This is a genomic window from Paenibacillus sp. S02 (genome assembly GCF_019454065.1).
GTDB lineage: Bacteria > Bacillota > Bacilli > Paenibacillales > Paenibacillaceae > Paenibacillus > Paenibacillus polymyxa_B.
In genome coordinates, this window is sequence record NZ_CP073682.1 from 5,037,672 (window position 1) to 5,153,014 (window position 115,343).

Sequence of the window (115,343 nt, forward strand, 5' to 3'; positions counted from 1 at the left end):
ATTAAAAAAACCTCCATATTCATCAGCCATGTTTACATGAATTATTGTGAGATATGTCATTGTGTTTTCCTCAGAAACACGAACTTCTCTTTGGAGACATTCGCAGAATGAGTTACAATACAGATAAGCTATATATGGAGAACTTTTGAACAGGAGGCTGTACTGAGCTATGAAAATAACATCTATCGAGCCAACTCCCAGTCCGAACACCATGATGCTGCATCTGGATGAGCGACTGGAAGCGGGTATCCGCAGAACATATACACGGGACAATGAGCGTTCCGCTCCTCCATTTATCCGGCGCATGCTGGGCATTGAAGGGGTCAAAAGCGTGTTTCACACGACCGACTTTGTAGCCCTTGACCGCAAAGGGAATGCAGACTGGTCCACCATTCTGGGTCAAGTCCGGGATCGACTAGGCGAGGAAGGCGCTGACGCCAATTGGGATTTGCCAGAGGAAACCTCTGGAGAAGCATTTGGTGAAGCACAGGTCTTTGTGCAATTTTTTCGCGGCATTCCTATGCAAATTCGAGTCAAGGCGGGGCAGCAGGAGGAACGAATTTCCTTGTCCGACCGCTTTGTGCAAGCCGTTACTCGTGTAGCGAGTGCAACGCTGATTAAGGAACGCAAGCTGAGTGATTACGGCGTCCGCTATGGTGAACTGCCGGACATTGCACGCGAGGTCGAGCAGGAATTGGAGGCAGCCTTTCCGCAAGAGCGGCTGGAGCAGATTATCCAACAGGCGATTGCCCACGGCGCAAACAACAGCGAATTCGTAGAGGAACGCCGCGAGTGGAGCGATGCCGAGCTGGGGCAGGCCCTGCAGCACGAGGATTGGCGCACACGCTACGCTGCGCTGGATCGGCTGGAACCGACGCCCGAGCATTTGCCGCTAATCCGGCAAGCGCTGCATGACGACAAAATGCAACTGCGGCGGCTGGGCGTCGTCTATCTGGGCGATATTCGCTCACCGGAGGCGATGGATCTGCTAGCCGAGGCACTGCGCGATCCTTCAGCGGCAGTACGCCGCACCGCAGGCGACACGTTGTCGGACATCGGCGACCCGGTCGCTACCAGCGCAATGATCGGAGCCCTGTCGGATAGCAGCAAGTTGGTGCGCTGGCGGGCGGCACGTTTTTTATACGAGGTTGGAACCGAGGATGCGCGTGATGCGCTGGAGAAGGCCGTCGATGATCCCGAATTCGAGGTTAGTCTACAGGCTAAAATGGCGCTGGAGCGCATCGAATCAGGCGAACAAGCCGCGGGAACAGTTTGGCAGCAGATGGCCAAGCGGAACTCTTAATTTAAGATTCTACGAGTGATTTTCAAAAAATTGTCGATTGTCAGAAGATGTACAGGTACGATATACTGTAGTTCGCTATACAATAAAATATCATGTCATACACCTCATCAACCCTGTTTTATGATGAGGTAGAGGTCGCGGATGTAATCAGTACACCGGAGGAGACGATAAGAGCCGTCTGAGATTCCAGTGGAAAGGTACACCCGCCGAAGTATGCGGAGCTGACTCTTTGTAAATACTCCGAATGCTGGGGCTGCTAACCGAAAGGAGCAGAACTGTCACACGCTGTCCTAACACAGACACGTGTGTTGAGCTATCTTGTTATAGAAGAAGGTATGGTGCGGAATGCATAGACAAGACCGCAGGCGTATTCCCTGCGGTTTTTTGATTTATATACTCCCCCTCCTTCTGGCTCTTGCCCTGACATGAAATACAATTTCATGAAGGAGTGTTTGAACGTGCAACACAAAGCAACACCTGACGCAACCTTGCGTAAAAGTCTCAAAGCCCGCCATATGACGATGATCGCCCTCGGGGGCTCTATCGGAACAGGCCTGTTCCTCGCCAGTGGAGGCGCGGTTGCCGAAGCTGGACCCGGTGGTGCCCTGCTGGCTTATGCAGCAGTTGGTCTCATGGTCTATTTCCTCATGACCAGCCTCGGTGAGTTGGCTACATTTATGCCTGAATCTGGCTCTTTTAACACCTATGCAGGTCGCTTCGTCGATCCGGCTTTTGGTTTCGCCATGGGCTGGAACTTCTGGTACAACTGGGCGGTGACGATTGCTGCCGAATTGGCAGCAGCGACCGTGCTCATCAAATACTGGTTCCCGGAAAGCCACTCTGCCTGGTGGAGTCTGTTATTCCTAGCCGTAATCTTCGCGCTCAACGCGTTGACCGTTAAAGGCTACGGTGAGTCTGAATACTGGTTCGCCATGATTAAAATTGTGACCGTGGTCATCTTTTTGACTGTAGGTGTGCTGATGATCTTTGGCATTATGGGTGGCCCTGCGATCGGCTTTGCCAACTTCACGGTAGGAGACGCCCCGTTCCATGGCGGATTCTTTGCTGTATTGGGCGTATTCATGGCAGCGGGCTTTTCCTTTCAGGGAACGGAGCTGATTGGGGTAGCCGCTGGAGAGAGCGAAAACCCGCGTGAAAATGTGCCGCGCGCCATCCGTCAAATCTTTTGGCGCATCCTGTTCTTTTATATTCTCGCGATTCTCGTGATTGGATTGATCATTCCGTACACCAATCCGAATCTGCTGCGGGGAGACATCAGTGACATCGGGGTCAGCCCGTTCACGCTCGTATTTGAAAAAGCAGGGCTTGCGATTGCTGCTTCTGTTATGAACGCCGTTATTTTGACTTCCGTATTGTCGGCAGGTAACTCGGGTATGTACGCGGCAACTCGGGTACTGTACGCTTTGGCACGGGAAGGTAAAGCCCCGCGTTTCCTCGGACATATCAATAGACGCGGCATTCCTATGAACGCGCTGCTGATCACGACCGCTGTCGGTATGCTGGCCTTTCTCGCCTCCCTGTATGGAGACGGTGTGGTCTATAACTGGCTGCTGAATGCCTCCGGAATGTGCGGATTTATTACGTGGGTCGGGATTGCGGTCAGCCATTATCGTTTCCGCCGTGCCTTTACTGCACAGGGTCACAGTCTGAGTGAGCTTCCATACAAAGCCCGCTGGTTCCCATTTGGGCCGTTGTTCGCCTTCGCTCTGTGTATCATTGTCATTATCGGGCAAGGGGCGGATGCCTTCACCGGGCAGGAGATTGACTGGAAAACGATGATCGCTACGTATATGAGTGTGCCGCTGTTCCTTCTGCTGTGGCTCGGCTACAAATGGATCAAACGTACTAAAATCGTTCCGTTAAAAGAATGTGATTTGAGTCCAGATGCTTCTTCGGATAAATAATAGAAAACAGTAAAAAAAGCCCGTCTCCACATATCAGGGAAAACACGCTGGTAAACCTGGTCCAAGACCGTTTATCCGCATTTTCACCTGTATATGCCCGGAGACGGGCTTTTTCTGTTTATTTGGAGGAAGGTTCCAATGAAGCTGACAAAGACATGGATAAGGCACGACGACTAAAAATACCGTATATAACAGCAATCAGCGTCAGCACTGCAGAAAACAAGTACAAATTAACGATGCCCAGATGATCTGCAATCCAGCCCATTAGCAGCAGCGATATACAAAAGGTCAAACTTGTCAGTGTCGCTTGGGCGGACAGCACCTTGGGCAAATCATGTACGGACACACTCATTTGCATCATCGTGCGGCGGGATACGACGGACATTTCCGCAGGTAGTCCCATCAACAACACGATAAGCAGCGTCAGCGGCGGTAATGTGTTCAGTGCATACCACGCTGTCAGCAGCCCGTAGCCTACCATCCCCGCAAGCATGGCGGGCAGCAGTCTGCGCTGCAAATGCTTGACGCAGGCGAGGACAACGATGCCGCCGCCAATCGCTCCTGCAAAATACGCTGCATTGATGTATCCCCACCATGCCTCGCTCTTGTGCAAAACCTGCTGAGCGAAAGCAAGCGTGAACGCGCCTACCCAAACCGAACCCCCTAGAAGGTCAATCATATCCATAAAAATAAGAGCTTTCAGTCTGCGACTGGCTCCGATGAGGCTCCAGCCTTCACGGAGTATTTCCTTTTTACGTTTGGGAGGTAGTGCGGGGCTCTCTGATTCCGGGCCATATAGTGTATCTTCCAACTGTGCAGGAGGCAAGTCATGATGCCCTTGCCCAGACTCAGTTACAGCTTCGGAAACTGAGACATCTCCACCTCGCACCCTTGTTCCAGGTTGCAGCAAATAATGGGCTTTGCCCTCTAGTGGATCTCGAATCAGGCTGGTGAAGATCATTGCTACCATATACAGCCCGCCAGCCACCAGTAGTGTTTTTTCCGAGCCTAGCATGGCTACGAGTACACCACTAAGCCCCCATCCCGCTAATTGCACCGTCTGATCGCTGACCGATACCAGACTGTTTGCCCGCATGAGTCCTTCCCCAGACGCAAGGCGGGGAATCAGCGCATTACGCGCAGGCGTGGTCCATCCGTCCAGAAAGGACATGGCTGCCACCAACGTAAACACCATCACCCATATCGGCTCCGTACCCGCTGACCACAAGTGGCCCAGCAGAACAGCAAAGAAAGCCAATTGCCCGAACTGAGAAACGAATAAAATAAAAGGGAGCTGGAATCGGACCAAAATGAGCGGTGCTAAAAAGCCGCTGATCATCTGTGCCCCCATTCGCAGCAACGGGACGAGTACCGAAGAGAAGATCGAGTCCGTTTCATGAAAAACCAGAGACACAAGTGCCATAATGTAAAGAATGTCGGCCGCATTGGACATAGTCTGCGTGCCAAGCAAGTAGGTAAAGGAACGCTTGTGCATATAAATAGAATACTCCTTTGTTAATGTAGCTTTTTACAGCAAGATGATTAGGTCCATTTCAGGGTTACACGAAGATTGCCGGTACTTCCTAGATCCGTAATCTGATAAGAAATGGATTTCAAACCGAGTTGATATAAGGACTGCAAATCTTCCTTGAGACTTCGCTCCGTTCCCTGATAGGCAAAGGTAAGTGTCGTCCCTCCCTTATTTACAATCTTACGCACCTGTTCCTTGATGTCGGCGGATGATTTAACCAGACCTTTGCCGTCTTGCAGCGGATATTCGAGGGTATTGTACAGTTTTTGATATACAGCAGCCTTTGATCCTCCGGCAGCCACCAGTGCTGATAAGGTTTCCCGATACGATGTATTCGCCTGAGGATACGGCTTAACCCATGAGTGATCCCGCCGCATTTCGGTATCCGTCAACAGATAATATGAAGTGCTTACCTCGTTCGCGCGATCCGGGGTTGGATCATCCCATGTCGTATCCATGTGATACCATCGACCATCTAATAAAACAAGATTCCAGGCATGCAGCTGGCCCCCTGCTCTTCCTTCCACAATCCGGTTCGTAATGCCTGCACGTTCCAGCATTTTATAGGCCAGCAGTGAATAACCCTGACAGACCGTGCTTCCCGTTTTTAGGCCATCGTAGGCTGTGTACTTTTGCTGTGTTTCATCATACTTCAGGCGAACGACGATCCAATCATGAATGGCCTTTACCTTCTCATGATCCGTCATTCCCTTCGTAATAATATCCCCCAGCACTGCTTTAACTGTGCTATCCACATATTCTGTCTGTTCCTTCGTCTCCCGGTAGCTTAAACGAATCGTAACCTGAGCGGAGGTCGTTGTGCCTGTATAGCTGAATGCGTAGCTTTTGATCGTATAATTCACATACGGATCGCTCTCCATGGCCTGTTGGATGGCCGTCTGTAATTGTTGCTTGAGACCGTTCACTCGCCCTTGATATGTAAAGGTCAGCGTTTCACTCCGCGTAGCCATTGCCTGTAAAAGCTTGTTCTGAAGCTGCTGCGATGATACGGATGGAGCCGGCTTGGTCGATGCCGCATACACATTGCTGCCCCACTCCACAGCCTGCGGCAGCAACACAGCCAGCGCTGCACCCGCAACCAGACATTTTACAAGCCTAACCCCGATTTTTCTGTTCATACAGAGCGTTCCTGCCCTTCTTAGCATAGTTGTAAACAGCTATATCTTACCATAAAAACAGTTGCCCCAAACGCTCTAGTTTTGTCGGTTGCAGACGAGTAAGGGCGCAGTTCAAGACAGGTTGTGACATTATACTCGCCTATATAACAGATGGGACAACGAGCAGACTTGTCGTTCGCAGAGAGTTTTATCACAGCAATCTAGATTTCCTCATGATATGGTACTGGCATCGGATGTAAATGATATTGATTCTCATTCTAGATCAGAAAGGCTGAGCACCATGCCAGAATGTATCTCACTCCTTCGTACGCCACTGGGTCAGACTGTGCGTTTGCAATCTCTTGCCCCTCTTCATCCCTCATTGCGCCGCCGCTTAACAGATATGGGCATCAACGAAGGTTCCATCATACGGTTAAAAAAAATCAGTTTATTGGGCGGTCCTATCGTCATTGAATGCAACGGCCAGCTGGTTGGCCTCCGCCAAAATCAAGTGAAGCAACTGGAGGTTGTTCCAACATGGACATGATCGCTCTATTCGGTAATCCCAACACAGGAAAAACCTCATTATTCAACAAGCTGACTCGTACGTATGCAGAAGTAGGAAACTGGTCCGGCGTCACAGTGGAAAAGAAAACAGGGCTCCTGCGTGACAAGTCTGCCGTATTGGTGGATTTGCCGGGCGCCTATTCTTTACTCCCTCTTTCGCTGGATGAAGGTGTCGCAACCCGATATTTGTTGGAAGAACCTCCTACGGCCCTGATCAACATCGTGGATGCCTCCCAGCTCCAGCGCAATCTCTATCTGACCGTACAACTACTGGAGTATGGACGTCCGCTTGTACTTGGCTTAAACATGACTGACGTAGCCGATGCCACTGGTCTTCGTGTAAACAAGGAATTGTTAGCCGATCAATTGAACGTCCCCATCATTCCTATGGTGGCACGTACAGGCAGTGGAAGTAAGCAAATGCTCGCTTCTCTTCGGGAGGTAAGACGTACATCCAATGCTTTTCAATTGGACTACGGTCCTGCCGTTGAAGCTGCCATTACGGATATTTGCAACTTGTTGCCAAATGCACCTGTGCCACAACTGCGGTGGGCCGCACTGCAATGTCTGGAAAACAATCCTGTGGTCATGGAATGGATGACGAATGAGGTACAGCGTGAACAAGTAACTGCGCGCATCCACCGTTGCGAGGAAGAACTTCTCGGTGAAGGCCATGCTATCACCCCTGCTCAGCATATTCGTTCTGTACGAACAGCATGGATTGCTGATCTGTGCACCAAGGCACTTGACACCTCCAAACTCAGACCGCACAGCCTGACGGATAGGCTGGATGCACTATTAACTCACCGGTATCTGGGGATTCCGATCTTTTTGCTGCTGATGTACGCTACCTTCAAATTCACCTTCGATTGGGCGGGTACGATCCTTTCAGATATGCTGGATGGATTTTTTTCAGGGACACTCAGCACTTGGATTTCTGAGTTACTCGTTCACTTGAACGCGTCTGCTTTTACGCAAAGTCTAGTCGTGGACGGCATCGTGGCTGGAGTCGGGGGTGTGCTTGTTTTTCTGCCTCAAATTGCTATTTTATTTCTGATAATTTCAGTGATCGAAGACTCTGGTTATATGGCACGGGTCACGATACTCATGGATCGCCTGATGCAAGCCGTAGGCTTGAACGGGAAAAGCTTCATTCCCTTCATCATCGGATTTGGCTGCAATGTCCCTGCGATTATGGCGGCACGCACCATTGAACAGCCCAGAGAACGTCTCATTACAACATTGTTGGTACCCTTTATGTCGTGTTCAGCCCGCCTGCCGGTATATGCGTTGTTTGCGGGTGTGTTTTTCCCAACACATGCGGCAAGCATCATCATGCTGATGTATGTGTTAGGAATCATCGTTTCACTTATACTTGCCAAAATTTTTTCCAAAGTATCGATTTTGTCGGGTGAGCCCTCCCTCTTCATCGTGGAACTTCCTCCCTATCGAGTGCCGCAGGCTCTTACACTATTCCGCAGCACATGGGAGAAGGTCAAAGGCTTCGTCCGTAAAGCCGGAACCATTATTCTTGCAGGTTCCGTTGGCATCTGGCTCTTGTCCAATTTCGGTCCGCAGGGCTTCGGAGCAGAAATGGATGACAGCCTGCTTGCCACCGTTGGAGGTTGGTTCGCTCCATTACTGGCCCCTCTCGGTTTTGGCACCTGGCAAGCGGGTGCTTCCCTGCTCACAGGCTTTATGGCCAAGGAAGTTGTCGTATCAACGATGAATATTATTTACCACGTTCCTGATATGCAGGGACTTGAGCTACAAGTCAGACAGGCCTTTACACCGCTTGCCTCTTTTAGCTTTATGGTGTTCATTCTGTTGTATGTTCCGTGTCTGGCTACGGTAGCGGTCATTCGTAAAGAAACCCTTTCGTGGCGTTGGACCGCATTTTCTGTGATCTATCCTTTGACCGTCGCATATATCATCGCCGTCTTGATCTATCAATGTGGCAGATTATTAGGTTGGGGTTAAGTCAGGCCCTACAGTAAATAAAAGGAAGTGGATTCCATGATCAATATCATCATTTTACTGGTGATCCTCGGTTATAGTGCGTGGGTACTGGTACGATTTTTGCGAAAAAGCCGTCAAGGCGCCTGTGCGGGGTGTTCGTCGAGCAAGTCATGTCCTGGCTGTGCCGGGAGTTCTATGAATGAAGATCATGCGAAAATCAAGAAAAGTATTTAATTCAAACTCATCATCACATGAAAAAAAGCGGCTCCGGGGGTTTCTTACACCCGAAGCCGCTTCTTATTTACGCTTAAAGCTCACCGTATTCACCGATATACTGCCAAATGCTCACTTAGCTCTTGCGTGTGCAAGTAAACTTCACGGTACAGCTCGTATAGGCCTTCATACTGTGCCACACGTTCCGGGTTCGGTGAATATCTCGCTGCTTCACGCAGAAAAGCTTCAGCACACGCTTGCAGAGATTCAAACCAGCCACTACCATAAGCAGCCAGCATGGCCGCCCCCAAGGCAGGTCCCTGCTCGCTCTCCAGCTTAATGATATCCGCGTTAAAAATATCTGCCTGCATTTGCAGCCATGCCTCATTACGCGCACCGCCGCCGATGGAAATCACTTCATTCACCGTTTTGCCCGTTCCTCTGAGAATATCAATGGATTCCTTGAGCGAAAACGTAATTCCCTCCAGTACCGCCCGTGTAAAATGCGCAAGCTTATGCCCCGCATCCATCCCGATAAAGCTGCCTCGAATAGTTGCATCTGGATGAGGTGTACGTTCGCCGACGATATAAGGCGTGAACAGCAGCCCTTGGCTGCCCGGCTCAATAGAGTTCACATCTGCCAACAGTGCATCAAAAGAATGCTCTGGTGCAAAGGTATCCTTAAACCAAGTCAAGCTGTATCCAGCCGCGAGCGTAACCCCCATAATATAATAAGCATCCTGCTCACTATGATTAAAAAAATGCGCCCGCCCCTGCACATCAATATCCTTGCGTTCCTCATAAGAAAGTACAACCCCTGAGGTGCCGATGCTGCACAGGGTGCGGCCTTCGCTCAAAATGCCGGCGCCAATCGCGCCACATGCGTTGTCCGCACCACCTGCAAAGACCTTCGTTTCAGGCGAAAGCCCGCTCTGCTCCGCAATCTCCGGCAGTAGCGTACCCATCTGATCAAAGGATTCCACTAGCGGCGGGAACAGCGACAACGGTAGGTCAAACGCGGCAGCGATCTCTTCGCTCCACTGCTTGTTCGCAATATCCAGCAGCAGCGTGCCCGCCGCATCCGAATACTCCGTCGCCAGCTCTCCTGTCAGACAGTAGCGCACATAATCCTTGGGCAGCATAAAATGTGCCGCACGGGCCAGCACGTCTGGCTCATGCTCCTGCACCCACAGCAGCTTGGGCAGCGTGAAGCCTTCCAGCGCGCGGTTACGTGCGATGTTCAGCAGCTCCGATCCGAGCTTTTCTTCAATGCGGCGACATTGTGCTGTTGTACGCGTGTCATTCCACAGAATAGCCGGACGAAGCACTTGGCCTTCCTTGTCAGTCAGCACAAGCCCATGCATCTGTCCCGAAAAGCTAATACCGTCTACGGCATCTGTGCCGCCGATTCCGGCCTTCTCCACAAGCTGTTTCAGTGATGCTAACGTGCCACTGACCCAGTCCTCAGGGTGCTGTTCGCTATACCCTGCCTTCGGCTGATGGAGTGGATAAGACTGCGAGGTTTCATAAGACACCTGCCCCTTGCGGTTAACCAGCACCGTTTTGACCGCGCTGGTACCCAAATCTACGCCGATGACATAGCGTTCCTGCTCCTGATTTAGCTTTTCCTGCATTGGAGTTCCTCCTTCCCTGTTATCGCACAGCCCTTATTACATCAGGATTTTGCAAAATTCGATTCCAGTCGCTCCGAAGTGCAAGATATAGACGAACTAAACCATTTCGATCTATAACTTGTTCATTGGAAGTCGCTTATGGGATTTTTGCAAAATCCTCACATATATACGTTCTGGCATTAGTCAGCCAAAATGTATTGATTTAATGTTGCTTTCAGATATTCCTGACGACCGGATACGTTTTTGCGTGGTGTTTCGTTCGCCAGAGCATATTCAGCCAGAGAAGCAAGCGTTGCTTTTCCGGATACGATGTCTGCTCCAATACCTTCTTTAAAGCTGCTGTAGCGCTTCTCAATAAAGTCTTCAAACACACGATCCTCGATCAGTTTGGCGGCTACCTTCAGTCCCTTCGCATACGTATCCATACCTGCGATGTGCGCAAGGAACAAGTCTTCTGGCTCAAACGATGCCCTGCGCACCTTGGCATCAAAGTTGATCCCCCCACGGCCCAAACCTTCATTTTGCAGCACTTCATACATGGTTAGTGTGGCATCATACAGATCAACCGGGAATTCGTCCGTATCCCAGCCCAGCAGCAAATCTCCCTGATTTGCATCCAGTGATCCCAGCATGCCGTTAATCCGTGCTACACGTACTTCATGATCAAAAGTATGACCCGCCAAAGTTGCATGATTAGCTTCCAGATTAAGCTTGAAATGCTGATCCAGATCATATTTTTGCAGGAAGGCAATCGTCGTCGCCGCATCAAAATCATACTGATGCTTAGTTGGCTCCTTCGGTTTTGGCTCAATCAGGAACTGAGCGTCAAAGCCAATTTCACGCGCATAGTCTACGGCCATATGGAACATACGTCCCAAATTATCCTGCTCCAGCTTCAAATCTGTATTCAGCAGCGTTTCGTAGCCTTCACGGCCTCCCCAGAAAACATAGTTATCTGCGCCCAGACGTTTGCCCACTTCCAGTCCTTTTTTAATCTGAGCAGCTGCGTGTGCGTATACATCTGCATTGCAAGTCGACGCAGCTCCATGCAAATAACGTGGATGGCTAAACATGTTCGCCGTGTTCCACAGCAGTTTTTTCCCCGTAGCTTTCATATGTTCCTCAATCAGATCCACGATGGTATCCAGATTGCTGTAAAATTCCTTCAATGACGCGCCTTCTGGTGCAATATCCACATCGTGGAAAGCAAAGTAAGGTAAATTCAGCTTATCCAGCAGCTCAAAGGCAGCTTCCACACGTGCCTTCGCCAAATCCAGCCCGGTAAACTTGGACCATGGACGTTCCGCTGTTTCTACACCAAAAGGATCGGAGCCGCCTGCAACCAGTGTATGCCAATAGGCCATGCTAAAACGCAAATGCTCCTCCATCGTTTTTCCCGCTACAATTTCCTGTGGATTATAAAATTTGAACGCAAAAGGATTGTCGGATTGCTTGCCCTCAAAGTTAATTTTAGATACCTGTTCGAAATAAGCCATTATAAGTTCCTCCTTTATAGTAAACGTTTACAAAAATGATTCTAGCACAGCCAAAAGACTTTGTCTATTGCTTAAACTAAGTTTGTTTTTATGATATAATATCAGGAATTACACCAACAGGAAGTGAATTAACCATGAATGTCACTGGCGATCAGGCGCTTGTCAAAAAGCTGAATAAATCCATTGTGTTGGAACGTATTCGCCTTCATGCTCCGCTATCCCGGGCACAGTTATCCAGTCAAACTGGATTAAACAAGGCCACCGTTTCCAATCTGGTGGCAGAGCTCATCACCGATGGACTTGTATATGAGACGGGATTAGGGGAATCCAGCGGCGGGCGTAAGCCTTTAATGCTGCTGTTCAACAGCCGTGCAGGCTTTGTACTCGGTATTGAGGTGAGCGTACAGTACATCAAGGGCGCTCTGACTGATCTGGCAGGTACCATTGAAACTGAGCTTACCCTTGCCCTAACTCAGCATGATCCTGCCTTTATCATGGAACAGATTCGAAAGCTCGTTCAGGAGCTCATGCAGGTCACTCCTCCCTCCCCTCATGGTATCGTCGGCATTGGGCTGGGGGTGCCGGGTATGGTGGATGAAACCGGAACCGTTTTGTTCGCACCCAATCTGGGCTGGGAAGAGGTTCCGCTGCGGCAGCAGCTTGAGGCTGAGCTAGGTTTGCCCGTCGTAGTGGATAACGAAGCCAACGTCGGCGCGCAGGGCGAATTGTACTATGGTATGGACGGCGATCACCGACAGCAGGTGCAGGATCTGGTCTACATCAGTGCAGGGTCCGGGATCGGGGCCGGGATTATCATTGACGGCAAGCCGTATCAAGGAGCTTGGGGGTACGCCGGAGAGACGGGTCATATGACCATTGATTGGAACGGACGGCTCTGCTCCTGCGGTAGTCGCGGCTGCTGGGAGCTGTATGCTTCGGAGAAGGCGTATGTAGCATCCACATTGAAACTGCCTGCACATAATACAGCGGAATTACTGTCGTTTGCTCAGCAAGGTGAAGCGAGTACATTAAGCGTCCTTGGTGATATTGGGCGATATTTGGGTGTGGGTATTACCAACATTGTGAATAGCCTCAACCCCGGGATGCTTATTATCGGCGGTCCACTAGCGGAAGCCAGACCTTGGTTAGAGCAAAGTATGCGTGAAGTGATTGACGAACGTGCTCTGCCCTATCACCGTCGGCAACTACAGATTCGTTTCTCCACGCTTGGCAGCCGTTCGACGATGCTAGGTGCCGCCTATGCAGCAACAGCTCCTTTTCTCGGGCGTGTGCGCGTATCTTTATAAGAAAAAAAGCGTACGGGAACACTTAGGTTCCTGTACGCCCCATTTTTCTTAGAATTTTGCAAAACCCTCTTCTTACAACCCGTTATTGGAGATAACATCCTTATACCAGTAGAAGCTCTTTTTTCGTTTTCTTTCAAGTGTCCCATTACCTTCATTGTCTTTGTCCACATATATAAATCCATACCTTTTTTCCATTTCAGATGAGGAATAACTGACCAAGTCGATCGCTCCCCAGCTGGTGTAGCCCATGAGTTCAACCCCGTCTAGAATCGCTTCATGCATTTGTTCAAAATGTGCACGGAAGTAATCAATACGGTAATCATCCTGAATACTACCATCTTCCTCCACCTTGTCGTATGCCCCCAAACCATTTTCTACAATGAACAATGGTACTTCATAGCGGCTGTACAGCTCATTTAGAGACAGTCTCAAGCCGACCGGGTCAACCTGCCAGCCCCAATCACTCGTTTCCAGATAAGGATTTTTAACGCCGCCAATCGTATTCCCACTGACTTTTTCCATGCCTTCACTATCCGCACTAGCAACCAACGACATATAGTAACTAAAGGAAATGAAATCCACAGGATGCGTTTTCAAAATTTCATCGTCACCCTCGAGCTTTTCAATCACGATTTCCTTTTCACGGAAGAAGCGTTTCATATAATGGGGATACGCTCCGCGAACCTGTACATCCGTGAAAAAATAGTTGAACTGATTATCTTTAAATGCTGCCAAAATATCCTGCGGATTACAGGTGTGCGGATACGTCGTTAGCCGGGTTAACATACAGCCGATTTTAGAATCCGGAATGATTTCGTGGCAGTATTTTACGGCCAGAGCACTAGCTATAAATTGATGATGCAGACCCTGATAAACCGCTAGCTCTACATTTTCAAAGCGCTCTGGTAAAATACCACCGCTCGTAAACGGATGGCGCACGATACTATCTATTTCATTAAAAGTGATCCAGTACTTTACTTTATTTTGGTATCTTTTAAATACAATCTTACAAAAATGGATAAAGAAATCTACAACTTTCCGTTGGGTCCAGCCCCCGTAATGGTTTACAAGATACATCGGCATTTCGTAATGGGACAGGGTGACAAGTGGCTCTATTCCGTTTTTATGCATTTCATCAAACAGCCGATCATAAAATTGTAGTCCTGCCTCGTTAGGCTTGTCCTCATCTCCGTTGGGGAAAATACGCGTCCAAGCAATAGAAACTCGCAACGTTTTAAATCCCATTTCACCAAACAATGCTAAATCTTCGGGATAGCGGTGATAAAAATCAATTCCCTGACGTTTGGGATAATCATGATCTGACGTGTCCTGCATCGCCTTTTGGATATGTTCCTCAGTCATTGAATTGTGTTTTTTATAATCAGCTTTGCTCACATTCTTTTTGTAAATAGCCATATCTGCTGTAGATATCCCTTTACCATCGAAATTCCAGGCGCCCTCCACCTGATTTGCGGCTACCGCACCTCCCCATAAAAAACCTTTCGGAAATGTTCTTTTCGTTTCTGTCATCTCTAGCTCCTCCTCTTTAATTTCTGCTTATGACTCGTTTTAAGTGAATGATCAGATACATAAGTTCTTCATCCGGGATCAAAAGTTCGAATTTGGCTTCAATATATTGTTGAATCGATAATGCACACTTCTCTTCTTCAGGGTACTTGTTCACAATTTGGCTCATTAATTCTGGATCTTGAGAATCCAACATTTTATGTTCGAGTAATCTCTGAACAAAAAATTGAAGGTGCGTTAGAAAACGTGAATAGTTGATGCTGTGGGTATCCAGTTCGATTTGGTAATGCAGTTTAATGATGTTCAAAATGTCTTTGACCATATTGGTCATCAATAAAACCTGGTTCATATTGTTATCGGTCTGTTGAGCATTAACCAAATGAAAGGCAATATTCGCCGCTTCTTCCTCAGGCAGATCTAGACCGATACGCTTTTCAATCAAGGTGAGCGCATACAAGCCAATACCGAACTCTTCCGGATAAAACTTTTTGACCTCCCACAGCATCCGATTCTGAATTTTTATATTTTCTTTAAATCGTTTGGTTGCCATATACAGATGGTCTGTCAGGGATACATATAAATGCTCATTCAAGTGACTGGATAGTGCATTTTTGGCATAAGATATGATTTCGTCTGCCAGAATCAAATACTCTTTGGGTGTTTCCTTCATTAGCGCTGTCAGATCGGAAGACATGCTTTCATTTTCAAGGACATATATCTTTTCAATCTCGTTCTCATCGACGAAGTCACCAGGTTTGCTTTTAAAGCCGATCCCTTTCCCCATCACGATAATTTCTTTGTGATCCTCACGTTTGGCAAGAACAATACTCGTATTGAGAACTTTAATTACTTTCATATCCAGCGACATCTCACTTTCCAGGCTTGATTCCCCCAACAAACACACTGTTAAAGTACAGTAATTAGAGGCTTCTCCGGCCCTGTCTTTTCTGAACTTTCATGACCCATGATTTCCAGATAGTCCGCCGTGTTGGTCACAATAATCGGAGTTATCGTATCATACCCCGCCCTTTGTATAGCTTCAAGTTCAAATTCAATCAGAAGTTGTCCATGCTTAATTTCGTCCCCTTCCTGTACATGCACAGTAAAATGCTGGCCTTTCAGCTTAACGGTATCCAAACCGATGTGAATGAGCAGCTCTACGCCTTCAACTGATTTTAAGGCTATGGAATGCTTGGTACGGAATACATTTATTACGATGCCGTCAAAAGGTGCAACCACTTTTCCGCTACTTGGTTGAATAGCCATCCCTTTGCCCATCGCTTCCTGAGAGAATACTTCATCTTTGACCTGCTGTAAGGGAATAACGGTGCCCTCCATAGGTGCGAAAATAACGGTTTTAGACTTGAAGCTTTTACTTATACTTTGTGCTTTAGCAGGCTCGGGACGAGCTTCTATTTTAGCCGGTTCGGTAACCGTATCTTGAAAGCCGATCACATAAACTGCAATAAACGTCACAATGATCGAAATGGCCATCGTAATAAGCGCATATACCAGGTTAGAGTGATCTTCACTGATAAACATCGGCAGTGATGCAAAACCTGGACCCACAGCTGCATAAGCTTTTAAATTCATAAGACCTGCAAACAATCCGGCAACCCCGGCTCCAATCATACAGGCGAACAGTGTTTTTTTCAGGCGTAAATGTACGCCATACAAAGCGGGTTCCGTAATGCCGAATACCCCTGAAATACCTGCGGACAAAGCAATTTGTTTGAACTTGGGATCTTTCGTTTTCAGCGAGACGGCAAATGCACCCGCGCCTTGGGCCATATTGGAAGCCAACATGGCAACCAGTACCAATGTTTCATATCCTGGTGAAGCCAGCGCAGCAAAAATAATAGGATAGAATACTTTGTGCATGCCGAACATGACGATTAGCGGCATCACGATAGACATCAATACGACTGTAAGCCAGCCGATTCGTTCCTGAATCCAGAATACACCGTTGGACATACCTAAGCCCAAATACGTACCTAGAGGTCCTAAGGCAATGAGAGAAACAGGTGCGACAATCAGAATGACGATTAATGGTTTTAGAAATATTTTCACAGGTCCGGGAGAGATTTTATCAGCAAATTTCTCAATGTATGACATAAGCCATATGGTCAAAATAATAGGAATAACGGAAGTAGCGTATTGTACCGATGCTACGGGCAGGCCCGCAAATGTGACAGCTTTCTCACCTCCTAGCAAACTGATTAAGTTCGGATGAAGTAGCACACCCCCTAGCAGTACGGATACGAATGGATTAGTCTTGAATTTCTGCGCGCTGGAGAAAGCCAGCAGCATAGGCAGAAAATAAAATGCCGCATCCGAGATTACACTTAGGATCATATACGTTTGGCTTTCCTTGCTCATGATTCCGGTTACTGTGCATAGCAAGAGCAGTGCTTTTAACATCCCTGATGCAGCAATGGCCGGAATAATGGGCTGGAAAATACCTGCAATCATACTCGCAAAACTATTGAACAATCCCTTAAAACTTCGATCCATCTTCACTTTTTCGGCTTCATCGGAAGACGATTGATTCGGGTCTAGCAATTTGACTAGCTCATTGTAGACATAGCCTACATCATTTCCTATAATGACCTGATATTGTCCACCGCTATTCACGGCTCCCATAACTCCGTCCAAAGCTTTAATTTCATCTGTTTGTGCCAATTCCGGCTTACGAAGCGTCATCCGCAATCGAGTAGAGCAATGAATGACACTGTTAATATTATCGTTCCCGCCCACTTTGTTAAAAATGGCTTGTGCGATATCTTTGTAATTCATGAGTTACACCTACCTTCTTAAAATAAGGAACAAAAAAAGACCTAAAAAGGGTAGGGAAAAATATCCTACCCAATCTAGGTCTTGCCTGCCGAACAGTAACACGCCTTTATTGGATATTGTGCTATTTAGTTAATTAGAAGTCATAATTGATGGTATTGATGAATTGTTACATAAAAGCAACCCGGGTTTTAAGCGCTTACAATTAAAATATAGCACCGATTATCTACAGATGCAATACTTTTCGACAAAATTCTCTCTTTGTAAAAAAGATTAGAGGCTATAAAAAGACCCCCATCGCAGCATGTAACTGCAATGAGGGTCTTTTTAAACCATATGGCGATCATAGGACCGTCATCTGCTGTTAGGTTGGATTAAGCGTTCAACACTTTTTCAAACTTTGTTTTGTTCATACCGGAAATACGTTCTTCCCCGATCAAAGTCAATGGAACGGCACGAATGCCCATATCCCAAACCTCTTGAGCGAAAGCATCATTGGTTTCAATGTTGCGTTCTTCATACTCTACGCCTTTTTCACTCAAGTAGCTTTTTACTTGACGGCAATGCGGGCAGTTTGTAGATGTGTATACAATTGCTTTTTCCATGAATATCACCTCATCATTTATTTTGTTAATCATATTTATTCATACTTAAACGGAATATTACAGGGCCAGTGCGCTGTGCTCCAGGCTTTCGATGTATTTCTCGCTGTCCATAGCAGCCATACAACCACTACCTGCTGCGGTAATCGCTTGTCTGTAGCGTGTATCCTGTACGTCGCCACAAGCGAATACGCCTGGCACGTTTGTTTCGGAAGTACCCGGATTTACGATGATATAACCGTTCGCATCCGTTGTAATTTGCCCCTCGAGGAAGCCTGTATTCGGATGATGACCAATCGCCACGAATACGCCGCTAACTGTAATGATCTCCTCTTCGCCTGTTGCATTATTCAGCACTTTCAAGCCAGTGACTCCGTTCTCGTCAGCAATCACTTCTACAGGAGTACGATTAAGCGCCCATTCAATTTTGTTGTTCGCACGAGCACGATCCTGCATAATTTTGGAGGCGCGCATTTCTTCACGACGATGCACCAACGTTACTTTGGAAGCAAAACGAGTCAGGAAATTGGCTTCTTCCAATGCAGAGTCTCCACCGCCGATGACAACAATTTCTTTGCCACGGAAAAAGAAGCCGTCGCATGTTGCGCAAGTGCTTACGCCACGTCCGATATTATCCTGTTCACCGGGAATACCCAGATATTTGGCAGTCGCCCCTGTGGAAATAATCAGTGTATCGGTAACCAGTTCACCCAAACCTTCTACATCCAATGTAAATGGACGAGCAGTTGTGTCTACCTTGTTTACCCAACCTGTGCGGAATTCAGCGCCAAAACGCTCCGCTTGCTTACGCATATTATCCATCAAATCGGGCCCCATGATTCCTTCAGGAAAACCTGGAAAATTTTCGACTTCCGTAGTCGTAGTTAATTGTCCGCCTGGCTGTGGTCCTTCGATCACCAGTGGGCTCATGTTAGCGCGTGCCAGATAAATTGCAGCGGTCAAACCGGCAGGGCCGGTACCTATAATAATGGACTTGTACATATCTTGGTTCCTCCTAAAATATCATAAGTATTATATAACGAGTTTTCGGAACCGGGCGCTGGGCAGATGCATATACTCTAAAAGTAATTCCGCCAGAAGCTTATCCCAAAATGTGGACACCCGGATATTACAAAAACGAATCACTTGTTTTGTAGCCTCTTATGACTTAGACTGATTCTAAATCCTAATTTCATTATGCGGAAAGAGCTGTAAACAGTCAAATGAAGTTTTCATGAAGCGAAGCTTAAAGATAAATTAGGTATGGAGGGATTATCCCGATTATGAATGACGTTTTTGTAGGTAGCTTAATTTCTGCCCTGTCCACTGGACTCGGCGCCGTGCCCATACTGTTTATGCGTAATATCACGCATCGGCTTCGCGATGTTCTGTTGGCTTATGCCGCAGGAATTATGACCTCTGCATCCGTGTACAACCTGATTCCCGAAGCGATCCAGCATTCCAATTGGTTCGTGCTGACTGCCGGAATCCTGCTCGGCTGTCTCGTATTACTGGTGATGGAAATGTACATTCCCCATGCGGATTTGGAGGACCCAGATTCCAAGACCTTTCAACTGGAGTCCAAATCTTTTCTCATCATCGCTGCTATTACATTGCACAATTTGCCGGAAGGACTCTCTGTTGGGGTCAGCTATGCGAGTGAGACTCACAATCTCGGCAATCTGATCGCCTTCTCTATCGGCCTGCAAAATGCCCCGGAAGGCTTTATCGTAGCACTATTCCTTGTGAATCAAAACATCGGCCGTTTCAAGGCATTGGGCATTGCTACCCTCACTGGAGCCGTGGAAATCATAACGAGTCTGATCGGCTTTTATTTGAGCAGCTGGGTGAACGGACTGGTACCTTATGGGCTTGCTTTTGCCGCCGGAGCCATGATGTTTATCGTCTACAAGGAACTGATTCCCGAGAGTCACGGGGATGGCAATCAGCGGATCGCCACATTCTCTTTTATTCTCGGCTTAATTACGATGATTGGGCTAACCGAATGGCTATAGCCGAGCAACACAAAAAGGCTGCCTTCTGCCTGTAATCCAGACAGATAAGCAGCCTTTTTGGCATGTTCAAATAGAGATACCTCATTTTTTTTGGTTCATGGAGCGCAGTGCTTCACGGTACTGCTCGTCCTCACTTTTGTGAGTCTCCTTCTCTCCATTGGATATTTGGAAAAGTCCATCCTTTTCTTCGTCTTTTCCAGCAAAACCACGTAAAGCCGCACGATAATCCTGATCTCCGTAAGCATCTTTGATATTCTCGCGATCCTTTTCCACCTTCTTATCCATCTGGATATCAGGCACCTTATGTTGTTCCTCCACATGATGTTCTTCGACGTCGATATCCTTAGGAGGCATCTCTTGCGTAGGATCTGTCCATTCACGCGCCTCGGGTTCCACCTGCACAGGATAAGGACGTTTGCTTCTTTGCCGTGAATCCTCTTCGGTGGGGCGAGTCTTGGGAGAGGACTTGCGCGTCATCTTCGTATTAAATACCAGCAAAAAAATAAAGGCAACCGCAGCTACTACGATAAAAGCAATGGTCATTCGACGGCCTCCTATTCTCTTTCAGCGCTACGGTACCGTCCCGCTATCTCAGCGACCCGTTTGCCCAAAGAGCGACCTAGTGCAAGGTCATCACCCGTAGGAAGATTAGGCGGTCCATTGGGGTCTGTCTCCACCGGACATGTTATCCCTACGCCGTAATAGGAGCCGTATAACGCATTTTCAGTAATATTAGCGGGCAGTCCTACAACAATCATGCCTTGATGAAGCATCGGAGTAATCAAATTCAGAAGTGTGGATTCTAATCCACCATGAACGGTAGCGGTTGTGCAAAACACAGCGCCGATTTTATCCACCAGCTTGCCCTGTGCCCACAGATACCCCAGCTTATCAATCCAGCTTTTCAGACCGCTGCTAATGGTACCAAAATGGCCCGGGCAACCCCATATGATTGCGTCCACATTCACTAGCTCATTCACATCGGCCTCGTTCACATGCTTTAGCAACACTTCCGTGTGCTCAAGGCGCGCGCCTTCTGCGATAGAGCGAGCGAGACGTTCGGTATGCCCATTTTCACTGTCATATACAATCATGATTCTGGTCGTCATTATGCGCATCATCCTTTGTCAGCAAAATCATCCTTTTCGTATGCGCTCTTAACCTTGCCCAAAATCCAACTGAATATTATGAATCGTTTGACGCATACTTTGAAAATCCAAGAACTAGGGAGGCATGTTACACATGAATTCACGCGCCATATTAGTCAACCTGCTAGTTATTATCATTATTCTGGCAGGAGGTGGAGCCGCCGCCTATTACTACAATCAATCCGCCAACTACATAAAAACCGATAATGCCCAAGTGAGCGGACAAGCGGTTACCGTTGCCTCTCCAAGCGCGGGCAAGCTCACAGGCTGGAATGCTGAAGTTGGTAAAACCTACACCGCTGGAAGCACGCTTGGTAGTGTAGAAGGAGGCGGAAGCCGAATTAGCGTTACGATCCCAACCGATGGTACCATCGTCCAGCAATCTGCGGTCAACAACTCGATTGTTGGGGCAGGCACACCTTTAGCGAAGACTTTTGATCTAAACAATTTATGGATTACCGCCAATATAGACGAAACGGCTGTACAGGATCTTCAAGTAGGACAGACAGTTGATGTATATATTGATGCTTACCCGGATACGTCCCTGAGCGGTAAACTCGAAAAGATCGGCCTGGCGACTGCATCGACTTTTTCACTACTGCCCACTTCCAATACAACTGCCAACTATACCAAGGTAACACAGGTTGTGCCTGTCAACATTTCCATTCAAGGTTACAAGGGGCTGGGTATTATCCCGGGAATGAGTGCGACCATCAGAGTTCACAAGTAGGAGGCTGTCATGGATCAAAAAATGTCCGTCGGACGTATTCTGTCCGTGCTGCTGCTAGGCGCCTTCATTTCGATTTTGAATCAAACGCTGCTTAACGTGGCCATTCCACACTTGATGAATGATTTCAATGTATCTGCCACGACCGTTCAATGGCTATCCACCGGATATATGCTAACCAACGGGATTTTGATTCCAATCACCGCTTTTCTGATTGAGTCATTCGGAACACGTGCGCTGTTCATCTCCGCGATGGGGTTATTTACTGCCGGGTCTGTCGTCTGTGCTGCCAGTACCGGCTTTGCGCCTATGCTGGTTGGACGCGTTATCCAGGCCAGCGGAGCGGGCATCATCATGCCTGTGGTCATGAACGTGTTCCTGACTGTGTTTCCTCCCGAAAAACGGGGCGCTGCCATGGGTACCATGGGGATCGCCATGATGTTTGCCCCGGCGATTGGACCGACTTTATCCGGCTGGATTGTAGAGCATTACAGCTGGCGGCTGCTATTTTTGCTGGTTATTCCGCTGGCGATCATTGATATTCTGTTCGCCATACGCTGGCTCAAAAATGTATCCAAGCTAACAAAACCGAACTTTGACCTGTTGGGAACCATCTTTTCCACCCTTGGTTTTGGCTTTCTGCTGTATGGCTTTAGTTCAGCTGGAGACAAAGGCTGGAGTAGCAATACGGTAATACTTACACTCGCTGCCGGGGTTGTGTTTATTGTAATGTTTATCGTGCGTGAGCTGAACATGATACAACCGATGCTGGAGTTCCGTGTATTTAAATATGATATTTTCACCGTATCGACCTTAGTCGGGGCTACCGTCAACATGACAATGTTCGGCGGGATGCTGCTGCTACCGATCTATTTGCAAAATATACGCGGCTTTACACCGCTACAATCCGGTCTGCTGCTGTTGCCGGGTGCACTGCTGATGGGTGTGATGTCACCGATATCAGGGGCAGTATTTGACCGTATAGGCGCAAGGCCGTTGGCGATCATTGGATTGATCATTACGGCAGTCACGACATGGGAATTCAGTCTGCTGACCGATGCCACCACCTACGGACATATTATGATCATCTATACGATTCGCAGCTTCGGAATGTCATTGCTGATGATGTCCGTCCAGACGGAAGGGTTAAACCAGCTGCCTCCCCATCTCGGCAGCCATGGTACAGCCATGTCCAATACAGTGCGGCAAATTGCTGGGTCTATCGGTACCGCTTGGCTCATAACTGTGATGAGTAGCCGGTCCACGATTCATGTAGCGGATTATGCGAATGTCGCTACCACCGCCAATGTCCCTTTAACCGAAGGAGTAGCACAGTTGGGACAAACCTTCGCGCAAACGGCGGGCGTTTCAACAGAAAGTGGTTCAGCGTTGGCGCTACAACAGGTGTACCGAAGTGCCGTTACGGAATCGACGATCCATGGCATTAATGATGCCTTCATCATTGCTACAGGGATTGCACTAGCGGGGCTATTGTTTTCCTTGTTCTTGCGACGGTCTACGCCGCGCCGAAGATAGACGTACAGCGTTGGCGAACTAGAGGTATAAGATGAACTTGCCATGTACACCAAATAGGCTAGCACTGTAAAAGAAGGAGCATTCACCCTTGGATTTTAAGAGGTATGAATGCTCCTTCCTGTTTGTCATCTTGTGATTATTAGTCCTATGACCGCAATAAGCGCAGGCCATTCAAAATGACAAGTAATGTGCTGCCTTCATGCCCAATCACCCCAAATGGCAGGGCTATATCTTGCACAAAGTTGCTGATCACAAGCAGCAAAATGACACTTACCGCGAAGATCATATTTTGTTTGACCACCCGCTGCGCCTTGCGCGCCAGTGCTATCGTCGGAGCGATCTCCTCGATTCCATCGTTCATCAATACCACGTCAGCGACCTCTAGCGCTGCTCCGCTGCCATGCATCCCCATGCCTAGTCCTACGGTTGCCGCAGTCAACGCTGGAGCGTCATTCACACCGTCGCCGACCATGACGACATGCCCGTACTGCTCCCGCAGCATGCGAATATGGCTGACTTTGTCCTCCGGCATTAAGCCGGCATATACGGCGTCGACTCCGGCCTGCTCCGCGATCACAGCGGCCGTTTCTGGGCGGTCTCCGGTCAGCATGACGACCCGAATCCCCTGCGCTTGCAGGCGTTTCACGGACTCTTGGGCCTGTGGACGCAACTCGTCGCGTAGTGCCAGCATCCCGGCAATCCGATCATCCGCGAGGATAATGGACACGGTTTTGCCCTCAGCTTCCAGCCGGGCCCGATTCTCCATCCACTGTGCCTCTGCCAGAGGACCAGATCCATCCAGTACATTTGTACGACCGATTTTCCACTTCACCCCGCCTATGATGCCTTCCATTCCCCATCCAGTGAGTGCCTGCACTTGCTCGGTTGGGAGAAGATCTCTCTGTCCCAATTCAGCTTCGGCTTTGGTTACAATTGCTCGCGCCAGCGGATGCAAAGAATAACTTTCAATTGTAGCGACAATGTGCAGTAGCTCATCGGCATCGTATTCTGCGGCGGTAATCCAATCCGTGACGACAGGTGATCCCATCGTTAACGTGCCTGTTTTGTCAAAAGCAACAACAGAAGTCAATGCCATATTCTCCACATGTGCACCACCTTTGAACAGGATGCCCCGTCGGGCACGGTTGGAAATGGCCGATAGCATCACTGGCATAATGGATGACACGAGCGCACAGGGTGAGGCCACGACGAGGAACACCATAGCCTTGTAGAACGCTGCTGACCACGTCCAGCCTAATGCTATAGGTGCACCAGCAATGACGATCAGCGTGACAGCAACAACAATTCGGGCGTACACCGATTCGAACGTTTTAATGAACCGCTGGGAATCGGGAACTTCGGTCTGGGCCTCTTCCACCATACGAATGATTTTTGAAAATAAAGTGTTCTCCGAGGACTGACTAACCTCTACATATAGCACACCTTCTCCATTAATGGTGCCGGCATATACTTCGTCACCTTCCACCTTATTTACCGGAACAGATTCCCCAGTAATAGATGCCTGATTCACTGCCGAAACGCCCTTGGAGATTCGGCCGTCCGCCGGAATCAGTTCGCCCGGCTTCACCAGCAGCAAGTCGCCCGGCAACAGCTGCTCAATGCCGACCGTTTCCGTCCCCTCGCGAGACAAGCGCAAAGCCGTTTCCGGCTTCAACGCCATAAGCTCAGAAATATCCTTACTACTACGCTCGGTGGTATAGCTCTCCAGCGCACCGCTGAGTGCAAAAATAAAGATCAGCATGGCTCCTTCATTCCAATAGCCAATGGCCGCAGCTCCTAGGGAGGCAGCGATCATGAGCAGATTAACATCCAGATCATGTTCTCGGATCAGTGTTTCGATCCCTTCTCTGGCTTTGGACCAGCCCCCAAGGGCGTAAGACACCACATACAGAATGACCGATAGCCATTGCCACCAATGTGAAATCCCCCATGCCATTAGCATCAGCAATCCACTACCTAGAGCAGCTTGCATCTCCTTGTTTTTCAGCATGCTTTTAAGCTGAAATTGCGGCTTGCGATTCGGACCGGGTCGTCCGCTACCACTGTTTTTTGAAAGGGGTCGGTTAGAGGGAGACAATGTATCTTGTAATCGTTGAGCAGCTTGCATCATGTCACGTTCCTTTCCATATTTTGTTCCTTGTACTAGCATCTCATTGAGAATGATATCCATTGTTAAGTGCCCTAAAATAGCACATGCTGCTTCGGGAAGCCCGAAGCAGCATGTTTGGCAATGAGAATGATAATCATTTTTGCATCTATACAATTATTTTGGTTTAGTGAAACTTTTGTTTTATTATATACCTTTTCTTTTCCACTTGTAAACCAGTAATGGCCTAAATAAAAAAAGATACCCGCGCAAACACCGCAGGTATCCTCCATATTTAAGGCATCCTATTCAGGATTTGCAAAATTCGATTCCAGTCGCTCCAAAGTGCAATATATAGACGAACTAGACCATTTCGATCTATATATTGTTCATTGAAAGTCGCTTATTGGATTTTTGCAAAATCCTCTATTACATGAATTCGGGTTATCTTCAGGCTAAAGGAAACTTCCACGCATGGTTGTGTGCAGTTCCTGAAGTGTGCTGACGATCTGCGGGCTGTTGCAGTCCCAAACGCGCAGCCGCAAGGCGTGCAGCGGGAACTGCTGTGTCCGGGCAAATGACCCCCGTCAGCTCATTCTCCCACATCGAAATCCCATCCAGAGACTGGCTAATTTCATCTATTGCTACCCATAAAGGAAGCTCAGGCTTTACACGCCGAACAGCCTCCATAATGCATTTTATCGTATCACTAGTATTCACATGACCATCGACACCGGATGGAATCAACTGATTCTCAGCCCTCATGTCATCGGATGGAGTTGGTATGACTTCTAAAATGATCGTATCGGCAAAGCGTGCCAGATCTGCAGCTTGAGCCACCTGCTTGATCTGTCGCGCGCCCACTTCAGACATGTTATTGGGGTTGGCTGACTCCCCCGACCGTGCGGCTGGCCTGTTCCCTGTTTGGCTTACGTTAGGCACCAAAGACGGATCAACTGTCAAAAGCACGCCTACCCGATATGGAATACACCGAAGACGTCCGCATAAGGTCTGCTCCGCAACGCCGTCAATCCAGTCTCGGGTTGCCCGGAATTCGTCCACGTCAGCCGGATTGCGCACCATAATCTCCAGCTTGGGTTCTCCCCCCTGCCGCACGCTCCGTAACGCCGCACGCAGTAATGCCTCCAGCTGCATATCTTGCAAGCTTCCAATACCCACTGCATTGTTCTGCTCAATTAGGGCTATAGTGAGTGGTGATCCGTTCAGAGACTCGAATAAGCCTTCATATTCTGTTTCCAGCAAACTGATAATTCGGCGAGACAAATGCTCACACAATCCAGGCAGGCCAGATGCCTGGTTAAAGGTTTTGTACGTGTCAGATGCACGTGAACCGGGAATAAGGATGGGATCGGGCTCCCCGTCAGGGGCATGAATCGTCTGTCCAGACTCTGCTACGTCCAGATAGGCATAGCATAATTCTCCCACGCGGCCAGATGCCTGTGACAAGGGACCATGCAGAAGACTATAACCGTCAAAACTGCTTATTTCTGATGCTGTCTCTGTACTTATGCGACTCAAACTTGCAGGAGCATCGGCATAAATCCGTATGGAGGTGCGCCTGTATTCATCGCTCCATTTTAGGAGTGTGCCCATTGCTTGCCCAATATCGTTGCCGTTATTCAGCATCGTTTCCCCAAGTAATTCCGGATTCGCAGCCATCAAAGCCTCCGCTCGACTGATTACGCCCTGCTCAGCTAAACCAACCAGCCAGCCCAACGGATCTTCCTCCTGCGTAGCAGATACTTCATGGCTGCCTGCCCTTAGCGTCTCCATAGCCAACCTCTGTACACCAGCCTCCGTACCCGACTCTGGAACTTTGAGATCCCGGCTGTTTTTGCCACCCAACAGCTCTGCGAATACATGCATCAGTTTAGCCTCCATGCTATTAATCCATCCTTTCTTCCGTCAGCAAGTTGGCACACACGAATTCGAGTACCCCTCCAAATAAAGAAAACGCTTACTCATTATGGAGCAACCGAATCTTACATGGGCCTTACCTGTAAAGCCCCTACCTTAACGTATTAGGCACGCCACACATTTATACATCTGGGCACAACCACCCTACATCCCAAAATAAATCTCTATACTGCTGGCACAAGACCACTCGTAAAAGGAACCTATAAAATAAACACCCCCGGTCTTCACAGGATGCCTACATCCGATGTTACCCGAGGGTGTTTATTATTTACTCGTAAGAACGAACCTTCAATACACGCATCACATTCAATACGGCTAGCAATGTTACACCTACATCGGAAAATACAGCCTCCCACATAGTAGCAATACCGAATGCTCCCAGCGTAAGAAACACAGCTTTGACACCTAGCGCAAATATAATGTTTTGCCATACGATACGACGTGTGCGCTTGGCGATATGGATCGCCGTAACCAGCCTTGAAGGCTCGTCGTTCATGATTACGATATCAGCCGCCTCAATCGCAGCATCCGATCCCAAACCGCCCATCGCTACACCGACATCTGCCAGCGCCAGTACGGGTGTATCATTAATCCCATCGCCTACGAACAAAATTTTGTCGCTCGTTTTTTTACTTGCAGACAACTGCTCGATGGCTTCAGCTTTGTGCTGAGGTAACAGCTCTGCCTGTACTTCATCCAAACCCAGCTGTCGTCCTACAGCCTCGGCAACTGTCCGATTGTCACCCGTCAGCATGATGGTTTTCACCACACCCAACTTTTTCAGTGAAGCAACCGTTTGGGCTGCGTCTTCCTTAACCTCATCTGAAATCAGAATGCACCCAGCATACGTTCCGTCTACAGCCACATGTACGACCGTTCCTTCATCCAGCGTCCCTGCTTGCTGCGCCGCGTTAAAAGCCACATGCTCCCGCTCCATCAGCTTGGCGTTCCCGGCCGATACCAGACGACCATCTATTTGTGCCTGAATCCCGTGACCGGATATTTCACTATATTGCTGAACCCGGTCTGCTCTGAGCTCTTTACCGTAGGATTCACGCAAAGACGCAGCAATAGGGTGTGTGGAATGCAGCTCCGCCAAAGCGGCGGTTTCGAGCAGGGTTTCGTTTGTATAATCTCCGGCAGGATAAATCCCTGTTACACGGAAAACACCTTTGGTGAGTGTGCCTGTTTTATCAAAAACAGCGTATTTCACATGATTCAGAGCTTCAAGATAGTTCCCGCCCTTGATCAGAATACCTGAACGGGAGGCTGCACCGATTCCGCCAAAGAAGCCCAGTGGAATGGATACCACTAGTGCACAAGGACAAGAAATAACGAGGAAAACAAGCGCACGGTATATCCAATCTGCAAATTGTGCACCTGGCACAACAAGAGGTGGAACAACCGCCAACAACAGCGCTACAATAACCACTACTGGAGTATAGTATCTGGAAAATTTCGTGATAAACTTTTCAGTCGGCGCTTTTTTGGCACTCGCATTTTGCACTAATTCCAAAATTTTAGAGACCGCGGATTCACTAAATTCTTTGCTGACCTCTACCGTTAGAAGTCCGTTCGTATTGATAAATCCACTCAACACACTGCTTCCCGGCTCTACAGTACGAGGCACCGATTCACCAGTCAACGCAGAGGTATCCACATGCGATTTACCATCTATAACCTTACCGTCCAGCGGGATCTTCTCTCCCGGCTTAATTACAATCAAATCCCCAATGCAAACGTCTTCTGGGGACACTCTCCGTACGGACTCAGCCGTCTTCAGGTTGGCATAGTCCGGTCTAATATCCATCAGATCACTGATGGACTTACGTGAACGGTTAACTGCAATGCCTTGAAACAGCTCTCCGATTTGATAAAAGAACATGACAGCTACGCCTTCCGGGTATTCCCCAATCGCAAATGCACCCACAGTAGCCAGCGTCATCAGGAAGTATTCGTCAAAGGCCATTCCACGCACCAGGCTGCGCGCAGCCTGCAAGACAACATCACCGCCAACGATGATATATGCCAGTAAAAATAGGGCCAGCTTGCCTACACCTTCGACAGGTAACCACCAGGCAACAGCCGCAACGACCGCACCAATAGCCAAACGCGCAATCATGCGGCGCATACCGTCCGTACCGTGATCATGCGTATGCCCAGCGTGGCCATCATCTCCATGCGAATGTGAATGAGCGTGGGTGGCTTCACCATGTTCGTGCTCTGCATGGTGGTTGTGATGCTCGTGTCCATGATCGCCGTGGTTGTGTCCATCGTGCGTATGGGCTTGCTTGCCATGTGCTCCATGATGATGACCAGCGTGGCTGTGAGCCGCATGTTGCCCGACCTTGTGTGTATGCCCTTCTCCTTCACCATCATGCTCATGACCGCATGCACAATCCTCTGTGCTGTCTGACTGTACTGCACCAGCATTGCTTCGACTGTCTTCACGCAGACGACCACGGGCACTTTTTACCACCATCCGAACATGTGGCTCAAGTCTGTGAACCTTCCGTTCCGTCTGGAGAAAAATCTCTTCTTTTTGATCCGAACTTGTGGTCATCGTCAACGTTTTCGTAACAAAATTGACCGAGCAATCCAGGACCCCTTCTATTTTACTGACTCCATTTTCAATCTTGAGAGCACAGTTGGCGCAATCCAAACCTTCCAAAATCCATTCATGTCGTTCCGTTCTTTTTAGAGCATCCATAATCATTGGCCTCCAATTAACTATATATGAGCAACTGTTCATATATTATTTGTTAAGGTCATTATATTCAGGATCAGGGTCAAAAGTCAATGACTCTAGCCCTTTTTAACAAAAAAATCGACTTCATCAGACAGACGCCAAAAGAGCGCCAATCACTTGGCGCCCTACTGTTGTTTTATTCCAAAAAATCATTGATGTGATATGTGCTGATGGGTTTGCAAAAAGATCTGCTCCACATGATTATCATCCAGTGAATAAAACACCGTCTTGCCTTCCTTGCGTCGTTTGACAATACGCAGGTTGCGCAAATAACGAAGCTGGTGGGATACCGCAGATTGTCCCATGTTCAACACCTGGGTCAGATCATGAACACACAATTCTTTTTGTGCCAGGGCATAAATCAACTTGATTCGTGTCGGGTCACCCAGTGCTTTAAACAGCTCCGACATTTTGTATGCGATGGAATCCTCAACAAGGGAAGATTTTATGCGCTCGATTTCCTGATCTGAACCGTGACAAGCCGGCTCGCAATCCAAAGCTTCCGTTTCAGAATTCATCCTTTTCACCCCGTGTATTTCGACTTGATGCTTCTATTATAGCAAATTCGTAGAGTTTACGAATAGCTTATATTACAGCTTGCCCTGTAACAGAAAACTTCCAAGTCTCAATGCTTGCCTAACGCTATAGCTTTACACTACTTAGAGCTTAATAAAGCTTAATTCAACGTTTTTAATACTTCATCACTGTAAGGAATAATTTCTTCTATTTGCTGATCACGTAACTTCACCGCAAACGCCGGATCAACCAGCAAAGCACGCCCAACCGCAACCAGATCAGCTTCCTCTCGTTCTACTTGCCCCACGAGTTGTTCTAATCTTGCCTCTACACTACTGGATTGATCGGTTTGACGATTATTATTTTTTTCCAAATCACTCAAAAAGGCCTTCTCCAAACCAATCGAGCCCACAGTAATAACTGGCTTGCCTGTTATCTTTTTGGTCCAAGCTGCCAGGTTTAGATCAGACCCTTCAAATTCCGGTTCCCAAAAACGGCGGCTTGAGCAATGGAATATATCCACCCCGGCCTTCACTAATGGAGCGAGAAACTGTTCAAGTTCTTGTGGTGTCTGTGCCAGCTTTTCTTCATAATGGTACATCTTCCACTGGGAGAATCGGAGTACAATTGGGAAATTCGGCCCTACTGCACGACGACAAGCCTCAATGACCTCCACCGCAAACCGAGTACGCTGGACCAAGTTGCCTCCGTATTGATCGGTACGCTTATTGGTTTTGTCCCAGAAAAATTGATCGATTAAATAGCCATGTGCTCCATGAAGCTCAATACCGTCAAAGCCCACTCGCTGGGCATCGGCAGCGGCCTGAGCATAAGCGGAGATAATATCCGCAATCTCAGCCTCCGTCAATGGCTCAACCACCTTTTCACCAGCGGGAGAAATACCGGACGGACCGACAGGCAATGCCTCGGGATTCGGTTGATTATCTGCACCTATTTTACGAGCCGTACCCACATGCCAGAGCTGCGGTATAATCTTGCCACCTACCGCATGAACCTCCTCAACTACCTTGGCCCATCCCTCTAATCCCTCTCCATAAAAATTAGGAATGCTTGTGTGCTCCACAGCTGCAGGATGATTAATAGCAGTGCCCTCCGTAATAATCAATCCAACTGCATTTTCCGCACGGCGACGATAATACGCGGCCACTTCAGGCCCTGGAATACCTTGAGGAGAAAAATTCCGTGTCATAGGCGCCATAACAATCCGATTGGGAAGAGATAAATTACCTGCCTTAAAAGGTTTAAACAGTAATTCTGTGTTCATTAATTTTTCCTCCGCTCTTCACTAGTATTATCGTTTTCACCCTACTGTTATACAATTCCATTTTACACATATGTAAACTTGAGTTCAAGAAGCCACAGTTTTAATTTTAATAAGCTACACAAAAAAAGAAGAAGCGGCTCTAAGTCCGCTTCTTCTTTCCTAATTCGTTTGTACTTGAGTGATTTTGCAAAAATCCTGACTTATTAGTGTGCTACCATGTTGTATTCCATAATCCATACAGAACCACCAACAACGGTCAACAGGATAACTACCCCGAAAATCAAAGTCATGACATTCCAACGTGGTCCATTGCTTTCACGAATGTGCATGAAGAAGAAAAGCTGAACCAGAAATTGCAGCACTGCCGCGGCTAAAATAACAACCATGGTCGAAGTGCGGCTCAACATATGATTCATAACCACACCGAGAGGAATGATGGTCAGTACGATGGACAGAATAAACCCGATAACATAGGATTTCACTGAACCGTGAGAATCATCATGACCATGCGAACCCGCTCCTGTTTGATGCTGTGCCATCTACATCACCCCCATCAAATAGACGACTGTCAGCAAGAAGATCCAGACAGCGTCCAAAAAGTGCCAGTACAAGCTCAATGCCGAAACTTTCCCCTTCGTCTCTGGTGTAAGCCCGCGTTTTTTCAACTGGAACATGAGTCCAATCATCCAAACCAGACCTAACGAAACGTGAAGTCCGTGCGTTCCGACTAAAGTGAAGAATGCTGACAAGAACGCGCTGGTTCCAAAATTGGCTCCTTCGTGAACCAACTCAACAAACTCATAAACCTCAAAACCGATAAAACCAAGACCCAGGATCGCCGTCACGATTAACCAGTTGATTAATCCCTTCATGCTTCCTTTGTTCATGGCCAACACAGCCAGACCACTTGTGAAGCTGCTCGTGAGCAAGAGGAACGTTTCAATAATAACGCCCGTCATGTTAAACAGCTCTGCGCCACCCGGTCCTCCGGCTGTGTTGTTCCGAAGGACGACGAAGGTTGCGAACAAGGTACTGAACAGGATTACGTCCGTTACAAGGAAGATCCAAAAACCAAGCATCTTCAATTCTTGCGGATCGTGATGCCCGTGGTCATGATCATGGCTTTGGTGTGCTGCAGCTTGTGCCATTATACAGACCCCCTTATTGCCGCTTCCGTGCGTTTTACTTCATCCGCAGGGATATAGTAGTCGCCATCATAGGAGAAGAACGAACGGCAAATCATACAAATTGCCACACCGATCAGCCCTGGAATATAGAAGAACGACCATCCGAATACGAACCCGAAACCTGCAATGAAAAAGAATACCGACATAATGAATGGAATCGCCGAGTTCTTCGGCATATGAATCGCTTCAATTGGCGGTTGCTTTCTGAAAATACCTTTTGCACGTTTATCTTTTTCTGCCCACCAGTCATCGCGTTCTTCTACTTGCGGAATGGTAGCAAAATTGTATTCCGGTGCAGGTGAAGGAATCGACCATTCCAACGTATGGCCACCCCAAGGGTCGCCTGTTGTATCCTTCAGCTTGCGGTAATTCTTGATGCCCAGAAGAATTTGAAGAACCTGGAACAAGAAACCAATCCCCATCAGGAATGCCCCAACGGTCGAAACGAGGTTAAGCGGCTGCCAGCCGGTATCCCAGCCATAAGTGCTCAGACGACGCGTCATACCCATCAGACCGAGAGAATATTGCGGAATAAAACATACATAGAAACCGATGTTCCAGAACCAGAAAGCCCATTTACCAGGCGTTTCAGGTAATGTGAAACCGAACATTTTAGGCCACCAATAGTACAGACCTGCCAAGTAACCGAACACTACACCACCAATCAGAGCGGAGTGAAAGTGAGCGATCAGGAAGTAACTGTTATGGAACTGGAAGTCAGCAGGCGCTACAGACAACATGACGCCCGTCAAACCAGCAATCAAGAAGTTCGGAATAAAAGCAATTGACCACATCATAGGGGTCTTGAATGTAATCTTACCCCGATACATCGTGAACAACCAGTTAAATACTTTAACCCCTGTCGGTATTGCGATAACCATCGTCGAAATCGCAAAGAATGCATTAACATCTGCGCCTGATCCCATCGTGAAGAAGTGATGCGCCCAGGTGAAGAAGGACAAGATCGCAATAATGAACATGGCGTAAACCATGGACTTGTATCCAAACAATTTCTTTTTGGAGAATACACTGATGACCTCGGAATAAATACCGAAGGCAGGCAAAACTACAATGTATACCTCAGGGTGACCCCACATCCAGATCAAGTTGATATACATCATCGGGTTACCGCCGAAATCAAGCGTAAAGAAGTGTCCTCCTCCAAAGCGGTCAAGGAATAGCAAGGCTAAAGTAACCGTCAGAATTGGAAACGCGAAAATGATAATAACACATGACGAAAATACGGACCACGTAAAGACAGGAATCTTCATCCAAGTCATACCAGGTGCACGCATTTTAATGATAGTAACAATAAAGTTGATCCCTGTAGCCAATGAACCTATACCCGAAATCTGAATACCCCAGATATAGAAGTTCTGACCAACGCCGGGACTAAATTGCATTTCTGAAAGCGGTGGATAACTCAACCAACCTGCATCTGGCGAACCGCCGATAACGAAGGACAGGTTGAACAACATCGCTCCCATAAAGAAAAGCCAGAAGCTCAATGCGTTCAGGAAAGGGAACGCAACGTCGCGCGCACCAATTTGAAGTGGTACGGCAATGTTAAACAAACCAAACATCAACGGCATCGCCATAAACAAGATCATAATCGTGCCATGTGTTGTGAAAATCTGGTTGTAATGCTCAGGATGCAATAGTGTAACATCCGGTGTAGCAAGTTGAACACGCATCAATAATGCATCCACGCCTCCGCGGAATAACATCAAGATGGCCGCAAGAATATACATAATACCGACTTTTTTATGGTCAACGGTAGTCAACCAGTTTTTCCAAAGCCAGCCCCATTTTTTGAAATAAGTGAGCACAAACACGATCCCGATCGTTGCTAGTGCGATGGAAACGTCCGCTCCATAGATCATCGGGTCTCCAGTAACGAAGAAAGTGGATGCAAACTCTTTTATTTTGTCAAGCATTGGGGGCCTCCTTCCCTGTAATCATTTAATGGTGTCCGCTCATATTCATATGACTCATGTCCATTGCAGCTTCATCTTCTGTATCGGACTTGGAAGAACCTTCTGTGGATGTGTGTCCGCCATGTCCAGCATGCGGGTTAGAAGCACCATCCACTACATACTTGCTTACAATGTCTTGGAACAAGCCATCTGGAATTGAAGAATACTCATCAGGTTGGGACAAACCTGGTTTAGCAAGCGCCAAATAGCCGTCTTTCGTCAGCGGCTTAGACTGCTTCTTGATGTTAGCGACCCAGTTTTTGTACTCTTCATCCGACTGAACCTCTACATCAAAACGCATTTGTCCAAAATGCTCACCGCTAAAGTTTGCACCCGAACCAAAGTATGTTCCTTCGTGGTCGGCCTGCAAATGCAGTTTCATAGCCATGCCTGACATGGTGTAGATCTGACCGCCCAATTGCGGAATCCAGAACGAGTTCATCGGGGCGTCGGCAGTCAGTTCAAAACGGACTGGAACACCTTTAGGAATGTGAATTTCATTGACTGTAGCAATACCTTCTTCAGGGTACATAAAGAGCCATTTCCAGTCCAGTGAAGTCACTTGAATGGTTACTGGCTTTTGTGTACTTGCCAACGGCTTGGAAGGCTCCAGCAAGTAGGTATATCTCGCAGTTATAACCGCAAGAATGCAGATAACGATGATTGGAATAGCCCACCATACGGTCTCCAGCTTTTTGCTGTCATCCCAATGAGGTTGGTACTTGGCTTTGTTATCCGGTGCGTCGCGATATCGCCAAATGATGAAAAAAGTCAAAATCATGACCGGTACAATCAGCAGTGCAGCCATAGACGTTGAAAGAATGATCAGCTCTTTTTGTGCTTGCCCAATAGGTCCTTTTGGATCGAAAACAACGTATTTTCCGCCAGCATAAAAACACGTCCAAATGAGCAATGCTACCGTGAGCACGGTCAAAACCAACGCAATAATCGCTTTTGGTTTTTTGTTCATGTTGTTCCCCTCTCCTTAAATAATAAATTACTCAAAACTTTACGAACTCCTGTAATGTTGCCCTTATATAAGATAGCAGAAAAGCGGCCACTTTTTTTATTGTTAACAGAATTGTCGATTATTTGTCCGTTTTTTGTGAAAAACATCTCTAAAAATAAAATTTCTCTTGCAAATTCAAAAGTTCTTATTAATACAAAGATGACATAATAAAAACGTTATTTGTGTATCTTAAAGAAGTTATATTAAAGAAAAAAGGGGACTCCTTACAGTTATCATCCTACACTGCTCGAAGCCCCACATTGTTGTTTTCGGTATATATTTGCTTTAAATCATTTTTAAATTGTATTAACTGCGGCCGTTTTCCTGGTCTTCCTTCTTGCGTGCAATGACAAATGATTTCCCAACTAGAAAAATAAAAATCCCGGCAACAACGCAGCCAATACCTGTCATTAAATATATATTTCGATCAGTTAAATTTCCTATATCAAGCAAAATAAGGATAATTCCTGCAATACAGGCGATCAAAGCGATAACAGATACCGTGCGGCTCATTTGGTTATCATTTGATCCTGTTTTCCTAACATTCGAAGCCATACCCTCCACTCCCTCTGGTTTAAAACGCCCTCGTCAGGTATTTTTTTCAGTATGCAACACTTCTTATTTTTTTATTCTTGCTGTCTCTACATACTTAAAACGACCTGCAATTTATCTTGGCTATTATTACCCCAGAGGGCCTCCTATTCAAACAAAAGGGAACAGAGACGTGCCTAAATCCGCTTTATTTTCAAAACATCTCTTCGTTTAACGTTTGGTCTCCAACCAGTTATTACTTACTATATTTCGATACCAATAGTAACTTTCCTTGGGGGTGCGGACTTGTGTGCGAAAATCGACATGAATCATGCCAAATCTCATATTATATCCCTCTGCCCACTCAAAATTGTCCATAAGTGACCATGCCATATATCCTTTGACATGAAGGCCGTCATGAATAGCCCGGTGTACCTGCACCAAATGCTGTTGCATATACGAAATGCGACGATCATCCTGAACCTTGCCATTCACGACTTCATCGTTGATACAAGCCCCATTCTCTGTGATATAAATATCGAGGTTACCGTATTTTTGTAAATAATGCAGTACCTCGTACAGCCCACGCGACTCCACTGGCCAGCCGATATCCGTTACAGGTAGCCCCATATTGATTTCTTCAGATTGAAGAAACCCGGCTTCAGGATTAAAGCGATTAACCGACATAGCATAGTAATTGATACCGATCATATCAATAGGCTCGCCGATAATATCCATATCCCCATCCTGAATAGGCACGGTGGCTCCCTGCTCCGCAAACCAGTCTACCAAAAACTGAGGATACGAGCCTTGATAAATAGGTTGAAGAAACCAGTCACTGTGCAGGGAAATAGTGCGCGCACAAGCGGCTTTATCCTCCTCAGATGTGCTGTAGGGAACAGCCCAGGAGACATTAGGAGCGATACCGATCTGGCCACTGGTGCCCAGCTCGCGGAAGCGGCGCACAGAAAGACCATGCGCAACTAGTAGATGATGTCCTACATCAATGGCTGTCTGAAGATTTGTCAGACCCGGGGCATGAACACCCAGCATATTGGATAAAAAGGCGATGCACCACGGTTCATTGAATGTTAGCCAATGGTGTATTTTACCGTGAAACTCGCGGAACATCGTTTCTGCAAACTGGACAAATGCTTGAATCGTGCGACGATTCTCCCAGCCTCCAGCATCCTGAAGCGCTTGAGGTAGATCCCAATGGTACAGTGTACAAAACGGTTCAATCCCATTTTCGTTCAATAAATCGACTACGCGATGATAATAGTCCAATCCTTCTTGATTGACCTCACCGTCACCATTGGGAAATATACGCGGCCAGGACACTGAAAAACGGTATGTACGAATGCCCAGCTCCTTCATTAGGCGGATATCTTCCTCGTAGCGATGATAGCTGTCACAAGCTACATTGCCGTTATCACCGTTGAATACTTTGCCAGGCGTATGGGCAAAGGTATCCCAGATCGATAAACCTCTCCCATCCTCCTCATAAGCTCCCTCGATTTGATAGGCTGCCGTCGCGGTCCCCCACATAAAGTCCTGCGGAAATTGAAAAATGGTCATATTGTCTGTTCCTCTCCTTCAATTATAATCGTATGTCCGTTCGTTATTTCCTGCTCTTTGGTAAAAATCCATGACAAAATGAATCCTCCATGCTCAGGATCAGGCAGAGCCTGACGAGCATCAGCGCTAAACGGATGCGCACTGCGAATCGTGCAGCTTCCTGCTGAGATGGATGTGACCAGTTCAGCGCAGACAAGCCGGGAACCGGACCATTCCATGCCGACCGTCATCCCGCCATGTCCCTTCAATCCACTGACCCGTCCCTCCGACCATGCCGTTGGCAGGGCAGGCAGTAACGTCAGCTCTCCTGGACGGCTTTGTACCAGCATTTCTGCGATCCCCGCCGTCGCACCAAAATTACCGTCGATCTGAAAAGGCGGGTGAGCGTCGAATAAATTAGGATAGGTCGATCGCGACAGCAACGTGCGAACATACCGATGTGCGGCGTCGCCATCTTCCAGCCGAGCGTACAGGTTAATCAACCAGGCACAGCTCCATCCGGTATGCCCACCACCGTGATCAAGCCGTCGACGCAGCGATTTGCGGGCCGCCTTAGCCAGCTCCGGGGTATCACGGATGTGAATTTGTCGACCGGGATACAACCCATATAGATGCGAGACATGTCGATGCCCAGGCTCCGCTTCCTCAAAATCGACAAACCATTCCTGTAACTGACCGTGACGGCCAATTTGATAGGGCATCAACCTGTCCCGTATCTCCTCGCAGCGGGTGCGGAACTCATCGTCTAATTCCAGCAGGTCCGCAGCTTGAATACAGTTACTCAACAGCTCCCGAATCAGCGTCATATCCATGGTGGAGCCCATAGATATACTGCAATCCTCGCCGTCTGGCGTTTTGAATTTATTTTCAGGTGATGTGGATGGGGACGTCACAAGCTGACCCTCCGGGCCTTCCACGAGCCAGTCCATGCAAAAGGCTGCCGCCCCCTTCATGAGGGGATAAGCTTGTTCTGCCAGATAGGCTGTATCCAGGGTAAACAGATAGCGCTCCCATAGGGGAGCAGTTAGCCATACACCCCCAAGTGGCCAAAACGCCCAACTGGCATGGCCCCCTGAAGGTCCCGCGTATCTCCACACATCTACATTGTGATGAGCTGCCCACCCTTGAGTACCATAATTGATGGAGGCTACCCTCCGGCCCGTACGGGCGACTTCTCCAATCATGTGCAGCAATGGTTCATGGCACTCGGCAAGATTGCATACCTCTGCGGGCCAATAGTTCATCTGAGTATTAATATTGGTTGTATAATTACTGTTCCACGGCGGCTGCACCCGGTCATTCCAGATGCCCTGAAGATTGGCAGGCTGACTCCCCGGACGCGAGCTGCCCATGAGCAAATAGCGGCCATACTGAAATAACAGCACCTCCAGTCCCGGGTCGGCCTGACCTTTCTGATAACGTTCTAATCGCAGATCGGTCGGTAGAACGCAGTCGTCGGTTAGAGTATCACCTCTCAGTTCTAATACAACGCGGTCAAACAGCTTTCGGTGATCCTGTTCATGGCGTTGCCGCACCTGCTCACTTCCCAGCGAAATTGCTCCGTCTAAAATGACTTGACATGCTTCTGCTGACTCCGTTGCATCACTATTCGGCATAGCGTGAAATCCCTGAAATCCGGTAGCTGCTGCCAAATACACCGTGATTTTATCCGCGCCCGAGATGATCAGTGCTCCATCAGCACCCTTCGTCAAGGTTCCTCCCTCGGGAATAACCCTCGCCTGAACTGCAAAAGCCATCCCCAAATCATTTTCATAAACGACAGACTGTGGATGATCGCCATGATAATTAGATTCCACATGACTGGGCGCTCGTCCAGTCAACATAATAAAGTCCCCGGACGGCTCCTCGGATGGATCGTCCTCTTTATCGCTATCCCATTTGGATGAGTCACCAAAATGTATATCCTCTCCAATCTCGTCTTCACAAGGATGGGGGGAAGTGATGCGCACGGATGCATGGATCTTCCCAAGCTTATTCGCAGTCAGTGACACCATAATGATTCCATCTGGCGCACTGGCGATAACTTCACGGGTATAGCAAACTCCATCACTCTGAAAAGTGACCGCTGCCGTTCCGGTCAGCAAATCCAGTTCCCGTTCATAATGCGCAATTTCCCCTAGACCCTCCTGCCTAATCCACAAATCTCCCAAAGGCTGATAGGCTTCCGTATCGCGACCTAGCATATTCGCATTAATCAGTTGTTCCGCTTCCTTGTATTTTCCATCTGCAATCAGCTTTCTGACAGGCTGCAAATATCGCAATGCATCATACTGAACGCCGTCTCTGGGAAATCCGGACCAGAGCGTATCCTCGTTTAATTGCAAATGCTCCTCTCTGATTCCGCCAAATACCATAGCTCCCAGCCTTCCGTTACCAACTGGTAATGCTTCCTCCCATACCTCAGCAGGCTGGCGATACCATAAACGCAGGGACTGTGGTCTTTCGCCTTTCGTCACATCAAACCCTCCCCTATCAAGATCAAACAGAGCGCTAATCCCGTATGGACCACAAGGACAAGCGCTCTGTCATTCCGGCATTCAAAATTTCGTTAAAAGCAGTCAGCTATTTAGAAGCCTTGCCACTCCATAACTCCACTCTGTCCTTCACCAGTTGCGTGTATTGCTGTTCCATTTGGACAGCTCCGGCGGCATCCAGTTCTTTAATCATGTTGTCGTATACCGTATCAAAATTGGAAGCCGGTGCTAAAATAGCTTCCGGTATACGTTTGCGGATAATGTCTGTCGTTTTTTTGAATGTAACGTTATAGCTGGATTCATTGTCTGTTGTCAGATTATAGGCTGCGCCCCAAGGCTTTACATCAAATTCTTTCTTGTCCGGGAACAGATCTTTCCACGTTTTTACGCCATATGCTTTAAGTGATTCTTTCTCCGGCCCCGAATAAGCCGCGATAATTTGCTCCGGGAATTTGGCAGTATAGTAGTTACCTGTAGGGTCCTTCACGCCGTCACCATAGTGTCCGCTGATGAGCGTGTACAAATCTATACCTGTAGATTTATTGAAGTTGGTTGTATTGTTCGTTTTTTGCTCCAGTACATCAGCAGGAATGACGCGTTTGCCGTCTTTGATCTCATAATGCTTGCCTTCGATCCCCCAGTTCACTAGCACCTGTCCTTCATCGGAAGCTAAATAATCAAGGAATTTAATAGCCCGCACCGGGTCCTTGCAATTTTCTGTAATACCTACTCCATAACCGGACGTGAAGCCCGTATCCTGAAAGGAACGATCCTTGTATTCCTCCGAAAGTGTAACTGGAAAATGCGCGTAGCTGGCTTCGGATTTACCTGACGCTTTCAACGCATTTTCGGCATCCTGATAACCCCACTCCTGGTCGATCAGACCGAGGACACGGCCGCTGGCAATTTTGGATTTGTATTGATCACTTTTTTGCACAAACGAATCTTTATCAAGCAGTCCTTCATTGTACATGTGATTCAACCAACGGAAATATTCCTTTTCTTCCGGACGTTTGTAATGAAGTTGGGCTTCAAATGTTTTGGGATCAATAAAATATTCACCATCATCCGGCGCTCCAGTCGTCTGGAAGGCAGGATTCGTTACGGTAATCATAATTCTCCAGTCGTCTGCATCCAGCGTGAGTGGGATCGTTTTTTTGCCATTGATCGTCGGATGCTTGGCTGCATAGGTTTTGAGTACGTTTTCATAATCCTGTAGCGTTCTTACCTTTGGATATCCTAACTCCTTGAGCACCTTATGCTGAATTTCAAATCCCCCCGTCGCGTCAAAATTCTCCTGTCCCACACCTGCATACGTAGGAAGGACATAGATGGATTGATCTTTATTACTGTATTTCAAACGATCCATATAGGGTCCATATAGCTTTTTGAGATTGGGTGCATGATCGTTGATCAGATCTGTCAGATCAATCATGGCCCCCGCATCCACAAGCTTGTTAATATTCGCTTTAGGAGAAACCAAGTCCGGGTATTCTCCACTTGCTGCCATCAAAGCAATTCGGTCATCTCCACCTCCACCGCTGACATCAAATTCCGCATTCAAGGTTACACCTGTTTTCTTGGTGATTTCCTTGCCTATTTCATCCTTCATTCCATTCCATTGCGGGCTTGTATCTGCTCCGAAGAAGCTAAACGTAATCGGGTCTGTGCCGCTGGATGTGCCTTCCTTCGCTGCTTTATCGCTTCCTCCGCAACCTGCGAGTGCGGCAAGTGACACCGCGAGCAAGGGAATCAGTGCAAATCTGGACCAGTGTTTTTTCATGTATAAATCCTCCTATATTCCTATGATGACTTCTCCTGTAAATAACTGCTATTTTTCGACCGGAAACCCGGCTGTTATGATTTCACTGCCCCCAGTGTCATACCACCTACGAAATACTTTTGCAGGAACGGATACACCATCAGGATGGGGAGCGTAACCGTAATTGTAATTGCCATTTTAATCGACTCTGGTGAAATTTGAGCCATTTGCTTAGCCATATCGTTACTATTCGTCATACTGGAGCCGCCTTGCTGCGTACTTTGCAGTATCTTCATCAGCTCATACTGCAGCGTCGTCCATTGCGGCGCCCCACCATTATACAAATACGTATCAAACCAAGCATTCCACTGACCTACTGCCAGAAAAAGAGCAATCGTTGCTAATACTGGTTTGCACAGCGGCAAAATAATCCTCCAGTAAATCGTAAAATCATTCGCTCCATCGAGTTTGGCAGACTCCTGCAGCGCATACGGCAAACCGTCCATAAAAGAACGAATGACAAACACGTTAAAAGCGCTAATTAAGCCTGGAAAAATGTACACCCAAAACGAACCCAGCAGATGCAGGTCCCGCATCAAAATAAACACGGGCACCATCCCGCCGGAAAAATACATCGTCAACGCTAAAAACGTAGAAATAAACTTACGAGCGCGAAACTCGACCCGACTCAATGTAAAAGCAAGCATAGATGCGCAGATCAAACCGAGTACCGTCCCGACCAAAGTACGAAGAATAGATATTTGCAGCCCCTGAAGAAGGCCATCGTACTGGAAAATCGTTTTGTAATTTTCGAGCGTAAATTGGCGGGGCCATATATAAATTCCACCGCGAACCGTGTCCGTTGAATTGTTCAGGGAAATCGCAAGTACGTTCAGAAACGGGTACAGCGTCAACACCACGATCAGAGCCATGAGGATATAATTGAACAGGTCAAACAGCTTCTCAGACCGGGTAGCATTAAATGCTTTATTCGTCATTTCGCTTCTCCCTCCCTACATGATGCTTTCTTTGGTCAGTTTTTTGAATATACCATTCGCCGTAAACAACAGCAAAATGCTAACCAATGAGTTGAAAATACCAATTGCCGTCCCATAAGAGAAGCGACCCAAATTAATCCCGTAATTGAGCGCGTACAGATCCAACACCTCGGAATAATCCGTCACGAGACTATTGCCAAGCAAGAACTGCTTTTCAAAACCATTGCTCACCAGATGTCCAATCGCCATAATGAACAGAACCGCAATCGTCGAGCGGATACCCGGAAGTGTAATATGCCACATCTGTCTCCAGCGGCTCGCTCCATCCACGCGCGATGCTTCATACTGTTCTTGATCAATTCCGGTGATTGCAGCTAAATAAATAATCGTATTCCAACCTGTCTCTTTCCATATGTCGGAAGCGGTTACAATGTACCAGAACCAGCTCCCCTTTGCCATGAACTGAATTGGTTCATCCACAATATGAAGCGCTACCAATATATCGTTGACAATGCCTCCGTCAATGGACAGCATCTTGGTGACCAAACCAGCCACAACTACCCAGGATACAAAATGCGGGAGGTAGGATATTGTCTGCACAAACCGTTTGAACAGCATACCACGCAGCTCATTTAACAGAATTGCAAAGAAGATCGGTACGACAAAACCAAATACAATCCCCATCAGGCTCATCGCTAGCGTATTGCGTAATACCAGATAAAATCGTTCATCCTGAAATAGCTCAATAAAGTTATTCAGCCCTACCCATTTCTGGTCCGAAAAAGATTTGGCTGGCTTATAATTTTGAAACGCCATCGTCCAGCCCCAGAGCGGAAGATAGCTGAAAACAAATACCCATATGACGAAAGGAATGGACATAAAATAAAGATACTTTTGCTGCTTCACACTGTCCCACAAGCCTTTTCTACCACGTTCAGGCTTCGGGCCGCGAGCCTTACGCGGTCTTCCACGGTTGGATTCAGGAATCACAGCATCATTGTTGGAAGCGGTTTCAGTTGAAGATTCCATAACAAGCTCCTCCTCATCTCTAGATACTATTATCATACTTTGCTGGCTCGGAAGCGGGTACCCGACGAATTAGGAGAAAAATCAGTTCAAAATTAGATATATGGGGGGAGTGGGTGGGATTTACGTTTCAAATTAAATGAGCAAGACACAATAATAGCCCCCAGCACAAAATGTGTTGAGGGCTATAAGTTTGCTTAGGTCATTCTATTCCTAGTTCACAGGCTCGGATGATCCAGCTCATACAGGTTGCGGTATCGGGGCTGCTCCTGCCAAAGCTTTTCATGACTGCCCCGCATGGAAATGACCCCTTTTTCCATAAAAATCACCTCGTCCATATGCTCCATTCCTGTCAGATGATGCGTGATCCAGATCAATGTTTTGCCTTTCAGCACACGAAACATCGTATGCATGAGTTCATGCTCTGTCAGTGGGTCAAGTCCCACTGTTGGCTCATCCAGCAAAACAATCGGGTGATTTTGCAGCAAAATCCGCGCCAGTGCAATTCGCTGTTTTTCTCCACCGGAAAAACGAAGACCCGTCTCCTGCATTCGGGTATCGTAGCCCTCCGGTAAAGAATCAATTAGGGTTCCAAGCCCCACCTGCTCCGTTACTGCACGAACCTCTTCCAGCGTAGCATTGGGTCGTCCTAACCGAATATTGTTCGCTACCGTCGTATCGAACAAATACGGCTGCTGGTTTAGCACCGCAAATAAACTGGAGTATGCTCCACCTGTATATACGGGAATCCCTGCGACAGTGACGCTCCCTTCATCAGGCTGCAATGCTCCCTGAATCAGGTTCAACAGCGTGGACTTGCCCGCACCACTGCGGCCAAGCAATGCAACCTTGCCCCCCTGCGGTACGTGCAGGGAGATATTACGCACGCTCCATTCCTGCGTTGCCGCATAGCGGTAGCTTACGTTGTTCAGCAGCAGTTCTCCTCCGTGACCCAATCGCATAGCGGTAGCCTGTTCCTCTTGAATGTCTGCTGTTCCGCCTGCTCCCGGTGTAGGTGTGTCTTTCTCCGAATCCTTTAACCGTCGAAGTGAATCCTGATACTCCGGCGCATGAACCACCGCTTCTCCAGCGCGAACGAAGGCATCCAGCAATGGAAAAGCCACAAGGGCAAAGGATGCCAGCCATGTGGCTTCTATACGATTCTGTGCTACCAGTCCCCCGGCCCACACAGTCATAATCACAATCCCGCCGCCTACAACGCATTGTGCGATCCAATGAGAACGCCACTCACTCCGGCGAAGTGAATTTTCCATCACGGCAGCCCTATTGTGCCGTTGTGTAAAGGTACTCAGGAAATGCCCAGTCCGTCCGCTCAGCACCAGATCACTCATGCCGAACAGAGCATCCGTCAGCTCCTGATAGGCTTTACTCCGTTCCTGCTTGAACATTCGCCGTTTGGCGAGTGAGGTCCATAGTGAGATAGCTGGGGCAATAAAAAGCAAAAATCCGCCATATAGCGCCATGAGCAGGGCAAAGGTTCCGTCCATCCGTCCGAGCGCCAAGATGCCTGCTGCATAAATCAGCAAAGCCGATAGCGCAGGCAGAACTAGCTTCAAATAGATGTTTTGAAGCTGCTCAATATCCTCTGCCAGCAATCCTAATAGATCCCCTGTACGGAATTTACTGCGAATCATCAGCGCCTGCGGTTCTACTGCCCGATATAAGCGTACCCGCATACGGGACACCAGGCGCAGTGCGGCATCATGTCCTACCAAGCGCTCCAGGTACTGAATAACCGCTTTACTAAAGCCAAATGTTCGCACAAGCACAATTGGAACGTACACCATTAATATATTTTCCGGTTTTAAGGCTGAACGGGTAATCAGATGACCGGACGTAAAGAGCAACGCGCCCGCACATCCAATGGCCAGCGCGCCCAAAAGAGCAGCTATCAGAAAGGCCCAAAAATATTGTCTCAGATACGTCACAAACCAGCCTTGACTGCTATTGTCCGTTACTCTCATATCGTCCGTTCCCTCCTTCCGACATCCCCGTCAGCAATCGGTAATATGCCCCCTTACGGGCAATCAATTGCTGATGGGAGCCTACTTCTTCCAGACGACCTTGATCCATCATCCAGACACAGTCCATATCTGACATCCAATGAAGCCGATGGGTGGCAAGAAACATTCTTTTATGTTTCAAAACCGATAAAATCGTCTGTTTTAGCTCCCATTCTGTCTCAATATCCAGATGGGCCGTAGGCTCATCCAATAAAACGACCGGACGATTACTGAGCAATGCCCGCGCCAACGCAATCCGCTGTGCCTGCCCTCCGCTCAGTGTCCGACCTGCTTCACCAATGGGCTCATTCAATCCACCCGGAAGACCGTCTACCAGTTCACGCAGTCCAACCGCGTCAATCGCCCACTCTACCTGCTGGTTGGATGCTTCCGGTTCATAAAAGCGGATATTATCTGCCAGAGAAGCGCTAAACAGGTATGGATGCTGTGGAATATAGGCAATATGCCGTTGCCATTCAGCTTTGGCATCCCCAGCCAATCCGCATCCATTCAGGAGCAGCTCGCCTGAAGTCGGATCAACAAAGCCGCCAAGCAGACTGAGCAGCGTCGTTTTACCTGCACCGCTAGCTCCAACGATGCCGATCATGTTCATGTGCGGTTCAACATTTGCAGACACATGTTCAAGCCGAGCCGAACCGTCTTCATTAAGGAGGCACACATCAGATAGCTCGAAAATATCCTGTCCCGTGATGTCCAATCCTTTATCGCTAGCTGCCTGTTTATTCGGCTCGTTCGCATCATCTTCTGTACTAAGAATGGAGCGTATTGCTCCCCAAGCCTCCTTACCATCCAGTGAAGCATGATAGTCTGATCCCAACTGGCGTATGGGCATAAAATATTCAGGTGCCAGAATAAGCACCGCAAGCGCTGCCTCCAAACCTACCGAGCCACTAATCAGGCGCAAACCCAAGCCTACCGCGACAAAAGCGACCGATAGCATACTAAAAAAATCGAGGGCAAATGAGGAAAGAAACGCTACCCGCAGCGTGCGCATCGTTGCCGTGCGGTATTGGTCGCTGACCTTCCCAACCGTTTCCCCATGCTCTTGGCTACGCCCCAAAAACCTTAGTGTCTGAAGTCCACGCAGCGAATCCGTGAAATGGTGAGATAACAAACGATAGGAACGCCACTGCTTGTCTGCCTGCTTCCGCGCTGCCAAGCCGAGCAAAATAAAGAAGCCCACCAGGATCGGCATCGTAGTCGTCAAAATCACACCTGAAATGACATCCAATGTGAAAACATACACAAGCACAAGTATAGTTACAGCCATCATGTCAATCATTCGAGGAATGGACAGTTCCAAATACGTGCGAAAACGATCCATGCCGTCCAGTGCTAGCGTCACCAACTTGCCGCTGCCTTCCTGCGCTGCAAAACCCGGCCCCCGTTCGAACAAACGTGCAAGCAGACGCTCCCGTAAGGAAGCGCCTGAAGCTTCAGCAAAACGGCCGGCTGTCCGACGTTGCAGCCAGATCATCGTATGCCTCATTGCAAAAGCAGCGAAAAACAACGCCAGTGACGGCCAAGCCATCACCAGCGGATTTTTATCAAATAAAATCGTAACAGCCTTTGCCAAGAAGACTGCTTGTGCAATCACAGCAGCCCCCTGGAACAGGGAAAGGGCAGCCAGTAGCAGCATTACTGGCCGAATGCCCTTTAATTCTAACCATGCCTTATCCATTAGTATTCCAAATGATCCTTCTCACTGAGACGCTTATGGAAAACAAAATAGCTCCACGCCTGATAAGCCAGCACAAAGGGTAATAGCGTTGCTGCAACAATCGTCATGGCTTTCAGTGTGTAATGACTGGAGCTTGCATTATAAATCGTCAAATCAAAAGCACTGTTAATCGAGCTCACCATAAATCTTGGGAACAAACCAACAAATAACGAAACGAAGGTCAGCAAAATCAATGCCCCTGTCATCCCGAAGGCCCATCCTTCACGGCGCTGCTTCAGGAAGTACCACGTCAGCACATAGGCGACAATTCCCACTGCTACCGCAGCATACATAAAGGGACTGCGACGTGCAAATAAATCCGTTGCAAAATAAGTCCATACCACCATGCCAGCGAGTAAAATGCCCAATACCGGAAGAAATTTGGACGCAATCACGCGAGCACGATCCCGTACTTCTCCAATCGTCCGCAGAGAAATGAACGTCAGCCCGTGCATTAGGCACATTCCGACCACTGTCAGTCCAATCCATACGGTGTATCCATTGAATACATCGGAAAATCCAGCTTTCAAATCCATGTTTTGCTGAATAGGTACACCTTTCACCAAAGCTGCAAAAGCCATACCGAACAGCATCGGCGGTAGAAAGCTGCCAATTAGAATGCAGGCATCCCACGTTCCTGTCCACCATTTCCCTTCAGCCTTGCCGCGGAACTCAAAAGAAACTCCACGCAAGATCAAACCTAGCAAAATAAAGACAAATACCAGATAATATCCGCTGAACATAGTTGCATAAAAATGCGGGAAAGCGGCAAACATCGCACCTGCTGCTGTAATCAGCCACACTTCGTTGGCATCCCAAAATGGACCAATCGTATTGATCATCAAACGTTTTTGTTGGTCATTGCGCGGTACCAATCCCGTGGCCATCCCCACGCCAAAATCAAAGCCCTCCAGAAAAAAGAAACCAGTAAACAACACTGCGATCAATAAGAACCATAAATCATTTAGCGTCATTATTGTCACCCCCTTGGGCAAATGGATCATGAATTACCGTTTGCTGATGTGGCTCGATATCTGGACCTTTGCGAGCCGTACGGTAAAACAGAAATGCCAGCACACCTGTTAAAATTAAATACAATGTGGTAAATGAGATGAACGAGAACAGCACTTCTCCTGCCACAACCGTAGGCGAAACAGAATCTTTTGTTTGAAGCAAACCAAATACAGTCCACGGTTGGCGACCTATTTCGGTCATGATCCAACCAGCAGTATTCCCAATGAATGGAAGGCATATCCCCCATATCATAAGACGGAAGAACCAGCGATGTGAACCTTCCAGCTTTTTACGGAACGTCAGGTAAGCACCGTATAAAGCGAGTGCAATCATGCCACATCCCGCCGCAATCATAATACGGAAGCTCCAGAACGTGGTACGTACTGGCGGGATATAATCGCCCGGACCATAGGTTTTTTCATATTCTGCTTGAAGCTCATTCATACCAGGCACAGAGCCGGAAAATTTACTATAAGATAGAAAACTCAGAGCAAAAGGAACTTTAATCTCAAAGGTATTTTCCTTCTTTTCAGGATCAATACCCGCGATAACCGTCCAAGGCGCTGGGTCACCGCTGTTTTCCCACAAACCTTCACTAGCAGCCATCTTCATGGGCTGCGTTTTCACCAAATATTGAGCCTGTCCATGACCAAACAAAGGAATAGCAATGGCACTGATTAAGGCAACAATAATGCTCAATTTGAAAGAAGGTTTAAAAAAGTCCATATTCTTTTTGTGCATCAGCTTCCATGCACTGATACCCGCGATAAGAAATGCCCCCGTTGCAAAAGCAGCAAACAACGTATGCGGAAATTCCCATAACAGTTGTTCATTCGTTAACAGAGCAGCAAAATCTTTCATTTCTGCACGTCCATTTTGAATCTCATATCCTACTGGACGCTGCATGAATGAATTAGCAGCTAGAATCCACAATGCCGATAACATCGTACCGATAGATACCAACCACATACAAATTAAATGGACCGTTTTGGACAATCTTTCCCAACCGAATACCCATAATCCGATAAAGGTCGATTCCAGAAAAAATGCAAGTAGCGCTTCAATCGCCAGCGGCGTACCGAATACATCACCCACAAAACGGGAAAAGTCTGACCAGTTCATCCCGAACTGGAATTCTTGCAAAATCCCGGTGACTACGCCCAGTGCAAAGTTAATCAGCAGAAACGTTCCCCAGAATTGAGCCATTTTTTTGTACAAGTCATTTTTCTTGATAACATACATAGTCTCCATAATTGCCACCAATAACGACAATCCAATGGAGATCGGCACATAAACAAAGTGAAGAATCGTTGTGGTTGCAAACTGCAACCGTGCCAAATCCAATACGTCCATGATGTTGCTCCTCCCCCTGCACTTCTCTTAACATTGATTCATAGTGTCTGTAATCTGAAGTCTTCTACATTTGTGATAGTATTCACATTCTTACATATGCAGCGGTCATTTTTTAGAAAAATGACTCACTCAACTACCTTCACCATGGTTGTCATGATCCGGCTTCAGATTATCCCCATTATATAGAATAAATTTAAATGAAATAGAATCGAAAATGTGAACATCGTGTCAAAGCTGTGTCATAACAATGGCGATTTGATGAAAACGACCTAAATCACATAATAAATGTGACATTTTCGATTGATCTATCTATTTTTTTACCATAAAAAAGAGCCTCTCTTCGTTCGGAGGTCGTACCTCCGACATCTGTAAGAGAGACTTCATAGCGTTAAACCTAGGGATTCTATCAACAGCCATCTGTTCCTCCGTTCTTTTGAACCCGATTACGGTAGGAGGAAGGTGACATTCCAACATACTTTTTAAATTTACTATGAAAATAATCTGCATTCGCATATCCTACACGTTCCGCCACCTGGTGCACCTTAATTCCTTGTGCAAGCAATTCCCTTGCTCGCTCAATCCTCACCTTATCCAGGTAGGCATTAAAGGCTTCGCCAGTATGACTTTTGAACAGTTTGCCCAAATAGCCACTATTGTAATTGAACATATCTGCCAGTAACTCCAGTCGCAAATTTTCATCATAATGACTATGTATAAAGTCAATCATTTGTTTCATGATGATGTCCTTGCCACTAGGATCAGTCTGGCCAATCCATTGCAACACATGCTCCAGCGAGTGATCCACCAGCTCGCCCAATGTGGAATAAGCATATACATCGGTTATAAAGCTGGAGTGCTCCTCCAGCACGGTTCGGCTGTGATCCTGTCCGGCTGCATACTTGTTCAACGCCAGTGTGAATGTTTGGGCGAACGCCGCCTTGATTGCAGATTCTGTGCGATAAATCCGTGGAAATTGGCCTTCCATATCCTTAATGACACGGGTTGCAGCTTCACTATTAGCCATATCTAGCGCATAGTACAGCTTTTCTGCATAACGTATGGGATCATCTGTGGCACTATCAGGCGCTCCACTCCTTTCAGTCTCGACTGTCTCCAATTCGTGCAGGTCTCCTGAAAGCATGACTCTTTCTGCCCGGAACAAAAACGTACGCTCCAATAATCGTAGTGCCTGCTCAAAAGATCTGGGAATGTCGTTAAGAATGGCTACAGGATCACCGGCAGCCACATAAATTTCCGTTGCCCACGGCTTTAGCTCCTGTCGCCAAGCAGCCAGTAACTGAACAGCATCTTTCTCCGTTTTTAACGTGGCGGGAAGCAAAAGACCCATATATATTCCAGCCTCAAACACGATACCTCTGCCCTGCTCATGGAACAATTCTGTTAGCCGCTGCTTTGCTGCCGACTGCCGGGCTTGCCGATCCCAGTCAGGTATACGTAAATCCAGCAGAATAACCTGATAGCTACTCCAGTCCAATGCTGGTAACGCGGGCTGTTGTCCATGTTTTCCGTTACCGCTTTGATGTTCAGCTTGCTTGGATGCTCTGTGAAGAGAATCGCTGCTTTCCACAGCATTACGAGCATGCTCTTGATGAACCGGAAACAATAGTGCTTCGATCCAATTACGCTCATGGGAAGGTAGAGTTCCCCATTTGCCATCTTCTTTCTCGTCCTCAATGTTTTGCCGTACCCGTTTCAACTCTGTCGTCATTTCTTCCTCATCAACTGGCTTCAGTAGATAGCCATCCACCCCGAAGCCCATGGCTTGCCGTGCATAATCAAAGTCTGCATATCCGCTTAATATGAGAAAGTGAAACGGCTCTCCGTTCTTTTCACGTATACTTCGTATTACCTCCAGTCCACTCATCCCTGGCATACGAATATCTACAATGACCAACTCCGGCCGATGCTCTCCGAACTTATCCAGAGCCTCGCGTCCGTTCCCTGCCGTATCGACAATACGGAAGCCACAATTCCCCCAGTCAATAATGGAGGACAATCCTTCACGAATCGCAGGCTCATCATCTACAATCATTGCTTTATACATTCGACTCTTCCTCCCTTGGTATGGAAAAGTATACGGTTGTTCCTTCTTGTAATGCGCTTTCAATATGCAGTCCATAACGTTCGCCGTACATCAATGTTAGACGTTGATGAACATTACGCAGGCCAATACTGCTCCCTTCTGGCTCATCCGTCCCCCTGATCCGAGCTAGCAGACGGGTCAGTTGCTCAGCTTCCATGCCGATTCCATCATCTTCCACTTTGATTTTCAGCTCTCTCCGTTCTATTGCAATATCTACCTTCACGGTAACTGGCTCTTCCTTATTTTCCAGACCATGAATGACTGCATTTTCCACCAGCGGTTGTATGATTAAGGGAGGAATCGACAGGTCCGTCGCGCTTTCTTCCAAATTCACTTCATAGATCAAACGATTTCCAAATCTGAACTGCTGAATTTGCAAATAGGATCGCACCATATCCAGCTCCTGTAGTACCGTCGTTTTACCGCTGCCAATCTCCAGATTCCGACGCATCAGCCTGCCAAGCAAACGCACCGTCGTTGCAATTTCCGCTTCCCCATTCAGATGTGCTTTCATTCGAATGGATTCTAACGCATTAAACAGAAAATGCGGATTAATTTGGCTAGCCATCATTTTTAGCTTGATATCCTTTTGTGCCAATTCCAGTCTGTTATTGTGCTCACTCGTCTCATAGACCTGCGCCATGAGTTGGCGAATACTGTTCACCATATAGTTGAAACGGCGGGATAAATCCCCGATCTCGTCCCTTCCCTCCACACTCGATACCACATGAAAATCGCCCGCGGCTACCTTACCCAGCTCATAGCTCAACCGCTGTAGGCGTTTGGTAATCAGCCAGGAAATGATGGTGATCAGAATCAGTGCCATAACCAGCACCGCAAGAACACATAGAGCACCAATCAAGCTAATTCGGTTGGCTCCCTGTACAATATGCTCCGTTGAAAACACTGAAATAATCGTAAATCCGCTCACACTGGAGGCGGGCAGCAACTCATCCACGATGATGTTGGAGGGCATTCCGTTGATTTTCGCTTCATATATCCCCTTACCCGCACGCTGGACATCAAAGCCCAAATGTAAATCTCCCAACGTCTGACCCACCGACTGCGGACGAGTAGCTGCGACCACAATCCCGTTACGATCGGCAATCAATGTTTCAAAGGGCTCCTTGCTCAGCATATGATTCAACTCGGTCTGACTCAGCGATATCATCAGAACTCCCTTGGTATTGTATTCGGGAAATGGAATTTGCCGTACCAGACTCAGGCGATTAACCGGGTTATCTTCCTTATCCTGAATGTAAAACCAGTTAATCGCCGTCCCCTTCAAAGCCGTTTGGAACCACTGCTGCCCCTCAATGTTAGAGTCCACTGGAATAAACTCCAGGTTATTGACAAGCGTCGGATTGTACGAATAGAACCGGATGGTAGCAACCTCTCTATATTGCTGAGTATACTCATTAAAATCCTTGTATTGATGATACGCATTCATCAGCTCTACCATACCCGGATACCGCCGGTTCGCCATCTCCCTCAGCCTCTTATCGAACATGAGCCCATTTGAAATATCCGTTGGCACACGCAGTAAATTTGCCGTCTGGCTCTTGATCTTTTCCACATTGTTTACCGTCTGGGCAATTGCACTATTCAATGCCTGCTCTCGCAAATAAAAAGTAACACAGCCGCCTACTACCAGCACCGGGATCATGACAATCAGTACATAGGAGAACAGCAGCTTATTCCGCATACGCATATTATTCATCAGAAGCCGTACTCCACGATTCATGTCATCCCTCCCATAAGATAAGCGCTTACATTTTTGTGTATTTTCACATCCTCTATCACGAGCTACATGTTTCCAGTTTAAAGCTTCGTAACCTCTATATCCATATTTTTTTGCAAAATTAAAAAAATGTGGCGAACGGAGTCACCACATTTTACGGATCATGAGCTATTTACGTACAAAAGGTTCGATATGTACTCCCTGCGGCAGCTTGTGCGGATCTTCCGGGTTGATACGGTCATAGAACATAATACCGTCCAAATGGTCCATTTCATGCTGTACTACAATCGCTGCATAACCTTTGAAAGTCAATAGCTCCTGTGTTCCGTCTGGCAAATAGGCCTTAATACGAATTTTTTCATAACGCGGTACATATCCGGCTACGTACCGATCTACAGACAAGCACCCCTCACCTTGTTCCAAATAAATCATGGACGTGGAGTGGCTGACCAGCTTCGGATTAAACAACGCATACTCTACCGTTTTGTCCCCATCTTCATAATAAATAGCGCACATTCTTTTGTTCAAACCTACCTGGTTCGCAGATAATCCCACACCCGGGCGCAATTCATAGCGGGTAGCCAACTCTTCATTTTGGCTATTTTTCAGATAATCCAGCATCCATTGCATCTGTTGAAGATCCTCTTCAGACAGTGGCAAGCATACCGGATCAACCTTCGTACGCAAAATAGACTCCCCTTCACGCACGATATCCTTCGTGAGAAGCATGTCCATCGATTGATTACTCATTCGTCAGCCTCGATTCATTAAAATAAATATACTTTCATGTTATTCTGCAAAAGTTAGGGGAGTTCCCAATATTCCTACAAGTTTTATCCCATAAATTATATCTATTCATGAAATGAATTGTCAAAATGAAGCGGTATTTGGGGGATGTTTGTGTAATTGTGGCCGTTACGCGGGCGGATCATTCTTACGATCGCTGTTGCCCCCGGATTTCCTGTTATATTTTCAAAGGTAGAAATCCGGGGGCAAAGGCGAACGCTATCGCTTCTTCAGAACGATTCCGCCCACTTCGCTGCTATTTTCGTTGCACGGTCATTTTTAAACAAACTGTTTTTGAAAGTCTGAATAATCCAGTATCTTCTATTATTATGACATAGAAGATACCCCACTCTGTTAGTTTAAGTCATTAAATATTCATTGCCTTAATTGTTTATCTAATTAAATCATACCTTTGCTCTATACAGCACTAAACAAAAAACCTCCTAAACCAATTAAATGGTCAGGAGGTCTTGAAAAATTTCGGTGCAATTAGAGATTACTCTCAATACTCAATAGCTTTTCTTACTATTAAGATGGCTGCTCCAACGCACTTGGAGCTTCACTAAACAGCTGCGCCTTTGGATTCGGCTGTGTCCAGGTATTATAATATTGCGAGTTCTTGCCGTAGGAATTGTCAATGACAACATGAGGCATATCAAGCAGACAGGCCAGAATGTGACCGTGCAGCCGTGAAGTGCGAACCTCGCGGTAAGAGCTGAACAGCGTAACCGCCTTGTTCATGAGATGGTCTGTGTACTTGTACCAGAACGTACGTGTAGGCAACGGTCCACCGATTTTCTTATCCAGTCGATAAAACTTCTGGAAATAGACAATTCCCTTCACTTCCAGCGGAGTGAACAAAGTATCCCAGTCCAGCCGGTGAGCGGCATCTGCCTCGTCATCGAACTTCTTTTGTCCACCCACCGTTTCAATATCAGTCCGCAGGAAATACAATACATCCTTCACTGTTTCCGTAGTCGGCTTCAATGGCCAGAGCTGGTGCGCCATATCAGGGCATAGTGTGATACTGCACTGGTTCAGCTTGTCCTTAGCCCACTGATAAGAGCGAGTATCCCGCACAAACATATGTAGATCTGGGTGAGCATTAAACAGGGCAGCGACCTCATTAGCCTTCTGTTCAGATTGAAAGTGGATCGTTTGCGGCATAATCACAATTCGGTGGTTAGGGAAATCGCGAACGATGCGTTCCCGCAAATTTTGGTGATTTGAATAGAGATCGCCGAAGTTGCCGCCGCCGTGGCACACGATAATCCAGTCACCCGGAATTTGAAGCTGATCGGGAATATCCATGGCGCTATAACGGGCACGGACACGGATGCCATTATCCTTGAAGAACGCCTCGGTGCCTTTCATGATGAGTACATCCCCACCGTTATTATAGACGGGATAGTCGACATAAATGATATTCGAACCTTGGGGGACTACGTCGAGAATGACGCTCAGCTTATTTTTCAGTTTAGCCATGGGATGCAAATTCGGCATCTTTCAGTTCTCCCTTCCTGCGCTTCTTTTGTATAGTCTGAATGACAAATGTAATATCACTTTTATCAAAAATGATCCGTGATAGCGGAACATTGAAAAACATGGGGAACGAGAACAGTGAGAATGCCAACCGTACACAAGCACCTACAAGCAAAGCAATCGCAATGCCGTCCAGACCAAAGATCGGTGTACAAATAAAAAATAGACCGACGGTGATCGCATAGGCTACAATTTGCCGGAACAATACTAGTCCCGGACGTCCCAGCGCGTTAAAGGCCGAAGCCAGAATCCATGAGCCGCCACCAATGATACATTCCAGTGACAGCAGGTAGAACGTTAGCGATGCTTCCAGAAAAGCGGGGCCGTACAGCAAACCCAGCATGTATCGTCCAATGAAGAGAGCAGGCACAATGACGATTAGCATCGCAGCCATAGAGATGCGAAAAGCACGACCTACTGTTTCGACAATCTTGCTGTGCTCCATCCCTGTCACCTTTGGAAAAGTAACGTTAGTGACGGCATTTTGCACCACATTGAACACACGAGACAAGGCGTAGACGACAGAATACAGACCGAACGCTTTGGGTGATAGCAGCGCCACAATAACGATTTTGTCCGTTTGTGTGGACAGCGTCCCCATCAGCTCCATCCCGTAAACCCTCGCTCCATAGCTATAATAAGGACGAAGCACTTGGCGGCTGGTAAATGGGCGGAAAGCACGCAAATTCATATACTTGCGCAAACGGAGGAACGCCCATACTAGCGCAAGGAAACTCGCGGCAAAATTCACTGCTCCTGCCAGCTGCACATTGAGCAGGCCCATCAGCCACAGTGTCACCAGACCGATGAAATTCAGTAATGGGTAGTAAAACAGCAGGCCGTTATATACGCTAAATCGATCCAGCCCTTGCGACAATGCTGCCGTCAGCGCTGTAAGCACTGCCAGCGGTATGGCTGCCGCACAATAAAGCTGGGACAGCTGGATGATGTCCGCACCATAACCATTCAGCCACAGCGGCATGCATATCCAGGCCACCGCTCCCGCCAACAAGCTGGCAGGCAACTGAATCCAGAGTGACAACGCCAGCAGTTCTTCCGTCGTGCCTGTTTTCTTCTTGATGTTATAAATTAACGACGTTGGTAATCCGAAGCTCAACACACTGCCGATCAGCGTAGGCCAGAACAGCACTGCCGCCAGTTCTCCTTTCCCCTCTACTCCGAGCATACGTGCGGTCAGGATGGAAGTCAGGGTCGTGACGATTAGCACAAAAAAATTGTTAAAGCTCGTGCGCATGATCGTTTTGGCGAGACTGTCACCCGTGAATACTTTCCTTGCTGCTGTCCATGTGCTCATGTTACGTCCAACTCCTGTTCCTTATTAAGCCTCTCGTCTCTATGCTCACATTGCGTCTTTTGACGCACCTCCATCAGCCTACCGTTTTTTTGGAATTGCGTTCAGGCAACTGCCCACCAACAGGCTCCTTTGGAATTGAAAAGATCGCTTTCAACGCTCTTCTATAGCCTTGAATGGCAGTATGATTTTTTTTGGGCTTTTCTCTCAAAATCTGATACAACGTCGTCCAGTATAGTGCTGCATAACCAATCGGCCCAGATCCCTCGTCACGCAGCAAATGAATATGATTCATCACCCGCATATAAGTAACCTGCTCCATATTGTCGCGCGAGGACGGCGATTCGTGATGAAGCAGCGTAAGCGCCGGGTTAATGTATAACGGACCGCTTTTCATTGCGATGCGTGAAAGCAATAAATCCTCGCCTACGCTATAGCTTTGCAACCAAGGTACCGGCTCCAGACTGCGAATCGCCTCACGGCGAAATGACATATTGCAGCCATGAAAAAACTGGGTTCTAAACGTCTTCTTGGCCTTATGCCAGTTATACATCGAGCCGGACTGACCGCTGAGGGACAACCTCCCTTTGGACAAAGACTGCTGGAATGACAGCAAGCATCGAATCGTTCCCATGAAGCTGTTAGTCATTCCCTGTGCAATACCGCCGACACCAGCGGCCTGCGGGTAGGCCTCATAGGTACGCATCAACTCATTCAAATAGTTGCTCGGCAGCTCAACGTCATCGTCAAGGAACAAAATGATGTCACCCTGCGCAAGTTCAGCTGTCTTTACACGAGATAACCATAATCCCGGCTGCTCCTTGCGATGATATCGGTAGGTAATTCCCGCTCTGCCCAACTGACGCTCATAACGTTCCAGCACATGTTTCGGCAGTTCTCCGTCGTCAATAATCCATAGCTCGGTTTCACATGCCTCCGGTGCTCCCCCATTGGCAATTGAATTAATGCATCGGGTCAGATCATCAACCCGATTTCGGGTGCACAGAGCAATGGACAAGCTTAACATCATACTCCCCCTTTATCCTGTCAGTGTGTAAAGAAAACAGTTTACTGAACCGCCGGGCCTAAATATTCGTTATATTTTTGCTTGCGCGGATTCAGAATGAACAACACCCCCTGCTTGTATCCATCTGCGGCATTAAAATTGCGGCGCAGCATTTCTTTGAGCATCAAGTAGGATAAGGTCCATAAAAGGGCTCCATACTGAATCACTCCAGCCTTTTTCAAGGCAAGAAAATAATAGTGGTTAATCGCTGTAGCCTTAGCTACTTTGCCCGCCTTATCGCGCGAGCTTGGAGATTCATGATGAATGATGGTTAAGTCAGGATTGATAACCAATTTGCCGTAACGGCTCGCCAACTGGCACATGTACAAATCGTCAGCCACGGCATAACTGGTCATCCACGGATACGGCTTCATGTCCCGAAGCGCATCCCTCCGAAATGACATATTGCAGCCATGGAAAAATTCTGTATCGAAAACCTCAGTCGCTTCGCCCCAACGCAGCAAAGAACCTGCCAGACTACTAGGCGAGAGCTTGCCGAGGGATGAAGACATCTGAAATGTCAAAACGCCCAGCAGCTTTCCTGCCCGGCTCGAATGTAATCCCTTTGCAATCCCTCCAACACCCACAATCGTTTCATCCTGATCATAGGTATCGAGCAAGCGCCGGATATAGAGTTTATCGTCCAGTTCTGCATCATCGTCAAAATACAGCACAATATCATACCGCACAAGGGACAAGGCCTCATAGCGGGATAACCAAACGCCGGGACAACTTTTTTTATAATATTTCAAAACGCTTTGAGGCAATCCGGATACCATGTGACGGTACTGCTCGATCTGTTGGTCGGAAATATCGCCGTCATCAACAATCAGCAGTTCTACAGCTGTATGCTCCAATTGCTGCTGTACTGCAATAGATTGTATACAGCGTGTCAGGTCTTCGATCCGGTTGCGGGTACAAATGATGATGGAGACATCGGACATGCCATTACCTCCTGTGTGTGTATCCAGATGCTTTGGAAGAGATATTCAAAGTTTTTCCAATTGCTGGATTGTATATGTTTATTGTATCTTTGACAGCGTTTTAGTGTATATACCTCTTTTGTATACTTTTTCAGTCTCCAAAAGGGTAGACAATCCTCCAAAAAGAGCAAAAAAATAGGATTGGCTTCTAGTGCCAATCCTGATTTACCCCTGGAAGTCCAGAAACAACGTCGCATTCACATACCGACGTGCCATGGACAAAAAATAACTATTTTGCACCGCTACTGCTGCCACCAGCAAAGTATTACGCACTGCTTCACACTGGTTAGGGGTCAAATGCTGTAAACGGCTGGTGTATTGATCAGCCGCCTGAACCAGCAGCTCCTCTGTCGCACCTTCCTGACGCTGCTGTCCTGTAACGGAATTTCCGTTGTCCTTTGCATAGCCTGCTCCAGCAACATCGAGCAGTTGGTCTCCGTTCGCATCCAGCTCCTCAAACAAAGTTGAATAGGCGGCGTACAAATCGACCGGCTGAATCAGATCGTCCGTATCATCTTCGGGTTGTTGGAACAGGATATGAAATAGCTGACGAATGGATTCAAAATCAAGACATGATTTTAAATCTTCCACAATGAGCAATATAGCTGCCTGGTTGACCGAGTATTTTTTGCCGATCTTCGGAGCGCCGAGAAATTCCTTGAAGTCGCGTTTGACCCAATTTTGCATGGATGCCAGTGAGACATGGCTGTATTCGACCAGTTGACCCAGGGAAACGATCTCCTGCAGCGAAAAGGCTGCGCTGTGCTTACCCTTGATGATTTTATCTAGCACAGGTGTCACGTCGGTGTATAAAAATGTCGGCATCGTGCTCCCAGAACGGGCGAGATGGCTATGAGTGCGCCTCCAGGCGTCCTGCAGAACGGCCAAAGGCTGCAATTCGCGGCGACCTTCCATGGCCAGCAGCAAATGGGCCATATCACGACGAGTAAGGGTAAAAGACTCCATCTGCTTTCCTCCCTTTATTACATTTCAAGTTCATTTGAACTCATCATACGCCCTCAAACTAGGCTTGTAAAGTGAAGCAATGAGACGTCCGGGTTCTATTATGCCTTATTTTCCGTGTAAATTGGAGGTAGGTGACCTGCTACGATTCCATATGAACCTTGTATATTTTCTTTTAAGTTCTTAAAATAAGTTCAAGTGAACTTAAAATGGAGTTCCTTAAAAAATTGAACGAAAAAGGGATGAGTGAAAATTATATGGGTATAGGTGTCAGTCTATTTTTGTTTGCGGTGTTGATTTTATTTAGTGCTTTCTTCGTGGCTACCGAGTTTGCGATTATTAAAATCCGTTCCAGCCGGGTCGATCAGCTGGTCGTGGAGAACCGTAAAAACGCACTGGCGCTACAAAAAGTCGTCAATAATCTGGACGGCTACCTGTCCGCCTGTCAGCTTGGTATTACGATTACAGCGTTGGGACTCGGCTGGCTCGGTGAACCGACCGTAGTCAAATTGCTGGAGCCTCTTTTTCAACAGCTCAACATCAATGGGGATTTTTCACATATCCTGGCCTTTATTATTTCATTCGTCATTGTAACTTACCTGCACGTGGTGATCGGCGAACTGGCTCCCAAAACATTGGCGATCCGCAAAGCGGAAGCTGTCAGTCTGTTAACCTCCCCAGTCATCGTGTGGTTTAACCGGATTATGTATCCGTTTATTTGGCTCCTTAACGGCTCGGCCAATCGTCTGGTTCGTCTGTTTGGTCTTCAACCGGCTAGTGAGCATGAAGAAGCGCACTCTCAGGAAGAAATTCAGATCATTTTGTCCGAAAGCGTGGAAAGTGGTAAGATCAATAACACCGAATATGGCTACGTAAATCGTATCTTTGCATTTGACGAGACCGTTGCCAAAGAAATTATGGTGCCACGTACAGATATGGTATGCTTGTTTACGAATCGCTCGCTAAAAGAAAACATGCTGACTATTCACGAAGAGCAGTATACCCGTTTTCCGGTGGCGACAGACAGCAAGGATCAGATCATTGGTATGATTAATACCAAACAGCTATTCCTTGAGTATGATCGCAATCCCGAGCTTGTTTTCGACAGCCTGATTCAACCGATCTTGACCGTTCCGGAAGTTATCCCCGTCAACACACTGCTGAAACGTATGCAGAAGGAGCAGGTTCATATCGCTCTCCTGGTCGATGAATACGGTGGAACCTCCGGCCTCATTACCATTGAGGACATTTTGGAGGAGATTGTTGGCGAAATTCGGGACGAATTTGATAAGGATGAACGGAAGGAAATCGAGAAACTGACGGAGAACAGTTATTTGATGGATGGTAAAGTGATGCTTTCCGATCTGAGTGATCTGACGGGCTTGACATTGGACGATGAAGACGTGGATACTGTCGGAGGGTGGGTGTATAGCCGGGTTCCGGAACCTAGACAGGGCAAGGAATTCATAGAAGAGAATGTGAAATTTATCATTCGTGAAATGGGTAAAAATCGTATTCGTCGGGTGGAGATTATTTTACACCACACATCCCCCGCATCTGAATTGGAAGCAGAATCGGACACTTCTTCCCGGGAGTGAACCGTGTGACCTGAGCGTTTATCTTTGCACTTGACACTTGCGTTCACTCCTACTGAAATGACATATTTCCAGGGCAAACGACTTAGGTCGTTTGCCCTGCACGCGTGTAAGGAGGAGCTAGTAAAGTGGATATTTTATCTTCTATTATTATGGGAATTATTGAAGGACTGACAGAGTTTTTGCCGGTCTCTTCGACGGGTCACATGATCCTCACGGCTGATCTTCTGGGGTTAAACACAGAGAATGATACGGTCAAAACGTTCGAGGTTATTGTGCAGTTGGGTGCTGTGCTGGCGGTTGTCGTATTGTACTGGCGCAGGTTCCTGAGCTTATTTGATTTCAGACGCAGAATCTCGACCCAGCCGCGCCTGAACCTGCTCCATATTATTTTGGCCATGATCCCTGCGGGTGTGATTGGCGTACTGTTCCGTGATGTAATCAAGCAATACCTGTTTGGTCCTGAAACGGTTCTCTACAGTTTGGTCATCGGAGGCCTGTTGATGATTGCGGCTGAGAAATTCCATCCGCCCATTAGATCACATACCTTGGATGAGATCACGTACAAACAAGCATTTACGATCGGTATGTTCCAAGTCCTAGCTCTATGGCCAGGATTCTCCCGTTCAGGCTCAACCATGTCTGGGGGCCTATTCGCACGTGTAAGCCATACGGCAGCCGCGGAATTTACATTCCTCGTATCTGTTCCGGTCATGCTGGGTGCATCGGGTATTGATATGATCAAAAGTATAGATCATCTGTCTATGAGTGATTTTCCAGTGTTCGCGGCCGGCTTTATTACCGCCTTTATCGTCGGGATGCTGGCGATCAAAACATTCCTCGGTCTGCTCAAACGCTTGAGCCTGACTACGTTCGCCATTTACCGCTTCGTGCTGGCGGCTGTGTTCTTTTTCATTATTTTATAAGCCATCGTTTGGTACCAATAACTAAAAAGGGATATCCATAGGGTCTGAATGATCAGCCTTGGATATCCCTTTTACTATTTTGCAGAAAGGATAGATCGTACTGAACTATCCTTATCATGCGTTCTGATTATTGTTTGGATTCCAGCGTAGTCAAATATTCCGAGATTTGAGCTGGCGTTTTAGCGTATTTGCTGTGCAAATGAGCAATTTTTTCGCCATTACGGAAAACGAGCAGACTCGGAATGCCACGCACTTGATTTTCTTCGGCAATCGGCTGGAATTTCTCCGCATCAAGGGCAAAGAAGCGCTTATCCGCGTTTTCCTCAATAATTCCGTCCATAAATTTATCCAGTGTCTTGCAATCCGGACACCAGGTTGTATCAAATTTCACGACAGTCAGACCGTCACCGTTAATTAAATCCTGATATTGCTGCTGAGATTCGATGCGTTCCATTCGTTGGTCCCTCCTAGAGTGTATTTATAACGTCTCCATATTCACATATGAATTATAAACCGAGGCTTATTCCTATATTGTAATGATTCTTTTATAAATTGCAACTGGGACGGGTACATGTTTGACACTTGTCCTATACTTGCTCAGATTAGCGGTATTGCGCATCATAACGATTGGCTCGGCTGATTTGCTGTAGCGTCTGCCGCTCTTGTTGAGTTAGCGGTGCAATATCCGCCGCAGAAATATTATGCTCCAATTGTCCCAAAGAGCTCGCACCCGGGATCACAGCAGCGACCGTCGGATGAGATAGGCTATAACGGATAGCTGTCTGCCCCATACTGCGCTCTGACCCTGCGAATGCCTTTAATTGCTTACGCACGTCCAGCAACTCAGCTTCTTCGTAGTCCAGATAGCCCTTGGCTACCTTTTCCTCCCCTTTGTCAGCCAATACACCACTGGCCACTGGCCCACGTGCAATCACACTAATCCCTCGCTCCTGAAGTAAAGGTAGTACCTCTTCCTCTGCACGCCGATCCAGCAAACTATACTGATTCATGACACTAACGATGTTCGAGCGTTCGACATATTCACGGATGACATGAGGACGTATCGAGGAAATACCATAATAACGGATGACGCCCTCCCGCTGTAGTTGCTCAAAAGCCTCTATCGTTTCGTCCATCGGATCGTCAATTGTTCCTCCGTGCAGCTGATACAGGTCGATGTAGTCCGTTCCAAGGCGCCGCAGGCTCTCTTTAACAGCAGACAGGATATTCCTTGGATGGGTCCCATCCCCAGCCCTCCTGTCCCGGTATACGCCGGTTGCCGACTTTGGTCGCCAGGATGACCTCCTGCCGCCGTCCACGGATTGCTGTCCCCACAATTTCTTCATTGCGCCCGTGCTGGTACAAATCGGCCGTATCCAACAGGTTTACGCCCCTGTCTAGCGCTTCATGAATCAAGTAAACACCTTGCTGCTCCTCCGTACCGACCGACATACATCCCAAGCCAATCTCACTTACCAGCAAATCTGAAGATCCCAGGCGGTTTTTTTTCATTTATGTTCCCCTCACTTCCAATAACGTATAACTTTAAATTTTTAATATTCCTCTATTGAATCAATTTCATAAATGATTAAACTAACGAAATGTATACTTCATATAGACAAATTAAACCATTTTGATCTATATGTACTCTTTATTAAAGCTACTGAAGGTATTATGAAATTGATTCTATTATACGAAAAAAAATATACAAAAAAAACAACCCCAAAGACATAGAGACTCCACGCTCTCCAATCCTTTGAGGTTGTTGTATGAGATACGTATTCCATTCATGCTATCCGAACAGCCATTGGACGGCCTTAGGAAATTGACGCTGAAAACAATCCACACGATGCGCCGCATCCTGATCCAACTCAAGAAGCACATCTTTTGCATCCAGTCCCTGTGTCCGCAGCACCTCGTGTGCTTGGAGGGTCAGCGGAACCATATCTTTTTGTACATTCGTCTTCACTTCACCTTCACGGGTCCCGACAGATATATAAAAGCGATGTGTCCCATCCCTCACAGTTACACAAGATGCAGATTGCATATAATCAATCATGCCCGGATACCAATACGAGCCTGAGATGGAACCGACGCGTCCGAATACATCCTTATACTTGAAGACGGCATACATGGAAATTAAGCCGCCCAATGAGGCGCCGATGATGCCCGTATGCTCCGTTCCAGTATGCACTGGATATCTTGCCTTAACGTACGGCATTACTTTTGTAACCACAAACGCCAGATAGGCATCTCCGCCACCGCCAAAAGCAGGTCTTCCTTCTACTAAAGCAGCTGCCTTCCAAGGCGTATAATCATCCAGTCGATTTACGGGCTGAATACCTACCAGCACCACACGGGGCAGCTCTCCCGTAGAAAAACCTCTTTCCAGCTCATCCAACCCGCTTAGAAATAAAGAGCTGCCTTCCTGCACATACAGCACAGGATACAGCTCATTATGATTCACGGAGACAGGAGGTGTATAGACGTGTACAAGGTACCCATCTAATGAAATTTCATCTATATGACCTTTCATCCTACACAGTCCTCCATGATGTGAATGTATTCATTACAATGCAGCATCCATTTCCTTGATCATTTCAGATACAGATTCCAGGCCATTACCTGACAGGTACCAGTAGTTAGGATCAAGGTATACAATATGACCGTTTTTAAATGCATTGGTTTTCTTCACCAGTTCATTCTCCATGGTTTGTTTGCCTGTAACCTGTTCCTTGCCTTCTTCGACCACCACAGCTCCACGGTCAACAACAAAAATATAATCCGGATTTTTTTGCTGTACATATTCAAAAGAAACCTTTTGTCCATGCGTGGATACTTTAATGCCAGGATCTACAGGGGTTACGCCAAAAGCATCATGAATGATACCGAAGCGGGATTGTGAGCCATATGCGCTCAGGCTTCCTTCATTTGTCAGCACAATCAGTCCTTTAGCTTTGCTCGCTACAGCCTTGTCATGTACGGCCTTGATGGAGCTATCAATCGCAGCCAGCTCCTGCTTGGCAGCATCCTCTTTATCGAAGATTTGACCCAATGTTTCAACGTTTTTCTTAAAGGAATTGATATAATCCTTGGTGTCTACAGCCATCGAAATGGTCGGTGCAATTTTGCTTAACTCTTTATATGCATCAGCTTGTCTGCCGCCGATGATGATCAGCTCAGGAGACAGATCACTGATTTTCTCGTAATCCGGTTCAAACAGCGTGCCCGCGCTTGCATATTTGGAATCTTTATATTTGCTCAAATACGTAGGAAGATCCTGCTGCGCTACTGCCGCAACGTCAACACCCAGCTTATCCAGCGTATCCAATGAACCGAAATCAAAGACAACGACATTTTTTGGATTAACTTTGACTTGGACTGGGTTTTCATCCAGTGCGTGTTTGACCGAGATGGTTTTGGATTCCGTTGTTGCAGCAGAGGAGCCGTTTCCAGTCGCTTCCTGTGTTGCCGGAGCTGCTTTGCCACAGGCCGACACGATCACTACCAACGCAAGCATCAGCGTTAAAAACATCATATTTTTCTTCATTTAACATTCCCCCTAAGTGAAATAAACGCAAATTTTATGGTCACCGATCTGTTGAATCGGAATATCCATATCGTACAAATCCTTTAATACCTGACTATCAATCATCTCGTCAGCCGTTCCTTGTTTTAGCAACCTGCCATCCTTCATCCCTACAATATAGTCTGAATAGCAGGATGCAAAATTAATGTCGTGCAGCACGACCAGAATCGTTTTGCCAAGATCATCCACCAAACCGCGCAACGTCTTCATAATCTGAACCGAATGCTTCATATCCAGATTGTTCAGCGGCTCATCCAGCAGGATGTATTCTGTGTCCTGAGCCAAAATCATGGCAATAAAAGCCCGCTGTCGCTGTCCCCCACTGAGCAAGTCAATATGCTTATCTTTCATATCCTCCAGTCCCATGTAGGCCATAGACTGCTCCACCATTTTGCGATCCTCGCTGTTCAATCTGCCCTTGGAATACGGAAAACGGCCGAAGCTAACCAGCTCCTTCACGGTTAAGCGGATATTGACATCGTTCGTCTGTTTTAAAATAGATATCTTCCGGGCTAGTTCCTCACTTTTCGTCAGACTCACGGCCTGCCCGTCAATGAGGATTTCTCCCTCATCACTGTCAGTCAGGCGACTGATCATCGACAACAAGGTGCTTTTTCCAGCGCCATTAGGTCCAATAAAGGAGGTAATCGTACCTTTAGGTACAGTGACGGATACCTGATCCACCACATTTTTATTCCCGTAGCGTTTGGATACGTTTTTGACTTCTACCATGATTTATTCTCCCGCAGCAAAAGATACAGGAAGTACACCCCCCCGATAAAGTTAATAATGACGCTGACCGTTGTTGATAAGTCGAATACTCTTTCTGCCAGCAGTTGGCACCCTGCCAACGCGATGACACTGACACAGATGGAGGCCGGAATAATATAACGATGCTGATAGGTTTTCATCACCTGATAAGCCACATTGGCCACAATTAATCCGAGAAACGTAATCGGCCCGACAAGCGCTGTAGAAATGGAAATGAGAATCGCTACGATTACCAGCAGCCTTTTAATGATAAAACCATAAGGAAGACCCAGGTTAATCGCATGCTCCCGTCCGAGCGACAGCACGTCCAGATACTTGATGAATCTCCACGCATAAGCAAATACGAGCACAAGAATGAATATAGAAAGCCACAGTAGTTCGGTGTTTACATTACTGAAGCTGGCAAAGCTCTTGTCTTGGATTTTCGCAAATTCGTTCGGGTCAATCAGTACCTCCATAAAGGTAGATAGACTGTTGAATAGTGTGCCGAACACCAGACCGATCAGCAAAAGTACATAAATACCGCGTCCGTCTTTGCGGAAAATTAATTTGTATAGCAGTCCTGCGAACAGCACCATCAGCCCCACCGACAGCAAAAAGTTCAATTCTTTGCTGGTCGAAATGAAGGGTACGGAACCAAATGCAAAAATAATCGTCGTCTGAATCAGCATATACAGTGAATCCAGACCGATAATACCCGGAGTCAAAATCTTATTATTCGTAACCGTCTGGAAAATAACTGTTGCAAAAGCAATGGAGCCACCTGTCAGAATGAAGGCTGCGATCTTTTTCAATCGTCGTGGCAGCGCATAATGCCAGGTATGCGGAAGATCTATAAACACGAAAGCAGCAATCAACACAAGCGCGGCAGCGGCTAATATTCCGATTTTTAATTTAGGATTCATAAGCCCTTCTCCTCAGCAGCAAATACAAAAACAACGCGCTCCCGATCACACCAACCGTAAGCCCTACAGAAATTTCATACGGATAAATGATCACCCGTCCCAAAATATCGCAAAACAGCACAAAGACGGCGCCCAAGATCGCTGTATGGGCCAGGCTTTTTTTTAGATTATCCCCCATATACATGCTGACTAGATTGGGTACAACCAGCCCCAAAAAGGGAATCGTCCCGACCGTTAAGATGACAACAGAGGAAACCAAAGCCACGATCACCAAACCGACATTGACGGTGCGCTTGTAATGTACACCCAAGTTGGCCGCAAAATCCTCACCCATGCCTGCAATTGTAAAACGATTCGCATATATGTACGCCAACGCAACCAAAGGAACACTAAGATATAGCATCTCGTAGCGACCACTCATGATTAGAGAAAAATCCCCTTGCATCCACGAAGAAATGCCCTGGATCAGATTGTATTTGTAAGCAAAAAAGGTCGTTACCGAATTTAAAATGCCTCCAAACATCAAACCAACAAGCGGGATAAATACCGGGTCCTTGAAACGGATTCTATCCAGTATTTTCATGAAAATCAGTGTTCCCCCTAGAGCAAATCCGAAAGCCGTCAGCATCTTCGTCCAAAATCCCGCCGCTCCAAACACCATAATAGCCATCAGTACACCCAATCGTGCCGCATCCATCGTCCCTGCAGTGGTGGGAGATACAAATCGGTTCCGGGTAAGCTGCTGCATAATGAGCCCACAGATACTCATACTCGCCCCTGCGATAATGATACTGATCAATCGTGGGAATCTGCTAATCAGGAGTACCTGCGCCTGATCGTTGGTTAAGTGGAACACATCAAGTGGAGTTACATCATGAACACCAATAAAAACCGAGGCGAAGGCCAGTACCAGAAAAGCCAGTATTAAATAACGCAATTTCATGTTCTAACCAAGGGAGCCTGTTCTCCAACAACCTGTACCAAGCTTCGGCCCTGTCCTCCCCTCCGAGAATGATAATGATTATCAAAATCAACTAGCATAAATTATATCAGTCATACCGTATCTGTCATTGTGATGAGATTTTAAAGCAGGACAAAAAAGCTGCTGAGAACTTTCTCGACATCCCACCTGGACAAACCAGGGAGCAAATAAGAGTAAAATCCGGTAAACTGGAAATAGAGAGTTTGGGGAGCCCTTTTTTATGTTTATGGTGAGCAGTTCTGGAAACCGAGTTCATTGACTTTGGTTAGTAAAAAAATAGGAGGAGAATGATGAATCACATATTAATCATCGAGGACGATATCGCCTTGAGTAACGGTATTGTTCTTGCTCTTAAAGAACCTAACAACGTATTTACGCAAACGTATGACATAGCTACTGCAAAAGAACATTTGAACGTTACTGCCTTTGGCCTAGTGATTCTTGATGTAAATTTACCGGATGGAAGTGGACTCGACCTTTTAACCCATATACGTAAAACAAAAGCTTTACCAGTCATTGTTCTGACTGCGAATGATATGGAAACAGATGTCGTCACTGGTTTTGAGCTGGGTGCTGACGATTATATCACCAAACCTTTCAGTCTTATGGTACTGAGAGCAAGAGTTGGCGTTCAGCTAAAGAAATCTAGATACTCGCTTGCAGACTCCATTCAGCTAGACAATTTTTCTTTTTCATTCGAGAGAATGGAATTTATTAAGAAGGGTACACCTATTGAACTAAGTAAAACTGAGCAAAAGTTGTTGCGTATCCTAGTCAATAATCGAGGCAACACCGTTTCGCGCGATCATTTGATAGATAGCATCTGGACTGACGGGGCTGAATATGTAGGTGAAAATGCCTTGTCAGTTACGATAAAAAGGCTACGTGACAAGCTTGAGGATCATCCTTCTTCCCCACAATATATTAAAACGGTTTACGGGCTGGGCTACACATGGGCGTTGAAATGACAACACTCCTCTATATATGTATTGGAATTGCCGTTGTTGCTATATGCACCGCTGTGTGTGCTATTATGCTTTATCGCAGGAGCATCTATAAAACAATGAAAACTATTGAGAACATGCTGGATGCCGCGATAAATGGCAGCTTCTCGGAGGATGTCTTTGATGAATCCGTTCTCTCTGCAATAGAAGCTAAATTTGCGAAGTTTCTTTCCATTTGTTCCGTGTCCTCCAAAAATCTGCTTGCCGAAAAGAATAAAATAAATGAGCTGATTTCCGATATTTCACACCAAACGAAAACACCATTGGCCAACATCCTGCTTTATTCCCAACTACTTAGCGAATACGAACTATCTCAGGATACCTCCACTTGTGTGAAAGCACTATCTGCACAGGCTGAAAAGCTTAACTTCCTGATCCAGGCATTGTTGAAAACATCACAACTTGAAACGGGGATTATCACGGTATCGCCGAGGCGGGAATCTGTTCAAAAGCTCCTTGGTGCTGCACTGGAGCAAATTATGCCAAAAGCAGATGCCAAAGGGATTTCAGTTCTTATGAAGGACACAGTTATCCATGCTTATTTTGACCTAAAGTGGACGAGTGAAGCTGTCTATAACATTATGGATAACGCCATAAAATATACAGAGACAGGCGGAAGCATGAATATAAAAGTAATGGCATACGATTTGTTTTGCCGAATTGATATTACCGACAACGGCATAGGGATTGCAGAAAATGAACAAGGGAAGATCTTTACCCGCTTCTATCGCTCCCCCACTGTTAACTCGCAGGAGGGTGTAGGTATTGGACTGTTCTTGGCTAGAGAAATCATCGCTGCGGAGGGTGGTTACATCAAGGTACGGTCACGCTACGGCAGTGGCTCCACCTTTTCTATTTTCCTTTCTATGGATACTTAATTCTTTCAATACCGTTAGATTTCAGAAAGATTGTAGAAAGATTAGTGTGTTAGTGTCTGTACTGTAGATGACTACGATCCAGACATTTTTTTGTGAAGGAGAACGTATATGGCTCTATTAAAAACACAGGAGTTGAAAAAGTATTATGGTAACGGGGATCATACTGTTCATGCTTTAGACGGTGTGAACCTGGAGGTGGAAAGCGGAGAGTTTGTGGCCATTGTCGGTACGTCCGGGAGCGGCAAATCTACCCTTCTCCATATGCTGGGTGGACTTGATCGTCCAACCAGTGGAAACGTTACGATTGACGGCAAGGATATTTTTACACTGAAGGACGAAGAATTGACTATTTTTCGCAGACGAAAGATTGGCTTTGTTTTTCAAAATTACAACCTGGTGCCCGTTTTAAATGTCTACGAGAATATTGTGCTTCCTATTGAACTGGATGGTAAAGAGCCAGACAAAACCCACATAGATAAAATTGTACATACCTTGGGTCTTGACCAAAAGTTGAATAACCTGCCAAACAATCTTTCCGGTGGACAACAGCAACGTGTAGCTATCGCCAGAGCACTGGCAGCCAAGCCCGCCATTATCTTGGCAGATGAACCCACCGGAAACCTGGACAGTAAAACCAGTTTGGATGTGATGGGATTGATCAAAGTATCCAGCCAGCAGTTCCGCCAAACGATAGTGATGATTACCCACAACGAGGAAATTGCGCAAATGGCAGACCGGATCATCCGTATTGAGGACGGTAAAATGGTCGGCGGTGAAGGCAAATGATCAAGGTAAAGAACAAAAAAGTAATCCGCAAGCTGGCAGATAAGAGCTTCAAAGTAAACAAAGCCCGTAACCTCTTTGCTATTGTTGCCATAGCACTAACCTCATTGCTATTTACAACACTGTTCACTATGGGGATTGGCGCTGGGGAAAACTTACAACGGGCGACCATGCGACAGGTCGGTGGAGATGGACATGCCGTACTTAAATATATAACGGATGACGAATTTAGTCATGTCAAGGATCATCCGTTGATCAAGGAAATAGCTTATAACCGTATATTAAGCGACGGAGTTATGAACGATAAATTTCTAAAACGCCACACAGAGTTCTGGTATTACGATGATGTAGGGATGAAGCTTGGTTTTATTGAGCTTAAAGAGGGGCACAAGCCTGCGGCGGAAAATGAAGTGATCGCAGACTCCAAGACGTTGCAGCTATTGGGTGTTCCACTGGAGGTTGGAGCACCTTTGAGGCTAAAGCTTGACATACGAGGTAAAGAAGTACAGCGTAATTTTATCCTATCCGGCTGGTGGAAAAGCGATCCTGTGGTTAATGTAGGACAAATATTCGCTTCTAAAGCCTATGTCGATGCTCATGCTCAGGAATTACAAAGCAACTATAAAAAGGATCACTTCTATACAGGAACCATTAGTGCATATATGATGTTCGACAACAGCCTTGATTTGCAGGGAAAGCTCAGTAAAGTGATTACCGAAAGCGGGTATTCGCTTGACGAAGAGGCACCGAACTATATCGCGAATAATGTAAATTGGTCATACATCTCGACCAATTTTAGTTTGGATACAGAGACAATCATAGCGTTAACTTCTGCCCTGTTACTGATCATGTTTACCGGTTATTTGATTATATACAACATTTTCCAAATATCAGTGATGCGAGATATCCGTTTTTACGGTCTCATAAAGACGATCGGTACAAGCGGCAAGCAGATCCGCCGGATTATTCGCAGACAAGCGCTGATTCTATCAGCGCTTGGAATCCCGATCGGATTGATAGCAGGTTTTTTTATTGGTAAATCGCTCGTGCCTTTTATCATAAATATGAGTGTGTTTAACGGTACCGAGATATCGGTATCCCCTAACCCATGGATTTTTGTCGGATCTGCTCTGTTCGCTCTCATTACCGTAATGATTAGCACTTTCAAACCCGGCAGAGTTGCGTCATCCGTATCGCCAGTAGAAGCAGTCAGATATACAGGTGGAGTAAATAAGAGCAATGGTAAGCTGAAAAAATCAACCGGAGGTGCAAAAATCCACCTCATGGCCCGTTCCAATTTGGGACGCAATAAAAAACGCACCGTTTTAGTGGTTATGAGTCTTTCTTTAAGTTTGGTTCTTCTGAATACAGTATTCACACTATCTCAGAGCTTTGATATGGATAAATTTTTATCCAAATTTAATGATACCGATTTTCTCATTGCTCATGCTGAATATTTCCAGGTTCCCAGCAGCTTCAGCGGCCATGAAAATGAGACCACTGAAAGTTTTATTAAGGCTGTACAGGCACAACCGGGCTTTGAAGAAGGCGGCCGATTGTACGGTGATCTAACAGTTCTCACTGCTGAGAATACAAAAGGAATTATAGATAATACCCAAAACACTGACGCTCGCGGCAACTTCCTTGTAGAAGTGTATGGACTGGAAGATTTACCACTACATCGGCTGCAATTAATTGATGGTGAGCTTGATCTTAAGAAACTGGCTTCTGGTAAGTATATCCTGGAGGGAGTCGAACTGAACGACAACGACAAGCCTTACATGGAAAGCATTCATCATAAAGTGGGAGAAAACGTTACTCTGCATAGTTATGTGGGAACAGCAGATGCTCCACTGGATAGAGAGTATATAACGCATAAGTTTACAGTGCTTGGCCATGTGGGTATCAAATCTACCAATTCGAATCGCCTTTATACTGGCTATAACTTCTACCTCCCTGCGGATATATACAAGTCACTTGTAAAACAGCCCGCTGTAATGAGTTATGCCTTTAATGTATCCTCATCTCAGGAAGCGTCCATGCAGAACTTTTTGAAGCGCTACACTGAAACCATCGAACCGATGATGAACTACGAATCCAAAATCACATCTAGGGACGCTTTATCAGGTATGCAAACTACTATTATAATGATCGGCGGCCTACTTAGCTTGATTATTGGCCTAATTGGTATTTTAAATTTTATAAATGCGATTTTAACCAGCATACTGACCCGACGCAATGAATTTGCTATGCTGCAGAGCATAGGGATGACTAAAAAACAACTGCGGGGAATGCTGATTTATGAAGGGTTATATTATGTTTGGGCTACTAGCCTAACCTCTACTCTATTGGCAGTCCTATTTTCTATTTTGATTGTGAAACCTTTTTGCAACTTACTATGGCTTTTGAGCTATCACTTTATAATCTGGCCACTTGTAGCCTTATTGCCTTTACTGTTATTGCTTGGGATACTTATTCCAGTAGCGGTCTATTCTATGAACGACAAACAAAGTATTGTGGAGCGGCTTCGAGAATCAGAGTAGATTTACCGAGAAAATCCATAATACCAGTGTGAATAATAAAAAGATGACTCCTGATCAATTCGAGGCCACCGAAAAACCAGCCTTTCGTGAAAAAAACAAGAACACGAATCAAAAAGACGACGGTTTATTCTGAATTCACAGAATGAACTGTCGTCTTTTCTCTTGCTCTCCGCCTCATGTGGCCCTTGCTTACTCCTCAGTTTCAATATTCGTTTTAAATTGACAGTGAATATCGCCATAGCCCCCTGGATTTCCATACCTATCAGACCCGAGGAGGACGCTACATCATACCCGTGTCTGTGCTTCAGTTTACTATTCTTCGCCTCAATTTTGTATCGTTCTTTGGCCTTGGCTTTAAGCTTTCGCTTTCTTGAAACGTAGCTTCTTCAAATGCTCATGGCTTTTTAAACTTTTTTGCCTTCACGCGCTCTGCGGATCACCAGATGTCCAGCTTTGCATACGTACATTTCCGCATCTTTGTTAAACTCGAACTCGTCTTGTCGTGACAATAGGTTTCGTTCAGTTCCTCATAAATAAAGCTAAAAGTCCACCAATTCGTCCATTCTTCCGTAACAGATGGTCTTTGGGAATCAACAGATTGTATAGTTCAATATATGGACTTAGGACCATGCTTTGCTGTTTCGGAAGCACCGGAACCACCCGCCTTTATTTGGATATTTTAATTATACCGAAAAAGCGAGACAGTAACCTCTGTTATGGAGGAACTGTCTCGCTTTAGAGTTTAGGACTTTTTCAGTGGCCTCGGGATATCCGGGGTTGTCTTTTTTTCATCCTTAATCTTTTTCTGAATGAGCAGCTCCACTTGCTTCTTCCAGAGAATGAATGAGAAGTCTATGATCGATCGGTGACGACATGACAAGCAGGCTCGTGTAGGTTCCATACTTATCGCAATGGTTGCTAAACTCTTCGAGGGTGCGCGTCGAGCTGGTCACTACTTTTAATAAATAACTGTGTTCTCCGCTTATACGGTGGCACTCGGCAACATGTGGAGATGTATGAACAAAATCAAGAAATGCATGGCAATCTCTAGTCCGAAACAATATATAGGCTACCGTATCCTTTCCTATTTTTTCAGGAGAGATGATAGTGCGATACTCCTTGATAACCCCTTTTTCTTCCATTCGTTTAACTCGTTCTGTTACAGCAGGTTGGGATAAACCCACGCATTTCCCTAGCTCCGTCATTGAAATTCTCGCCTGACTTTGAAGATAAAAGAGGATTTGTTTGTCTACATGGTCCACTTTGAATTCCCTCCTTTAAATTTAACGTTTTTATGAGAAATTCATTTAATTACTTTGTATAATCATCATAATGGATTGATTGCGTTATGTAAAATGAATGATTTAGATTATATAATAAAACTCATATCGATAAGGTGAACCAAACATGAAAAGATAGAAAGGATGGCTGCCCTTGAGCAAATACGTTTTTAATAAGGTAGGAACAGTAGCAGATTTAGAAGTACATATTGAAGAGGCTATTGATCGTACAATTGACGAAAAAAGGCTGGTTGGTGTTGGTATACGAGTTACGCTTAATGAGGCGCAATATTATAGTTGCGCTGCCGGATGTCCAGACCGTGAACAAAAGTCTGGAGGGACCTCTCAGTGAGCCTCTCCCTCTCCCGCAAAAATATAATTGCATTGGCTGCTATATGTTTGTCCGCATTGATGTTCGGCCTCGAAATTTCCAGTGTGCCAGTGATACTGCCAACTCTGGAGAAAGTATTGCATGGCGATCTTAAGGATATGCAATGGATTATGAACGCTTATACCATTGCATGTGCCACAGTTCTGATGGCTGTTGGAACGCTGGCTGACCGGTATGGAAGGAGGCGTATTTTTATTATCAGCCTCGTCTTGTTCGGTATTACATCCTTGATTTGTGGCTTGGCGCAAAGCACATCGGTTCTGATCATCAGTCGGTTTCTTCAAGGGGTGGGTGCTGGTGCGATGCAGATTTGCCAGATAGCAATTCTTTCACATCGGTTTCAGGAAGGACAAGAACGCAGCAAAGCCTTTGGCATATGGGGGATTGTGTTCGGTATCGGCCTCGGTTTTGGACCTATCATCGGCGGCATAATCGTGGCCGTGTTGAACTGGCATTGGGTTTTCCTGGTCCACGTTCCGTTGACCATCCTCGCTTTGATTCTTGTTTTTGGTGGCATAGAGGAGTCCAGAGATCCGCAGGTGAAAAAGCTGGACATTATCGGCATCGTCACGCTTTCATTGACAGTTTTTGGCCTTGCATACTTTATCACGCAAGGGCCGGAACTCGGCTTTACCAGCAGAGCATCCATCAGCATCCTTGTTGCAGTAGCAATAAGTTTCATTATTTTTCTGTTTGCGGAAAAGCTCAGCGCCCATCCGATGTTTGACTTTTCCGTATTCAAGATACGTAATTTCTCCGGCGCTCTCCTTGGCTCCATCGGCATGAACTTCAGTTTCTGGCCGTTCATGATCTATCTGCCGATCTATTTCCAGAGTGGCCTGGGTTACGGCATCGTAGCCGCCGGGCTGTCTCTCTTGGCTTATGCGCTGCCCACCTTGGTAATTCCACCTCTAGCAGAGCGTTTTTCGCTCCGCTATCAGCCGCGCATAGTCATTCCATCAGGTCTGTTCATCCTCGGTATGGGCTTCATTTTGATGAAATATGGCAGCGGCAGCGATCACGCCAGTTGGTTGACCATGCTCCCTGGCTCCTTGTTGGCTGGTATTGGGCTTGGCTTAACGAATACGCCTGTGACCAACACGACCACCGGCTCTGTTCCAAGTGCCCGTGCAGGCATGGCTTCCGGTATAGATATGAGTGCCAGATTGATCAGTCTAGCCATCAATATCGCTGTGATGGGATTCATCTTGCAGGTAGGTATTTTGTCTTATTTGAAGAGTGCCCTTTCCGGGACTCTCAGTGCAGTGCAATTGCGGTCTGTAGCCGAAAAAGTAGCCGCCGGAAACACTGTATCTCTCAGGCAGAGTTTGCCAGAACTCTCCTCTCTGGATGCGTCTGGAGCCGTCGTCCATGCGGCGCTTGTGCACGGCTTTGGCTTGATAATGCTCTACGGCGGTATTGGTGTCTGGGTTCTAGCCGCGATCAGTTTTATGATTTTTGGACCTAAGAGAGCATAAAGACAATCCCGGGGATATCGAGGTACTGAAAAAGTCCCCATTGTTGAGAGTAAGAGAATATCCAAAGAAAAACGAGCCTCTAGAATCGCTTCTAAGGCTCGTTTCGCGTTCAGGGAGACATATTTGTACCCCTAAAATTTAAATCAACAGTTTTTCAGTGGCCTCGATCAATTCAGAGGTCATCTTTTTATGCTTAGAAAGGTACTTTATATGAATATCTACAGTTCCCACTCTTCCCGTAAAAGCCCCATTCGGATCGAGTCATAATACTCTCCATTATAATATCTACACTTTCGAAGCCTGGCTTCGAGGGTCATGCCCAGCTTCTCCCCAACCTTCATCATCCGATGGTTTCCTGACCAGGTTGTAAAGCCCACTCTTACTAGAGGTAATGTATTAAACAAATGCGTGATCCACAGTCGAAGCGCCCTCTTACCATACCCACCGCTCCAATACCGCGAATCATAGATACCAATCCCCATTTCAAGCCATTGGGAAGGCTGATGCTCCCAATAGTAGCTAACCGATCCAATGATCTTGCCTTCCACTTCAATGATCCAAAAGTCATCTTGTCCGATTCGCTTGTCTTTATCTTTTAAATAATCATCAAAAGAAAGTGACTTATGTTCATAGTAGGGTGCATCCCACTGCTTCCATTCCGGTGCTTCTTCTTTAAAAGTTAACGACCAAAGAGCCGGCAGGTCTTCTTCTGTAACAGGCCTAATCGTTAAATCCTTATCCGTATACATTTAGTACACTCCTTTTATAATAAAATTCATTCTATCTATATTGGGCTATATTGGGCTTTATTGTATCTGCTTTTGCACTATTTCGAATTTCTAGTTTTGTCCGTCTTTGAAGCAAGACCGTAATTTAAGTTGACAAACAACCAAAAATAATATATCTTAATATCAAGATAATAAATATAAAGGAAAGTTTTTCGACTGTTTATTTTGTTTAGAAAAACCTAATCATATAAAAACCAAGGAGGATAATGACATGAAACTATTAGGATTGCATCACGTTTCGGCGATTACTGCGGCAGCGGCTAAAAATGTTGATTTTTATACTCAGGTAATGGGACTTCGGCTGATCAAGAAAACGGTGAACCAAGATGATGTTAGTGTGTATCACCTTTTTTACGGAGATGAGCGTGGAACTGCGGGTACGGAAGTCACTTTCTTTGAAATTCCACATGCGGGACAAACTCGTACAGGAAATAACAGCATTTCAGCACTCTCCCTACGGGTACCGAACGACAAGGCACTGGATTACTGGAAAAACCGCTTCGAACAGCTGGATGTAAAACATGGTGAAATTACGGATCAAGCAGGACGCCTGGCACTTTCGTTTGAGGATTTTGAAGGGCAACGCTTCTTCCTCGTTTCAGATGAGCATGATCACGGAGTGCGCGGCGGCACGCCTTGGGAGAAAAGCCCTGTCCCTGCCGAGTACGGCATTGTAGGACTTGGGCCGGTTCATCTGACCATTCCTAAAGCGGAGAATACCATTCTCATTCTTGAACAGGTTATGGGCTTCCGCAAAAAAGGCTCTTACCCTTCCCCAGTTACCGGACAACCGGATGTGGTCATCTATGAAACGGGTGAAGGCGGTACAGGAACTGAAGTGCATCTGGAAGAGCGCAACGATCTGCCACAAGAACGACCAGGACGCGGCAGTGTGCATCACGTAGCCTTCCGTGTTGAAACTGAGGAAGAGCTCAAACAGTGGGTAGACCGTATTGGGCAGCTGCAAATTTCCAACTCAGGCTTTGTAGATCGCTTTTACTTCCGTTCATTGTATTTCCGTGAGCCGAACGGCATTCTGTTTGAATTGGCAACCGATGGGCCCGGCTTTGATACGGATGAAGAACTGGAGTTTCTGGGTGAATCGCTGGCGTTACCGCCATTTTTGGAATCGCGCCGTGCCTCTATTGAAGCCAATCTCAAACCGCTTAATACCAAACAGTAATTGAAGTTTAAAGATACGATCAGGTATGGTCAATTCGCCCCATAAATATTTTTATTTCATGTTATTTATCTCATGAATTGTGACCGTTTATTGTGCATGGCACGACCAGCCGGAATGACAGAGCAGATCGAACACATTCTACCATCTCCCGGATCTCCCGGATCTCCTGGACTATCTGGCCTCAAATTTCAAAATGAGCCGATAAATGAAACAAAGAAAGCTTCAGACCGATGAAGGCCTGAAGCTTTCTTTGTTTATCGCGCTTTACTTAACATCAAGCACCATACACTTTAGCTGTAACGAAGTTTACTGCTTGGCTAGCAGGGTCACCAGCCCAAAATGCATCAAAATAAACCCCTCTGCCATTATCCGCATAAACAATGCTTGCACCTTTAACTAAAAATATCCCTACAACAATACCTCCAATCCAGCCTGGTAGACCCAAAGACGAAAGAATACCGGTAAGAGTTGATCCGGATATTGCACCAATTCCCCCAGCGTAAAGGGCTTTTGATTTGATATCATTTATTAATTGATGAGAAAAATAGATACGGTATCCCCACCAAAATAATTCATAATCCCAATAAGAGGAAGTGTTAATCGAAGCTGTAGAGAATTTATTAGTAGGTACTACCTTTAAACTGTTACTATCCGTTGTAGTAACTGTTACTTCACCTGAGATATTCTTCGCTTGATTATTTGCCGAATCTAAAGCTTTATTAACAAGTCCAAGTTCATCTTCAGTTAAATTTTTTGAAGCCTCTTCACTTAAAGTGAATGTTTGTGACTGTAGTTTTATGTAGGGATTTGCTTTGTTAATCAATTCTTGGCTGAGTTCAGAGGTTGATTCTCTCTGTACTGCATTTGGCGTTGCTGCTGCCAGTGCTGCTGTACTGCCGATAACAAGCATTAACATAACTGATGCCATCAAAGTCGATACAAATTTCTTCATTTTACCACTTTCTTCCCAATAATATGATATAATTGTAATAACAATATATAGAGTACCATATATAAGCTATTTTGGGTACATATTTTTTAGAAGGAGTTGTCAATTTTGAAAAACTTTTCAAAAATCTTATTCATTGGATTTTTTACTGGAATCTTGACTATATTTATACTTACTGGAAAAGTAGAACTAAATGGTTTACTAGTTTGCTTTTTAAGCGCAGGAATAGTAGCAGTAGGATATCTGGCTATATATTTAATAAAGAAAAGGCGTAAATGATTTAACACGGGATCGGAGACCTCGAGTGTTCCAGCTCGCTTGGACTGATTTATATAATTACATCACCCAATACAGTGCTATCACATTACCTAGATGGCATATGTATAAAATCCAGCATTTTTTGCATATGTCTAGCCTTCCGTGGACCAATGAGAAAAAGCAGAGATTTGGCCATCCAGCTGATCTCTGCTTTTCTCTCGATTCCTTTGATTTTCGCCTGTTCTGCCGGCATTTCTTCGTCGCTAAAATGACTCCCCACGGATAACTTTCCCTTCTGCATCAATTCATGGTTAATTTAGAATAACCCAAAAAATCGTTTGCGCTTGCCGTGCAGCTCAGCCGCGAAACAGCCCCGCAATTTCCATGAGCTGCTGATCTGCACGTTCTTGAGCTTGGGCACTTCCTCCAGCACACCATTTACCTGGTCACCAACCCCGGAATTCGCCCACTGCTCCACAACAGCATTTATGGCGCTCTGATACTCAATGCCATGATTCAGGAAGTCCAGCAGCGCACGAAAGGCTACAATGTCGTGATCTACAAAGGCTCGATTCTCTTTTTCATTCTTAGCAAACGCATAGCCAGCTTCTTCAAGAGTTCTCGCATACTTATTGACCATTTACACAAAGGGGCATTCCGCGATCTGCAAGCTTTTAGCTTTGACAGGTAAGCGAAATGCCCTTTTTAGTTATGCTTATAGCTTTTTATCATCCACACTGTTCAGCCATGCTTCGATTTCTCCGATTACAGAGGCGATACAGCCATCTTGGAACGGCGAGATTAGTCCAGCCAGCTCAACCAATCCGGTAAAGGATCGACTTCCCCCGGCACGGCATAGCTTCAAATAATCTTCCCACGCAGCTGCCCGGTCGATACTCATGCGTTTCCAGAATTGGAACGCGCACAGTTGCGCGAGTGTATAGTCAATATAGTAGAACGGGGATTGAAAAATATGACCCTGTTTGTGCCAAAACCCGCCCTGCTCCAGATACTCGTTGCCTTCATAATCCAGATGCGGTTTATACTTACGTTCAATGGAGCGCCATGCGCTTTTACGTTCGGATGGGGTCCAGTCTGGATGTTCGTATACGGCATGCTGGAATTCGTCCACGGCTACGCCGTAAGGCACGAACAGCAACGATGAGGATAGATGTTCAAAGTGATATTTGTCCGTATCTTCCTCGAAGAATAGATTCATCCAAGGCCATGCGAAAAACTCCATGCTCATAGAGTGGATCTCAGCCGCCTCCATGGTTGGCCAATGATACTCAGGAATTTCAAAATGTCGGCTTTCATAGACCTGGAAGGCATGACCTGCTTCATGCGTCAATACGTCGATATCCCCGGATGTACCATTGAAATTGGAGAAAATAAACGGCGTGCCATATTCGCTCAAAAATGTACAATAACCTCCGCTTTGCTTGCCTTTTTTGCTGATCAAATCCATCAATCCACGTTCAATCATAAAGCTGAAAAATTCATGTGTTTCCGCTGAAAGTTCCTCATACATACGTGCTCCATTGCGAATGATCCACTCCGGGTCACCTTTAGGCGTAGGATTGCCTGACAGGAAGTTGAAGCCCTCGTCATAATAGCGAAGCTGATCTACTCCGATCCGTTCGCGCTGGCGTTCCTTCAGCTTGGTTGCCAGAGGAACGATGTGCTTCAGCACCTGCTCGCGGAAATTGGCTACCATTTCGGCATTGTAATCTGTACGTCCCAAGCGAGCATAGCCCAATTCTACGAAGTTGTCATAGCCCAGCTTGTGTGCCATGCGCGTGCGTACCTTCACCAGTTCATCATAGATCCGGTCCAGCTCGTCCTCATGCTCACTCATAAATTGATATTTAGCCTCGGAGGCCTGTTTGCGCGTCTCCCGGTTGGTAGCCATTTCAAAAGGCAGGAGCTGCGACAATGTGCGTTCTTCTCCCTCGAACGGGATCTTCGCTGAAGCAATCAATTGAGCATATTCCGAGGTCAGCTTATTTTCCTGCTGCAAATCCTCAATAATATCCGGATGGAACGACTTGAGTGCTACCTCGGCAATACTGAAAAGCTGGCTGCCCCATTGACTCTCCAACTCGGTTCGGAATGGAGAATCCACCAATGCCCGGTAGTAATCGGTTACATACTCCTGAATAACCGGTATGAAATCATCAGCGTACTCTTGCTCCGCTTTGTAAAAGGCGTCCTCCGTATTAATGGAGTGCCGAACTTCCACCAATTGCAATTGCGTTTCCACGTTACTGCGCAGCTTGTTAATCGCATGAATCACTTCATTTTGACGTTCTACGCTGGCCGCTTCACGAAACTGCTGCAACAGCGTTTTAAACCGCTGTTCAATTACAGGTTGCTCTGGTCGGCTGTAAGCCATTTGGCTGAATAAGGTCATTGCTTCGGTTCCTCCTTAAATGTAATAAATCTGATGCCTATTATACAGTACGATTAGACCAAACTGGAAGCTATAATTCCAAAAAAATACAACCTCAAGAGCCGCAATACCATGTATTACGGCTCTTGAGCCTCATCTAACTCTATATATCAAAAAAGTCATGGTCTAAAACAATCTAATATATATTCAGCCTGATGGAGATTTATAAGTCTTTCTAAGATCGCAGACCTTTATGCTTTATTGATTTTGCAAACGATGTGCCGCATGCAAAGTCGGACCGACGAATTCATTCAGCTTGAAGCTACCTTCAATGGCCTGTGTAATGAATCTCTTGGCCTGATCCACTGCTTCACGTACAGTCAGCCCTTGAGCCAAACCAGCCGTTACCGCTGCCGAAGTGGTGCAGCCTGCACCGTGGGTAAAGTTTGTTTTTACAACATCGGCTTCAAACCAGTCAAAAGTGATTCCGTCATATAGCAGATCCATCGCTTTACCTGCGCGAATTTTGCCACGGTCCTTGATCAGTACATGCTTAGCTCCACGCTCATGGATAATCGCAGCTGCTTCCTGCATCTGCTCCAGTGTCGTGATCGGTCCATTCTTCGCCAGTTGCGAAGCCTCGAACAAGTTCGGTGTTACCAGGTCAGCGCCAGGAATCAATAATTCCAGCATCGCCTCTGTATTTTCCGGCTGGAGCACTTCATCCGTGCCTTTGCAGACCATGACCGGGTCAATTACGATCCGCTTCAGATCATGCTTTTTCAAATGGCTGGCTACCAGCTCGATAATTTCAACGGAACCAAGCATACCTGTTTTCATCGCATCAAAACCGATACCTTCCAATACAGTACGCAGCTGCGCTTCTACCACATCCAACGCAACAGGATATACAAGATGGTCCCAGGTTTTAGGACCCATCGCTACTACGGTTGTTAATACGGTCATGCCATATACGCCAAGCTCCTGAAAGGTTTTCAGGTCTGCCTGAATACCCGCTCCACCGCTTGTGTCGGAGCCGGCTATCGTTAATGTTTTGGGAATCGTCATTTGTTCATGCTCTCCTTCACTTTCTGTGCTGCATTTATCCTAATCCCGCTTGCGAAACTTGTCAACGCGCAAAACGGTCCTCTCTATGCTAAAAGTCATAAGCGACAGCAGTAGCTAAAAAACGAGAACATCCCCTTTTGAAACGGGAACATCCTCGCAATAACGTGTTATATGAAGAATTCGAATGAAATTTAGAATTATAAATACCCACCAGTACTGTGATCATAGGCATGATTCTTTTCATTTGCACGTACGCCCAAGCACAGACTCTGATACAACTGCTGCTGTTCCGGTGTAGCAAAATTTCGATGCTGCTCAAATAAAGCCATACAACCAATGATATGTTCGGTATAGCTATTATCGACAGACAGTTGCAAGCAATGCAGTGTTTGTCCCACGCCCTCGGGGTAATCGCCTTTTCGGAAATAATATTCTGCAAACACCTTACAAAAGGATGCAAAGCGAAATGCATTAAAGTGCTTGCGATAATGAGTGTCCCATCGTTCCGGTGCAAGCTCCCAGAAGCTCTTGAGTTGCTGACTAAACAGTCCCAGTTCGGCATCCACGAAATAACCGAACCGGTTCGCCGATTCGAGCAAGGTGTTCAAGCCTTCCAGTGTCTCATCCGGATGCTCACGCAGATAAGTAATATATTCATAGATTGCAGAAGTGTTGCCCATTTTAATTTCAATACAAAGTCGGTTCCCCTGTGCATATACACGATGTAGGTTGACCACTTTCCAGCCTTCTTCGTCTAAACCCTCAAACCAGCTCAAATCTGCATAACCCTCAATCCATTGCTTGGATTCCTCATATCTGCCCTGAAACTCATAGCAGCTGGCCTTGAGCAGATGCCCCTGAGCATAGTAATAAACGAGCGGCTTAAGCAGCTCCAGGTGCTCATCTCCAAAACGGTTCCGATTGCGATACAATGCCTGCGCCAGCTCTCTTAGCTCGTCCGCATACATTTCCATCTCGGACCATTGCATTTTTAAAGCAAACACTTGAGATAGCATATGTAAGCCTTCCAGTGCGTAAATTTCCGGTAGACGACTACGGTACAAATGGAATTGTACAGCAGCCTTCAAGTTCCGTGTGTTATCCTTAATCTGGATCTGGAATATACGGAAATAGCTGATCGCCAATCGTTCAGAGTGGGTATATTTCTCACTCTCGATGACACAATCATACAGAAGCATGGAAGCTTCATATCTGCCATCCTCAAACATCGCTTCTGCGGTCTCAAAAATAGCAGGAACGTTCGATAAATCGTCCATCAAATAGCCAAGTACACTGCGTATACACTCCAGCTTGTTCAACTCCGAGCACCGTAGGAGAAACGGACGCAACCTCCTCCAGTGTGGTAAGGAATGAATAAAACATTCATCCACATACATCTCGAACAAAGATCCTTCTTCCAATCCCATGGCCTCGGTAATCAGATCAAGCTGATTAACTGAGATAGGCCGTGGTGGGTTCCGGTTAAGTATACCGCTAAGTGTACCCGGATTTACCTTGGAAGCATCTGCAAAACATTGCATTGAAATGCCTTCACTTTGAATATACTTTTCTATTTCTGCGCGGATCGTGGTGTTTTTTTCCAAAGGGACACCCCCTTAAACGAATGATGGTGACTTTTTCATTACCTTTTAAACCAAAATTTGTTTAATCAAAGTATATGTCTATTTATACGAGAGGTCAATAACTTTAAATACGACTCAGGACATATAAAATCACGAATTTTGTACGATTTTAAAACTGTTTTATGAAAAAAGACCGTCCTCTACGGGACAGTCTTTTTCTATTATTTTGATGCTGTGGACTTATAGGACAAAAACTAGTTAGCAGTTCTACCGTGAACGTCCGAAATCGAGGGCAAACTTAGCGTATCCCTCTACCGTTAACCCTTCATAAAGCAACTCCGAATAGGCATTAGCAGCATCCGTTGCTTGCGGTGAGGTCAGGAAGGTCACATGCGGATGCCCTGACCATGGGGCGAGGGACCAATGGCCGTCAGCTTTTGGCGTCAACGTCTTCATATGCCGCACGTGTTCAGTCAGTACATGACGGTTCTCATCCGGTGAAGCAAGTATAATTCGCTCTCCACCCGGATTGACCAGCGCAGAGGAAAACGCGCGATAGTTATTCGTAACAACCAGATAATTTCGCTGCATATCCATCGGTTCGCCATCAAAAGATATCTGAATGATTCTGTGTGCATCTGGGTCCTTTAGGCCCCCGTCAGCATCATATCTGGCTGGCTGTGTTACATCAATCTGATACCTGATGCCGTCGATGATATCGAAATTAAAGCTTGGAAAATCAGAATTAATCAGCTCTTGCTCTTGTTCTGCTGAAGGATCGATTTGCTGGAATTGTCCAGCAGACCACTCCAGCCATTCCCGAATTTCCGTTCCGGTCAGTCGAACGACATGCAGCGTATTCGGAAAATTGTACAGATCGGCGATATGCTTGATCGCCAACGTCCCCGCCGGAATATGGGTATAGTACGATGGGCCATATCTGCCGCCTGTTTTAAAAGGAGCTGCTGCCGACAGAACGGGCAATCCTTCGTACTCGCTCCCTTGTATCTGCTGCTTCACATACCACATTTGCGCATCATTCACGAGCTGAACCGAAGCATCATCCATCACCTGAGCAAAAAAGCTGCTCACCGCCACCGTCGTCTGACCTACAGGTGCACGAATATACTCCAGTGTTCCGGCGTGTTCTTCTGCTACCGCCAGCTGAATGGCAGTATCCGGTTGTACCAGCGCTTCCTTGCGTATCGGATCATACACCGGGCGTACCTCGGCAGCAGATGCAGCCACTTGCCACTTCTCTCCACTAAAGGTCAGCTCCAGATCAATGATACCCAGATGATCCCCCCAAAAGCCCGGCTCCACTGCTGGGATATCGTGGATGGTACCTCGCTCTACATCAACACCTGTTTTCCCCATAAACGAAGGTCCGGGAAATACTTTATGTGCATGACCAAACACAATGGCATCGATCCCTTCCACCCTGCTCAGATGCAGCACCGCATTTTCCATATCAAGCGTTTCGGGAATATCCTCAAAGCCTGCATGGGGCATAGCAATGATGAGATCAGCTCCCGCCGCCTTCATTTGTGGAATAAACCGTCTTGCCGTTTCCAGCATATCTTTGACGATGATTTTCCCCTCCAGCCACGCCTTGTCCCATTGCATAATTTGCGGAGGGACAAAGCCGATGACTCCCACCTTCAACAGATGCTTACCACCTGCTTCATCCTCTACCGTCTTATCCAGCAATAGATAAGGTGTAAAGTAATTTCGTTCTTGTTCTCCCGCTATATAAATGTTGGCATTCACATAAGGAAACTGCGCTCCTCGAAGGCAAGTCTGCAAGTATTCCAGTCCGTAGTTAAATTCATGATTACCGATATTGCCTGCCTCATACCCAAGCAGATTCATGGCTTTATAGGCGGGATGCACTGCGCTTGGGTCCTGTTGGATTCGCTGTACAGCATAATCTCCCATTGGATTCCCCTGAATCACATCTCCGTTATCTAGCAGCAGGTGATTGGGTACCTCCGCCCGGGCTATTTGAATCAAGCTGGCTGTTTGCGCCAGACCGTAATGCAGCGTCTCCTGATCCGTATAATAATCGTAATTCCACAAACTGACATGCAAATCGGTTGTAACCATAATGCGGAATTTCACTCTCACAAGGCTTACATTTCCCTGGTCTGCCTTTTCGTTAATATCCAAAATATCCAATCTTTTTCTCTCCCTCAGCTTCGGTCATAGAGCTTGAACAAGTCTAACAGAGCACTGTTAAGAGAATGTTAAAACAAGCATTTTGCATAAATCCAGAGAATGGTTTTAATTATACGATAAATTTTACATCATTTTTACCAAAGTCAGGAGTGGTTTTTACCCTAGCTACGGGACTAGCTGTTAAGATTTGGTTTGTCACAGCATTTACAGGTTTTTTATTATCGTTATCACTATGTTTAGGGGGAAATTATTTTGTTCAAAAAAGCACTGACCTTGTGCATGACCTTCACACTGGCAGCGGGTCTAGCCGCTTGTGGCTCCAATGCAAGCAATAACAACAGCGCGTCCACTCCGGGTACAGATGGCTCTAAAAACGAAAGCACAGCCTATGTTCCTAAGGAGTTAAAGGTACAGTTCGTTCCTTCTCAAAATGCAGATACGCTCGAAGCCAAAGCCAAACCGCTCGAAAATCTACTGGGTGACAAGCTTGGAATCCCGGTGAAAGTAACTGTATCTCCTGACTACAATACGATTGTGGAAGCCATGTCTTCCAAACAGGTAGATGTAGGATTCCTTCCGCCGAATGCTTATGTACTGGCCCACGATAACCGTAAAGCAGCCGACTTGCTGTTGCAAGCTCAACGCTACGGAATTGAAGATGCTACAGGCAAGGACACGACTGAAAAAGTAAACTTTTATAAAGCGATGATCGTGGTGAAAAAGGATTCTCCGATTCAAAGTCTAGCTGATCTGAAAGGCAAGAAGGTTGGCTGGCAAAATGTAACCTCCTCCGCAGGCTACGTGTACCCTGCAGCAGAGCTGAAAAAAGCTGGCGTGGACCCGGATACGGATGTGCAGGGTGTGACAATCAAAGGCCACGATGCTGCTATTCTGGCGTTGCTGAACGGTCAAGTTGATGCGGTAGCTGTTTTCCAGGATGCACGTAACACGGTGAAGAAGGAAATCCCGGATGTATTTGAAAAAACTCGCGTCATTCATTACACAGCTAAAATTCCAAATGACACCGTCAGCGTACGTTCTGATATGGATCAAGCGTGGAGAGACAAGATCAGCCAAGCCTTTATTGACATCGCCAAAGATCCTGCAGGCGGCGAAATCATTAAAGAGATTTACACCCATGTAGGTTATGAAAAGGGCGACGATAAAAACTTCGACTCCGTGCGTGAATACGCCGAAGCCGTTGGTCAAGCGGTTAAGTAATCGGAGCAAACAAGGTACTTTAATGAAGTAACAGCTACGAAACAGGCTTTACGAATGACAGGGCAGCACCGTCCATGTATTCATGGCGGTGTTGTTTTCATTCCACCCCATCGGGGGAGAAAGTTGGGAGCAAATGATCGAATTTCGTAACGTATCGAAAACATACCCGAACGGCACCAAAGGGTTGAAAAATATTAATTTGACGATTCAGGAGGGAGAAATGGTCGTCATCGTCGGCCTATCCGGTGCAGGTAAGTCTACCCTGCTGCGTTCCATTAACCGACTGCATGACATTACGTCCGGCGACATTGTCGTGGGTGGCAGGTCCGTCACATCTGCTGGAAGCAGCGAGCTGCGGCGCATTCGCCGTGATATCGGCATGATCTTTCAAAGCTTCAATCTGGTTAAGCGTTCGACGGTGCTCCGCAATGTACTTTCCGGCCGCGTCGGCTATCATTCAACACTGCGGACCATTCTCGGCCTCTTTCCGAAGGAAGATATCGAACTGGCACTAACAGCGCTGGAGCGCGTGAACATCCGCGAAAAAGCCTACAGCCGGGCAGATGAGCTGTCCGGTGGCCAACAGCAGCGCGTATCCATCGCCCGCGCTCTGGCGCAGGAGGCTAAAATCATTCTGGCGGACGAGCCTGTCGCATCGCTGGATCCGCTGACCACCCGCCAGGTAATGGATGACCTCCAGCGCATCAACCGTGAAATGCAGATTACGACCATCGTCAATCTGCATTTCATTGATCTCGCGCGCGAATATGCAACGCGGATCATCGGATTGCGCGCCGGAGAAGTGGTCTTTGACGGCACACCGGAGGAGGCTACGGATGAGGCCTTTGCGGAGATCTACGGCCGGGCCATCAAGCATGATGAACTGCTGGGAGTAGGATCATGAAGCCCGACTCTACTGCCCAGCCGCTCTCTTCGACGCAACCGTCACCGCATGCTGGACCGCCGCAGCCAGGCAAGACGCCCGCAGGGCCACCTTTGCCAGGACGTTACAAACGTTATGCCACCTGGATGATTTTTATCGTGGTGCTGGTAGCCTGCTCCATTCATACGGATGCCACACCTTACCAGTTGATCGTTGGCTTGCCGGAGATGGGCAAATTGTTGGGCGAAATGTTTCCACCCGACTGGAGCTACTTGCCTACCATCTGGAAACCGATGCTGGAAACGATCCAGATCGCCATTGTTGGCACGACACTGGGAGCCATATTGGCGATCCCTGTCGCGTTGCTGTGTGCCTATAATGTGATGCCGCGCAAACTGATTTCGCTGCCGATGCGCACGATCCTGAATCTAGTACGGACGATTCCCGATTTGCTGTTTGCCTCGATCTTTGTGGCGGTGTTCGGCATCGGGCCGTTTGCGGGGATGCTCGCCCTGCTCTTCTTCTCCTTTGGCATCATAGCCAAGCTGACCTTTGAGGCGATTGAAGCCATTGATCCCGGGCCGCTGGAAGCCATGACCGCTGTTGGCGCGAGCCGCATTCAAGTCATCGCCTTTGGTGTGGTTCCGCAGGCTCTTCCTTATTTTGTGTCGTACTTGCTGTATACCTTCGAGGTTAATGTGCGCGCGGCTTCCGTTCTGGGCCTGGTCGGGGCTGGCGGTATCGGTCTGTTGCTTGACCGTTCCCTTGGGCTATTCCGATATGATCGGGCAAGCATCATTATTCTACTGACCCTCGTCATCGTCCTTGCGATTGATTACGGCAGTAACCTGCTACGGAGGAAATTATTATGAATGATCCTACGCTTCGCAGACCTATTGGCTCCCGCCTGCGCCTATGGGCGATAGCTATTCTGCTAATCATCATTTATATTTGGGCTTTTCGCGGGATGCAGTTTGAAGGATTACAGGGAACGGCCAAAAGTGTCTCTGTCGCTATATTGGACGGCTTCCTTCATCCCGACTGGTCGTTCGTTTACATCCCTGAGGGAGAGGATTTGCTGCGCGGGTTGCTGGATACGCTGGTCATTTCAGTGCTCGGAACCTTCGTGTCCGCATTTGTCTGCCTTCCGTTCGCCTTTTGGGCGTCCAGCAATATGACCCGTCTGCGTCCCTTATCGGGTAGCGGGAAATTTGTGCTTAGTGTCATCCGGGTATTTCCCGAAATGATCGTCGCCATCTTGTTTATCAAAGCCGTAGGGCCCGGCTCGTTTGCGGGTGTGCTTGCTCTTGGCATTCACTCCATCGGCATGCTGGCGAAGCTTTTCTCGGAAACGATCGAAAGTGTCGATCACGGGCCCCAGGAAGCTTTGATCGCGTGCGGTGCCAATCGTTGGCAGGTGATCTTCTTCGCCGTGCTACCGCAGGTGATTCCACAGTTTCTTTCGTATTCGCTTTACCGTTTTGAAATTAATATCCGTTCCGCTACCACGCTCGGTCTGGTCGGTGCAGGTGGTATCGGTACTCCGCTACTGTTTGCACTCCAAATGCGCAACTGGAACCGTGTAGGCGTTATTTTGCTCGGCATTGTGGTCCTGATCATTTTGACGGATCTGATTTCCGGCTGGCTGCGCAAACGGATCGTATAATTAGAATTCTAAACGCCCAAAAAGCCTCTCCTGTGTAAAAAGGGACATGTCATGCTCCCATTCACTTGGAAGAGGCTTTTGCTGTTCGTTCAACATCTCCCTGCCAATTCATCTATTACCCGTCGGACTTCCTCAGCCGTATTGTAAAAATGCGGAGCCACACGGATAACATCCTTTCGTGCTGAAACGATCATATTTTGGCTTCTCAAATTCCTCTCCACAGCCGACACGTCGGCTACTTCAACAGCGAGCAAGCTTGGTAATGTGCCTCCCCTGTAAGGTACACGTATGTGTAACCCTTTGCGCCGTCCATATTCAACGGAAAAATCCAACAACTCACTCATATAGGCCTGAATATTCGTGACTCCAATCTCCAGCAGCAACTTTAAGGCCGCATTGGCGGCAAAAATGCTAATAAAAGAAGGCAATCCCGTCTCAAAGCGTCGGGCTCCCGCCGCCGGAACCGGGTGAGCAATATCAAACCGGGAAGCGTGCTCCTGCCCAAGCCAGCCAGTAAGACGGGGCTTGAAGCGGTCTATTCGGTCCTTGCTTACATAAAGAAAAGCCACGCCCGGAATTCCCAGCATATATTTGCGTGCTCCCGCGACCAAAATATCTACGCCCATTGCCTTAACATCCACTGGAACGATCCCTGCAGACTGGTAAGCATCCACAAACAGCAACGCCTGATTTCGGTGAGCTATTTCTGCAATGGATTTTAAATCCTGCTGAAATCCGTTGGTATAATTCACTTGTGACACCATAACGAGCGCTGTTTTCTCCGTAACATGCTCCTCATACTGCTCTATCATCACTTCTCCCTCGATGGAGGGGATACAGCAGATGTGATCACGGAACATCTCCTGTGCGTGCCAGATGTGTCCCACCGTCGGAAAGTCGGTGTCCGCATACACAATGCTTTCTTTTCCCGGTACATAAGGAAGGGCTGTGGCCACCCCAGCAATCGCCTCAGAGGCTGAGGACAGGACCGCAATTTCGTCAGGCTCCGCCCCGATGAGCTTAGCAAAATGCCCTCTCGCCTCCTCCAAACGTGCCATAGACAGATCGCCGTTATGACCGTGTTGCAGCAAACTTCGATGATATTCCTCAATGGCAGCGGAAACCGGCCTCGATACGGCCCCCTGGGAACAGCTCCCTACATGGATATGTGAGGACAGCACTGGAAACAGCTGACGGTAGGACTGAAACGGATGTTTCATTTTTCCCTTCGCTCCTCCTGGGCACACCAACGTGCCTTGATATGATCATTTTATTATCCATATAAGCCACCTTAGAACAAGGGCCTCTCTTCCCATCTTCTCGCCGTTAACAGACGATAGACGCAAAGAGAGGCCCTGAGGGATCATATACAAAGTCATAAATTAATGCACGCGTTTGCGTCCAAACCAGCTTTTAAGTATCAAGGTTGCCAGAGCAAGTAACAATAACAACGAGGCCACCGCAAAAGATGCCGAGAACTGATATTCGTTATACAAAATTTCTACATGCAGCGGCAGTGTATTCGTCTCTCCCCGGATATGTCCAGAGACGACAGACACTGCACCGAACTCACCCATGGCTCGCGCATTACACAAAATGATGCCATACAGCAGACCCCACTTGATGTTCGGCAGCGTCACTTTCCAGAAAATGCGCCAGCCGCGCGCGCCCAGCATGACCGCCGCTTCTTCCTCCTGCTGTCCCTGATCTTCCATCATTGGAATAAGTTCTCGGGCCACAAATGGAAAGGTGATGAACAGCGTCGCTAAAATAATACCAGGCAAAGCAAATATAATTTTAATATCATGCTCGTCCAACCACGGTCCAAGCCAGCCCTGTGCGCCGAACACTAATACATACATCAGCCCTCCGACGACAGGAGAGATGGCAAAGGGTAAATCAATCAAGGTGACTAGCAAGCCTTTGCCGCGAAATTGAAATTTCGTGATCAGCCAAGCGGCAGCTACACCAAATACCGTATTCAGCGGTACCGTTATCGCTGCCACCAGCAGCGTCAACCGCAAAGCAGACATGGCATCTGGGTCCCGTAACGCTTCGACGTATACGCCCCATCCTTGCTTGAGCGCTTCGGTAAGCACGACGATTAGCGGCAACACCAGCACCCAGAGCAAAGCTAAAAAAGCAGCACCAATCAGCGTCCACTTCACCCAAGCGGCCTCGGTCGTGACCCTGTTGGGCGGTGCAGATGAAGGCACTGGTGCAGAAGCAAGCTCCTGCCCAGTTATCGCTTGTGACATGGTGTATCCCTCCTTAGAACGTGGGTATCATGCGCAGCTCTGCATGTTAACGTTAGATAGTTACATTAGACAGTTGAGTTTAGGCAGTACGCCGCCGTGACCAGCGCTGAATGCTGTTAATTACGAGTAACAGCACGAATGAAATCACCAACAGCATCAACGCTACCGCCGTAGCTCCTGCATAGTCATTTTGCTCCAGCTTGGACATTATGAGCAGTGGAGCAATTTCCGTCTTCATCGGCATATTGCCAGAGATGAAGACGACAGAACCATACTCGCCAATGCCACGAGCAAAGGCGAGCGCAAAACCCGTCAGCAGCGGTGGCACCAGCTCTGGCACAATAACGCTGCGGAAGATACGCCATCTGCCAGCTCCCAGCGTAGCAGCGACCTCCTCCTCGTCCTTGTCCAGCTCCTCCAGCACCGGCTGCACTGTCCGTACGACGAACGGAATGCCAATAAACATCAATGCTAGCGTAATCCCCGTCTGTGAGTACGCCATCCTCCATCCAAGCGGTTCGAACAACGAACCGATCCAGCCATTTTGCGCATACAGAGCAGTCAAAGCAACCCCCGCTACCGCAGTAGGCAAAGCAAAGGGCAGATCAATCACCGCATCAAAAATTCGTTTCCCCGGAAACTCATAACGCACCAGCACCCAGGCTATCAATAAACCGAGAAACAGGTCGATCAGCGCCGCAGCCGCGGCACACAAAAAGCTTACCTTGTAGGAAGCCAGCACCCTGACATCAGTCGCCACGTCCCAAAATTTCTCCCACGTCAGTCCAGTTGAATTCAGAAGCAGTGCCGATAAAGGCACCAGCACCACCAGACTGAGATACAGCACACTATAACCCATTGTTAACCCGAACCCGGGAAGTACACGTTTTCGAGTGGCTTGCACTTGACTCATGTTCTGTCCATCCCTCTCTGAATCCATTCACTATGACACTCGCGGCTATCGATCCAATCCCTACACAGTCCGCCTATTTTATGAACTGCCGGGTACATAAATCTGGTCAAAAATGCCTTTGTCGCTGAAATGCTTCTGCTGCGTCTCCTTCCATGTCCCGAATACATCCTTCAAGGTCACGAGCTCCAATTTAGGAAATTGATCCTTGAACTTTGCCGTCACACTCTCCAGTGTTGGGCGATAATAATTTTCGGCAGCAATGGTCTGCCCTTCTTCACTGTACAAATATTTCAGGTACGCATCCGCCACCTCGCGTGTACCTTTTTTATCTACCACCTTATCGACTACTGCTACCGGAGGTTCAGCCAATATACTGATCGACGGATACACGATATCAAATTTATCCGCACCCAGCTCCTTTACCGAGAGCAGTGCTTCATTTTCCCATGCAATCAGCACATCGCCAATTCCACGCTCTACGAAAGTCGTTGTCGCTCCACGTGCTCCGCTATCCAGTACCGGCACATGCTTATACAGCTCCTGTACAAACTGCTGGGCCTTGGCTTCATCGTTATTGTTCTTCTTGAGCGCATAGGCCCAGGCTGCAAGATAATTCCAACGTGCTCCACCCGAAGTTTTAGGATTCGGTGTAATAACTTGCACATCGCCACGGATTAAATCGTCCCAGTCCTTAATCCCTTTCGGGTTCCCTTTGCGTACCAGTAACACGATGGTTGAAGTGTACGGGGCGCTGTTATGCTCATATTTACTTTGCCACCCCTCTTTAACGAGTCCTTTTTCCTGTAGCGCATCAATATCATAGCCCAGGGCCAGAGTTACCACGTCCGCATCCAGTCCGTCCTGCACAGAACGACTTTGCTTGCCAGATCCTCCGTGAGATTGCTTGATCGTAACCTTCTGCCCTTTCTCCTTCTCCCAATGGGCGGCAAATGCTTTATTATATGCCTCATACAGCTCACGGGTCGGATCATAAGAAACATTGAGTAACTCCACGTCCTTGGAACCGGCAGCAGAGCTACCATCCGCCTGCGTCCCTCCCTTGCTTGCCCCGCAAGCGCTTAGCATAATCGTTAAAACCAAAGATAGTCCGAGAATAAGTCCACTTTTCCATTGCCTCTTCATCAAGACACCCCGAATTCTATGTAATTTGTATTCATTTACGCCTGTTATTGACAGACATAATCAAAAAAAGAGCGGAGAATTCCCTGATGCAGCCCTGATAGGTCAAACCTGTCACGTGGACAGTGTCTGCCTGCTGTTCCTAGAGGTTCTCCGCCAAAATGGCGAGATCATACATTAATTCTTTAATTCCTACCTGTTTAATGAGTTATATGGATATAATACGAGAGTTTAGGAGTGATGTCAAACCTTTTTTTGGTATGTATCATCTGGACTTTTCTTTCTTTAAGGGGGGGCAGTCAGAAACATTATATATGTTTCCGACCGTTTAGAGGTCATTTACACACGAAGTACGACTTAGTTGGCAACCGTTTCAAGATTAATCGAAAAGACTCCAAAAAGCTTCGGATTGTCCGTAGCTCTTCTCAACCACAGTTCACCCGATCCCACCATGACTCCCTGATAATTAACAAACAAATCATCTGTCTTTTGATTCACCAGCGCCTCGCGAATTGCGTCCGTAAAAATCTGATCATACTTGGCCATAAAATCTTTCTTATTCGGAATCGTTAGCGACTTTTCACTATCATTAACACGCAGAGGGTACAAAATATAATTGGCCACTTTTTCCTTGTCATTGTCGGCAACTGCCTTCTGCAGCGCTTTGAACGTGTTCAAAAACGCTTTAGGATCTTGAATACCTGCTACCTCAAATGGATTTTGCGATGGATTGGAGGTTGCCGGAGAAGAAGATGTATCCGATGAAGCAGATGGAGCCGAAGGAGTTGATTTTTGTGCATCAGTACCGCTGTTTTCTGCACTCTCGCTCTCTTTCGCTGCTTTGTCACTTTGGGCTGAACCGCTACGATTACCACCGGCTCCGTTCTCGATTACGCTTGTACTGCTTCCAGTATCAATGGTTTCAGCATTCTTATCCTGACCACAGCCAGTAAGTGCTACAAAGGTAAGTGTAAGTAAAATGGCTGTGAGTGACAGCCTCCGTGACATCTTTTGATTACCGAATTCATGGTTTTTGGGCACAACGGGTCATCCTTTCTGCTTTCTGCTCTGACCTATTCTGTTCATTAAGTCTTCAACCGTTCTATTGTAACATAAGTAGACTAATGACCGCATGTCGTGCCCTTTCTGGAAGGAGCTTACAGTGTAATATATGCGAAGGTTTTAACGTTTCCTTGCGATCCATCGTCCGTACTTACTTTTAAAATCATCTCTTTTAAGGAGTCATTTGCAGCTTCATCCTGTCCCTCTGGCTTTACAAACACCAGATCGTGGCGTTCTCCCGGCTGCAACGTTCGGCTGGAAAACCCGCTCGTTGTACCTTGCAAGTCTAATCCATTCGCACTATTGAGCTTGTATTGTACGGGTTGCTTACCTGTATTCTTGATACTGATGTATAACTTGCGCCCTTCTTCAAATCTAAAGCTCGTTTGTCCTTGTCCTCCAAATTGCATCTCCTGGTCATGTATAATACGTTTCGCTGCACTTCCTTGCTCACTCTGCGTACTAAGCGGAACAGTCGAATGACTCTGATTTACTTCAGTAATAGTTGATGCAGGAACGCTCATACTGGCAAATGTGGCATAACCCACAATTGCCCCTGCAACCCCCATCCAAACCCATTTCTCCACCATTTGATTTCCTCCTCTTCTTATCTATCCTTCAGTCGTCACCGTGATTGCACAGATGGAACGGCTTATCTTCTATAAGGAAGCGATCCAGCCAGGTCATTTTATATATAAAATCGGGTGCCGATTCGATGAATCCATTCACAATGTCCAAGGAGCGCAGATTTTTCAGGTTTTGTAATTCAGGAGGCAACGTATGGATTCCACTATACTGGACATCCAGATACTCCAGTTGTTGCAGCTCTCCGATTTCAGGAGGCAAATGCCGAAATGCCAGCTCCGCCTTGGGAATCACTTTGAAATCTGGGGCCGGACGATCATAGCATCCACAGCTGATCCTCAGATTTTTGAGATGGGTTAGCTTGGCAATGTCAGCCGGTATTTCTTCCAAATCCGCTACTTGTATCGTCAGTGACTCCAACGATTCCAATTCGAACAAAGCGTGCGATAGTATTCGTATATCCTGCTCGAAAATGGTCAGATGCTTCAGGGAATACAATTCTCTAATCCGTTCCGGTATCTCCCTCAAGCCAAACCGCATAAGCTCTACTCGATCCGGCTTTTATGCCGAATAGCATCGTCCAGAAAAATATCTATATTCTGATGATATTCAGGTTGGTGAATAAACACACCGGGGATAAGCTTCTCCAATTCTTCCGCTTCTTCTATAGCCATGTTTAGTCTACCTATTCGTTCGTGAGCTATGTTAATGATCCAATCCTCTCCATCCGCATTCTGGAAGCACAAATCCTCAGGTAATTGGGGGTGTACCCAGGAAAACAAACTGGACGTCGCTTGCTTTAGTAGTCCCCCCGCCTCGGGTGCACACTGGTATCTGTAAAATGTTCCTTGTGTGTAGGCAATAGAATGGATGCCCCTAATTTCCTCATAAGAGTGTGTGGACAGCAAAAAAGGATTCAATTGCCGCAACAATTCCTTGAACAGGACATCCTGGTCGATCACTCCATTCTCATCCTCTGTCACCCATTTATGTATGCCCAGCATAAACGTGTCTGCCCGTTCCATAGCATAATCAATCAGTCTTTCATAAGCTGCTCCCCGGACATCGCTGTATAATCTGAACATGTCTCTCCCCCTCTGTGCTGCCCTCGGCCTTACAATAAAAAAAGCCGAACTCATATCTATTATGAGTCCAGCTGTCATATTTTTCAAACCTGATCAAAGGCACCCAATACGACTTTATAAATAGGGCTTATCGCTTACTCTGTCACTGTTCCGTAGATTAGCACTGGCGCTTCCGCGTGATCCGCAATACGGATGTTCGCGTAGATTTTCTCCAGCACTTGGGCTACATCTTCACGGTTCGCATGGATGGTAACCAGCGAATCCCCTTTTTGAACAGCATCCCCAACCTTTTTGTTCAGCATCAAGCCGACAGCCAGATCAATCTCGGATTCTTTGGTCGCACGTCCTGCTCCAAGCAACATCGCTGCGGTACCGATTTCGTCAGCCACGATTTCAGCTACCACACCGTCCTGCTTCGCAGGCACCTCAATAAGATATTGCGCTTGCGGCAAGCGTTCAGGATGATCCACTACAGAAGCGTCACCGCCCTGATTTGCAATAAACTCTTTGAATTTCTCCAGTGCTTTGCCATTGCGAATGACTTCTTTGAGCTTCTCTTCGGCGTTTTCGAGGGATTCTGCTTTCCCTGCCAAAAACACCATCTGACTGCCCAAAGCCATACACAGCTCTTCCAGATCTTTTGGTCCTTCGCCACGCAGCGTATCAATCGCTTCTTTCACTTCTAGCGAGTTACCGATGGCCAGACCCAGCGGTTGACTCATATCGGAAATGACTGCCATCGTTTTTCGGCCCACGTTGTTACCGATGCTCACCATGGCATGTGCCAGTGCTTTGGCATCATCTACGGTTTTCATAAATGCGCCTGCACCTGTTTTTACATCAAGCACGATGGCATCGGAGCCGGCAGCGATTTTCTTACTCATAATCGAGCTGGCAATCAGCGGAATCGAGTTGACCGTCGCTGTAACGTCACGCAAGGCATACAGCTTTTTGTCCGCAGGTGTCAGGTTGCCGCTTTGTCCGATGACCGCAATTTTGCTGCGATTCACCAAATCCACGAATTCATCCTTGCTGATTTCGACGTGGAAGCCTGCAATAGCTTCCAGCTTGTCGATCGTTCCTCCGGTATGTCCGAGGCCGCGGCCTGACATTTTGGCTACCGGAATGTCCAAGGCCGCTACGAGCGGAGCCAGTACCAGCGTTGTCGTATCACCCACACCGCCAGTGGAATGCTTATCGACCTTTACACCTTCAATCGCGGACAGATCAATGGTATCACCAGAATGAACCATCGCCATCGTCAGATCAGCGCGTTCGCGTTCAGTCATATCTTTGAAGAAAATGGACATCGCCAATGCACTGACTTGATAATCAGGAATTTCACCCTGAGTGTAGCCTTGGATAATAAAATTAATTTCCTCTGTACTCAGTTCTTTTCCGTCACGTTTTTTCTCAATCAAGTCTACCATTCTCATATGTCATTTCTCCTCACTGTGCGTATGATCGTTTACAGAGATACTGCTGTATCCAGTGCAACTTCCATCATTTCTTTAAAAGTTGTTTGGCGTTCTTCTGCGGTCGTTTCTTCCCCCGTCAGCAAATGATCGCTTACCGTCAGAATCGTCAGTGCGTTTACGCCAAACTTGGCTGCCAACGTGTATAAAGCCGAAGTTTCCATTTCTACACCCAGCACGCCGTATTCCATCAGCTTTTGTACCACTGATTTGTCATCACGGTAGAAGCTGTCTGAGCTGAATACATTGCCGACATGCATGTTCAAGCCTTTGGCAACACCGCGATCATAAGCGCCCTTCAATAGATTGAAGCTGGCAATCGGCGAGTAGTCGTAGCCACCAAAGATATGGCGGTTCATGCCGGAATCCGTACAGGATGCCTGTGCCAAAATGACGTCACGAACGTGCACATGCTCCTTCATTCCGCCGCATGTACCCACACGGAACAGGTTTTTCACACCGTATTCGCTAATCAGTTCGTTGACATAAATACTGATGGAAGGCAGCCCCATCCCAGTTCCCTGTACAGACAGGCGTTTGCCTTGGTACGTACCCGTGAATCCGAGCATTCCGCGTACCTCGTTGTAGCAGGTCACGTCCTCCAGATACGTTTCAGCAATAAATTTTGCCCGTAGCGGGTCTCCGGGCAGCAAAATCGTTTCTGCAATTTCTCCGGGTTTGGCTCCAATGTGTACACTCATGTTTTTCTATTCCTCCGTCCCATTTGTCCATGCTTGTATCTTTATTTATATCGTTACTAGTAATCTTGCTTGTACTCTTACTGGTCCTTGATTACTGAAGCTCTGCCAAAAAGCTCGTTCCGTGTTCAGGCAGTTTCACACCAAAGTTATCCGCTACGGTCGCTCCAATATCAGCAAAGGTTTTACGAACCGCAAGCTCCTTGCCCCCAGCTGTAAAACGCGGGGAATATGCCAGCAAAGGTACATATTCGCGGGTATGGTCTGTTCCCCGATACGTCGGGTCATTCCCATGGTCTGCAGTGATGATTAGCAGATCGTCATCGGTCATTTTGGCAAAAACCTCTGGCAGACGCGCATCGTAATCGTCCAAAGCTTGACCATATCCCTGCGGATCACGACGGTGACCGTATACAGCGTCAAAGTCCACTAAATTTAGAAAGCTTAATCCGGTGAAATCCTCATCGAGCGTAGCCACCAGCTTATCCATGCCGTCCATATTGGACACCGTACGCACCGCCTTCGTCACACCCTCACCGTCATAAATGTCGGAGATTTTACCCAAGGCGATCACATCCAGACCTGCATCCTTCAGCTCGTTCATGGTGGTGCGACCAAACGGCTTGAGCGCATAATCATGTCGATTGGAGGTACGGGAGAAGTTCCCTGCCTCGCCTACGAACGGACGTGCAATAATGCGACCCAGCATGTACGGATCTTCCAGCGTGATTTTACGGCAGAACTCGCAAATCTCATAGAGCTCCTTCAAAGGTACAACTTCCTCGTGCGCCGCAATTTGCAGTACAGAGTCCGCCGAGGTATAGATGATGAGCGCTCCAGTTTTCACGTGTTCTTCGCCCAGCTCATCCATGATTTCCGTTCCGCTGGCAGGCTTATTGCCAATCACTTTGCGGCCTGTGTGCTCCTCAATGCGCTGAATCAGCTCATCCGGGAACCCATCAGGAAATACACGGAAAGGAACAGTAATATTCAAGCCCATGATTTCCCAATGACCCGTCATCGTATCCTTGCCATTGGACGCTTCCTGCATCTTAGTGTAATACGCGAGCGGCTTGTCGGCCGCTGCTACCCCTTCTATGGAACGAATATTGGACAGACCGAGCTTACCCATATTCGGCATCTTCAGACCACCGCGTTCGCGGGCAATATGACCGAGTGTATCTACATCGTAATCATCAAACTGGGCAGCATCCGGCGCTTCGCCGATACCAACCGAGTCCATAACGACCAAGTGAATTCGTTTGAATTTAGACATTATAAAAATCCTTTCCTGACTCGCTGTTTTTTTTACAAAAACAACCCTGCAATCGTTGCCGACAGCACGCTAACCAGCGTTGCCCCGTACAACAGCTTCAGACCAAAGCGGGCCACCACATTTCCCTGTTTTTCATGCAGACCCTTCACAGCCCCGGAAATGATACCGATGGATGAGAAGTTAGCAAAGGATACGAGGAATACCGATACGATCCCGACCGTGCGCTCCGACAAGCCTGTTTGCTTGGTCAGATCCAGCATGGCCACAAATTCGTTGGATACGAGTTTGGTAGCCATAATACTGCCCGCCTGAATGGCTTCGTTCCACGGAATACCCATGACAAAAGCGAAAGGCGCAAACACATATCCAAGCAGCGCCTGAAAGCTGATTCCAAACAACCAAGAGAAAATCCCGTTAACCATGGCAATCAGCGCCACAAAACCGATCAGCATTGCAGCTACCGTAATAGCAACCTTGAAACCGTCCATAATATATTCCCCGAGCATTTCGAAGAAGGACTGCTTTTCTTCCTCCTGAACCTCCAGTAAATCGTCTTCCTTCTCAATCTTGTACGGATTAATAATGGAAGCGATAATAAAGCCGCCGAACAGGTTCAATACCAAAGCTGTGACCACATATTTGGGATTTAACATTTGCATGTAAGCTCCCACAATCGACATGGACACCGTAGACATCGCAGACGCACACAGCGTATACAACCGATGTTTTGGCAGCAGACCAATTTGCTTCTTAACGGAAATAAACACCTCGGATTGACCCAAGATAGCCGAAGCTACAGCGTTGTAGGATTCCAGTTTACCCATTCCGTTTACTTTGCTCAAGACAAGCCCGATATATTTAATAATAAAAGGTAACACTTTTACATATTGCAAAATACCAATCAGCGCGGATATGAACACGATTGGCAGCAGTACACCGATAAAGAACGGTGCTGCTCCTTCATTCGCAATTCCGCCAAAAACAAAGTTAATCCCTTCCATAGCATACCCAATCAGACTATTAAACCCTTTTGCAAAACCTTTGACTAGAATTTCACCAATTCCTGTATTCAGCAATACGAAAGCAAGCGCTGCTTGCAGAACAACCATAACTATCAGCGGACGATACCTGATTTTACGCTTGTCACTGCTGGCAACGTAAGTAAGTGCAAATACAACGAGCAGTCCCACCAGAGCGATTACATATTTCATTTAATTTCCCCCTCATTACATTAAGCGCTTACATTCCCCGTAAAAAGAATGCGCTCCAAAGAGGCATTCTTTTTTTTATTTCCCCAGATCCGCTGGTCGAAAAGCACCCGGCAGTAATTGATCCACCGTCCACTCTTCCGTGTTGCCATGAAGGTTTGTCAGATAAATTTTGGTATCTTGATGAGCAAATTCGGAAATAACCTGACGACAGGCTCCACATGGAGACACAGGCCCTTCCGTATCAGCTACTATCGCAATCGAATCAATTTGACGGCAGCCTTCGGATACCATTTTGAAAATCGCTGTCCGCTCTGCACAATTGCATAAGCCGTAGGAGGCATTTTCCACATTACATCCGTGATAAATCGTGCCATCGCTTCCGAGAACCGCAGCACCCACCTGAAAATTCGAATACGGAACGTATGCCTGTTTACGCGCCTCAAGCGCTTTCTGAATCAATTGATCCTTCATCGCGAATCCCTCCATGACTTTAAAATAAACTTAGTAGGAAGATGTAGACTGCTCGCCCTCGATGATCTTCACACCGGAACTTGCACCGATCCGACTTGCGCCAGCTTCTACTAATTTTTGCACGTCTTCCAGGCTGCGTACACCGCCTGAAGCCTTGACACCAATCTCAGGTCCTACCGTTTTGCGCATCAAAGCCACATCTTCCGCATTAGCTCCACCTGTTGAGAAGCCTGTCGAGGTTTTCACAAAATTCGCTCCCGCTTTGACGGACAGCTCACATGCCAGTACCTTCTCTTCGTCTGTCAGCAGGCATGTTTCGATAATCACTTTTACCAGTGTACCGGCAGCTGCCTCCACGACCGCACGGATGTCCTGCTCGACGAGCTGTACATTACGTTCCTTCAAAGCGCCTATGTTAATAACCATATCAATTTCAGTCGCTCCGTTAGCAATAGCATCTTTCGTTTCAAATGCTTTCGTTGCGGACGTGCTCGCTCCCAGCGGGAAACCGATAACTGTACAGATGGCTACGCCTGTGCCTGCGAGCTGTTCTGCTGCATAAGCTACCCACGCCGGGTTCACACATACAGAAGCAAACTGATATTTTTTTGCCTCGGCAGTCAATTTCGTAAATTCATCCTTCGTCGCATCTGCACGCAACAATGTATGGTCGATTAATGCTGCAATGTTCATATCTAAAAGCTCCTTCGTTAGATAAATAGTGTAAAGACAAAAGTCCTTTATTTCTCTGTGATGAGACCATCATAGCACGCCTTTGAACATATGTAAAATACATTTTGAAATTATGTTCAAGCTTATGCGCAAGGTGTCACCTACAATTCATATTACCCTGTAGGGACACGCCATAACCGTGTATTTTGCTGGATTGAAACGACTTGCTCTATTGTAAAAGTGCTTGTGCCGTAAACTGATCCGTCACCAAGATATTCGCATACTTGCCACGCAGCGATGCCCGAATGGCCTCCACTTTACGCTGGCCTCCAGCGACGAGAATGGACTTCTCCTTCTTTCGCAAATCAGGCAAATCAATCCCGACGGTACGGCTATTGATTTCCTGACTGCATATGTTGCCCTCAGCGTCAAAAAAGCGCGAGCAAATATCGCCCTTGCCAATTCTTTGCAGTAGCTTCTGCTCTTCCCCGTTAAAATAACCCAATCGGAACAGCAACGCATCCTCCTTGACCGTCCCCACCGTAAACACCGCGATGTTCGCCTGCTTGCCAAGTTCAATAATACGCTGGATATGCCGATCCTCCTCGACCATTTTCTTAACGGCATGACTGTCGAAAATCACAGGCAGCGGCAAATACCTTGCTATGGTATGAAAGGCTTCTGCGAACAAGTTCACTGTTTCCACGGCATATGTGTTGACATGTGAATGGCTCACGCCTCCTTTGAGCTGAACCACCTCAACACCCTTGACCTGCTTTTGTTGGAGATGAAGCGCCACGGCATGCATTGTTGTTCCCCATGTCACTCCAATAATATCAGCATCCTGTACCGTTTCATGCAAATAATCGGCTGCTTTTTTGCTAATATGCTTCTTGATCTCCTGATATTCATTTAACGGCGAATAACAGACTAACACGGTATCCAGTCCGTATCTCTTCTTTACCTGCTCTCCGAGCGCGTCCATATCCTCCATCGGGTCCACAATACTAATCCGCACGTATCCCTGTTCCTTGGCAGCCTGAAGTAACCGCGATACCGTAGGACGCGAAACCCCGAGTCTGACCGCGATATCTTGCTGACTGTAGTCGTTTAGATAGTATAATCTGGCTGCCTCGATACTTAATCGCTGCTTTTCATGATCCATTCTACCTCAACCCGCTTATCTTAAAATGTAGTGCCAGCGGACACAGCCTTAGTTCCAAACACTATATTATGAAGGGAAACTCAAAGCCACGCCTTGGCCAATGGTTGTTATTTTGGAAGATTTAACTGCTCGTTTGTGATATTCTGTGATTAACTACAACCATTTTACTGCATCCTCAACTTTATCGTTCCATCTGTCAAAACGCAATAGTTAACCCATTTTACCGCTCATTCACAACCTGTGATGGCTTATCTGAATATATAAGGAGAATTGCTATGTCTGATTTTATTGTGTGCAGTCTGGCGGACAAAAGGTTCGCTTTAAACTTTGTGGAAGTAGAAGAAGTCATGAATGCCAAGAAGGGAACTCCGCTTCCCTTTTCCGAGGCGTGGCATGAAGGAATGGTGACTATTCGCGGCAATGTATTTACGATCCTTAATTTACGCAAAAAGCTGTTTCTTCCTGCATCAAGCGATTCCTCCGAGGACAAAATGATTTTGCTCAGCCGTGCGAAGATTGCTCTGCTTGTCGATCAGGTGGAGGACACGGCTTCTGCCGAGGACAGTCAGCTACAAAGCAATGAGGAAGAGTGGCAGCGCGAGTTGTTCCCTACTGTGATGGAGCATCAGGGTACCCTCATTCCAGTGATCGATATGGACGCTTTTCTTGCATCCACCAAGACGAACTAAAATGCAAAATACTCCCGAACCTTGAGCCCGCTTACACTCATCGTTCGGGAGTATTTTCAGTTATTGGAGTCCCTGCCCCTCTTTCATGTGAACCAGCGTGTTCAGCTGCTCCAGCAACGTATTCCCGCCAGTCAGCGAAATCGTGCCAATCTTCTCACAGATTTTTTCCATGAATTCCAGTTCTTTAAGACGAAAGAGGGTGGCATTCTCGTCCATCAGCTTGGCCGTATTGAGCAGACTACGAGTAGATGCCGTCTCTTCACGTCTTGTGATGAGGTTGGCCTGTGCCTTCTTCTCTGCCAACAGCACGGTATTCAGAATATCCTTGATATCCCCCGGCAAAATAATATCCTTCACCCCTGCTGACGTAAAAGTCACTCCATATTCGCCGCTCTGCTCATTCAGTCGAGTCAAAACATATTCCGCAATCTCCTGCTTCATTTTCAGCAAATCATCCAGCTTCATCGTGCCAACGTATTCGCGCAACAACAGTTGAAGCATAATGTACATTTGTTCCTCGTATGCCCGGAATTCCAACGCCCGCAACGGGTCGATGATACGGTACTGACAGACGAAGTTGAGGCGCAGCGTGATTTTGTCCTCTGTCATGATTTCCTGTCCCATCAGGTCCATCTGCTGTTGTCGCATATCTATCGTTTTGACCTCTGTATTCACTGTGGACATCCAGAAATAATATTTGCCCGGTTTCAGCTCACCCTGCAACACATTATCGTAATATAAAAATCCCAATTCATAGCTGCCCACCTGAAGTGCCTTCCAGAAGCCCGGTGTCTTGGACAAGAATGCTTGCCCTAATGCCTTATCAATTGCAGGCTGCCGAGTGTCTGCACGAACAAAACGGTGCTCCTTGAGCATGTTCCAAAAAGCATATTTCCCAGCCGTTAGCAGCTCCACAAATCGATTATCCTCATAATGCAACACATATTCATGGTCCTCTACATCAATGACATTCAATTGCTCAAGCAATAGGGGATCTGTTAAAAACAAACGAATATCATGATCAGGTACAAAAAATGGTTCGGCTACATTCAAAATTTCAACTGCTTCGTGCTGAAATGTCTTCAATAGATAAGTTCCTGGGTGCAACAACTTGTGGTAGCTTCCTTTTTTGAACAGCAGCCCGCGCTCATCAGATTTAATCGTTATCTTCTTAAACATCGTATCACTCCTAGTATTTAAAATCCTCAACTTAAAAATGTTCATTTCCACGTGTGGCGGCTCCGCGGTCCATTTGATCTTCCGATCGCTGTTGCCACTGAATTTTTGGATTTGATGAACCCGTTATAGGGTTAAAATTCAGTGGCAAAGGCGAACGCTTCGCTTCTCCAGATTCAAATGGACCGCTCTGCTGATTCGCGCATAGTCAACACACATTTTTAAAATGAGGATTTTTTATTTTTATTTTTTTAGTAGGGTTAGGACCCTTGCAGAGCATCCCTTCGGTGTGGACGGCGGGGTCAAGCTTAAGGAAAAAGAAAGATACCGCCTGTTTCCGTGTTCTAGGGATGGGATTCATCAGCCCAACATCGACTGTGAATCTGTATCCCCGAAGCCTCGAACCCTGTCGGCGCTTGCTCTCTCCGGTATCCGCTGGCCGCATAGCCATCGCCCCGGTATCTGTCATCGAGACCAGACATGGGATGCTCTTATCCGGGTCTTTTCATTGTTTTTATTCGATCATTCGAATACTCTACCAAAAGTCGCGTGGAAGGCGATTGGGAATTGAACCCTAATGTTGGTGGATACATCAGAATTACAGGATACCTGACCCCATCAGGGCAGGCACTGCGGGACCTTTGGAAATCCACGCCTCGGTAATATCTTCCTGTATCAGCCTTTATCATTATCGCGCAACCTGGAACTCACGAACATGGCGAAAGTATTACGACCCTATAAAAAAACAAAAAAGACACAGGAGAAGCGTATTTGCTTCCCTTGTGTCTTTCTTTCTATAGTTAACTGTCGCGTTCGTATCTTAAGCCTGATCCACTAGGATGTTTTTTCGAAAACAGGATCAACGCTCGGTAGTGGAAGTTGTGGAACGTCTGTCGTTGTAGAAGCAGTCTGCTGGTGTGTATAGCTGAATGAAGGGGTCTCGTATTGCAATCCCGCCTTTTCATAGGTAAACCAATAGCTAACAGCCTTCCCGATATCGAGGTCTGTAATCCGCTGCTCCCAGACACCGCCGTTGTTTGTCATTCGGTAATTGAGCTGTTGTCCACCAGTTAAAGTATAATGCACGTCAACATAGGCCGAGGCTGTTTTGGGTGTAAATTGAAGCAATGCTTCATGATCGCTGACAAAGCGAGCTCCTACTTTATAATCCTCCGTTTCTCCGCCACCCTCATTACCACCAGATGCTGGCTCTGTCGTTACCTCTACGGAATTGCTTGCTGCAGATAGGTTACCAGCTGCATCGCGAGCCTTAACGGTAAAGCTGTAAGTGGAAGCTGCACTCAGCCCTGTAATTGAAGCGGAAGTACCGCTTATCTCTGCTGCCTGAGCCCCGTCCTTATAAACGATATAACCCGTAACGCCAACATTGTCTGTAGCTGCATCCCACTCCAGAGTGACTGCCGAAGCCGTTTTGGTCGTAGCTCGAACATTCGCCGGGATGGACGGAGCCTCCGTATCAGGTTGCGGATTGCCACCGCCGCTTCCATTTCCGGTATTAAAGCTATTCGGCTGCACGGTAATAGTGTGCCCATCTGAGAAGGTTACCTTTTTGACCTGGTTTGTAAAATTGTAGGCTACATAAGTTTTCACACCGTTTTTATGAAATACGGCATAAATAGGTGAATTAGCGGTGATGCTGCGGTCGATGTTGCCTAAAGCATCCAAATTGTAGATCCAGTAGTAGGCATTCGCCTTGGAATTCCCCGCTTCCGGTGCCATAGCCGCTACGCGTGCACTGAATTTGGCCTTGGCATCGGACGGATCCGAGATCGCTCTGTACATATACACAATATCTTCCCATGGACTGAAATTCCCACCGCTTTTTCGCAGCAGGTCGTTATAATTTTTAGCCGCATACTCCGAATATTGCGTCAGATACAAGGAGGCCGAGGTAATCGGGAGCCAGTTGATACCATGCACCTCTGCGGCATTATTGGTCCACCATGTTGCATTTCCTACCGTTTTACCACCCCAGATCATGCTTGCCGTCGCGCTTTGCATCCCTGCAGGGGTGTTTGTGCCATGCACATCAAACCAATATTCGTTAATCGCATTCATTTCAGTTGTATATAGATAAATGCCCAGATCACGAGTTTGAGTATTTCCCGTCGCCTCGCCCCATAAAATAAGACCTGCCCAAGCATTCATCGCTTCCGAGGAGGATTCATTGTTGTTGCCATCACCAAATTTGGCATGGCCGGAAGCCCAGGTGTGCCCGGCATAGGGATCAAAATTACGCAAATACGGAAATTTCGAATCAGACCTGTCGATATTGGCGATATCACGAATGAGCAACTGTACCATCTGCCCCCATTGGGAATTGGATGCCCAGCTCTTGTCCACACGTGCAATTTCTGCTGCAGCCTTGATAAAGTATCCATAATGGAAGTGATGGTCATTTAATTCTGCCGCACTGCCAAAGCTGTCGGGATAACCGATCAGTGTCCCCCAATTGTTGTTATACACAAATAGACTGGAGCTTTTCAGATTACCCGAGCTGTCACTGGCCTTAAACCAGTCCTGCAGCCGGCTTTTGATCTCATTGCGGAACTGGGTCGCTGCTGCGGTATTGCCAGCCTGGTCGGCAATCGGCGCCAGCGCTGCTAGCTTGCCCAGACGTTTTCCAGTCCAGTACGTGTCTCTATCGCCAGAGTAGACTTCCGCTTTCGCTTCGTCTATATAACTGTTGAGCGTATTTTTATCGTAGGACCCCAAGTCGGGCAGGGAAGGCAGTACCCCTGTAAAATTCATTTTCGTTTGAAAAGAAGCACCCTCTGCTGTTTTCATCAGACCGCGTACAGAATTGTACGTATACCCTAGCAGGGGTTGTGATGAATTTTTCCACTGATGCGGGTATAAGGCAAAAATAGTACCGCTTTGTGTGCCTTCCTTCGCTGTTGTTGCAACAGTAAAGGTGGTCGTCACCTCGGAAGAGGCTTCGTTATAGCTGTACTGTGCTTTGGAGTTTGTAACGAAAGAATAGGCGTACTGCTGAAACTTGTCCAATGTCGCGGTTGTTTTGTCAGGCAAAGCCGCCACTGTAAAATAGTTTTTCCCGTTCAATTGATTGATCAGAGTACTCGTTCCGAGGCCAGACCAGGTGCTGCCGGAAGGACCAAACAGACCATAGTGTGAGCCATTAACCGTAATGCCAAGCACAGGGGAACTAGCTGACCCAGACCAAACCTCTGGCACCCCATTAAATGAAAGCTTGGGATTGCCACCGCCAAACTCAAAAAAAACATAAGGGGAGCCGTGTCCATAGGTAGCACTCATTTTATTGCTGCCGCTTTGAAATAATGATTTGACAAACCAGTCGCTGAAACCGTCCACCTTGGCATCTGGAAATGAAGCGCTTACAGAATGACCGACGGAAAAATCGTTCACATCATCCATCCAGCCTGCGATGTATCCCGGATTTACCGTAATTTTCCCACTCGGGTTAAAGATGCGTAAACCGTTTTGCTGATTTTTCAAGGCAAGGGGATGCGGATATTGAGCCTCGGAGTACGGTACCCAGGCGAGGCTGCTCCACCAGTCATTGGTAGGCATTGGGCTGGTTACATTCGCTGTTTTGTAAATCTCGTTTTGCGGTGTTGCTGCTCCGGCAGGTAGTGTGGTTGAATATGAGCCAGCGCCTTGTGTGACCTCACCCGAAAAGGCTTTAGTAGAAACCGGTGCAGCTAAAAATATCAGACTGGCACTTAACAAGCATAATAACGTTTTTTTCACAACCTACATCCTCCTTTGAATTCTATAATCCCTTTCACTGCAAGGCTTTTCCCTTCTCTTCCAAGTTGAATTCAACTTCATTGTGCTTGATCTAAATTTCCAGGTCAATCCTTTTATTTCTATATTCTAACTAAACGAGGCGAAAGTCTCTAAAAATACATAAGAAACCAGGACGAAAAACCTAAGCATGCGTAATTATGTTATCTCGAATTCACCCCATTAGACATTCACTCTATGAGTTATTCATCCCATTAACCATTCACCTCAATAAACGTTTAGTATATAAAAAAAGAATCCTCCAGGCCTGTTAGCCCTTCAGATTCTCTGTTCTTTTAAGTATATAAGCTTTTGAGCTTTTGAGCTTTTGAGCTTTTGAGCTTTTGAGCTTTTGAGTATTTAAGTCCTTTTGCCTTCTCCATGCCCCACACCATTTGGGAAAATGAGTGACTTTGTGGTGGGCAGCAGCGGAGCGAAGGGGTTGAATCTGGAGAAGCGTAAGCGTTCGCCTTTGCAGTGGGATTCTTACCTTTAAATGTCTTATACAATCCGAAGAATCCCACTGCAACAGCGATCGGAAGATCAACCCCTTCGCGGAGTGCCTTCTCCCCCGCAAACAACACTCATTTTTCCCGCTCAAAATACCCTTCTAGTTTCCAGTCTACACCAACCTGTGTCATGCTCAAATCATGCAATGCCACCGCATCGCTCATCGCAGACACGCCCTCTCCCCCGAGAAATCCCGGGGCTGCGCGTCCTCCAACCAGCTTAGGCGCCATATACAGCACCAGCTTGTCTGCCAGCCCTTGCTGCACGAACGAAGCGTTCACCTCGGCTCCGCCTTCCACGAACACTGATGACACCTCCGCCGCACCCAGAATATCCAGCATTTGCGGCAGGTTAACCCGATCGCTGTTTTCATCCTGTGTCGTATATAGCTTTACACCCAGCTGTTCCAACTGGCTACGCTTGCCTTCATCATAAACGCGTCCTGTGAATATCCAGGTAGGCGCCTCCCCATCTGTAATGACACGGGCATCCAATGGAATTCGAAGCTTACTATCCAAAATGATACGAATCGGATTCCGTCCTTCCGGTAGACGAGTCGTAAGCTGAGGATTATCGTGAATCACGGTCTGTACACCGACCAGGATTCCCACATGCTCGTTACGAAGACGATGCACATCCTCCCGTGCAGCCTCAGATGTAATCCATTTGCTTTCCGAGGTCCGGGTTGCAATTTTACCGTCCAGTGTTACTGCCGATTTGATCGTAATAAAAGGACGCTTGCTCACGATATATTGATTGAACACTTCATTCATGCGGATGGATTCCTGCTCACATACTCCGACAATGACCTCAATGCCCGCATCTTTCAAAATCTGTACCCCTCTGCCGGAAACCAGCGGGTTCGGGTCCAGCGCTGCAACCACCACCCGACGAATGCCTGCCTTCACAATGGCTTCCGCGCACGGGCCTGTCCGACCGTGATGGGAACACGGCTCCAGCGTTACGTAAATTGTCGCTCCCTGAGCGTGTTCACCCGCCATACGCAACGCATGAATCTCGGCATGTGGCTCGCCGGGCTTCAGATGAGCGCCGATCCCAACGATACGACCGTTGTTGACAATGACTGATCCGACGAGCGGATTCGGTTCGGTTTGCCCTTTAGCACTTCTGGCATTTTCCAGTGCCAGGCGCATATATTTTTCGTGAGTGGTCATAGAACCTCCCTGAGATCGGAATCCCGCAAATGGCCGGATCGTTCCACTTTTGTATTCAAATACCGTTCATTATATTGCGACACATCGCCCCAGAGCGGCATGCGACCCGCCACATTCATACCCGATTTCTTCAAGGCATCCAGCTTTTTGGGATTATTTGTGATCAGGGTTACTGGTTTTTGTCTCAGGTGACGGAGCACACTAATGGCATCCGCATAGTTGCGTGTATCATCTTCAAAACCCAATTGATGATTGGCTTCTACAGTATCCATGCCTTCTTCCTGCAGAATATAAGCCATTGCTTTACTAAACAAACCGATTCCGCGGCCTTCATGGTTAGCCAGATAGAACAACGCACCCGTTCCATGTTCCACAATCATTTTCATGGACTGGTGGAGTTGAAATCCGCAATCACAACGCTTGCTACCAAAAATATCTCCAGTATGGCAAATACTATGCATGCGAACTAATGCATTTTCCGACTGTTCAAGATCGCCATACACCAAAACGCTTGACTGTTGTCCCTCTGCCAAATCCAGTGTGGACAATCGCTTCACAATCGTCTCAGCGGTGGCATTCAGTAAGTCCTGACGATCTTCCTCATCCCGTACAGGCAACCAGCAGTACCACTGAAAAACAACCGTTTCTCCTTCCATATTAACTGGCAGCTTGATCGGTCCTACCAAAATCGTCGAAGATTGCTCTCCGCGAACGGTTTGAATTTTATCGTTAAGTAGCGTAGCTACATCTTTTTGGTTCATCTCTCTGCACCATCCTTTATATGAGCTCTATATAGAAAATGCCTAATTATTCAAAGGCTAATCGTTATTGTCAGGATCATAAATCATTGAACTATGTGTAAGAAATGTTCATGAAACATGGATTCCATCGTCAGCTGCCGTTCCTGAAGCTCGGTGACAGCCTGTCGTCGTCCGTCTTCGAACGCCTTTAGGTCTCCTGCGGTATAGCTCTTCTGTCGTAAACGAAGAAGCTCACTGGCTAGCACATCGGCATCCTTCAAAGCTGCATTCAAGCCAAAAGCTCCGGTAGGTGTCATGGTATGCGCCGCATCTCCGATAAGGACCAGTCCGTTCTGCGCCCAGGTGTCACTGCGGCTGCTGAAAATATCCAACGGTACGAAGTCCTTCCATGAACGAATGTGATCATGCACACTATGCTTCAAATCTGGAAAAGCCTCGGTAAACCGTTGTATAAATGGTTCAAAAGATTGCTTAAACAGGGTTGGAAAGCTGCCTTCCTCCACATTCCAGCCAATTTGAATATAGCCCTCAGCCTGCGAGAATAAAGCCAACTGCCCTCCGTTGACCCGTGCCAGACGAGTGACGGGCTCCCACCCAGCAGGTGCCGTGATTTTCGTCCATAGCAGATCATAGCCGTGTCGAATGTTTGTCACTGGCATCTGCGCCAGCTTGCGCACAGTCGAATAGCGGCCGTCTGCCCCTACAATCAATGAAGTGTCAATCGTGATGTCATGACCGTTCTTATCGCGGG

At 47.0% G+C, this 115,343-nt stretch carries 98 protein-coding genes, 2 pseudogenes and 1 riboswitch (1 of these 101 only partly in view); of the genes and pseudogenes, 23 read left to right on the top strand and 77 right to left on the bottom strand.

The annotated features are described in order from the left end of the window. Nucleotides 1–169 precede the first annotated feature (169 nt). Nucleotides 170–1,303: a virulence factor gene (locus tag KAI36_RS22545; RefSeq protein ID WP_023990304.1), complete on the top strand. Its 1,134-nt coding sequence runs from the start codon at nucleotides 170–172 to the stop codon at nucleotides 1,301–1,303. A 121-nt stretch (nucleotides 1,304–1,424) separates the two neighbouring features. Continuing rightward, nucleotides 1,425–1,627: riboswitch (Lysine riboswitch) on the top strand. Nucleotides 1,628–1,761: 134 nt separating this feature from the next. Continuing rightward, complete coding sequence (locus KAI36_RS22550; protein WP_025718689.1) at nucleotides 1,762–3,228, top strand: amino acid permease; 1,467 nt, start codon at nucleotides 1,762–1,764, stop codon at nucleotides 3,226–3,228. A gap of 118 nt (nucleotides 3,229–3,346) precedes the next feature. Here KAI36_RS22550 and KAI36_RS22555 read toward each other — a convergent pair whose 3' ends face one another. Both KAI36_RS22555 and KAI36_RS22560 read right to left on the bottom strand, forming a co-directional pair. Then, on the bottom strand, nucleotides 3,347–4,723 hold the full coding sequence (locus tag KAI36_RS22555; RefSeq protein WP_220026061.1) for an MFS transporter: 1,377 nt from the start codon (nucleotides 4,721–4,723) through the stop codon (nucleotides 3,347–3,349). 47 nt (nucleotides 4,724–4,770) lie between these two features. Beyond that, the gene (locus KAI36_RS22560) at nucleotides 4,771–5,898 is read right to left on the bottom strand and encodes a transglutaminase domain-containing protein (RefSeq protein ID WP_103744663.1); all 1,128 of its coding nucleotides are present in this window, start codon (nucleotides 5,896–5,898) and stop codon (nucleotides 4,771–4,773) included. A 217-nt stretch (nucleotides 5,899–6,115) separates the two neighbouring features. Between KAI36_RS22560 and KAI36_RS22565 the strand changes: the two genes are divergently transcribed. From KAI36_RS22565 to KAI36_RS22575, 3 genes are read left to right on the top strand one after another with little or no spacing between them, the layout of a single operon-like run. Further along, a complete protein-coding gene (locus KAI36_RS22565) occupies nucleotides 6,116–6,424 on the top strand; it encodes a FeoA family protein (protein WP_258382213.1) in 309 nt (102 codons plus the stop codon). Next, nucleotides 6,415–8,424 carry a ferrous iron transport protein B gene (gene feoB / locus KAI36_RS22570; protein ID WP_103744664.1) on the top strand — a complete coding sequence of 670 codons (2,010 nt, stop codon included), beginning with the start codon at nucleotides 6,415–6,417 and terminating at the stop codon, nucleotides 8,422–8,424. The genes KAI36_RS22565 and feoB overlap by 10 nt, the downstream gene beginning before the upstream one ends. A 36-nt stretch (nucleotides 8,425–8,460) precedes the next feature. Further along, complete coding sequence (locus KAI36_RS22575) at nucleotides 8,461–8,637, top strand: FeoB-associated Cys-rich membrane protein (RefSeq protein ID WP_080682954.1); 177 nt, start codon at nucleotides 8,461–8,463, stop codon at nucleotides 8,635–8,637. Between the two features lie 89 nt (nucleotides 8,638–8,726). On the opposite strand, the gene xylB is transcribed toward KAI36_RS22575, so the two are convergent. Further along, on the bottom strand, nucleotides 8,727–10,250 hold the full coding sequence (gene xylB, locus KAI36_RS22580) for a xylulokinase (protein WP_220026062.1): 1,524 nt from the start codon (nucleotides 10,248–10,250) through the stop codon (nucleotides 8,727–8,729). Nucleotides 10,251–10,429: 179 nt separating this feature from the next. Further along, nucleotides 10,430–11,746 carry a xylose isomerase gene (gene xylA / locus KAI36_RS22585; RefSeq protein ID WP_013311966.1) on the bottom strand — a complete coding sequence of 439 codons (1,317 nt, stop codon included), beginning with the start codon at nucleotides 11,744–11,746 and terminating at the stop codon, nucleotides 10,430–10,432. A 134-nt stretch (nucleotides 11,747–11,880) separates the two neighbouring features. Between xylA and KAI36_RS22590 the strand changes: the two genes are divergently transcribed. Then, a complete protein-coding gene (locus KAI36_RS22590) occupies nucleotides 11,881–13,053 on the top strand; it encodes an ROK family transcriptional regulator (protein WP_220026063.1) in 1,173 nt (390 codons plus the stop codon). A 72-nt stretch (nucleotides 13,054–13,125) separates the two neighbouring features. Here the strand turns inward: KAI36_RS22590 and KAI36_RS22595 are convergent, their stop codons facing one another. From KAI36_RS22595 to trxB, 5 genes are all read right to left on the bottom strand, one after another. After that, nucleotides 13,126–14,583: a glycoside hydrolase family 1 protein gene (locus KAI36_RS22595; RefSeq protein ID WP_220026064.1), complete on the bottom strand. Its 1,458-nt coding sequence runs from the start codon at nucleotides 14,581–14,583 to the stop codon at nucleotides 13,126–13,128. A gap of 16 nt (nucleotides 14,584–14,599) precedes the next feature. Continuing rightward, nucleotides 14,600–15,475: a BglG family transcription antiterminator LicT gene (gene licT / locus KAI36_RS22600; protein WP_230486428.1), complete on the bottom strand. Its 876-nt coding sequence runs from the start codon at nucleotides 15,473–15,475 to the stop codon at nucleotides 14,600–14,602. Nucleotides 15,476–15,486: 11 nt separating this feature from the next. Next, the gene (locus KAI36_RS22605; RefSeq protein WP_220026065.1) at nucleotides 15,487–17,376 is read right to left on the bottom strand and encodes a beta-glucoside-specific PTS transporter subunit IIABC; all 1,890 of its coding nucleotides are present in this window, start codon (nucleotides 17,374–17,376) and stop codon (nucleotides 15,487–15,489) included. Nucleotides 17,377–17,747: 371 nt separating this feature from the next. Then, entirely contained in the window at nucleotides 17,748–17,978 is a 231-nt protein-coding gene (locus KAI36_RS22610; RefSeq protein WP_025684088.1) for a glutaredoxin family protein, read from the bottom strand. Between the two features lie 57 nt (nucleotides 17,979–18,035). Continuing rightward, complete coding sequence (gene trxB, locus KAI36_RS22615) at nucleotides 18,036–18,977, bottom strand: thioredoxin-disulfide reductase (protein WP_220026066.1); 942 nt, start codon at nucleotides 18,975–18,977, stop codon at nucleotides 18,036–18,038. 281 nt (nucleotides 18,978–19,258) lie between these two features. Between trxB and KAI36_RS22620 the strand changes: the two genes are divergently transcribed. After that, nucleotides 19,259–19,990, top strand: a complete 732-nt coding sequence (locus tag KAI36_RS22620; RefSeq protein ID WP_220026067.1) for a ZIP family metal transporter — start codon at nucleotides 19,259–19,261, stop codon at nucleotides 19,988–19,990. An 81-nt stretch (nucleotides 19,991–20,071) separates the two neighbouring features. Here KAI36_RS22620 and KAI36_RS22625 read toward each other — a convergent pair whose 3' ends face one another. Beyond that, on the bottom strand, nucleotides 20,072–20,533 hold the full coding sequence (locus tag KAI36_RS22625; RefSeq protein ID WP_220026068.1) for a hypothetical protein: 462 nt from the start codon (nucleotides 20,531–20,533) through the stop codon (nucleotides 20,072–20,074). Nucleotides 20,534–20,544: 11 nt separating this feature from the next. Then, nucleotides 20,545–21,099 (bottom strand): NAD(P)H-dependent oxidoreductase, encoded by a 555-nt coding sequence (locus KAI36_RS22630; RefSeq protein WP_220026069.1) that lies wholly within the window; start codon nucleotides 21,097–21,099, stop codon nucleotides 20,545–20,547. Nucleotides 21,100–21,232: 133 nt separating this feature from the next. On the opposite strand from KAI36_RS22630, the gene KAI36_RS22635 reads away from it, so the two are divergent. Both KAI36_RS22635 and KAI36_RS22640 read left to right on the top strand, forming a co-directional pair. Then, a complete protein-coding gene (locus tag KAI36_RS22635; RefSeq protein ID WP_220026070.1) occupies nucleotides 21,233–21,868 on the top strand; it encodes an HlyD family efflux transporter periplasmic adaptor subunit in 636 nt (211 codons plus the stop codon). 9 nt (nucleotides 21,869–21,877) lie between these two features. Then, nucleotides 21,878–23,401 carry a DHA2 family efflux MFS transporter permease subunit gene (locus tag KAI36_RS22640; protein ID WP_220026071.1) on the top strand — a complete coding sequence of 508 codons (1,524 nt, stop codon included), beginning with the start codon at nucleotides 21,878–21,880 and terminating at the stop codon, nucleotides 23,399–23,401. Between the two features lie 145 nt (nucleotides 23,402–23,546). Here KAI36_RS22640 and KAI36_RS22645 read toward each other — a convergent pair whose 3' ends face one another. The 28 genes from KAI36_RS22645 to KAI36_RS22780 form a co-directional block, all read right to left on the bottom strand. After that, nucleotides 23,547–25,529: a heavy metal translocating P-type ATPase gene (locus KAI36_RS22645; RefSeq protein ID WP_346730213.1), complete on the bottom strand. Its 1,983-nt coding sequence runs from the start codon at nucleotides 25,527–25,529 to the stop codon at nucleotides 23,547–23,549. 74 nt (nucleotides 25,530–25,603) lie between these two features. Beyond that, nucleotides 25,604–25,801, bottom strand: coding sequence for a hypothetical protein (locus KAI36_RS22650; RefSeq protein ID WP_071558240.1), 198 nt, complete (start codon nucleotides 25,799–25,801; stop codon nucleotides 25,604–25,606). 157 nt (nucleotides 25,802–25,958) lie between these two features. Continuing rightward, nucleotides 25,959–27,410, bottom strand: coding sequence for an aldolase/citrate lyase/malate synthase family protein (locus tag KAI36_RS22655; protein WP_220026073.1), 1,452 nt, complete (start codon nucleotides 27,408–27,410; stop codon nucleotides 25,959–25,961). A gap of 304 nt (nucleotides 27,411–27,714) precedes the next feature. Further along, nucleotides 27,715–30,156: a heavy metal translocating P-type ATPase gene (locus KAI36_RS22660; protein WP_220026074.1), complete on the bottom strand. Its 2,442-nt coding sequence runs from the start codon at nucleotides 30,154–30,156 to the stop codon at nucleotides 27,715–27,717. Between the two features lie 188 nt (nucleotides 30,157–30,344). Further along, nucleotides 30,345–30,713, bottom strand: a complete 369-nt coding sequence (locus tag KAI36_RS22665) for an ArsR/SmtB family transcription factor (protein ID WP_007432172.1) — start codon at nucleotides 30,711–30,713, stop codon at nucleotides 30,345–30,347. A 158-nt stretch (nucleotides 30,714–30,871) separates the two neighbouring features. After that, nucleotides 30,872–31,996 (bottom strand): NADH:flavin oxidoreductase, encoded by a 1,125-nt coding sequence (locus KAI36_RS22670; protein ID WP_220026075.1) that lies wholly within the window; start codon nucleotides 31,994–31,996, stop codon nucleotides 30,872–30,874. Nucleotides 31,997–32,199: 203 nt separating this feature from the next. After that, nucleotides 32,200–32,535, bottom strand: coding sequence for a cytochrome o ubiquinol oxidase subunit IV (gene cyoD, locus KAI36_RS22675; protein WP_013311980.1), 336 nt, complete (start codon nucleotides 32,533–32,535; stop codon nucleotides 32,200–32,202). Continuing rightward, complete coding sequence (gene cyoC, locus KAI36_RS22680) at nucleotides 32,536–33,144, bottom strand: cytochrome o ubiquinol oxidase subunit III (RefSeq protein WP_023990327.1); 609 nt, start codon at nucleotides 33,142–33,144, stop codon at nucleotides 32,536–32,538. It lies immediately after the preceding gene. Further along, complete coding sequence (locus tag KAI36_RS22685; protein WP_023990328.1) at nucleotides 33,144–35,120, bottom strand: cbb3-type cytochrome c oxidase subunit I; 1,977 nt, start codon at nucleotides 35,118–35,120, stop codon at nucleotides 33,144–33,146. The genes cyoC and KAI36_RS22685 overlap by 1 nt, the downstream gene beginning before the upstream one ends. 25 nt (nucleotides 35,121–35,145) lie before the next feature. Beyond that, nucleotides 35,146–36,129: a ubiquinol oxidase subunit II gene (gene cyoA, locus KAI36_RS22690; RefSeq protein ID WP_023990329.1), complete on the bottom strand. Its 984-nt coding sequence runs from the start codon at nucleotides 36,127–36,129 to the stop codon at nucleotides 35,146–35,148. Between the two features lie 345 nt (nucleotides 36,130–36,474). Then, nucleotides 36,475–36,723: a hypothetical protein gene (locus tag KAI36_RS22695; RefSeq protein WP_220026076.1), complete on the bottom strand. Its 249-nt coding sequence runs from the start codon at nucleotides 36,721–36,723 to the stop codon at nucleotides 36,475–36,477. A gap of 207 nt (nucleotides 36,724–36,930) precedes the next feature. Beyond that, nucleotides 36,931–38,277: a GH1 family beta-glucosidase gene (locus tag KAI36_RS22700; RefSeq protein ID WP_220026077.1), complete on the bottom strand. Its 1,347-nt coding sequence runs from the start codon at nucleotides 38,275–38,277 to the stop codon at nucleotides 36,931–36,933. Beyond that, nucleotides 38,274–40,754 carry a glycoside hydrolase family 95 protein gene (locus KAI36_RS22705; RefSeq protein ID WP_220026078.1) on the bottom strand — a complete coding sequence of 827 codons (2,481 nt, stop codon included), beginning with the start codon at nucleotides 40,752–40,754 and terminating at the stop codon, nucleotides 38,274–38,276. Before KAI36_RS22705 ends, KAI36_RS22700 begins: the two co-directional genes overlap by 4 nt. 106 nt (nucleotides 40,755–40,860) lie before the next feature. After that, entirely contained in the window at nucleotides 40,861–42,555 is a 1,695-nt protein-coding gene (locus KAI36_RS22710) for an ABC transporter substrate-binding protein (RefSeq protein WP_220026079.1), read from the bottom strand. Between the two features lie 74 nt (nucleotides 42,556–42,629). Beyond that, on the bottom strand, nucleotides 42,630–43,532 hold the full coding sequence (locus tag KAI36_RS22715; RefSeq protein WP_023990333.1) for a carbohydrate ABC transporter permease: 903 nt from the start codon (nucleotides 43,530–43,532) through the stop codon (nucleotides 42,630–42,632). A gap of 15 nt (nucleotides 43,533–43,547) precedes the next feature. Beyond that, nucleotides 43,548–44,561 (bottom strand): ABC transporter permease, encoded by a 1,014-nt coding sequence (locus KAI36_RS22720; protein ID WP_220026080.1) that lies wholly within the window; start codon nucleotides 44,559–44,561, stop codon nucleotides 43,548–43,550. A gap of 215 nt (nucleotides 44,562–44,776) precedes the next feature. Then, complete coding sequence (gene cydC / locus KAI36_RS22725; protein ID WP_220026081.1) at nucleotides 44,777–46,543, bottom strand: thiol reductant ABC exporter subunit CydC; 1,767 nt, start codon at nucleotides 46,541–46,543, stop codon at nucleotides 44,777–44,779. Further along, nucleotides 46,524–48,284, bottom strand: a complete 1,761-nt coding sequence (cydD, locus tag KAI36_RS22730) for a thiol reductant ABC exporter subunit CydD (RefSeq protein ID WP_220026082.1) — start codon at nucleotides 48,282–48,284, stop codon at nucleotides 46,524–46,526. The genes cydC and cydD overlap by 20 nt, the downstream gene beginning before the upstream one ends. Further along, nucleotides 48,284–49,297: a cytochrome d ubiquinol oxidase subunit II gene (cydB, locus tag KAI36_RS22735; protein WP_220026083.1), complete on the bottom strand. Its 1,014-nt coding sequence runs from the start codon at nucleotides 49,295–49,297 to the stop codon at nucleotides 48,284–48,286. Before cydB ends, cydD begins: the two co-directional genes overlap by 1 nt. Then, nucleotides 49,284–50,690 (bottom strand): cytochrome ubiquinol oxidase subunit I, encoded by a 1,407-nt coding sequence (locus tag KAI36_RS22740; RefSeq protein ID WP_220026084.1) that lies wholly within the window; start codon nucleotides 50,688–50,690, stop codon nucleotides 49,284–49,286. Before KAI36_RS22740 ends, cydB begins: the two co-directional genes overlap by 14 nt. A 406-nt stretch (nucleotides 50,691–51,096) precedes the next feature. Further along, nucleotides 51,097–52,755 carry a response regulator transcription factor gene (locus KAI36_RS22745; protein WP_220026085.1) on the bottom strand — a complete coding sequence of 553 codons (1,659 nt, stop codon included), beginning with the start codon at nucleotides 52,753–52,755 and terminating at the stop codon, nucleotides 51,097–51,099. Further along, a complete protein-coding gene (locus KAI36_RS22750) occupies nucleotides 52,748–54,538 on the bottom strand; it encodes a cache domain-containing sensor histidine kinase (RefSeq protein WP_220026086.1) in 1,791 nt (596 codons plus the stop codon). The genes KAI36_RS22745 and KAI36_RS22750 overlap by 8 nt, the downstream gene beginning before the upstream one ends. 165 nt (nucleotides 54,539–54,703) lie before the next feature. Further along, on the bottom strand, nucleotides 54,704–55,285 hold the full coding sequence (def, locus tag KAI36_RS22755; RefSeq protein ID WP_025721937.1) for a peptide deformylase: 582 nt from the start codon (nucleotides 55,283–55,285) through the stop codon (nucleotides 54,704–54,706). A gap of 564 nt (nucleotides 55,286–55,849) precedes the next feature. Then, the gene (locus tag KAI36_RS22760; RefSeq protein WP_013312001.1) at nucleotides 55,850–56,824 is read right to left on the bottom strand and encodes a polysaccharide pyruvyl transferase family protein; all 975 of its coding nucleotides are present in this window, start codon (nucleotides 56,822–56,824) and stop codon (nucleotides 55,850–55,852) included. Beyond that, a complete protein-coding gene (locus KAI36_RS22765) occupies nucleotides 56,799–58,178 on the bottom strand; it encodes a lipopolysaccharide biosynthesis protein (RefSeq protein WP_220026087.1) in 1,380 nt (459 codons plus the stop codon). The genes KAI36_RS22760 and KAI36_RS22765 overlap by 26 nt, the downstream gene beginning before the upstream one ends. Nucleotides 58,179–58,251: 73 nt before the next feature. Beyond that, entirely contained in the window at nucleotides 58,252–59,202 is a 951-nt protein-coding gene (locus tag KAI36_RS22770) for a glycosyltransferase family 2 protein (RefSeq protein ID WP_220028191.1), read from the bottom strand. 41 nt (nucleotides 59,203–59,243) lie between these two features. Continuing rightward, nucleotides 59,244–60,185: a glycosyltransferase family 2 protein gene (locus KAI36_RS22775; protein ID WP_220026088.1), complete on the bottom strand. Its 942-nt coding sequence runs from the start codon at nucleotides 60,183–60,185 to the stop codon at nucleotides 59,244–59,246. Between the two features lie 204 nt (nucleotides 60,186–60,389). Further along, nucleotides 60,390–61,190, bottom strand: coding sequence for a DUF1836 domain-containing protein (locus tag KAI36_RS22780; RefSeq protein WP_025721933.1), 801 nt, complete (start codon nucleotides 61,188–61,190; stop codon nucleotides 60,390–60,392). Between the two features lie 206 nt (nucleotides 61,191–61,396). Between KAI36_RS22780 and KAI36_RS22785 the strand changes: the two genes are divergently transcribed. Beyond that, nucleotides 61,397–62,785 carry a hemolysin family protein gene (locus KAI36_RS22785; protein ID WP_220026089.1) on the top strand — a complete coding sequence of 463 codons (1,389 nt, stop codon included), beginning with the start codon at nucleotides 61,397–61,399 and terminating at the stop codon, nucleotides 62,783–62,785. A 125-nt stretch (nucleotides 62,786–62,910) separates the two neighbouring features. Continuing rightward, nucleotides 62,911–63,708, top strand: a complete 798-nt coding sequence (bacA, locus tag KAI36_RS22790) for an undecaprenyl-diphosphate phosphatase (protein WP_220026090.1) — start codon at nucleotides 62,911–62,913, stop codon at nucleotides 63,706–63,708. Nucleotides 63,709–63,835: 127 nt separating this feature from the next. On the opposite strand, the gene KAI36_RS22795 is transcribed toward bacA, so the two are convergent. From KAI36_RS22795 to KAI36_RS22825, 7 genes and pseudogenes are all read right to left on the bottom strand, one after another. Continuing rightward, entirely contained in the window at nucleotides 63,836–64,162 is a 327-nt protein-coding gene (locus KAI36_RS22795) for a thioredoxin family protein (RefSeq protein WP_013312008.1), read from the bottom strand. A gap of 148 nt (nucleotides 64,163–64,310) precedes the next feature. After that, nucleotides 64,311–65,220, bottom strand: a pseudogene (locus KAI36_RS22800) (aldo/keto reductase). A 280-nt stretch (nucleotides 65,221–65,500) separates the two neighbouring features. After that, nucleotides 65,501–66,244, bottom strand: coding sequence for an alpha/beta hydrolase (locus KAI36_RS22805; protein WP_220026091.1), 744 nt, complete (start codon nucleotides 66,242–66,244; stop codon nucleotides 65,501–65,503). A 33-nt stretch (nucleotides 66,245–66,277) separates the two neighbouring features. Beyond that, on the bottom strand, nucleotides 66,278–67,258 hold the full coding sequence (locus KAI36_RS22810) for a siderophore ABC transporter substrate-binding protein (RefSeq protein WP_220026092.1): 981 nt from the start codon (nucleotides 67,256–67,258) through the stop codon (nucleotides 66,278–66,280). Nucleotides 67,259–67,270: 12 nt separating this feature from the next. Further along, complete coding sequence (locus KAI36_RS22815) at nucleotides 67,271–68,029, bottom strand: iron ABC transporter ATP-binding protein (protein ID WP_039273792.1); 759 nt, start codon at nucleotides 68,027–68,029, stop codon at nucleotides 67,271–67,273. Then, nucleotides 68,023–68,973: an iron chelate uptake ABC transporter family permease subunit gene (locus tag KAI36_RS22820; protein ID WP_220026093.1), complete on the bottom strand. Its 951-nt coding sequence runs from the start codon at nucleotides 68,971–68,973 to the stop codon at nucleotides 68,023–68,025. Before KAI36_RS22820 ends, KAI36_RS22815 begins: the two co-directional genes overlap by 7 nt. Continuing rightward, nucleotides 68,963–69,916: an ABC transporter permease gene (locus KAI36_RS22825; protein ID WP_220026094.1), complete on the bottom strand. Its 954-nt coding sequence runs from the start codon at nucleotides 69,914–69,916 to the stop codon at nucleotides 68,963–68,965. Before KAI36_RS22825 ends, KAI36_RS22820 begins: the two co-directional genes overlap by 11 nt. A 329-nt stretch (nucleotides 69,917–70,245) precedes the next feature. Between KAI36_RS22825 and KAI36_RS22830 the strand changes: the two genes are divergently transcribed. The 4 genes from KAI36_RS22830 to KAI36_RS22845 all read left to right on the top strand — a co-directional run bounded on the left by KAI36_RS22830 (nucleotide 70,246) and on the right by KAI36_RS22845 (nucleotide 75,163). Continuing rightward, nucleotides 70,246–70,923: a response regulator transcription factor gene (locus KAI36_RS22830; protein ID WP_220026095.1), complete on the top strand. Its 678-nt coding sequence runs from the start codon at nucleotides 70,246–70,248 to the stop codon at nucleotides 70,921–70,923. After that, entirely contained in the window at nucleotides 70,920–71,837 is a 918-nt protein-coding gene (locus KAI36_RS22835) for a sensor histidine kinase (protein ID WP_220028192.1), read from the top strand. Before KAI36_RS22830 ends, KAI36_RS22835 begins: the two co-directional genes overlap by 4 nt. Nucleotides 71,838–71,945: 108 nt before the next feature. Further along, complete coding sequence (locus tag KAI36_RS22840) at nucleotides 71,946–72,623, top strand: ABC transporter ATP-binding protein (protein ID WP_220026096.1); 678 nt, start codon at nucleotides 71,946–71,948, stop codon at nucleotides 72,621–72,623. Continuing rightward, a complete protein-coding gene (locus KAI36_RS22845; RefSeq protein WP_220026097.1) occupies nucleotides 72,620–75,163 on the top strand; it encodes an ABC transporter permease in 2,544 nt (847 codons plus the stop codon). The genes KAI36_RS22840 and KAI36_RS22845 overlap by 4 nt, the downstream gene beginning before the upstream one ends. 197 nt (nucleotides 75,164–75,360) lie before the next feature. Here KAI36_RS22845 and KAI36_RS22850 read toward each other — a convergent pair. Continuing rightward, nucleotides 75,361–75,666: pseudogene (locus KAI36_RS22850) on the bottom strand (IS5/IS1182 family transposase); the annotation flags it as partial. 291 nt (nucleotides 75,667–75,957) lie between these two features. Then, complete coding sequence (locus tag KAI36_RS22855; RefSeq protein ID WP_220026098.1) at nucleotides 75,958–76,425, bottom strand: Lrp/AsnC family transcriptional regulator; 468 nt, start codon at nucleotides 76,423–76,425, stop codon at nucleotides 75,958–75,960. 172 nt (nucleotides 76,426–76,597) lie between these two features. On the opposite strand from KAI36_RS22855, the gene KAI36_RS22860 reads away from it, so the two are divergent. Together KAI36_RS22860 and KAI36_RS22865 are read left to right on the top strand one after the other, a co-directional pair. Then, on the top strand, nucleotides 76,598–76,795 hold the full coding sequence (locus KAI36_RS22860; RefSeq protein ID WP_220026099.1) for a hypothetical protein: 198 nt from the start codon (nucleotides 76,598–76,600) through the stop codon (nucleotides 76,793–76,795). Then, a complete protein-coding gene (locus tag KAI36_RS22865) occupies nucleotides 76,792–78,312 on the top strand; it encodes an MFS transporter (RefSeq protein ID WP_220026100.1) in 1,521 nt (506 codons plus the stop codon). The genes KAI36_RS22860 and KAI36_RS22865 overlap by 4 nt, the downstream gene beginning before the upstream one ends. 218 nt (nucleotides 78,313–78,530) lie before the next feature. On the opposite strand, the gene KAI36_RS22870 is transcribed toward KAI36_RS22865, so the two are convergent. Next, nucleotides 78,531–79,061: a GNAT family N-acetyltransferase gene (locus KAI36_RS22870; protein WP_220026101.1), complete on the bottom strand. Its 531-nt coding sequence runs from the start codon at nucleotides 79,059–79,061 to the stop codon at nucleotides 78,531–78,533. A 250-nt stretch (nucleotides 79,062–79,311) separates the two neighbouring features. Between KAI36_RS22870 and KAI36_RS22875 the strand changes: the two genes are divergently transcribed. Further along, entirely contained in the window at nucleotides 79,312–80,283 is a 972-nt protein-coding gene (locus KAI36_RS22875; protein WP_220026102.1) for a ring-cleaving dioxygenase, read from the top strand. A gap of 274 nt (nucleotides 80,284–80,557) precedes the next feature. On the opposite strand, the gene KAI36_RS22880 is transcribed toward KAI36_RS22875, so the two are convergent. The 7 genes from KAI36_RS22880 to KAI36_RS22910 all read right to left on the bottom strand — a co-directional run bounded on the left by KAI36_RS22880 (nucleotide 80,558) and on the right by KAI36_RS22910 (nucleotide 88,711). Then, nucleotides 80,558–81,235, bottom strand: a complete 678-nt coding sequence (locus KAI36_RS22880; protein ID WP_220026103.1) for a hypothetical protein — start codon at nucleotides 81,233–81,235, stop codon at nucleotides 80,558–80,560. A 361-nt stretch (nucleotides 81,236–81,596) separates the two neighbouring features. Then, on the bottom strand, nucleotides 81,597–81,770 hold the full coding sequence (locus KAI36_RS22885; RefSeq protein ID WP_220026104.1) for a hypothetical protein: 174 nt from the start codon (nucleotides 81,768–81,770) through the stop codon (nucleotides 81,597–81,599). A 36-nt stretch (nucleotides 81,771–81,806) separates the two neighbouring features. Beyond that, entirely contained in the window at nucleotides 81,807–82,130 is a 324-nt protein-coding gene (locus KAI36_RS22890) for a hypothetical protein (protein WP_220026105.1), read from the bottom strand. A gap of 75 nt (nucleotides 82,131–82,205) precedes the next feature. Beyond that, nucleotides 82,206–83,903 carry a M3 family oligoendopeptidase gene (locus tag KAI36_RS22895; RefSeq protein WP_220026106.1) on the bottom strand — a complete coding sequence of 566 codons (1,698 nt, stop codon included), beginning with the start codon at nucleotides 83,901–83,903 and terminating at the stop codon, nucleotides 82,206–82,208. 237 nt (nucleotides 83,904–84,140) lie between these two features. Next, nucleotides 84,141–84,950, bottom strand: a complete 810-nt coding sequence (thiD, locus tag KAI36_RS22900; protein ID WP_013312022.1) for a bifunctional hydroxymethylpyrimidine kinase/phosphomethylpyrimidine kinase — start codon at nucleotides 84,948–84,950, stop codon at nucleotides 84,141–84,143. Nucleotides 84,951–85,147: 197 nt separating this feature from the next. After that, the gene (locus KAI36_RS22905; RefSeq protein ID WP_220026107.1) at nucleotides 85,148–86,554 is read right to left on the bottom strand and encodes a DNA-binding protein; all 1,407 of its coding nucleotides are present in this window, start codon (nucleotides 86,552–86,554) and stop codon (nucleotides 85,148–85,150) included. A gap of 246 nt (nucleotides 86,555–86,800) precedes the next feature. Then, complete coding sequence (locus tag KAI36_RS22910; protein WP_220026108.1) at nucleotides 86,801–88,711, bottom strand: bifunctional 2',3'-cyclic-nucleotide 2'-phosphodiesterase/3'-nucleotidase; 1,911 nt, start codon at nucleotides 88,709–88,711, stop codon at nucleotides 86,801–86,803. Nucleotides 88,712–88,963: 252 nt separating this feature from the next. On the opposite strand from KAI36_RS22910, the gene KAI36_RS22915 reads away from it, so the two are divergent. The 4 genes from KAI36_RS22915 (at nucleotide 88,964) to phnE (KAI36_RS22930) (ending at nucleotide 92,481) form a co-directional block, all read left to right on the top strand. After that, nucleotides 88,964–89,932 (top strand): phosphate/phosphite/phosphonate ABC transporter substrate-binding protein, encoded by a 969-nt coding sequence (locus KAI36_RS22915; protein WP_025722520.1) that lies wholly within the window; start codon nucleotides 88,964–88,966, stop codon nucleotides 89,930–89,932. Between the two features lie 133 nt (nucleotides 89,933–90,065). After that, on the top strand, nucleotides 90,066–90,836 hold the full coding sequence (phnC, locus tag KAI36_RS22920; RefSeq protein WP_220028193.1) for a phosphonate ABC transporter ATP-binding protein: 771 nt from the start codon (nucleotides 90,066–90,068) through the stop codon (nucleotides 90,834–90,836). Then, nucleotides 90,833–91,687 (top strand): phosphonate ABC transporter, permease protein PhnE, encoded by an 855-nt coding sequence (phnE, locus tag KAI36_RS22925; RefSeq protein WP_034095097.1) that lies wholly within the window; start codon nucleotides 90,833–90,835, stop codon nucleotides 91,685–91,687. The genes phnC and phnE (KAI36_RS22925) overlap by 4 nt, the downstream gene beginning before the upstream one ends. Next, nucleotides 91,684–92,481, top strand: a complete 798-nt coding sequence (gene phnE / locus KAI36_RS22930; protein WP_013312028.1) for a phosphonate ABC transporter, permease protein PhnE — start codon at nucleotides 91,684–91,686, stop codon at nucleotides 92,479–92,481. The genes phnE (KAI36_RS22925) and phnE (KAI36_RS22930) overlap by 4 nt, the downstream gene beginning before the upstream one ends. 89 nt (nucleotides 92,482–92,570) lie before the next feature. Here phnE (KAI36_RS22930) and KAI36_RS22935 read toward each other — a convergent pair whose 3' ends face one another. From KAI36_RS22935 to KAI36_RS23000, 15 genes are all read right to left on the bottom strand, one after another. Further along, on the bottom strand, nucleotides 92,571–93,701 hold the full coding sequence (locus KAI36_RS22935; RefSeq protein ID WP_025722517.1) for an aminotransferase class V-fold PLP-dependent enzyme: 1,131 nt from the start codon (nucleotides 93,699–93,701) through the stop codon (nucleotides 92,571–92,573). 162 nt (nucleotides 93,702–93,863) lie between these two features. After that, nucleotides 93,864–94,739 (bottom strand): sulfate ABC transporter permease subunit CysW, encoded by an 876-nt coding sequence (gene cysW, locus KAI36_RS22940; protein WP_025722516.1) that lies wholly within the window; start codon nucleotides 94,737–94,739, stop codon nucleotides 93,864–93,866. A gap of 79 nt (nucleotides 94,740–94,818) precedes the next feature. After that, a complete protein-coding gene (gene cysT, locus KAI36_RS22945) occupies nucleotides 94,819–95,652 on the bottom strand; it encodes a sulfate ABC transporter permease subunit CysT (protein WP_220026109.1) in 834 nt (277 codons plus the stop codon). Nucleotides 95,653–95,730: 78 nt separating this feature from the next. Beyond that, nucleotides 95,731–96,795: a sulfate ABC transporter substrate-binding protein gene (locus KAI36_RS22950; protein WP_023990376.1), complete on the bottom strand. Its 1,065-nt coding sequence runs from the start codon at nucleotides 96,793–96,795 to the stop codon at nucleotides 95,731–95,733. 354 nt (nucleotides 96,796–97,149) lie between these two features. Beyond that, entirely contained in the window at nucleotides 97,150–97,833 is a 684-nt protein-coding gene (locus KAI36_RS22955) for a hypothetical protein (protein WP_025722514.1), read from the bottom strand. A gap of 116 nt (nucleotides 97,834–97,949) precedes the next feature. Next, nucleotides 97,950–98,444, bottom strand: coding sequence for a hypothetical protein (locus tag KAI36_RS22960; RefSeq protein WP_220026110.1), 495 nt, complete (start codon nucleotides 98,442–98,444; stop codon nucleotides 97,950–97,952). Between the two features lie 28 nt (nucleotides 98,445–98,472). Next, the gene (locus tag KAI36_RS27490; RefSeq protein WP_258382216.1) at nucleotides 98,473–98,967 is read right to left on the bottom strand and encodes a leucine-rich repeat domain-containing protein; all 495 of its coding nucleotides are present in this window, start codon (nucleotides 98,965–98,967) and stop codon (nucleotides 98,473–98,475) included. 17 nt (nucleotides 98,968–98,984) lie between these two features. Further along, a complete protein-coding gene (locus tag KAI36_RS27495) occupies nucleotides 98,985–99,524 on the bottom strand; it encodes a hypothetical protein (RefSeq protein ID WP_258382217.1) in 540 nt (179 codons plus the stop codon). 134 nt (nucleotides 99,525–99,658) lie between these two features. After that, entirely contained in the window at nucleotides 99,659–100,960 is a 1,302-nt protein-coding gene (locus KAI36_RS22970) for a pyrimidine-nucleoside phosphorylase (RefSeq protein WP_025722513.1), read from the bottom strand. A gap of 32 nt (nucleotides 100,961–100,992) precedes the next feature. Beyond that, nucleotides 100,993–101,700 carry a purine-nucleoside phosphorylase gene (deoD, locus tag KAI36_RS22975; RefSeq protein ID WP_023990381.1) on the bottom strand — a complete coding sequence of 236 codons (708 nt, stop codon included), beginning with the start codon at nucleotides 101,698–101,700 and terminating at the stop codon, nucleotides 100,993–100,995. A 91-nt stretch (nucleotides 101,701–101,791) separates the two neighbouring features. Next, a complete protein-coding gene (deoB, locus tag KAI36_RS22980; protein ID WP_220026111.1) occupies nucleotides 101,792–102,973 on the bottom strand; it encodes a phosphopentomutase in 1,182 nt (393 codons plus the stop codon). 32 nt (nucleotides 102,974–103,005) lie between these two features. Continuing rightward, entirely contained in the window at nucleotides 103,006–104,184 is a 1,179-nt protein-coding gene (locus KAI36_RS22985; RefSeq protein ID WP_220026112.1) for a NupC/NupG family nucleoside CNT transporter, read from the bottom strand. 75 nt (nucleotides 104,185–104,259) lie between these two features. Beyond that, complete coding sequence (locus tag KAI36_RS22990; protein WP_023990384.1) at nucleotides 104,260–104,655, bottom strand: cytidine deaminase; 396 nt, start codon at nucleotides 104,653–104,655, stop codon at nucleotides 104,260–104,262. Nucleotides 104,656–104,685: 30 nt separating this feature from the next. Further along, a complete protein-coding gene (gene deoC / locus KAI36_RS22995) occupies nucleotides 104,686–105,348 on the bottom strand; it encodes a deoxyribose-phosphate aldolase (protein ID WP_220026113.1) in 663 nt (220 codons plus the stop codon). 208 nt (nucleotides 105,349–105,556) lie between these two features. Then, nucleotides 105,557–106,492, bottom strand: a complete 936-nt coding sequence (locus KAI36_RS23000; RefSeq protein WP_025722508.1) for a DNA-binding transcriptional repressor DeoR — start codon at nucleotides 106,490–106,492, stop codon at nucleotides 105,557–105,559. A gap of 275 nt (nucleotides 106,493–106,767) precedes the next feature. On the opposite strand from KAI36_RS23000, the gene KAI36_RS23005 reads away from it, so the two are divergent. Continuing rightward, the gene (locus KAI36_RS23005; protein ID WP_025722507.1) at nucleotides 106,768–107,181 is read left to right on the top strand and encodes a chemotaxis protein CheW; all 414 of its coding nucleotides are present in this window, start codon (nucleotides 106,768–106,770) and stop codon (nucleotides 107,179–107,181) included. Between the two features lie 60 nt (nucleotides 107,182–107,241). On the opposite strand, the gene KAI36_RS23010 is transcribed toward KAI36_RS23005, so the two are convergent. From KAI36_RS23010 to KAI36_RS23035, 6 genes are all read right to left on the bottom strand, one after another. Beyond that, nucleotides 107,242–108,360 (bottom strand): slipin family protein, encoded by a 1,119-nt coding sequence (locus tag KAI36_RS23010; protein WP_220026114.1) that lies wholly within the window; start codon nucleotides 108,358–108,360, stop codon nucleotides 107,242–107,244. Between the two features lie 341 nt (nucleotides 108,361–108,701). Further along, a complete protein-coding gene (locus tag KAI36_RS23015) occupies nucleotides 108,702–108,839 on the bottom strand; it encodes a hypothetical protein (RefSeq protein WP_155252408.1) in 138 nt (45 codons plus the stop codon). 352 nt (nucleotides 108,840–109,191) lie between these two features. After that, complete coding sequence (locus tag KAI36_RS23020; RefSeq protein WP_220026115.1) at nucleotides 109,192–112,110, bottom strand: glycosyl hydrolase; 2,919 nt, start codon at nucleotides 112,108–112,110, stop codon at nucleotides 109,192–109,194. Between the two features lie 620 nt (nucleotides 112,111–112,730). Beyond that, nucleotides 112,731–113,831, bottom strand: coding sequence for a bifunctional diaminohydroxyphosphoribosylaminopyrimidine deaminase/5-amino-6-(5-phosphoribosylamino)uracil reductase RibD (gene ribD / locus KAI36_RS23025; RefSeq protein WP_220026116.1), 1,101 nt, complete (start codon nucleotides 113,829–113,831; stop codon nucleotides 112,731–112,733). Further along, nucleotides 113,828–114,592: a GTP cyclohydrolase II gene (locus KAI36_RS23030; protein ID WP_071643101.1), complete on the bottom strand. Its 765-nt coding sequence runs from the start codon at nucleotides 114,590–114,592 to the stop codon at nucleotides 113,828–113,830. Before KAI36_RS23030 ends, ribD begins: the two co-directional genes overlap by 4 nt. A gap of 83 nt (nucleotides 114,593–114,675) precedes the next feature. Then, on the bottom strand, nucleotides 114,676–115,343 hold the 3' portion of the coding sequence (locus KAI36_RS23035; protein ID WP_220026117.1) for an FAD-dependent monooxygenase. It continues 430 nt past the right edge of the window; the window shows 668 of its 1,098 coding nt (coding positions 431–1,098); the start codon falls outside the window, past its right edge — the gene reads right to left on this strand; it ends in the stop codon at nucleotides 114,676–114,678.

Excerpts from the sequence above, each read along its gene's own strand:
- KAI36_RS22950 (WP_023990376.1), bottom strand. The coding sequence starts at position 96,795 with ATGAAGAGGCAATGGAAAAGTGGACTTATTCTCGGACTATCTTTGGTT.
- KAI36_RS22815 (WP_039273792.1), bottom strand. The coding sequence starts at position 68,029 with ATGGTAGAAGTCAAAAACGTATCCAAACGCTACGGGAATAAAAATGTG.
- KAI36_RS22835 (WP_220028192.1), top strand. The coding sequence starts at position 70,920 with ATGACAACACTCCTCTATATATGTATTGGAATTGCCGTTGTTGCTATA.
- KAI36_RS22555 (WP_220026061.1), bottom strand. The coding sequence starts at position 4,723 with ATGCACAAGCGTTCCTTTACCTACTTGCTTGGCACGCAGACTATGTCC.
- KAI36_RS22620 (WP_220026067.1), top strand. The coding sequence starts at position 19,259 with ATGAATGACGTTTTTGTAGGTAGCTTAATTTCTGCCCTGTCCACTGGA.
- KAI36_RS22960 (WP_220026110.1), bottom strand. The coding sequence starts at position 98,444 with ATGGTGGAGAAATGGGTTTGGATGGGGGTTGCAGGGGCAATTGTGGGT.
- KAI36_RS22650 (WP_071558240.1), bottom strand. The coding sequence starts at position 25,801 with ATGGAGGATACCTGCGGTGTTTGCGCGGGTATCTTTTTTTATTTAGGC.
- thiD (WP_013312022.1), bottom strand. The coding sequence starts at position 84,950 with ATGACGATTCCCAAAACATTAACGATAGCCGGCTCCGACACAAGCGGT.
- KAI36_RS22565 (WP_258382213.1), top strand. The coding sequence starts at position 6,116 with ATGGTACTGGCATCGGATGTAAATGATATTGATTCTCATTCTAGATCA.
- KAI36_RS22785 (WP_220026089.1), top strand. The coding sequence starts at position 61,397 with ATGGAGTTCCTTAAAAAATTGAACGAAAAAGGGATGAGTGAAAATTAT.
- KAI36_RS22560 (WP_103744663.1), bottom strand. The coding sequence starts at position 5,898 with ATGAACAGAAAAATCGGGGTTAGGCTTGTAAAATGTCTGGTTGCGGGT.
- KAI36_RS22660 (WP_220026074.1), bottom strand. The coding sequence starts at position 30,156 with ATGGATGCTCTAAAAAGAACGGAACGACATGAATGGATTTTGGAAGGT.
- KAI36_RS22985 (WP_220026112.1), bottom strand. The coding sequence starts at position 104,184 with ATGAAATATGTAATCGCTCTGGTGGGACTGCTCGTTGTATTTGCACTT.
- KAI36_RS27495 (WP_258382217.1), bottom strand. The coding sequence starts at position 99,524 with ATGTTCAGATTATACAGCGATGTCCGGGGAGCAGCTTATGAAAGACTG.
- deoB (WP_220026111.1), bottom strand. The coding sequence starts at position 102,973 with ATGTCTAAATTCAAACGAATTCACTTGGTCGTTATGGACTCGGTTGGT.
- KAI36_RS22710 (WP_220026079.1), bottom strand. The coding sequence starts at position 42,555 with ATGAAAAAACACTGGTCCAGATTTGCACTGATTCCCTTGCTCGCGGTG.
- xylA (WP_013311966.1), bottom strand. The coding sequence starts at position 11,746 with ATGGCTTATTTCGAACAGGTATCTAAAATTAACTTTGAGGGCAAGCAA.
- KAI36_RS23005 (WP_025722507.1), top strand. The coding sequence starts at position 106,768 with ATGTCTGATTTTATTGTGTGCAGTCTGGCGGACAAAAGGTTCGCTTTA.
- KAI36_RS22700 (WP_220026077.1), bottom strand. The coding sequence starts at position 38,277 with ATGACCATTTTTCAATTTCCGCAGGACTTTATGTGGGGGACCGCGACG.
- KAI36_RS22770 (WP_220028191.1), bottom strand. The coding sequence starts at position 59,202 with ATGTTAAGCTTGTCCATTGCTCTGTGCACCCGAAATCGGGTTGATGAT.
- deoC (WP_220026113.1), bottom strand. The coding sequence starts at position 105,348 with ATGAACATTGCAGCATTAATCGACCATACATTGTTGCGTGCAGATGCG.
- KAI36_RS22765 (WP_220026087.1), bottom strand. The coding sequence starts at position 58,178 with ATGAGCACATGGACAGCAGCAAGGAAAGTATTCACGGGTGACAGTCTC.
- cyoC (WP_023990327.1), bottom strand. The coding sequence starts at position 33,144 with ATGGCACAAGCTGCAGCACACCAAAGCCATGATCATGACCACGGGCAT.
- KAI36_RS23030 (WP_071643101.1), bottom strand. The coding sequence starts at position 114,592 with ATGAACCAAAAAGATGTAGCTACGCTACTTAACGATAAAATTCAAACC.
- cyoD (WP_013311980.1), bottom strand. The coding sequence starts at position 32,535 with ATGGCACAGCATCAAACAGGAGCGGGTTCGCATGGTCATGATGATTCT.
- KAI36_RS22890 (WP_220026105.1), bottom strand. The coding sequence starts at position 82,130 with ATGGTCAATAAGTATGCGAGAACTCTTGAAGAAGCTGGCTATGCGTTT.
- KAI36_RS22750 (WP_220026086.1), bottom strand. The coding sequence starts at position 54,538 with ATGAATCGTGGAGTACGGCTTCTGATGAATAATATGCGTATGCGGAAT.
- KAI36_RS22760 (WP_013312001.1), bottom strand. The coding sequence starts at position 56,824 with ATGCCGAATTTGCATCCCATGGCTAAACTGAAAAATAAGCTGAGCGTC.
- KAI36_RS22875 (WP_220026102.1), top strand. The coding sequence starts at position 79,312 with ATGAAACTATTAGGATTGCATCACGTTTCGGCGATTACTGCGGCAGCG.
- KAI36_RS22635 (WP_220026070.1), top strand. The coding sequence starts at position 21,233 with ATGAATTCACGCGCCATATTAGTCAACCTGCTAGTTATTATCATTATT.
- trxB (WP_220026066.1), bottom strand. The coding sequence starts at position 18,977 with ATGTACAAGTCCATTATTATAGGTACCGGCCCTGCCGGTTTGACCGCT.
- KAI36_RS22990 (WP_023990384.1), bottom strand. The coding sequence starts at position 104,655 with ATGAAGGATCAATTGATTCAGAAAGCGCTTGAGGCGCGTAAACAGGCA.
- KAI36_RS22820 (WP_220026093.1), bottom strand. The coding sequence starts at position 68,973 with ATGAATCCTAAATTAAAAATCGGAATATTAGCCGCTGCCGCGCTTGTG.
- KAI36_RS22795 (WP_013312008.1), bottom strand. The coding sequence starts at position 64,162 with ATGGAACGCATCGAATCTCAGCAGCAATATCAGGATTTAATTAACGGT.
- KAI36_RS22880 (WP_220026103.1), bottom strand. The coding sequence starts at position 81,235 with ATGAAGAAATTTGTATCGACTTTGATGGCATCAGTTATGTTAATGCTT.
- KAI36_RS22895 (WP_220026106.1), bottom strand. The coding sequence starts at position 83,903 with ATGACCTTATTCAGCCAAATGGCTTACAGCCGACCAGAGCAACCTGTA.
- xylB (WP_220026062.1), bottom strand. The coding sequence starts at position 10,250 with ATGCAGGAAAAGCTAAATCAGGAGCAGGAACGCTATGTCATCGGCGTA.
- KAI36_RS22745 (WP_220026085.1), bottom strand. The coding sequence starts at position 52,755 with ATGTATAAAGCAATGATTGTAGATGATGAGCCTGCGATTCGTGAAGGA.
- KAI36_RS22665 (WP_007432172.1), bottom strand. The coding sequence starts at position 30,713 with ATGAATTCTGAAACGGAAGCTTTGGATTGCGAGCCGGCTTGTCACGGT.
- cydC (WP_220026081.1), bottom strand. The coding sequence starts at position 46,543 with ATGAGAGTAACGGACAATAGCAGTCAAGGCTGGTTTGTGACGTATCTG.
- KAI36_RS22870 (WP_220026101.1), bottom strand. The coding sequence starts at position 79,061 with ATGTATACGGATAAGGATTTAACGATTAGGCCTGTTACAGAAGAAGAC.
- feoB (WP_103744664.1), top strand. The coding sequence starts at position 6,415 with ATGGACATGATCGCTCTATTCGGTAATCCCAACACAGGAAAAACCTCA.
- ribD (WP_220026116.1), bottom strand. The coding sequence starts at position 113,831 with ATGACCACTCACGAAAAATATATGCGCCTGGCACTGGAAAATGCCAGA.
- cydB (WP_220026083.1), bottom strand. The coding sequence starts at position 49,297 with ATGACGCTAAATGATTTATGGTTCTTATTGATCGCAGTGTTGTTTACT.
- KAI36_RS22640 (WP_220026071.1), top strand. The coding sequence starts at position 21,878 with ATGGATCAAAAAATGTCCGTCGGACGTATTCTGTCCGTGCTGCTGCTA.
- KAI36_RS22605 (WP_220026065.1), bottom strand. The coding sequence starts at position 17,376 with ATGAATTACAAAGATATCGCACAAGCCATTTTTAACAAAGTGGGCGGG.
- KAI36_RS22625 (WP_220026068.1), bottom strand. The coding sequence starts at position 20,533 with ATGACCATTGCTTTTATCGTAGTAGCTGCGGTTGCCTTTATTTTTTTG.
- KAI36_RS22545 (WP_023990304.1), top strand. The coding sequence starts at position 170 with ATGAAAATAACATCTATCGAGCCAACTCCCAGTCCGAACACCATGATG.
- def (WP_025721937.1), bottom strand. The coding sequence starts at position 55,285 with ATGAGTAATCAATCGATGGACATGCTTCTCACGAAGGATATCGTGCGT.
- cydD (WP_220026082.1), bottom strand. The coding sequence starts at position 48,284 with ATGGATAAGGCATGGTTAGAATTAAAGGGCATTCGGCCAGTAATGCTG.
- KAI36_RS22645 (WP_346730213.1), bottom strand. The coding sequence starts at position 25,529 with ATGCAAGCTGCTCAACGATTACAAGATACATTGTCTCCCTCTAACCGA.
- KAI36_RS22780 (WP_025721933.1), bottom strand. The coding sequence starts at position 61,190 with ATGGAGTCTTTTACCCTTACTCGTCGTGATATGGCCCATTTGCTGCTG.
- KAI36_RS22825 (WP_220026094.1), bottom strand. The coding sequence starts at position 69,916 with ATGAAATTGCGTTATTTAATACTGGCTTTTCTGGTACTGGCCTTCGCC.
- KAI36_RS22830 (WP_220026095.1), top strand. The coding sequence starts at position 70,246 with ATGAATCACATATTAATCATCGAGGACGATATCGCCTTGAGTAACGGT.
- KAI36_RS22720 (WP_220026080.1), bottom strand. The coding sequence starts at position 44,561 with ATGGAATCTTCAACTGAAACCGCTTCCAACAATGATGCTGTGATTCCT.
- KAI36_RS23015 (WP_155252408.1), bottom strand. The coding sequence starts at position 108,839 with ATGTCTGGTCTCGATGACAGATACCGGGGCGATGGCTATGCGGCCAGC.
- cysW (WP_025722516.1), bottom strand. The coding sequence starts at position 94,739 with ATGTCACAAGCGATAACTGGGCAGGAGCTTGCTTCTGCACCAGTGCCT.
- KAI36_RS23000 (WP_025722508.1), bottom strand. The coding sequence starts at position 106,492 with ATGGATCATGAAAAGCAGCGATTAAGTATCGAGGCAGCCAGATTATAC.
- phnC (WP_220028193.1), top strand. The coding sequence starts at position 90,066 with ATGATCGAATTTCGTAACGTATCGAAAACATACCCGAACGGCACCAAA.
- cysT (WP_220026109.1), bottom strand. The coding sequence starts at position 95,652 with ATGAGTCAAGTGCAAGCCACTCGAAAACGTGTACTTCCCGGGTTCGGG.
- KAI36_RS22610 (WP_025684088.1), bottom strand. The coding sequence starts at position 17,978 with ATGGAAAAAGCAATTGTATACACATCTACAAACTGCCCGCATTGCCGT.
- KAI36_RS22670 (WP_220026075.1), bottom strand. The coding sequence starts at position 31,996 with ATGAACACAGAATTACTGTTTAAACCTTTTAAGGCAGGTAATTTATCT.
- KAI36_RS22630 (WP_220026069.1), bottom strand. The coding sequence starts at position 21,099 with ATGACGACCAGAATCATGATTGTATATGACAGTGAAAATGGGCATACC.
- deoD (WP_023990381.1), bottom strand. The coding sequence starts at position 101,700 with ATGAGTGTACACATTGGAGCCAAACCCGGAGAAATTGCAGAAACGATT.
- KAI36_RS22715 (WP_023990333.1), bottom strand. The coding sequence starts at position 43,532 with ATGACGAATAAAGCATTTAATGCTACCCGGTCTGAGAAGCTGTTTGAC.
- KAI36_RS23010 (WP_220026114.1), bottom strand. The coding sequence starts at position 108,360 with ATGTTTAAGAAGATAACGATTAAATCTGATGAGCGCGGGCTGCTGTTC.
- KAI36_RS22695 (WP_220026076.1), bottom strand. The coding sequence starts at position 36,723 with ATGGCTTCGAATGTTAGGAAAACAGGATCAAATGATAACCAAATGAGC.
- KAI36_RS22935 (WP_025722517.1), bottom strand. The coding sequence starts at position 93,701 with ATGAAACATCCGTTTCAGTCCTACCGTCAGCTGTTTCCAGTGCTGTCC.
- phnE (WP_034095097.1), top strand. The coding sequence starts at position 90,833 with ATGAAGCCCGACTCTACTGCCCAGCCGCTCTCTTCGACGCAACCGTCA.
- KAI36_RS22775 (WP_220026088.1), bottom strand. The coding sequence starts at position 60,185 with ATGTCCGATGTCTCCATCATCATTTGTACCCGCAACCGGATCGAAGAC.
- KAI36_RS22805 (WP_220026091.1), bottom strand. The coding sequence starts at position 66,244 with ATGAAAGGTCATATAGATGAAATTTCATTAGATGGGTACCTTGTACAC.
- KAI36_RS22970 (WP_025722513.1), bottom strand. The coding sequence starts at position 100,960 with ATGAGAATGGTAGACTTGATTGAGAAAAAACGTGACGGAAAAGAACTG.
- KAI36_RS22845 (WP_220026097.1), top strand. The coding sequence starts at position 72,620 with ATGATCAAGGTAAAGAACAAAAAAGTAATCCGCAAGCTGGCAGATAAG.
- KAI36_RS22575 (WP_080682954.1), top strand. The coding sequence starts at position 8,461 with ATGATCAATATCATCATTTTACTGGTGATCCTCGGTTATAGTGCGTGG.
- KAI36_RS22590 (WP_220026063.1), top strand. The coding sequence starts at position 11,881 with ATGAATGTCACTGGCGATCAGGCGCTTGTCAAAAAGCTGAATAAATCC.
- phnE (WP_013312028.1), top strand. The coding sequence starts at position 91,684 with ATGAATGATCCTACGCTTCGCAGACCTATTGGCTCCCGCCTGCGCCTA.
- KAI36_RS22595 (WP_220026064.1), bottom strand. The coding sequence starts at position 14,583 with ATGACAGAAACGAAAAGAACATTTCCGAAAGGTTTTTTATGGGGAGGT.
- KAI36_RS22740 (WP_220026084.1), bottom strand. The coding sequence starts at position 50,690 with ATGGACGTATTGGATTTGGCACGGTTGCAGTTTGCAACCACAACGATT.
- cyoA (WP_023990329.1), bottom strand. The coding sequence starts at position 36,129 with ATGAACAAAAAACCAAAAGCGATTATTGCGTTGGTTTTGACCGTGCTC.
- KAI36_RS22810 (WP_220026092.1), bottom strand. The coding sequence starts at position 67,258 with ATGAAGAAAAATATGATGTTTTTAACGCTGATGCTTGCGTTGGTAGTG.
- KAI36_RS22840 (WP_220026096.1), top strand. The coding sequence starts at position 71,946 with ATGGCTCTATTAAAAACACAGGAGTTGAAAAAGTATTATGGTAACGGG.
- KAI36_RS22685 (WP_023990328.1), bottom strand. The coding sequence starts at position 35,120 with ATGCTTGACAAAATAAAAGAGTTTGCATCCACTTTCTTCGTTACTGGA.
- KAI36_RS22655 (WP_220026073.1), bottom strand. The coding sequence starts at position 27,410 with ATGGAGGCTAAACTGATGCATGTATTCGCAGAGCTGTTGGGTGGCAAA.